The sequence below is a fragment of the Nocardia sp. NPDC003963 genome (assembly GCF_053605105.1).
In genome coordinates this window covers 1-114253 of the sequence record NZ_JBSGIP010000012.1, presented here as the reverse complement: position 1 = coordinate 114253, position 114253 = coordinate 1, and the positions used below count along the sequence as shown (strand labels likewise).

At 67.5% G+C, this 114253-nt stretch carries 105 protein-coding genes, 1 tRNA gene, 1 other RNA gene and 3 pseudogenes (1 of these 110 cut by a window edge); 60 read left to right on the top strand and 50 right to left on the bottom strand.

Annotated elements, in window-relative coordinates:
* Positions 1-869: the 3' portion of an AraC family transcriptional regulator gene (locus ACWEWT_RS20990; protein WP_452561210.1), read on the top strand. 157 nt of this gene lie to the left of the window's left edge; 869 of the gene's 1026 nt are visible here — the last part of the coding sequence; its start codon lies off the left edge, out of view; it ends in the stop codon at positions 867-869.
* Here ACWEWT_RS20990 and ACWEWT_RS20985 read toward each other — a convergent pair.
* The 3 genes from ACWEWT_RS20985 to ACWEWT_RS20975 all read right to left on the bottom strand — a co-directional run bounded on the left by ACWEWT_RS20985 (position 794) and on the right by ACWEWT_RS20975 (position 4407).
* A complete protein-coding gene (locus ACWEWT_RS20985; protein ID WP_452561208.1) occupies positions 794-1399 on the bottom strand; it encodes a TetR/AcrR family transcriptional regulator in 606 nt (201 codons plus the stop codon). The two genes, ACWEWT_RS20990 and ACWEWT_RS20985, sit on opposite strands and share 76 nt — an antisense overlap.
* Positions 1400-2114: 715 nt before the next feature.
* Positions 2115-3146, bottom strand: coding sequence for a linear amide C-N hydrolase (locus ACWEWT_RS20980; protein WP_452561206.1), 1032 nt, complete (start codon positions 3144-3146; stop codon positions 2115-2117).
* Between the two features lie 364 nt (positions 3147-3510).
* On the bottom strand, positions 3511-4407 hold the full coding sequence (locus ACWEWT_RS20975) for an aminoglycoside phosphotransferase family protein (protein ID WP_452561205.1): 897 nt from the start codon (positions 4405-4407) through the stop codon (positions 3511-3513).
* Between the two features lie 681 nt (positions 4408-5088).
* On the opposite strand from ACWEWT_RS20975, the gene ACWEWT_RS20970 reads away from it, so the two are divergent.
* Entirely contained in the window at positions 5089-6732 is a 1644-nt protein-coding gene (locus tag ACWEWT_RS20970; RefSeq protein ID WP_452561203.1) for a flavin-containing monooxygenase, read from the top strand.
* A gap of 53 nt (positions 6733-6785) precedes the next feature.
* On the opposite strand, the gene ACWEWT_RS20965 is transcribed toward ACWEWT_RS20970, so the two are convergent.
* Positions 6786-8033 (bottom strand): cytochrome P450, encoded by a 1248-nt coding sequence (locus ACWEWT_RS20965; RefSeq protein WP_452561201.1) that lies wholly within the window; start codon positions 8031-8033, stop codon positions 6786-6788.
* 178 nt (positions 8034-8211) lie between these two features.
* Between ACWEWT_RS20965 and ACWEWT_RS20960 the strand changes: the two genes are divergently transcribed.
* The gene (locus ACWEWT_RS20960) at positions 8212-8793 is read left to right on the top strand and encodes a DUF1707 SHOCT-like domain-containing protein (protein ID WP_452561199.1); all 582 of its coding nucleotides are present in this window, start codon (positions 8212-8214) and stop codon (positions 8791-8793) included.
* Between the two features lie 151 nt (positions 8794-8944).
* Here ACWEWT_RS20960 and ACWEWT_RS20955 read toward each other — a convergent pair whose 3' ends face one another.
* The 3 genes from ACWEWT_RS20955 to ACWEWT_RS20945 form a co-directional block, all read right to left on the bottom strand.
* Entirely contained in the window at positions 8945-9754 is an 810-nt protein-coding gene (locus ACWEWT_RS20955; protein WP_452561197.1) for an LLM class flavin-dependent oxidoreductase, read from the bottom strand.
* Positions 9755-9934: 180 nt separating this feature from the next.
* A complete protein-coding gene (locus ACWEWT_RS20950) occupies positions 9935-10336 on the bottom strand; it encodes an MOSC domain-containing protein (protein WP_452561196.1) in 402 nt (133 codons plus the stop codon).
* Complete coding sequence (locus ACWEWT_RS20945) at positions 10326-11564, bottom strand: zinc-dependent alcohol dehydrogenase family protein (protein WP_452561194.1); 1239 nt, start codon at positions 11562-11564, stop codon at positions 10326-10328. The genes ACWEWT_RS20950 and ACWEWT_RS20945 overlap by 11 nt, the downstream gene beginning before the upstream one ends.
* Here ACWEWT_RS20945 and ACWEWT_RS20940 point away from each other — a divergent pair.
* A pseudogene (locus ACWEWT_RS20940) lies at positions 11512-12036 on the top strand (winged helix-turn-helix transcriptional regulator). The gene ACWEWT_RS20945 and the pseudogene ACWEWT_RS20940 sit on opposite strands and share 53 nt — an antisense overlap.
* Positions 12037-12247: 211 nt before the next feature.
* Here the strand turns inward: ACWEWT_RS20940 and ACWEWT_RS20935 are convergent.
* Positions 12248-12883, bottom strand: a complete 636-nt coding sequence (locus ACWEWT_RS20935) for an AAA family ATPase (protein ID WP_452561192.1) — start codon at positions 12881-12883, stop codon at positions 12248-12250.
* A gap of 192 nt (positions 12884-13075) precedes the next feature.
* On the opposite strand from ACWEWT_RS20935, the gene ACWEWT_RS20930 reads away from it, so the two are divergent.
* Positions 13076-13405, top strand: a complete 330-nt coding sequence (locus ACWEWT_RS20930) for a hypothetical protein (protein WP_452561191.1) — start codon at positions 13076-13078, stop codon at positions 13403-13405.
* 81 nt (positions 13406-13486) lie between these two features.
* Here the strand turns inward: ACWEWT_RS20930 and ACWEWT_RS20925 are convergent, their stop codons facing one another.
* Together ACWEWT_RS20925 and ACWEWT_RS20920 are read right to left on the bottom strand one after the other, a co-directional pair.
* Positions 13487-14098, bottom strand: coding sequence for a histidine phosphatase family protein (locus tag ACWEWT_RS20925; protein WP_452561189.1), 612 nt, complete (start codon positions 14096-14098; stop codon positions 13487-13489).
* 72 nt (positions 14099-14170) lie between these two features.
* Positions 14171-15361, bottom strand: coding sequence for a PEP/pyruvate-binding domain-containing protein (locus ACWEWT_RS20920; RefSeq protein ID WP_452561187.1), 1191 nt, complete (start codon positions 15359-15361; stop codon positions 14171-14173).
* A gap of 56 nt (positions 15362-15417) precedes the next feature.
* On the opposite strand from ACWEWT_RS20920, the gene ACWEWT_RS20915 reads away from it, so the two are divergent.
* From ACWEWT_RS20915 to ACWEWT_RS20905, 3 genes are all read left to right on the top strand, one after another.
* Complete coding sequence (locus ACWEWT_RS20915) at positions 15418-15813, top strand: hypothetical protein (RefSeq protein ID WP_452561185.1); 396 nt, start codon at positions 15418-15420, stop codon at positions 15811-15813.
* Positions 15810-16445, top strand: coding sequence for a hypothetical protein (locus ACWEWT_RS20910; RefSeq protein ID WP_452561184.1), 636 nt, complete (start codon positions 15810-15812; stop codon positions 16443-16445). The genes ACWEWT_RS20915 and ACWEWT_RS20910 overlap by 4 nt, the downstream gene beginning before the upstream one ends.
* Before the next feature lie 335 nt (positions 16446-16780).
* Positions 16781-17221, top strand: a complete 441-nt coding sequence (locus tag ACWEWT_RS20905; protein WP_452561182.1) for a DUF2267 domain-containing protein — start codon at positions 16781-16783, stop codon at positions 17219-17221.
* Positions 17222-17261: 40 nt separating this feature from the next.
* Here the strand turns inward: ACWEWT_RS20905 and ACWEWT_RS20900 are convergent, their stop codons facing one another.
* Positions 17262-17834: a TetR/AcrR family transcriptional regulator gene (locus tag ACWEWT_RS20900; RefSeq protein ID WP_452561180.1), complete on the bottom strand. Its 573-nt coding sequence runs from the start codon at positions 17832-17834 to the stop codon at positions 17262-17264.
* Positions 17835-17978: 144 nt separating this feature from the next.
* Here ACWEWT_RS20900 and ACWEWT_RS20895 point away from each other — a divergent pair, with 144 nt between their 5' ends.
* From ACWEWT_RS20895 to ACWEWT_RS20880, 4 genes are all read left to right on the top strand, one after another.
* Complete coding sequence (locus tag ACWEWT_RS20895) at positions 17979-18347, top strand: VOC family protein (RefSeq protein WP_452561178.1); 369 nt, start codon at positions 17979-17981, stop codon at positions 18345-18347.
* A gap of 290 nt (positions 18348-18637) precedes the next feature.
* Positions 18638-19189, top strand: coding sequence for a dihydrofolate reductase family protein (locus ACWEWT_RS20890; protein WP_452561176.1), 552 nt, complete (start codon positions 18638-18640; stop codon positions 19187-19189).
* Positions 19190-19246: 57 nt separating this feature from the next.
* Positions 19247-20059: an AraC family transcriptional regulator gene (locus ACWEWT_RS20885; RefSeq protein WP_452561174.1), complete on the top strand. Its 813-nt coding sequence runs from the start codon at positions 19247-19249 to the stop codon at positions 20057-20059.
* Positions 20060-20151: 92 nt separating this feature from the next.
* Complete coding sequence (locus ACWEWT_RS20880; RefSeq protein WP_452561172.1) at positions 20152-20778, top strand: LysE family translocator; 627 nt, start codon at positions 20152-20154, stop codon at positions 20776-20778.
* A 200-nt stretch (positions 20779-20978) separates the two neighbouring features.
* Here the strand turns inward: ACWEWT_RS20880 and ACWEWT_RS20875 are convergent, their stop codons facing one another.
* Both ACWEWT_RS20875 and ACWEWT_RS20870 read right to left on the bottom strand, forming a co-directional pair.
* Positions 20979-22067: an alpha/beta fold hydrolase gene (locus tag ACWEWT_RS20875; protein ID WP_452561171.1), complete on the bottom strand. Its 1089-nt coding sequence runs from the start codon at positions 22065-22067 to the stop codon at positions 20979-20981.
* A complete protein-coding gene (locus tag ACWEWT_RS20870) occupies positions 22064-22822 on the bottom strand; it encodes a MerR family transcriptional regulator (protein ID WP_452561170.1) in 759 nt (252 codons plus the stop codon). Before ACWEWT_RS20870 ends, ACWEWT_RS20875 begins: the two co-directional genes overlap by 4 nt.
* Before the next feature lie 136 nt (positions 22823-22958).
* Between ACWEWT_RS20870 and ACWEWT_RS20865 the strand changes: the two genes are divergently transcribed.
* Complete coding sequence (locus ACWEWT_RS20865; RefSeq protein ID WP_452561169.1) at positions 22959-24008, top strand: zinc-binding dehydrogenase; 1050 nt, start codon at positions 22959-22961, stop codon at positions 24006-24008.
* Between the two features lie 33 nt (positions 24009-24041).
* Here ACWEWT_RS20865 and ACWEWT_RS20860 read toward each other — a convergent pair whose 3' ends face one another.
* Positions 24042-25250 (bottom strand): MFS transporter, encoded by a 1209-nt coding sequence (locus tag ACWEWT_RS20860; protein WP_452561168.1) that lies wholly within the window; start codon positions 25248-25250, stop codon positions 24042-24044.
* 96 nt (positions 25251-25346) lie between these two features.
* Between ACWEWT_RS20860 and ACWEWT_RS20855 the strand changes: the two genes are divergently transcribed.
* Entirely contained in the window at positions 25347-26336 is a 990-nt protein-coding gene (locus tag ACWEWT_RS20855) for a LysR family transcriptional regulator (RefSeq protein ID WP_452561166.1), read from the top strand.
* A 73-nt stretch (positions 26337-26409) separates the two neighbouring features.
* On the opposite strand, the gene ACWEWT_RS20850 is transcribed toward ACWEWT_RS20855, so the two are convergent.
* The gene (locus tag ACWEWT_RS20850) at positions 26410-26919 is read right to left on the bottom strand and encodes a putative immunity protein (RefSeq protein WP_452561165.1); all 510 of its coding nucleotides are present in this window, start codon (positions 26917-26919) and stop codon (positions 26410-26412) included.
* A 376-nt stretch (positions 26920-27295) separates the two neighbouring features.
* Between ACWEWT_RS20850 and ACWEWT_RS20845 the strand changes: the two genes are divergently transcribed.
* Together ACWEWT_RS20845 and ACWEWT_RS20840 are read left to right on the top strand one after the other, a co-directional pair.
* Positions 27296-28576 (top strand): VWA domain-containing protein, encoded by a 1281-nt coding sequence (locus tag ACWEWT_RS20845; RefSeq protein ID WP_452561164.1) that lies wholly within the window; start codon positions 27296-27298, stop codon positions 28574-28576.
* A 422-nt stretch (positions 28577-28998) separates the two neighbouring features.
* Positions 28999-30129, top strand: coding sequence for an NADH:flavin oxidoreductase (locus tag ACWEWT_RS20840; RefSeq protein ID WP_452561163.1), 1131 nt, complete (start codon positions 28999-29001; stop codon positions 30127-30129).
* Positions 30130-30522: 393 nt separating this feature from the next.
* Here the strand turns inward: ACWEWT_RS20840 and ACWEWT_RS20835 are convergent, their stop codons facing one another.
* Positions 30523-30966, bottom strand: coding sequence for a DUF6069 family protein (locus ACWEWT_RS20835; RefSeq protein WP_452561284.1), 444 nt, complete (start codon positions 30964-30966; stop codon positions 30523-30525).
* Between the two features lie 325 nt (positions 30967-31291).
* Positions 31292-32167, bottom strand: a complete 876-nt coding sequence (locus tag ACWEWT_RS20830; protein WP_452561161.1) for an alpha/beta hydrolase — start codon at positions 32165-32167, stop codon at positions 31292-31294.
* A gap of 226 nt (positions 32168-32393) precedes the next feature.
* On the opposite strand from ACWEWT_RS20830, the gene ACWEWT_RS20825 reads away from it, so the two are divergent.
* On the top strand, positions 32394-32852 hold the full coding sequence (locus ACWEWT_RS20825) for a nitroreductase/quinone reductase family protein (protein WP_452561159.1): 459 nt from the start codon (positions 32394-32396) through the stop codon (positions 32850-32852).
* Positions 32853-32861: 9 nt separating this feature from the next.
* Here the strand turns inward: ACWEWT_RS20825 and ACWEWT_RS20820 are convergent, their stop codons facing one another.
* The 3 genes and pseudogenes from ACWEWT_RS20820 to ACWEWT_RS20810 all read right to left on the bottom strand — a co-directional run.
* Complete coding sequence (locus ACWEWT_RS20820; RefSeq protein ID WP_452561158.1) at positions 32862-33110, bottom strand: hypothetical protein; 249 nt, start codon at positions 33108-33110, stop codon at positions 32862-32864.
* Positions 33111-33219: 109 nt separating this feature from the next.
* Entirely contained in the window at positions 33220-35178 is a 1959-nt protein-coding gene (locus ACWEWT_RS20815) for a S9 family peptidase (RefSeq protein ID WP_452561157.1), read from the bottom strand.
* Positions 35179-35395: 217 nt separating this feature from the next.
* Positions 35396-35557, bottom strand: a pseudogene (locus tag ACWEWT_RS20810) (MmyB family transcriptional regulator); the annotation flags it as partial.
* Here ACWEWT_RS20810 and ACWEWT_RS20805 point away from each other — a divergent pair.
* The 3 genes and pseudogenes from ACWEWT_RS20805 to ACWEWT_RS20795 all read left to right on the top strand — a co-directional run.
* Positions 35554-36420: pseudogene (locus tag ACWEWT_RS20805) on the top strand (SDR family oxidoreductase); the annotation flags it as partial. The pseudogenes ACWEWT_RS20810 and ACWEWT_RS20805 overlap by 4 nt on opposite strands.
* Positions 36421-36757: 337 nt before the next feature.
* Complete coding sequence (locus ACWEWT_RS20800; RefSeq protein ID WP_452561156.1) at positions 36758-38302, top strand: acyl-CoA carboxylase subunit beta; 1545 nt, start codon at positions 36758-36760, stop codon at positions 38300-38302.
* Positions 38303-39032: 730 nt separating this feature from the next.
* Positions 39033-39974: a hypothetical protein gene (locus tag ACWEWT_RS20795; protein ID WP_452561154.1), complete on the top strand. Its 942-nt coding sequence runs from the start codon at positions 39033-39035 to the stop codon at positions 39972-39974.
* A 75-nt stretch (positions 39975-40049) separates the two neighbouring features.
* Here ACWEWT_RS20795 and ACWEWT_RS20790 read toward each other — a convergent pair whose 3' ends face one another.
* From ACWEWT_RS20790 to ACWEWT_RS20770, 5 genes are all read right to left on the bottom strand, one after another.
* Entirely contained in the window at positions 40050-41102 is a 1053-nt protein-coding gene (locus ACWEWT_RS20790; RefSeq protein ID WP_452561153.1) for a fatty acid desaturase family protein, read from the bottom strand.
* Positions 41103-41304: 202 nt separating this feature from the next.
* The gene (locus tag ACWEWT_RS20785; protein WP_452561151.1) at positions 41305-42546 is read right to left on the bottom strand and encodes a vWA domain-containing protein; all 1242 of its coding nucleotides are present in this window, start codon (positions 42544-42546) and stop codon (positions 41305-41307) included.
* Entirely contained in the window at positions 42543-43781 is a 1239-nt protein-coding gene (locus ACWEWT_RS20780) for an AAA family ATPase (protein WP_452561149.1), read from the bottom strand. Before ACWEWT_RS20780 ends, ACWEWT_RS20785 begins: the two co-directional genes overlap by 4 nt.
* 72 nt (positions 43782-43853) lie before the next feature.
* Positions 43854-45242, bottom strand: a complete 1389-nt coding sequence (locus tag ACWEWT_RS20775; RefSeq protein WP_452561148.1) for a hypothetical protein — start codon at positions 45240-45242, stop codon at positions 43854-43856.
* Positions 45243-45410: 168 nt separating this feature from the next.
* Complete coding sequence (locus ACWEWT_RS20770) at positions 45411-46340, bottom strand: alpha/beta hydrolase (protein WP_452561147.1); 930 nt, start codon at positions 46338-46340, stop codon at positions 45411-45413.
* Between the two features lie 398 nt (positions 46341-46738).
* On the opposite strand from ACWEWT_RS20770, the gene ACWEWT_RS20765 reads away from it, so the two are divergent.
* Positions 46739-47890 carry a methyltransferase gene (locus ACWEWT_RS20765; RefSeq protein ID WP_452561146.1) on the top strand — a complete coding sequence of 384 codons (1152 nt, stop codon included), beginning with the start codon at positions 46739-46741 and terminating at the stop codon, positions 47888-47890.
* 36 nt (positions 47891-47926) lie between these two features.
* On the opposite strand, the gene ACWEWT_RS20760 is transcribed toward ACWEWT_RS20765, so the two are convergent.
* Complete coding sequence (locus ACWEWT_RS20760; protein ID WP_452561144.1) at positions 47927-49303, bottom strand: MFS transporter; 1377 nt, start codon at positions 49301-49303, stop codon at positions 47927-47929.
* 239 nt (positions 49304-49542) lie between these two features.
* On the opposite strand from ACWEWT_RS20760, the gene ACWEWT_RS20755 reads away from it, so the two are divergent.
* A complete protein-coding gene (locus ACWEWT_RS20755) occupies positions 49543-49695 on the top strand; it encodes a hypothetical protein (RefSeq protein ID WP_452561142.1) in 153 nt (50 codons plus the stop codon).
* Positions 49696-49849: 154 nt separating this feature from the next.
* Here ACWEWT_RS20755 and ACWEWT_RS20750 read toward each other — a convergent pair whose 3' ends face one another.
* Positions 49850-50065, bottom strand: coding sequence for a hypothetical protein (locus tag ACWEWT_RS20750; RefSeq protein ID WP_452561140.1), 216 nt, complete (start codon positions 50063-50065; stop codon positions 49850-49852).
* A 487-nt stretch (positions 50066-50552) separates the two neighbouring features.
* Positions 50553-50885 (bottom strand): hypothetical protein, encoded by a 333-nt coding sequence (locus tag ACWEWT_RS20745; RefSeq protein ID WP_452561139.1) that lies wholly within the window; start codon positions 50883-50885, stop codon positions 50553-50555.
* A gap of 25 nt (positions 50886-50910) precedes the next feature.
* Between ACWEWT_RS20745 and ACWEWT_RS20740 the strand changes: the two genes are divergently transcribed.
* Positions 50911-51237, top strand: coding sequence for a hypothetical protein (locus ACWEWT_RS20740; RefSeq protein ID WP_452561137.1), 327 nt, complete (start codon positions 50911-50913; stop codon positions 51235-51237).
* Positions 51238-51812: 575 nt separating this feature from the next.
* Positions 51813-52310 (top strand): MarR family winged helix-turn-helix transcriptional regulator, encoded by a 498-nt coding sequence (locus ACWEWT_RS20735; RefSeq protein WP_452561135.1) that lies wholly within the window; start codon positions 51813-51815, stop codon positions 52308-52310.
* A gap of 605 nt (positions 52311-52915) precedes the next feature.
* Here ACWEWT_RS20735 and ACWEWT_RS20730 read toward each other — a convergent pair.
* Positions 52916-53671: a hypothetical protein gene (locus ACWEWT_RS20730; RefSeq protein WP_452561134.1), complete on the bottom strand. Its 756-nt coding sequence runs from the start codon at positions 53669-53671 to the stop codon at positions 52916-52918.
* Positions 53672-54519: 848 nt separating this feature from the next.
* On the opposite strand from ACWEWT_RS20730, the gene ACWEWT_RS20725 reads away from it, so the two are divergent.
* Both ACWEWT_RS20725 and ACWEWT_RS20720 read left to right on the top strand, forming a co-directional pair.
* Entirely contained in the window at positions 54520-55701 is a 1182-nt protein-coding gene (locus ACWEWT_RS20725) for a pyridoxal-phosphate dependent enzyme (protein ID WP_452561133.1), read from the top strand.
* Between the two features lie 471 nt (positions 55702-56172).
* Entirely contained in the window at positions 56173-56508 is a 336-nt protein-coding gene (locus ACWEWT_RS20720) for a hypothetical protein (protein WP_452561131.1), read from the top strand.
* Between the two features lie 72 nt (positions 56509-56580).
* On the opposite strand, the gene ACWEWT_RS20715 is transcribed toward ACWEWT_RS20720, so the two are convergent.
* The 3 genes from ACWEWT_RS20715 to ACWEWT_RS20705 are packed head-to-tail and all read right to left on the bottom strand — an operon-like array spanning position 56581 to position 59497.
* Complete coding sequence (locus ACWEWT_RS20715; RefSeq protein WP_452561130.1) at positions 56581-57594, bottom strand: hypothetical protein; 1014 nt, start codon at positions 57592-57594, stop codon at positions 56581-56583.
* Positions 57594-58931, bottom strand: a complete 1338-nt coding sequence (locus ACWEWT_RS20710) for a Dyp-type peroxidase (protein ID WP_452561129.1) — start codon at positions 58929-58931, stop codon at positions 57594-57596. Before ACWEWT_RS20710 ends, ACWEWT_RS20715 begins: the two co-directional genes overlap by 1 nt.
* 5 nt (positions 58932-58936) lie before the next feature.
* Complete coding sequence (locus tag ACWEWT_RS20705; protein ID WP_452561128.1) at positions 58937-59497, bottom strand: hypothetical protein; 561 nt, start codon at positions 59495-59497, stop codon at positions 58937-58939.
* A gap of 462 nt (positions 59498-59959) precedes the next feature.
* Here ACWEWT_RS20705 and ACWEWT_RS20700 point away from each other — a divergent pair, with 462 nt between their 5' ends.
* Entirely contained in the window at positions 59960-61228 is a 1269-nt protein-coding gene (locus ACWEWT_RS20700) for an FAD-dependent oxidoreductase (RefSeq protein ID WP_452561126.1), read from the top strand.
* 631 nt (positions 61229-61859) lie between these two features.
* Here ACWEWT_RS20700 and ACWEWT_RS20695 read toward each other — a convergent pair.
* The 3 genes from ACWEWT_RS20695 to ACWEWT_RS20685 form a co-directional block, all read right to left on the bottom strand.
* Positions 61860-62822 carry a nucleotidyl transferase AbiEii/AbiGii toxin family protein gene (locus tag ACWEWT_RS20695; protein WP_452561124.1) on the bottom strand — a complete coding sequence of 321 codons (963 nt, stop codon included), beginning with the start codon at positions 62820-62822 and terminating at the stop codon, positions 61860-61862.
* Entirely contained in the window at positions 62815-63462 is a 648-nt protein-coding gene (locus tag ACWEWT_RS20690) for a type IV toxin-antitoxin system AbiEi family antitoxin domain-containing protein (RefSeq protein WP_452561123.1), read from the bottom strand. Before ACWEWT_RS20690 ends, ACWEWT_RS20695 begins: the two co-directional genes overlap by 8 nt.
* A gap of 116 nt (positions 63463-63578) precedes the next feature.
* Positions 63579-64070: a hypothetical protein gene (locus ACWEWT_RS20685; RefSeq protein WP_452561122.1), complete on the bottom strand. Its 492-nt coding sequence runs from the start codon at positions 64068-64070 to the stop codon at positions 63579-63581.
* Between the two features lie 216 nt (positions 64071-64286).
* Here ACWEWT_RS20685 and ACWEWT_RS20680 point away from each other — a divergent pair, with 216 nt between their 5' ends.
* The 4 genes from ACWEWT_RS20680 to ACWEWT_RS20665 are packed head-to-tail and all read left to right on the top strand — an operon-like array spanning position 64287 to position 67457.
* Entirely contained in the window at positions 64287-64673 is a 387-nt protein-coding gene (locus ACWEWT_RS20680; RefSeq protein WP_452561120.1) for a hypothetical protein, read from the top strand.
* A complete protein-coding gene (locus tag ACWEWT_RS20675) occupies positions 64670-65764 on the top strand; it encodes a Gfo/Idh/MocA family protein (protein ID WP_452561118.1) in 1095 nt (364 codons plus the stop codon). Before ACWEWT_RS20680 ends, ACWEWT_RS20675 begins: the two co-directional genes overlap by 4 nt.
* The gene (locus tag ACWEWT_RS20670; RefSeq protein ID WP_452561116.1) at positions 65761-67023 is read left to right on the top strand and encodes a DegT/DnrJ/EryC1/StrS family aminotransferase; all 1263 of its coding nucleotides are present in this window, start codon (positions 65761-65763) and stop codon (positions 67021-67023) included. The genes ACWEWT_RS20675 and ACWEWT_RS20670 overlap by 4 nt, the downstream gene beginning before the upstream one ends.
* A complete protein-coding gene (locus ACWEWT_RS20665; protein WP_452561115.1) occupies positions 67020-67457 on the top strand; it encodes an NUDIX domain-containing protein in 438 nt (145 codons plus the stop codon). Before ACWEWT_RS20670 ends, ACWEWT_RS20665 begins: the two co-directional genes overlap by 4 nt.
* A gap of 384 nt (positions 67458-67841) precedes the next feature.
* On the opposite strand, the gene ACWEWT_RS20660 is transcribed toward ACWEWT_RS20665, so the two are convergent.
* From ACWEWT_RS20660 to ACWEWT_RS20640, 5 genes are all read right to left on the bottom strand, one after another.
* Positions 67842-67917, bottom strand: a tRNA-Ala gene (locus ACWEWT_RS20660).
* A gap of 96 nt (positions 67918-68013) precedes the next feature.
* A complete protein-coding gene (locus ACWEWT_RS20655) occupies positions 68014-68751 on the bottom strand; it encodes a DsbA family protein (protein WP_452561114.1) in 738 nt (245 codons plus the stop codon).
* Positions 68752-68807: 56 nt separating this feature from the next.
* On the bottom strand, positions 68808-70088 hold the full coding sequence (locus ACWEWT_RS20650) for an MFS transporter (protein ID WP_452561112.1): 1281 nt from the start codon (positions 70086-70088) through the stop codon (positions 68808-68810).
* A gap of 261 nt (positions 70089-70349) precedes the next feature.
* On the bottom strand, positions 70350-71987 hold the full coding sequence (gene pgm, locus ACWEWT_RS20645) for a phosphoglucomutase (alpha-D-glucose-1,6-bisphosphate-dependent) (RefSeq protein WP_452561111.1): 1638 nt from the start codon (positions 71985-71987) through the stop codon (positions 70350-70352).
* 47 nt (positions 71988-72034) lie between these two features.
* Entirely contained in the window at positions 72035-72391 is a 357-nt protein-coding gene (locus ACWEWT_RS20640) for a hypothetical protein (protein WP_452561110.1), read from the bottom strand.
* Between the two features lie 604 nt (positions 72392-72995).
* Between ACWEWT_RS20640 and ACWEWT_RS20635 the strand changes: the two genes are divergently transcribed.
* Both ACWEWT_RS20635 and ACWEWT_RS20630 read left to right on the top strand, forming a co-directional pair.
* On the top strand, positions 72996-73679 hold the full coding sequence (locus ACWEWT_RS20635) for a TetR/AcrR family transcriptional regulator (RefSeq protein WP_452561109.1): 684 nt from the start codon (positions 72996-72998) through the stop codon (positions 73677-73679).
* A 66-nt stretch (positions 73680-73745) separates the two neighbouring features.
* Positions 73746-75074, top strand: a complete 1329-nt coding sequence (locus tag ACWEWT_RS20630; protein WP_452561108.1) for a D-arabinono-1,4-lactone oxidase — start codon at positions 73746-73748, stop codon at positions 75072-75074.
* Here ACWEWT_RS20630 and ACWEWT_RS20625 read toward each other — a convergent pair.
* The gene (locus ACWEWT_RS20625; RefSeq protein ID WP_452561106.1) at positions 75039-75857 is read right to left on the bottom strand and encodes an SIR2 family NAD-dependent protein deacylase; all 819 of its coding nucleotides are present in this window, start codon (positions 75855-75857) and stop codon (positions 75039-75041) included. The genes ACWEWT_RS20630 and ACWEWT_RS20625 overlap by 36 nt on opposite strands.
* Before the next feature lie 440 nt (positions 75858-76297).
* Between ACWEWT_RS20625 and ACWEWT_RS20620 the strand changes: the two genes are divergently transcribed.
* From ACWEWT_RS20620 to ssrA, 4 genes are all read left to right on the top strand, one after another.
* Positions 76298-76495 carry a hypothetical protein gene (locus ACWEWT_RS20620; protein ID WP_452561104.1) on the top strand — a complete coding sequence of 66 codons (198 nt, stop codon included), beginning with the start codon at positions 76298-76300 and terminating at the stop codon, positions 76493-76495.
* A gap of 56 nt (positions 76496-76551) precedes the next feature.
* A complete protein-coding gene (locus ACWEWT_RS20615) occupies positions 76552-76785 on the top strand; it encodes a hypothetical protein (protein WP_452561102.1) in 234 nt (77 codons plus the stop codon).
* 49 nt (positions 76786-76834) lie between these two features.
* Entirely contained in the window at positions 76835-77308 is a 474-nt protein-coding gene (gene smpB / locus ACWEWT_RS20610; RefSeq protein WP_452561101.1) for an SsrA-binding protein SmpB, read from the top strand.
* An 85-nt stretch (positions 77309-77393) separates the two neighbouring features.
* Positions 77394-77762, top strand: a transfer-messenger RNA (tmRNA) gene (gene ssrA / locus ACWEWT_RS20605).
* A 147-nt stretch (positions 77763-77909) separates the two neighbouring features.
* Here the strand turns inward: ssrA and ACWEWT_RS20600 are convergent.
* Positions 77910-79115: an MFS transporter gene (locus tag ACWEWT_RS20600; protein WP_452561100.1), complete on the bottom strand. Its 1206-nt coding sequence runs from the start codon at positions 79113-79115 to the stop codon at positions 77910-77912.
* A 108-nt stretch (positions 79116-79223) separates the two neighbouring features.
* On the opposite strand from ACWEWT_RS20600, the gene ACWEWT_RS20595 reads away from it, so the two are divergent.
* The 4 genes from ACWEWT_RS20595 (at position 79224) to ACWEWT_RS20580 (ending at position 82757) form a co-directional block, all read left to right on the top strand.
* Positions 79224-79598 carry an ArsR/SmtB family transcription factor gene (locus tag ACWEWT_RS20595; protein WP_452561099.1) on the top strand — a complete coding sequence of 125 codons (375 nt, stop codon included), beginning with the start codon at positions 79224-79226 and terminating at the stop codon, positions 79596-79598.
* A 122-nt stretch (positions 79599-79720) separates the two neighbouring features.
* The gene (locus tag ACWEWT_RS20590; RefSeq protein WP_452561097.1) at positions 79721-80623 is read left to right on the top strand and encodes a metal-dependent hydrolase; all 903 of its coding nucleotides are present in this window, start codon (positions 79721-79723) and stop codon (positions 80621-80623) included.
* On the top strand, positions 80620-81738 hold the full coding sequence (locus ACWEWT_RS20585; protein ID WP_452561096.1) for a PDR/VanB family oxidoreductase: 1119 nt from the start codon (positions 80620-80622) through the stop codon (positions 81736-81738). Before ACWEWT_RS20590 ends, ACWEWT_RS20585 begins: the two co-directional genes overlap by 4 nt.
* Positions 81739-81758: 20 nt before the next feature.
* Positions 81759-82757, top strand: coding sequence for an alpha/beta fold hydrolase (locus ACWEWT_RS20580; protein ID WP_452561094.1), 999 nt, complete (start codon positions 81759-81761; stop codon positions 82755-82757).
* Between the two features lie 42 nt (positions 82758-82799).
* Here ACWEWT_RS20580 and ACWEWT_RS20575 read toward each other — a convergent pair whose 3' ends face one another.
* The 3 genes from ACWEWT_RS20575 to recQ all read right to left on the bottom strand — a co-directional run bounded on the left by ACWEWT_RS20575 (position 82800) and on the right by recQ (position 86977).
* Entirely contained in the window at positions 82800-83789 is a 990-nt protein-coding gene (locus ACWEWT_RS20575; RefSeq protein ID WP_452561093.1) for a helix-turn-helix transcriptional regulator, read from the bottom strand.
* Positions 83790-83885: 96 nt separating this feature from the next.
* Positions 83886-84722, bottom strand: coding sequence for a hypothetical protein (locus ACWEWT_RS20570; protein ID WP_452561091.1), 837 nt, complete (start codon positions 84720-84722; stop codon positions 83886-83888).
* Between the two features lie 386 nt (positions 84723-85108).
* A complete protein-coding gene (gene recQ, locus ACWEWT_RS20565; protein WP_452561089.1) occupies positions 85109-86977 on the bottom strand; it encodes a DNA helicase RecQ in 1869 nt (622 codons plus the stop codon).
* 174 nt (positions 86978-87151) lie between these two features.
* On the opposite strand from recQ, the gene ACWEWT_RS20560 reads away from it, so the two are divergent.
* Both ACWEWT_RS20560 and ACWEWT_RS20555 read left to right on the top strand, forming a co-directional pair.
* Positions 87152-88126 carry an SMP-30/gluconolactonase/LRE family protein gene (locus tag ACWEWT_RS20560; protein WP_452561087.1) on the top strand — a complete coding sequence of 325 codons (975 nt, stop codon included), beginning with the start codon at positions 87152-87154 and terminating at the stop codon, positions 88124-88126.
* Positions 88127-88270: 144 nt separating this feature from the next.
* The gene (locus ACWEWT_RS20555; protein WP_452561086.1) at positions 88271-88822 is read left to right on the top strand and encodes a DinB family protein; all 552 of its coding nucleotides are present in this window, start codon (positions 88271-88273) and stop codon (positions 88820-88822) included.
* Between the two features lie 88 nt (positions 88823-88910).
* On the opposite strand, the gene hisN is transcribed toward ACWEWT_RS20555, so the two are convergent.
* Positions 88911-89696: a histidinol-phosphatase gene (gene hisN, locus ACWEWT_RS20550; protein WP_452561085.1), complete on the bottom strand. Its 786-nt coding sequence runs from the start codon at positions 89694-89696 to the stop codon at positions 88911-88913.
* A 72-nt stretch (positions 89697-89768) separates the two neighbouring features.
* The gene (locus tag ACWEWT_RS20545; RefSeq protein WP_452561083.1) at positions 89769-90359 is read right to left on the bottom strand and encodes an NADPH-dependent FMN reductase; all 591 of its coding nucleotides are present in this window, start codon (positions 90357-90359) and stop codon (positions 89769-89771) included.
* A gap of 142 nt (positions 90360-90501) precedes the next feature.
* On the opposite strand from ACWEWT_RS20545, the gene ACWEWT_RS20540 reads away from it, so the two are divergent.
* The 13 genes from ACWEWT_RS20540 (at position 90502) to ACWEWT_RS20480 (ending at position 105464) form a co-directional block, all read left to right on the top strand.
* On the top strand, positions 90502-91356 hold the full coding sequence (locus tag ACWEWT_RS20540; protein WP_452561082.1) for a helix-turn-helix domain-containing protein: 855 nt from the start codon (positions 90502-90504) through the stop codon (positions 91354-91356).
* Between the two features lie 98 nt (positions 91357-91454).
* Entirely contained in the window at positions 91455-92576 is a 1122-nt protein-coding gene (prfB, locus tag ACWEWT_RS20535; protein WP_452561080.1) for a peptide chain release factor 2, read from the top strand.
* 64 nt (positions 92577-92640) lie between these two features.
* Positions 92641-93525 carry a mechanosensitive ion channel family protein gene (locus ACWEWT_RS20530; protein WP_452561079.1) on the top strand — a complete coding sequence of 295 codons (885 nt, stop codon included), beginning with the start codon at positions 92641-92643 and terminating at the stop codon, positions 93523-93525.
* A complete protein-coding gene (locus ACWEWT_RS20525) occupies positions 93512-93676 on the top strand; it encodes a hypothetical protein (protein WP_452561078.1) in 165 nt (54 codons plus the stop codon). The genes ACWEWT_RS20530 and ACWEWT_RS20525 overlap by 14 nt, the downstream gene beginning before the upstream one ends.
* Before the next feature lie 56 nt (positions 93677-93732).
* The gene (gene ftsE / locus ACWEWT_RS20520) at positions 93733-94422 is read left to right on the top strand and encodes a cell division ATP-binding protein FtsE (protein WP_452561076.1); all 690 of its coding nucleotides are present in this window, start codon (positions 93733-93735) and stop codon (positions 94420-94422) included.
* Positions 94422-95327, top strand: a complete 906-nt coding sequence (gene ftsX, locus ACWEWT_RS20515; protein ID WP_452561075.1) for a permease-like cell division protein FtsX — start codon at positions 94422-94424, stop codon at positions 95325-95327. Before ftsE ends, ftsX begins: the two co-directional genes overlap by 1 nt.
* Positions 95328-95565: 238 nt before the next feature.
* On the top strand, positions 95566-96975 hold the full coding sequence (locus tag ACWEWT_RS20510) for an acyl-CoA dehydrogenase family protein (protein WP_452561073.1): 1410 nt from the start codon (positions 95566-95568) through the stop codon (positions 96973-96975).
* Between the two features lie 219 nt (positions 96976-97194).
* The gene (locus ACWEWT_RS20505) at positions 97195-98418 is read left to right on the top strand and encodes an acyl-CoA dehydrogenase family protein (protein ID WP_452561072.1); all 1224 of its coding nucleotides are present in this window, start codon (positions 97195-97197) and stop codon (positions 98416-98418) included.
* A 334-nt stretch (positions 98419-98752) separates the two neighbouring features.
* Complete coding sequence (locus ACWEWT_RS20500) at positions 98753-99388, top strand: hypothetical protein (protein WP_452561070.1); 636 nt, start codon at positions 98753-98755, stop codon at positions 99386-99388.
* Positions 99389-99596: 208 nt separating this feature from the next.
* Positions 99597-101216, top strand: coding sequence for an acyl-CoA synthetase (locus ACWEWT_RS20495; RefSeq protein WP_452561069.1), 1620 nt, complete (start codon positions 99597-99599; stop codon positions 101214-101216).
* Between the two features lie 171 nt (positions 101217-101387).
* Entirely contained in the window at positions 101388-103034 is a 1647-nt protein-coding gene (locus tag ACWEWT_RS20490) for an acyl-CoA synthetase (protein WP_452561067.1), read from the top strand.
* 240 nt (positions 103035-103274) lie between these two features.
* A complete protein-coding gene (locus ACWEWT_RS20485) occupies positions 103275-103838 on the top strand; it encodes a hypothetical protein (protein ID WP_452561066.1) in 564 nt (187 codons plus the stop codon).
* Positions 103839-104021: 183 nt separating this feature from the next.
* Positions 104022-105464 carry a PepSY-associated TM helix domain-containing protein gene (locus ACWEWT_RS20480; RefSeq protein WP_452561064.1) on the top strand — a complete coding sequence of 481 codons (1443 nt, stop codon included), beginning with the start codon at positions 104022-104024 and terminating at the stop codon, positions 105462-105464.
* A gap of 84 nt (positions 105465-105548) precedes the next feature.
* Here ACWEWT_RS20480 and galK read toward each other — a convergent pair whose 3' ends face one another.
* Positions 105549-106694: a galactokinase gene (gene galK / locus ACWEWT_RS20475; protein ID WP_452561062.1), complete on the bottom strand. Its 1146-nt coding sequence runs from the start codon at positions 106692-106694 to the stop codon at positions 105549-105551.
* A 305-nt stretch (positions 106695-106999) separates the two neighbouring features.
* On the opposite strand from galK, the gene ACWEWT_RS20470 reads away from it, so the two are divergent.
* On the top strand, positions 107000-108514 hold the full coding sequence (locus tag ACWEWT_RS20470) for a diguanylate cyclase domain-containing protein (protein ID WP_452561060.1): 1515 nt from the start codon (positions 107000-107002) through the stop codon (positions 108512-108514).
* Between the two features lie 913 nt (positions 108515-109427).
* Here ACWEWT_RS20470 and ACWEWT_RS20465 read toward each other — a convergent pair.
* Positions 109428-110177: a DUF6319 family protein gene (locus ACWEWT_RS20465; RefSeq protein ID WP_452561059.1), complete on the bottom strand. Its 750-nt coding sequence runs from the start codon at positions 110175-110177 to the stop codon at positions 109428-109430.
* A gap of 161 nt (positions 110178-110338) precedes the next feature.
* Between ACWEWT_RS20465 and ACWEWT_RS20460 the strand changes: the two genes are divergently transcribed.
* Both ACWEWT_RS20460 and ACWEWT_RS20455 read left to right on the top strand, forming a co-directional pair.
* A complete protein-coding gene (locus tag ACWEWT_RS20460) occupies positions 110339-111154 on the top strand; it encodes a nuclear transport factor 2 family protein (RefSeq protein WP_452561057.1) in 816 nt (271 codons plus the stop codon).
* A 189-nt stretch (positions 111155-111343) separates the two neighbouring features.
* Positions 111344-112345 (top strand): AurF N-oxygenase family protein, encoded by a 1002-nt coding sequence (locus ACWEWT_RS20455; protein WP_452561055.1) that lies wholly within the window; start codon positions 111344-111346, stop codon positions 112343-112345.
* 56 nt (positions 112346-112401) lie between these two features.
* Here the strand turns inward: ACWEWT_RS20455 and ACWEWT_RS20450 are convergent, their stop codons facing one another.
* Positions 112402-113133, bottom strand: coding sequence for a TetR/AcrR family transcriptional regulator (locus tag ACWEWT_RS20450; RefSeq protein ID WP_452561054.1), 732 nt, complete (start codon positions 113131-113133; stop codon positions 112402-112404).
* A 530-nt stretch (positions 113134-113663) separates the two neighbouring features.
* Between ACWEWT_RS20450 and ACWEWT_RS20445 the strand changes: the two genes are divergently transcribed.
* Positions 113664-113846 carry a hypothetical protein gene (locus ACWEWT_RS20445; RefSeq protein ID WP_452561053.1) on the top strand — a complete coding sequence of 61 codons (183 nt, stop codon included), beginning with the start codon at positions 113664-113666 and terminating at the stop codon, positions 113844-113846.
* Positions 113847-114253 lie beyond the last annotated feature (407 nt).

The following is a 114253-nucleotide window of genomic DNA, read 5'->3' as shown; positions in this document are numbered from 1 at the left end:
GCCGGGAAGCGCAGCAGCTCATGCCCGGCGATGTGGTGCTGTTGCCGAGCGGGGCAGAGCACGCGTTGAGCAGTGCTCCCGGCGTGCCGCTGGCCCCGTGCGGCGGGTGCGGCGGCGACGCGGCCATGGCGAACGGCAGTGTGTTGCGGTTGGGCGCCGGTGCGGTGCAGACGCATATCCTCGGCGCGAGTTACGAATACGACCGCACGGTGTCGACGCAGGTGATGACATCGTTGCCGCGGGTTCTGCACATCAGGGCCGACCACGGCGGCAACTGCCTCGACGACACTGTCCGGCTGCTGTCGCGGGAGTTGGCCTACCCGCAGATCGCGACCGCATTCGTACTCAACCGCTTGGTCGACATCCTGTTGGTGCAGTTGCTACGGGTCTGGCTGGCGAAAAGCCCGGACGAGGCGCGCGAATCCCGGCTCGGCGTGCTGGCCGACCCGGTGGTCAGCGACGCGCTCGTCAAACTCCATCAGGAGCCGGCCCGGGGGTGGACCATCGACTCGCTCGCCGCGGAGCTGACGCTTTCCCGCAGCACGCTGACGCGGCGGTTCCGCGCCGTAACCGGTACCGCGCCGGCCGAATACCTGACGCGATGGCGGATGGATCTGGCCGCGATCCGGTTGCGGGACAGCGACGACCCGCTCGATGCCGTCGCCCGCTCGGTCGGATACACCTCGGTCTACGCGTTCAGCCGAGCATTCCGCCGGGCACGCGCGCAGGCTCCGGGGCAGTTCCGTAGCGCGGCGCGGGCGACCGAGCGCGTCCCGGCGGGGGACTACCGCCGCTACCCTGTGCCGCCGGCGTCGCCGATTGCAGCGAACAGCGCTGCCGCCGCCTGCTCGGCGAGTTCGGGCGCGTAGTCGGGGATCTGCCGACCGGTACTCAGATATCGCTTGATCATGGCGTAGGGCAGGTCGACCACCGCGAGGAGTATCCGGTCGGCCGCGTCGGGAAGGGTATCGTCACCGTTCTCGATCAGGGACCTCAGAGCATCGTGTAGCGCGGTGTTGTCTCGCGCGGTGTCCCTGCGAGCCTGCTCGCTCCAGTTCTGCTCATCCAGCTCTTTTGCCCCGGCGAGCAGTACGTGCGCTTCGCGGGAATTGCGCCGCGCCCATTCGAGACTCGCACGGGCACCGTGGCGGATCGCCTCCTGCGGTTCTCCGATGCTCAGCGCGGCGAACAGTTCGTCGTGGAATCCCCGTAGCGCGCGTGACCACAGCGCGGCCAGCAGCGCAGGGCGATCCGGGAAGCGGTGATACACCGACCCGCTCGGTGCCCCGGCTGCTCTGGCCACTCCCGACATGGTGACAGCGGCCGGCCCGCCGCCGGCCAAGAGTTCGGCGGCGGCGTCCAGGAGCCGGTCGGCGTCGTGCCTCGGTGGCCTTGCCATGTAGTAGAGGATATGCTCCAATTCATTTTAGAGATAACCCTCTAAAACTGGGAAGTCGGGAGCCGACTGTCCGCTCCGTACTCCGCCGGTCGATCCCCCGCGACCCGGCCCCGCCCGTCGGCGGGCTGCAACGCCCTGCCGGCCCGAAGCCAGGAGCCGAACATGGCTGTTGTCAACATTCACCTACGTCACCTGCCCGCACCGGCGGGAGCGGTCGGCGCACTGGTGGACAGCCTCGCCGACGAGGACGACGCACTCTGGCCGCTGCACCGCTGGCCGGCGATGCGGTTCGACCGCCCCCTCGAAACAGGCGCGGTCGGTGGGCACGGCACTATCCGGTACACGGTGGAGCACTACATACCCGGCCGCTGGGTGCGCTTCCGTTTCACCGGGCCCCGCGGCTTCGAAGGCTTCCACGAATTCACCGTTCATCCCACGTCCGGCGGCACCGATCTGGTTCACCTGCTCGCCATGAACACTCGAGGCCGGGCGCGACTGACGTGGCCCCTGGCCTACCGATGGATGCACGACGCCCTTCTGGAAGATTGCCTGGATCGTGCGGAACACGCCCTCACCGGATCCATTTCCCATCCCGCCCGGTGGACCCGCCTCGTCCGCTCGCTGCGCTGGATCGCCGAACGCACGATGGACCGAGCATCCTCGGCCACAGGACCTCACCGAGACACTGCCTCGGCTTCCGAACCGGAATCGCGCTTCACCTGTGCCGGATATCGGCGCCCTGCGCCCGCAACTGCTCGAGAGCCTGAAACGAAAGGAAGACCATAGGACCGGCGTCCTCGAACTGGCTGCCGATATTTCCGGCGATACCTCCTTCCAGCGAGAGCTTCCCTGTCAAATCCGCCTCGAGTTGCGGAGAGCCCTCGCCGAAGTCGAGATCCGCCAGATCGACCCACACGATATTGGGCCGCGTGGCGGACTCGAATACGTATCGTTTGTTCGTCAAGTCCAGCACGACCTGCCAAATCGTCTGCGACGCATCGGGTTTGCCCGGATCCGGGATCCGGAACGGCTGCGCCACATTGTGGAGGACGCTGAACATGCCGGCGATGGCCTCCAGTTGACTGTCCGGCCGGGGTAGCCGCCTCGCGTAGTACGCCGCCCGAGCGAAACGATGCTCGGCCAGCGTATCGCCGGGCAGCGGATCCTCTCCCCCGAGACCTTCCCAGCGCGTGAGCAGTTCGATCTGCCGGTCGTATGTGGGAGAGTTCGTCATCACGCGGTAGTCGCGACCGTGGTACACGTGCGGATGACCGTCGATGTACTCGATGATCGCCGAGTCGCCGTTCGCGTCGTCGAGAGCGAGGTGTAGCGCAGGCGGTGTGCCACCTGTCGGATCGGGCATCTGCACGACCTGAACGTTCGTTTCCGCGATCCACTTCACGGCCTCGGTGACAGTGGCGAAATTGTCCAGAAAATACTGCAACCATATGGCCTGGCTCAACGCAGGGCGAGAATTGTCACGTTCACCGTAGGTCGATTCGGCGAGCCACAGCACATGCCCGGCCAATCCTGCCTCGTTGAGACCGTCCACCGAGATGATGTCGAAGGCGGTGGCGATGACACTGCCGTAACGAGAAGTCCAGGTGAGCCCACCGTCGACTCCGTCGTCGCGGCCGACCCCTCGGGGCTGCTTCCACAAGTTGGTCATCAGGTCCTGGTGGAAGTCCATATTCCGCCCCACCAGAACGGACCCGTTTGCGTCCGGCCATATAACGCGAGTGCACATGAAGTCTCCTGGACCTTTCACAACCGCAGATGGTCGAGCCTACGAACCGAGTGAATCGCCACTTCGTCAACTGTTCCGCAACGATACTTCTATCCCTCGTGGAATCGTCCGATGTCATCCGGCAGTTCGGGCCCGCGCATTCGACCCGATGTGGAAGTCGCGCCGACCGGGCTTCGGCCTTCGGATCCCTACCGGCACCCGAGTGAACATCAGGTGATCGTCTCCCGGCCGATCGACAACTCGCCTTCGCGGCGAAGTGCACGAGCGCGAACCCGGTTCCGCCCGGATCATATCGATCCCGATCAGGAAGGTCGGATCGAAACCGGCGATGCTCATTCTCACGAGAGCCGATTCTCCCCGTGTGTCAGACGCCCTTCAGAACACGCTCGAGTGCCGCCAGGCCCACAGGTCCCCAATGCGGTTTTCCGCCCGGAAGGCCCCGATCGCCGTTCTGCCCCATGAGCATCAGGAACAGGCTCTTCACGGCCGCCAGCCCGCGCGCCCGCCGGATCGCCGCCTGGTCCGCGTGCGCGTACCTGTCGAAGAACCGGGCGGCCGCGCCCGCGGGCAGCAGCACCCAGGCGGCGGCGAGATCCCACGCCGGATCGCCGGCGAACAGATCACCGAAGTCGATGATGCCCGAGAGCGTCCCGTCCGAGACGACGACGTTCGCGGGATGGAGATCGCCGTGCACCCACACCGGCGGACCCTCCCACGCGCCGGCGGCGACGGCGTCGTCCCACAGGGCCCGGATATCGGCGGCGACGTCGTCCGGAGCAACGGCCCGGAAGAAGCTCTCGAAACCGTCCACGCAGTCTCTCGGATGGGCGCCACGGTCCGTGGCGATCGGCGCCTCGGCGGGCGCCACCACGTGGAGCGCCCGGAGGAAACGCGCAAGCGTGTCGGCCGCATGTTCACCGCGGCTGATCGTGCTGTGGTCCAGCGGCTCGCCGGGAACCCACGTCATCACGGTCCAGTGCTTGGGGAAACGCTCGGACGGCTCACCGAACCGCACCGGGGTCGGCACCGGCAGCGGCAGACGCGGAGCCAGCACGGGTAACCACCGCCGCTCCTTCAGCTGAAGCTCCGGTCCGGGGTCCATACGCTGCATCCGAACGGCCAACTCGTCACCCAGGCGCCACATCTGGTTGCCCCAGCCACCCGCCACCTCGCGGATGGTCAGCCCCGCGAGGTCCGGATGTTGCTCACGCAGCAGGTCGCGGACCAGGTCGGCGGTGATCTCGATCTCGGCGACGGTCATGCGAAGGCACAGTACCGAAGCAGCAGGACACACTCACCCCCGCGGGCACACTGGTCGTCCCGACTCATACGTCGGGTCCGACCGATCCGGCTGGAACAGCGACCCTTGATCGACTTCGCCACCGGTGCGCTACGCCGCAAGATCGGCTGATCTCGGCGGGCCCGACCGCCCGGCGCCGCTACTCCGCCGACTGGAGCGGAGCGGGTAACCCGAGGTGATGACCCGGACCTTCTCCGAGAATCACCCGGATTGCAGCAGGCCGGTCGTGAGGTAGGTGGCGTGGAACGCTCGTCGCCGCGGCGCGCGCGACCGGAAACGGACTCGTCTGCGACAGGTCGATCGGCAACCGGGCGTAGGACTTCGGGTGATCGCGTGGACGATCCGGCATCGAGGCGGATCGTAGGCAAACATGCACGCGCGCAATGATGTTCCATCATTCTGCAACCTGTTCCGGTCTGGACTACTGTTGCTCGGCGAGTCACGTCCGCGCACCGATGAGCTCGTGACATCAACCGAGCTGCAGCGATATGTAGGGGGCAAGAGCTTCTGCGGTGTCATCGTCTACGACGTCCGACCACATCACGCCCAGATCTTCCCTCGACCAGGTAACTGCCGGCTCGCCACGTAGTCGAACCGAACCGCTGTGTCCCTCCCACGGCGACAATGGAAAGGCAGGCCACGATGACAACGACCTCCGAGCATTCCGGACGCTCGACCGGCCAGGAAGCTCGCGAAATCGACGCAGTCGTCGTCGGAGCCGGATTCGCCGGTCTCTACATGCTGCACAAGTTGCGCGAACTCGGACTCTCGGTGCAGGTGTACGAGGCAGGTGCCGGACTCGGCGGCACGTGGTACTGGAACCGCTATCCGGGCGCACGGGTGGACGTGAAGAGCATGTACTACAACTACTCCTTCGATGCGGAGCTCGAGCAGGAGTGGGAGTGGACGGAGAAGTTGCCGCCGCAGCCGGAGTTGCTCCGCTACATCAATCACGTCGCGGATCGGTTCGACCTGCGTAAGGACGTGCAGTTGCGGACCCGGGTCACCGCCGCGGTCTACGACGAGCCGGCCGCGCGGTGGCGGATCACGACCGATCAGGGTGAGGTCGTCTCGGCCCGGTTCGCGATCATGGCGACAGGTTGTCTGTCGGCACCGAAGATGGTGGAGGTTCCGGGCATCGAGACCTTCCGGGGGCGCAGCTTCCACACCGGCAACTGGCCCGAGCAGGAGGTGGACTTCAGCGGCCGGCGGGTCGCGGTGATCGGCACCGGTTCCTCCGGGGTGCAGGTCATTCCGCTCATCGCCGAGACGGCCGAGAAGCTCACTGTTTTCCAGCGGACCGCGAACTATGTCCTTCCCGCCGGCAATCACACGATCGATCCCGAATTCCAGCGCGATATCAAGTCGCGCTATCGCGAGGTGCGCAAGGCCAACCGGGAATCGTCGTTCGGCATCGCGCGGCCCGAAGCCACCAGAGGCGCGCTCGAGGTGAGCGAAGACGAGCGGAACGCGTTCTACCGCGGGGTATGGGAGGACAAGAACAGCGAACTGGTGAGCATGCTGACCGGCTTCACGGACACCCTCGTCGACGAAGCCGCCAACGAGACCGCCGCCCAGTTCATCCGCGACCGTATCGCCGAAATCGTGCCGGATCCCGCTGTCGCCCGGCTACTTCAGCCCGCCGGCCTCTTCGGTGTCAAACGCCCGGTCCTGGGGACGGATTACTACGAGACCTTCAATCGTCCGAATGTCCGGCTCGTGGACGTCGCCGCGACCCCGCTCACCGAGGTCACCGCGTCCGGACTCGCGACGACGCAGGAGAGTTTCGAATTCGACGACATCATCTACGCCACCGGATACGACGCGATGACCGGTGCGCTCGACGCGGTCGACATCCGCGGCCGGGGTGGTGCGTCACTGCGGGAGAAGTGGGCCGACGGGCCCCTTACTTACCTCGGACTCGCTGTGGCGGGCTTCCCGAACCTCTTCACGATCACGGGCCCGGGTAGCCCCGCGGTCCTGTCGAATATGCTGGTGTCCATCGAACAGCACGTCGACTGGGTGGCCGACGCGATCGATACGATGCGGTCCGAGGGCGTCACCACCATCGAGGCCGAGGCCGCCGCGGAGCAGGAATGGACCCGGCACGTCGGCGAAGCCGGCGATATGACGCTGTATCCGAAGGTGGACTCCTGGTACGTGGGATCGAATGTGCCCGGCAAGCCGAGGGTGATGTACGCCTATATCGGTGGCGTCGGCGCCTATCGCGAGAAGTGCGACCAGGTCGCCACCGACCACTACGACGGGTTCACGCTGACGCGGTGACCGAGAGACTGCCGGTGGCGGGCACGTGCCCGCCACCGGCAGCGTGTCCGCTGTCAGGCGAGACGCATCGGCGGGCAGGCCGGAAACTCGACCGGCAGTGCGGCCAGCGCGCGGTGGAACTGACCTTGCCGCCAAGGTAGCTGCTGCGCAGTCATTTTCGGCTTGATATCCGGCAGGGCGTCGAGCAACAGGTCGATGCCCTGCGCGGCGATGGTCTGGGCGAGGGTCCGGGCCGGGCAGCCGTGCGGACCGCCTCCCCATGCGAGATGCGACCGGTTACCCCGGCGGTCACCGCCCGCGACGCTCGGATCGTTGTTGCACGCGGCCAAGCTGATCACCACCGGCTGGTCGGCCGGCAGCCACACATCACCGACGAGTTGCGGCTGTTTGGGATAACTCACGCACCAGTTCGCCAGCGGTGGATCCTCGAACAGCACCGCGTCGATGGCGTCCCGGGTGTCCATGGCACCGCTGAGTACCTCGCCCCCGTATTGCTCGTCGGTCATCAGCTGCAACAGCGCGTTGAGAACGAGATTGCAGGTCGGCTCCGTACCCATCGAGAACAGGAGCGCCGCCTGATTCACCATCTCCATGGCGTCGAGCCCGTCCGGATGCTTCAACAGTTCAGAGGTCAGATCGTCGCCCGGCTCGGCCTGCTTCTGCTCGACGACTCCGATCAGGGCCGCGACGAACCGCTGCTGCCCCTCTTCGGCGCCCACACCCTCCAGCATCGCCGCCATCCCGTGATAGGCCTCGGCCGCGGCGTCTTCGGGAAAGCCCATCAGTTCACTGAGGACCCGGAAGGTCAGCGGATACGCGTAGTCCGTGCGCAGATCGGCGGTACCGCGTTCGCAGAAATCGTTGATCAGCGCCTCGGCCGCCCGGGCGACCGCGTCGTGAACCCTGTGCATATCGACCGTGCTCAATGCCGCGATGATCGTGCGCCGGTAGCGCTCGTGTTCCAGACCCGCGGTCCGCAGGGCGTTCTGGCGATAGCCCAGCATCGGAATCATCGGGGAGTCAGCGGGAGCGGTCTTCTCCCATCTGCGCGGGTCGGCGGGGAAATGGGCCTCGTCGTTGAGGATTTGCATAGCCACCTGGTAGCCGATCACGAGCGTCGCCGGCACCCCCGGAGAAAGCTCGATCGGCACCAACGGGCCGTGACGGCGCAGGTCTTCGTAGGTGCGGTGCGGATCGGCCGCGAACGAGGGGGTGTCCAGCCGAACAGGTGAACCGGCGGATACCGGGGGCCCGTGCGCGATCGGGCATTCGCCCTGCACACCCGGATCTGTACTGCTCAACGCGTGACTCCCCCGCACGGTGCCGCGTTGTCTCCCTTTCGGCCCGCCGCCCGACGGTCCGGCATTCGTTGTGTGGGCATGGTGGGGCATGCTACCGGGAATCGTTACAGTCCAGGACTTTTGGCGTACTCGCACGCAGCAGCAGCCGCGAATTCCCCGCTCCGCTATCGTGACGAATATGACGGTCGAGCCACCATCCGAGGGCCTCCCGGCGGTGCGCGCCACCGACAGCGAACGCCATAACGCCGCCGCGCTCATCCAGCAGGCGCACGCCGACGGCCGCTTGGACCTCACCGAATTGGATGAGCGACTGGCCACCGTGTACTCCAGCAGAACCCGACCGGAACTGGAGGCGATCACCGCCGATCTCTCGCCTGTCGCCCACGGCAGTACGGAAGACCGCCTGGTACTGCGCTCGAAGGGCAGCAAACTCGTACGGGAGGGCACCTGGCTGGTGCCACCGCAGATCGTCGTGCACTCCGAACACGGCAGAGTGGTACTCGATTTCGGCACTGCCGTGCTGCGGTCCCGGGAGATTCTGGTCGAGGTGGACGCCGAACACGGCGGCGTCGAATTCGTCGTCCCCCAGGGCTGGATCATCGACCTCGACGATGTCGTCACCGAATGGGGCCGTATCAAGAACGAGGTGGACCCACCGGCAGCCGGAATGCCCCGGCTCCGGATCAGCGGCCGCATCGAACACGCCCGCATCACTGTGCGTCACCCCCGACGCCGACGCTGGTGGTGGCCGTTCCGCTGAGAGTGCGCCGAGAACCGTGTCGGCAGTGCACCGCCGACCGGCCTCGGGTGCTACGTCGAGATGCGATTTCGCCCTGGGCGGTCCCCTGCCGGCGCCAGGTGTGCGGGCCCGACGGCAACGTGCCCGGCTGTCACGACACGGACCGCCCGCACTACGCGGTATGGGGTGGGCCGGCGGCGATCCGCTTCCTGAGCTGCTCGGGCGTGACGGTGGAGCCGTCACTGAACCACCAGGTCACGCCTGCGGCAGCGTAGTCGCCGACGCGCGTGGCGGAGGGTTCGGTGCTCGGCGACCAGATCGCGATATCGCCGTCTGCCCGACCGCCCGCTGCCACGAAATCCGCGCGAATCCGGACCAGTTCGTCCGGTGTCGGCAGCCGGAAGTCGTCCTCCGGGTCGCGGATCTGCGGGAACAGGCCGTCCGCGTCCTGCGCGGCACGCACCGGCGTCTTCCGGGGCCAGAACCCGCTTGTCCAGACCGGCACATCGATCGGCGCGAAGGGGACGCCCGATACGCGGTAGTGCTCACTCGTGTGCTCGACCACGCCGCCCGCGAGGAACTGTCGCAGCAATCCGGCGGATTCGTCCAGTCGCGATCCGAGCCGGGCGGCGGATTCGCCGTAGTTCGTGTAATCCACCGGCACCCCCGCTCCCAGTCCGAGGATCAGCCGCCCGCCGGAGAGCTGCTGCAGGGTGCCGGCCTCCAGTGCCAGTTTCCACGGCCGCCGCCGCGGCAGCGGTACGACCATCGGTCCCAGGGTGATAGTGGTGGTCGCCTGCGCGATCGCCGACAGCACCACCCAGGGATCCGCGACCGGCGGTGGGTCGTCGTCCAGCGGACTGAGCACGTCGTACATGAAGAACCCGTCCCAGCCTGCCCGCTCGGCCTCGACCGCGAGATCACGCAGTACGCGCGGATCGCCGTAAGGGCCGTACGAAGGAACGTAGACGCCGAATCGCATACCGGCTGCAACCCCCGGCCGACGCCGGGCTATTCCGGAACATCGAGTATCTGCCGTTCGGCGGCGCGCCCACTCCTCGCCCAGCGGCGACCGCGGGCTGCCACGCACCGGAACCGGATCGGCACGACCGGGCACTTTGCCGTACCGGCAGAATTACACCCGGCCCGCCACATGCGAGTGCTAGACCGGTTGAAGTGGCCTGTGTGGTCCGGGAGGCAGTTCGACGACGATATCGTCTCCGGGCAGTACCGGGCCGCCGGTCAGAACGATCGACATGATCCCGGCTCTGCGGATCACCGCCCCCTGCTCGTCGCGCCCGACCACCTGCGCGAGCACACCCTGCTGGAAGTGGTCGATCTGCAGACACGGGTTGCGCAGACCGGTCACCTCGACCACTGCCTCGGCGCCGAGTCGCAGGAGCGTGCCGGTGGGCAACCCGAGCAGATCCACGCCATAGGTGGTGATGTTCTCGCCGAGTTGCCCCGGCTGCACATCGAATCCGGCCGCACCGAGATCGTCCAACAGCTCGGAGTGGATGAGGTGGACCTGCCGCAGGTTCGGTGCGCTCGGATCACGGGCCACCCGGGATCGGTGTTCGACCGTGACACCCTGATGGGCGTCGCCCTCCACGCCCTGCCCGGCCACGAGAGTGATGCTCGCGGCGGTGGGTTTTGTGAAGGTGTGCTCCCGGCTGCGGCTCACGGCCGTCACGATTGCGCTCACCTGCCGCGACTCTACTCGTGTCCGTGATCCGCCCCGCGCGCCGAACCGGAACAGCACACCGCGCACCTGGCCCTCGCGGGCTCCCGATCCTCGATCGGCGCTGAACCGTGACCACGATCTTCTTCCCGGCGTGCAGCCCGTCCTCGAGACGGCGGTGTGCCTCGACGATATCGTCGAGGGCGAATACCGAGTCGATCTCGGACCACAGCGCGCCGAGGTGGATACCGGCGCGCAGGAAGGCCGCCATACGCTTCACCGACGCGGCGTCGAGGGTGTGCTCGAAACTCCGGTAGTTGTGGATCGTGACCGACGTGCCCTCGGGAGAGGGTGTCGGCCGGGGATCCAGGAAACCCGCGGCGATCAGTGTTCCGCCGGGGCGGGCCGCATCCAGCAGATCCCGTCGGCCGGGGCCCGTCACGAGGTCGAGGACGATATCCGCGCCGCCTCCGCCGGTATGATGCCGAACAGCTTCGGCGAAGTCCACCCGGCCGGCGGCGATCACCGCGGCCGCCCCGGCGGCCACGATCGAGTCCTGTTTCTTCGCGGCGTCGCGAGTGACCGCGATGGGCACGGCACCGATCTGATTCGCGATCTGCATCGCCGACCGGCCGACCGCACCCGATGCTGCGGAGATGAGGATATTGTCGCCGGGGCGCATACGCGCCTTCTCGACAAGTGCTCCGTAGGCCGTGGAGTACGCGACCCAGATCGCCGCCGCCTCCACGACTGCGAGCCCGGCGGGGCGGGCGAGGACCCGGCTCGCGGGGACCGTGATGTATTCGGCGTAGCTACCCCGGATGCTCGCGTCCGGAACGGCGGTGAGGATGACCGGATCACCGATATCCAGTCCGGTGACCCCGGAACCCGTCGCGTCGACGACGCCGGTCCCTTCGACCCCGAGGCGGGCATGCGGCAGGTCGACGGGCGCGGGTGACGCGCCGGAACGCATCATCCGGTCGAGTGGGTTCACGGCGAATGCTTCGATCCTCACCCGTACTTCCCCGGCCGCGGGTTCGACGACCGGCTCCTCGACGATGTGCAGGACATCCGGCCCGCCGAACCGATCGAACACGACTACTCGTGGCATGGTCATTCCTCTGCGTCAGGCGCTGAATCAGTTGCAACGAAAACGCTACGGAGCCCTGGGTTACCTCCTGGTACCTTCGAATTCCATGCAGAACACCGTCGGCCCGGCCTTCCTCGCCGACTGCCCCACCCGTCTGGCGGTCGAGATCATCTCCGACAAGTGGACGGTGCTCGTACTCTTCGGGCTCAGCCGCCGACCGTACCGGCACGGTGAGCTCGTCGAACTCATCGGCGGCGGCATCTCGCGCAAGGTCCTCACCCAGACCCTGCGCCGACTCCAGCAGTTCGGCCTGGTCTAGCGCCGCGCCGAAGCGCCCCGGCACGTGGTGTACAGCCTCACCGATCTCGGCCGGACCCTCGTCGAGCCCATCGATGTCCTGACGAACTGGGCAAGGGAACACGGCGAGGCCATCGTCGACTTCCAGGAGGCGGACCGCGCCGCTACCTCCGCCCGGGATCGACCGGCGAGCTGATCTCGACGTGGAGTTCTACCTTCTCACCCCGGGTCGGACAGGTAGCGCCCTCCGGGCGGGTGACCTCCGCGAACCGGCATCCGGCCACGCCGCTCACGCACCGTGCCGGGCTGCGTCGCGACGCTGAGCTGAGCTGAGTCGACCCCGGACCTGACCGGCTTCACCATTGTCGAGGGTATGAGCGATACCCGTGGAAAATCCCTGTCACGATTCACAAACGGGCATTGCGGACGGTGACCGCCATCCGGCGAAGCCTGCCTCGTATCCGACCGTCGGTGTCGGGGGTCAAACTCAGGCCGGCTGCGTCGGCGATTCGATCGGCTACCGCCGTGACCGGAGTCGTATCGGTCCAGATATGTTCCGCGAACTCCGGTTTGCTCAGCTGCTCGAGGCAGAAGTCCAGTCTGTCCACCGCGAACTGTTCCGCACGCAGCAGCAGATCGCCCTGCCCGACTGCGCGCAGGACCGGAGCCAAGCCGAGCCCACGATCGCGCAGACGATCCAGCACTGTCTCCCGACGGGCCAGCAGCGCGAAATGGCGTACATCGTGGCCGGATTCGCGCAACCGTCCGACCGTCTCGGCGAAGTATCGGGGGTCGGCGACGGTCATCGGGGCGATCACCACACCCTCGTGCTCGCGAAGCACATGGTCCAGTACTTCGAACACACCTTGCCGCCAGCTCGGATAGTCCTGGAAATCGGTCCGGAGCTTCGCCGGCATCATCCGGTGCAGCCCGTACCCGACCGTTTCCGGGTCGCATACGACACTGCCGGGCAGCCGGCGATGCAGCTCGAACGCGGTCTGTGTCTTTCCTCCACCGAAGGGACCGTTGATCCAGAGCAGCATGACCACAACCTTATCCACAGCGCGCGTCGGGCTGCACCGACCATGCTCGGTTCAGCGCACGGAGGTTCGGCGGCCGTACCGGTGTCCACAACCGGCCGCCCTGGACGGCACTGGAGCCCGGCCGGGCGAGTATCGCCCGCATTCGACCGAACAGCCCGATACGCAACGCTCGGCGGCACCACCCGGTTGTGCATGCGGATACTCGCGGTGATCGTGCGCACCCTGGGCGAAACAGGTCAGGCCGCAGATGGATTCGAACTGGGTTTCGAGCTGGCGCCCGACCACGCGCAGGGCCGCTATCAGGGAATATTCGGTATGGGAACCGGCCTCTGTGTAGCTGCCGCCCCGGCGCTGCTCGGCGTACTCCGCATCGACTGGGGGCGGCCCGGATGGATCCTGCTCGGCGGTATTCTCCTGGCGGCCGGCCTGCCCACCGGGCCTGCCGCCCGGTGGGCGCAGCGGCGGACCGCGCATCCGGTGCACGCGGAAGAGCTGGTGGGTTCGCGGCCGGTGTCCGCATAGGTCCGGCTCGGGCCTGTTCTCGTGGGAACCCGAAGCCGTCCACTTCGATCGCACGGACCCGCTCCGCGGCAGAGATTCCCGTCAGGGACGGAGGGATTCCGGGAACCCGGTCCAGCGCAGCCGGCGAGGAAGGTGGCTCATCTCGTTGAACATGACGACACCCGGACAGAGGCCCGGACGGTACTCGATGACGGTGAGGCCGGTATTCGCGCTGTCCAGGCCGAGCCAGCGGGCGGGAGGTGCGTCGAGCGCGTCTCTGACCAGCCAGGCGATCGGGTACGCGTGCGTGATGAGGAGTTCATGGACGTCCCCGTCGTGCGCAGCGGGGTCGGGTGTGGCCGCGAAGGTGGTGATCAGGCGCTGCGCGATTCGCTGACCGCGGTCGGCTTCCGCGGTGTCGTAGCCGTCGAAGAACGGTATCCACGGCACGGGTGTCTCGTTCGGTGCCGGCACATAAGGGATGTGGTCGATGAGTTCCGCGGCCGCGGTGACCGGCACGCCCGCCGGAAGATGCTGTGCTGCCTCGTGCGCGGTGTCGGCTGCCCGGGGCAGCGGAGAATGCCGGACCGCGCCGAACGGGATATGCGCGAGACGCGCACCGAGCAGGCGCGCTTGTTCACGGCCGGTGTCGGTGAGCTGCCCGAAGGCATCGGCATGGCCGTGCCGGGCGAGGTAGAGGTATCTGATGGCCATCTGTCTGTTCGGGACACAGCGCCTGTCCGGCTCGCGCGCCCCGTCTCCTTTCGGCTGGTGGGCCGGTGCGGATCAGGTCCGGACGGCGGTCACGGTGCCCGCCGAGCCGTCGATCGTGACGGCGGTGTCGTCGCGGATCAGACCGGTCGCGCCGGTGACCGCGAGGACCGCGGGAATACGCATTTCGCGGGCGACGATCGCGGCGTGGGAGAGCACACCCCCGGTCTCGGTCACGACGCCCTTCGCGATCCGCAACAGCGGTGTCCACGCCGGATCGGTGTACGGACAGACCAGGATGTCGCCGGGGCGGACACGGGCGAAATCACCCGGCCCGCGCACGATCCGGGCAGCGCCCGTCACGGTTCCGTGACTACCCGGTGTGCCCGTCAGGGTTGCCGGGGAACCGATTCCGGCGGCGATCGCGGTCTCCTCCGGTGCCGGAAGCGCGGCCGTGACGGGACGGGCCTGCATGATCCAGATCCGGTCACCCGCGATCGCCCATTCGATGTCCTGCGGTCCGCCGAGAACGGCGGTGATCCGGTGCCCGAGCCGGCTCAGCCGCAGCGCGGTCTCGGCATCGATCGTCGCCGCGCCGCGATCGCGGTTCGGCACCTGGCGGGTGACCAGCACCGCGCCGTCGCGATCCATCCGGACCCGCTTATCCGAAATGCTCGCGGTGACCACCCCGTTTCCGTCGACTCGGTAGACGTCGGGTGTGACAGCACCGCCGACCACGGTGGGCCCCAGCCCCCAGGACGCTTCGATCGCGGTATCGCCGGACCGGCAGGCCGGGGTGAACATGACCCCGGAGGTATCGGCGTCGACGAGGCGCTGGACGAGGACTGCCATCGCCACCCGTTCGGACCCGTGCGTTCGGGCACCCCGAGCGGCTCGGTAGGCGAGCGCGCGCCGGGATCGCAGTGACGCCCAACATGTTTCCACCGCGCGCAGGACCGAGTCGGCGCCCCGCACCGCGAGGACGCTCTCGTGCTGTCCCGCGGCGGAAGCGGTGGGTGTGTCTTCGTCGTTCGCCGACGAACGGACCGCGACGGGCGGGTCACCGAGTCGCGCTAGTCCCGCGGCGAGGGCATCGCGCAAGGGACCGGCACCCCGCGCGGTGGGGTTCGCGAGGGCTGCTCGATACACATCGAACGGGATCACGAAACCGTCCGGCACGAGCAGACCCGCGCGGACCAACGCCCCGAGTAGGCCCGCCTTGCCACCGCAGGTCTCCGGGACGGCATCCCGCAGCTGATGGAACACTCCCCTCCTCTCAACAGAATGTTGACAACATTTTGTTGATTGTGCAGGGTTGCGGCATGGAACGCCAGCGCGACGGTACGAACCCGGCGAGCCGCGATCACTCGAACGCGAAACGAGAACACGATGCGACCGACCGCCTCCTGGCGGCCGGCGCGAGCGCGATAGCGGTCCGGCCCTGGCGGCCGGCACCCGCGCCCCCCTCGGCGGTCGATCTCGTCCATTACACGCTCTGGCGGTCCGGCGAACTCACCCCCGACGCGATCGCCGACGCGCTGACTCTGCTTCCCGCCGCCCGTGCCGAGCTCGACGGCCTGGAAGCCGGGATGCTGTTCACCGCCCGTGCCGCCGGCCTGACCTGGGCGCAGATCGCCGACGCCATGGGATTCAATTCACCCCAGGCGTGCCAGCAGTACTACAACCGGCTGACCTCCCGCCACGGATCCGACATATGACCCGGCACTCCGCCCCCGATCTGCTCGCCCTCCACGCGGTCCGGATTCTGGGCTTCGCCGATAACGCGGCGATCGCCCACCGTTTCCGTCTCGACCCCGCCGAAACGGCAGAGTTCCTCCTCGACGCACAGGCGTACGGATGGGTGCAGCATGCCTCGTTCGCCGACGTCCACGGCTGGTCACTGACCGAATCGGGGCGGGCTCGCAACGAACAACAACTCCACGAGGAACTCGCCGCCACCGGCGAAGCCGACCGGATCCGCAGCCGCTACCGCGAGTTTCTCCCGCTCAACGGGCGTCTCCAGCGAGCCTGCACCGACTGGCAGCTCCACCCGACACCCGGCAACACACTCGCCGTCAATGATCACTCCGACAGCACACGGGACGAACGGATCCTGGCGGAGCTCTCGGCCATCGGCAGCGCACTCGGTCCACTGGCGGACGAGCTCGGCGCGGTCCTCCCGCGACTCGGCGGCTACGGAACGCGATTCGATACGGCGCTGCGCCGCGCGGAAGGCGGCGAGCACGGCTGGGTGGATCGCACCGATGTCGACTCCTGCCACCGGATCTGGTTCGAACTCCACGAAGACCTGCTCGCGACGCTCGGCCTCGATCGCCGCGCGGAGATCTGATCGGGCACGGGGGGATACCCGGTCACTCGTTGGAGTACTTCGGACCACGCGAGGTCACGGACGGCGCGGTGCGGTCAGGGCACGAACACTTCGGCCGTGGCCGGAACGCTCGGACGGTCGGTGCGCACGGTGAGCGCGCCCGCCCCGGCCCCGAGTCCACGTGCAGGTAGAACGGCCGGTAACTCGTATCGCCCGCGGGGATGAACTGGCTCACCGAGCCGCTCCGGGCGGCCCCGCGGAGACAGGAATCGAGCCTGCTGTTCCCGCTGGTGACGCCGTAGAATTACGGTATCGAACCGCGCATCGGACCGGCCACTCGGAAGGCAGGCGCACCAATGACGCATCACAATGATCCCCTTGCCGCCGGCATACATACCGCACACGCCTGGTTGCGGGCCGTAGCCGACGATCTGGGTACCGAAGATCTCACGTTCGCCCTGCGCGCCCTGCGCGCATGGATGCACACCGTCCGGGACCGGATAGGTGTCGCGAATTCCGCCCATCTCACCGCCCAGCTACCCGATTTCCTGCGCGGCATCTGGTACGAGGGGTGGGTACCGAGCCGAGTACCGGGAAGCCACGGCGTCGCGGAATTCGTCGACGAGTTCGCGGCACGTGCCGGAATCTCGGCGGGCGATGTCACGTTCACCGCCGGCTCCGTCACCTCCGCCCTGGAACGGATGATGTCGCCCGGCCAGCTGAATCACGTGTTCGCGGTATTCCCGGAACGCCTCGGCACTGTACTGCGCGGTAAGGGCGCGATGGCCGGAGCCTGACGCGCCACCACACGACCGGCCGCATCGACATGCGGCAGACCTAGCTGTGTTCCGTTGCGCCGTAACGTAATCCGTCGTACAGGATCGTGGCGATGCGTACCGCATCGCCCTTCCATCCGGTGGTGCGTATTCCGCAGATGCCACCGAGAGCCCGCAGGACGATGCGCCCGCTGACACCGCCGCGCAGGAGGCCGGCCGAAACGCCCGCGGTGAGCAGCTCGTCGAGGGCACGGGCCATCTCGTCGCGGGTGTCGTCGAAGACCGGGGAGTCGGTGGCCATGATGCTCTCCAGCACCTCACCCATACCTCTGCCCACTGCCGCATGCTCCACGAGCAGCAACAGGAAGGTGCGGAGAGCTTCGTCCGGCGCATGCTGTCCGAGCAGGCGGGCCGGGGCGGCGCAGAGCTCGGCCACCTCGTGGCGGTACACCTCCGCGACGAGCGCTTCGCGCGTGTCGAAGTGCCGGTAGAGGGTGCCGACCGATACGCCGGCCCGGCGCGCGATCTCCTCCACACAGGCGTCACCGTCCGCGAGCAGCGTGTCACGCGCCGCGGCCAGCAGGGCGGCACGGTTGCGCCGGGCATCGGCGCGCAGCGGACGTGATGACGACAACGGTCCTCCATAAGGTGAGTCGGACTCCGTTTATGTGTAGAGTTTCCGGAGTCGGGTTCACCTTACCGAGGGGTACGCCCGTGACGTGCGAGTACGACGGGTTCGCCGGCCGGCGAGACCCACACACGACAAGCGAGGACGCAGATGGCCGTCACCCTGATGTCACTGATCGTCGATGCCGCGGACCTGGAGAGCGAGAGCGCGTTCTGGCACCGGCTGCTCGGCGGCTCGATCACGAAGACACCGACGCACCACTTCCTACAGACCGCCGACTTCCCCACGCTCGTGATCCAGCACGCTCCCGGCCATCGGCCACCGCAGTGGCCCGATGGGACCTCCCAGCAGATGCATTTCGATCTCGCCACCGACGACCCGGGAACCACGGACGAGCGGGTGCTCGATGCCGGCGGCCGGCGACTACGACCGGCGGTCGATACGGCCGACTCCGCCCAGCAGGGTTCCCGGGTCTATGCCAGCCCCGCCGGACATCCCTTCTGCGTCCGCCCGTCCTGACCCGAATCGGATTCGTCCGTACCGTCGATACGCACCGGGTCGTCCCTCGCTTGCCGGCCATTGGACGCGGCCACGCCCTCGCCCGCACGGTGATCCGTATGTCGGCCACCGTGTACTTCTCCCCCTAGCGTCGAGTTCAATTGCCGCAGGGCTTTTCGGTACGTGTCAGCACCGCGACGACGTGGGCAACACGGGTCCACCCCGGTACCACCGACGGCAGCGGATCCGAGAACGATTCGGCCATACGCGAAAGCCGATGACTTTCGAGCGCACAGCAGGTCTACACGAATATGAGGAGACTGATCTACGGGTTCAGCGTGTCCCTGGACGGCTACATCGACGACGGTGCCGGCAATATCGACTGGACCGACCCGGACGACGAGCTGCACCAGTTCCACAACGACCGCTACCGCGATATCGAGGTCTCGCTGCACGGCCGTCGCCTGTACGAGTTGATGGCCGAGTACTGGCCGCACGTTCCCGCGGACGCACCGCCCATCGAACGCGAGTTCGCCACGCTCTGGACGGAGAAGCCGAAGGTCGTCTTCTCCCGGACACTCACCGAGGTCGGGTGGAACAGCACGCTGGCCCGCGAGAACGCGGTCGAGGAGGTCCGCAGGCTCAAGGCCGGCGGCGACGGTGTGATCGAGGTCGGTGGCGCGGGCCTCGCGGCCTCGCTGATGCCGTACGGGCTCATCGACGAGTACCAGCTGTTCCTCATGCCCGTGGTACTCGGCGGCGGAACACCCTTCTTTCCGTTGTTGGACACCCGCATCCAGCTCCGGTTGGCCGAGACGAGGCACTTCGACAAAGCGGTGATGCTCCGCTATCTCGCCGACTGAGGCCCGTCGACCGCTCGGCACCGGATAGAATTCCTTCGCTGAATTAGGCTTGCACCTGTGGTGGAGGCAGAGTTCTGGCGTGACGATGCGCTCCCCTTTCTCGAGAGCAGGCGGGCCTGCCGCACGGTGTCGTGCTACAAACCGCATTCCCACGATTCGGTGTCCATCGGCGCGGTCGATGAGGGACGCAGCGTGTTCACCGGCGCACCCGGCGGTCCCGTACAACTCACGGCGGGGAGCGTCGTGGTGATCCCCGCCCATCGAGTCCACGCCTGCAATCCGGTCGACGGCCGGTGGAGCTACCAGATGCTCCATGTGGACGAGGCATGGCTCACCGAATCCCTGCCCGAACTCGGAATCGGGGCCGATCGGACCGCGCGGCCCGTACGCATCATCGACGAGCCCGGACGATACACCGCATTCTGCCATCTCAACGAGGTGCTGTTCGCCGACGCCGACCTGCGCGAGAAGGAAGAACTGCTCGTCACCGTCCTCGACGAAATCCTGACCGCACCCGCTCGTATCGTCGCCGGCCCCAAGACCCGTGCGTCCGATTCGACCGTCGTCGCCCCGATTCTCGAGCACCTCCGCACCTCGAACATGCAGGTCTCCCTGGGCGATCTCGTCCTGGGCACGGGGCTGAGCCGCTTCCAGCTGGTTCGGCGGTTCCGGGCGGTCACCGGGCTGCCCCCGATTGCCTGGCAGATCAACGAACGGATCATCCGAGCCCGTTCCCGGCTCCGCGCGGGCTGCGGCCCGGCCGAGGTCGCCGGCGATCTCGGCTTCGCCGACCAGAGCCACTTCCATCGAATCTTCAAGCTGCGCACCGGGGTCACGCCCGGCGAGTACCGCGCCGGCACCACCGGCTGAAACGGGGTATCGCCCCGCAATTTCGTTCAAGACGCCGGCGCGGCGACTTCGGCACAGTGGCTCGGTCCGTACCCGCCGAGCACAGAGGAAGAATGAATCAATTCGCAGCCGTGGCCGGTGCTCATTTCCTCGCCCTGTTGTCCCCGGGCCCCGACTTCTTCCTCATCGCGCACTCGTCGATGACCACCGGATGGCGTCGCGCGACCGCCGCGTGTGCGGGCATCGCGGCCGCGAACGCCGTGTTCATCGCGGCGGCGTTCGCGGGCCTGGCGATCCTGCGGCCGGACGCTGTCGCGTTCACCGTTGTCCAGTTCGCGGGCGCCGCATTCCTCCTGTACCTCGGCGTACGCTTCCTGCGCTCGGCCGGTACCACCACGATCGAAACGGCACCGGCCGGCGAAACCACGCGCACCGCCGCGGGCTGGTGGCAACTTGCCGCGATGGGATTCGCGTCGGCCGCCCTCAACCCCAAGAACGCGCTCTTCTACGCGAGCCTCGCCGCCGTTCTCACTGTCGGCACGAGCCCGGGACGACTCGTCGCGTACGGCGTGTGGATGTCCGGTGTCGTGCTGGTCTGGGATGTGCTCATCGCTGTCCTCATAGGAAATCGGGCCGTCCTGACCAGATTCGCGCGAGCGCTTCCGACGCTCGAACGCATGTCCGGAATCGCGCTGATCGGGCTGGGTCTCGGCATACTCCTGATGGTGATACTCCACTGAGAATCGGCCGTTCGGGTGGTCGACCGCGGCCGCGACAACCCCGTCGTGCGCCTGCCCCGGTGGCCACATCGCGACGAACAGCCGAACAGCGTGCGTGGCAACACCCGGAGACTCGTCACCTGCTCATCATCATCGCCGGCCCGGGTCGATGCGATCACGCTCGACGACGCATGGGCACATCTGCGCACCGGACCGACGCACTAATTACCACTTCGAGACGCGGACCAGCCGGCGAGAAAGCGCGCGATATCGGTGGCGATCCGTTGCGGTTGTTCACCGTTGATCGCATGCGATGCGCCGGGGTAGACGTGGACCGTTCCGTGGCGCAGATTCTCCCGGGCGGTCCGGGCGGCGGCGGCACTGTCGTGCATCGGCGAATCACCGGCGATGATCGCCAGCACAGGTATCTCCAAGGCTCGGAGCTGCTCCGTCCCGATCCGGCTCGGTTGCGGTTGTCTCATCGTGTACGAGGACATTCCGGCCTCGATCATCCGGGCGACCGGAACATCCTCGACCGGTGCGCCGCCGGCGGTCCAGCTGTTGAAACTGTCCCGCCACGACTTCGGGAACCAGCTCACACTCGCCGGCAGCGACCGCACCATCAGTTCGGTGGAGAGTCCGGCGAAGGTCTGCACCGGCTCGATCAGGATCAGGCTCGCGACCTTCTCGGGCGCGTGGACGGCGAGATTGGCCGCGGTCCAGCCGCCGATCGAGAGTCCGAGCAGATGGAATCCCGGTTCGGGCAGTTCGCGCAGGACTTCGTGCAGCCAGCGCGCCTGGTCGGCGTGGTTGTCGATCGGGCGGTCCTGCACGCTCATTCCGGGTTCCCCCAGCAGGTCCAGCGCATACACCGCACGTTGTGCGAGCAGACCCGGCATATTGTCGGCGAATACTGGTGCGCCCGAACGTGTTCCGGGAAGTAGCAGGAAGGGTTCCCGCTCGCCGGCGCCTTCCGGGCCGGCGTATCGGTACACCCGCACGATCCCGTAGCCGGTCCGCACATCCAGAACGCGCTCCGGTTCGGGCATCTCCCGCATCGCCTCGTCGTAGGCCGCCAGATAGCGGGCCTTGGCGCCGGCCGAGTCGAAATGGCCCACCGGCGCGGTGTCCCGCAGGATGAGCCAGGCCAGAACCGCCGCGGCGACGATGACGGCGACGACCTGAAGCACTCTGCGCAACCGCGGCCGGCCGGGCCGCCGGGCGTCCTTGCCCTCGCCCGCACCGGCGGCGCGGTTCCCACCCGGGCCGGGTTCGTCTTCACCAGGTCCATCGGACGCGTCGGTGGTCATTCCTGCTGCGCGACGAGTAGACATTGGTCCAGGAAATCCTTCGTTTTCTGATGCAGGACACGATCTTCCGGTGGCCAGCGGTGCTCGGACCGTTCCATCGCGCGGTACAGTTCGCCGGTTCCGGCGGGCTGATCCCGGAGCGCGTAATCCGTGGTCGCCCGCCATTCCCGGCCGAGGCGGCGGCCCGAGCGCGAATCGGCCGGCACCTCGTTCTCCACCAGCAGCAGCGCGTGGACCGCGTGCGCTTTCCACTCGAAGTAGGTGGTGATCACCCGCTCCACATCGATCTGGAGGCCGGCCGGTGCGGTCGCGCCCGCGTTTTCCACACCGGGGTGGCGCAGCAGCGTGCGGTCGAGACTCATGGTGGCGGCCACGACCCCGGCCGGCACCCGGGCCTCCGGATGTTCCCGCAGTACCTGCGTCACCGCGGCCAGCACGATCCGCTGACACCGCAACCGCAGCTCCGCGATCTCGAGCAGCCGGACCTGTTCGCCGTAGGTCTCGACCAACGGCTGGCCCGCCTGCCGGTCGAGTGCCGCGCCGACTTCGTCGAGCCGCAACCCCGCACTGGTCATCAACTGGATCCGGCGGAGCCGATCGAGCTGCTCCGGGCTGTAGCGCCGGCGTCCGCTCGCGTCCCGCCCGGCGACCAGCAGCCCGATCCGGTCGTAGTACTGCAGCGTGCGCACCGTGGTCTCGCACCGCCGCGCGGCCTCCCCCACGGCGATCCATTCGATTTCGTCACGACCGGGCACAACAGCGAGCCTGGCATATGACGTCACGTCACCTGCAAGACCCGGCCGACGAGTCGCCGTCCGACGTGGCGCGATTTCTCCGATCGATCTAGCCTGGAAAATATTTACAGGTCGGTATACCCAGGGAGGTCGAGGAATGACGGTATCCGAAACCATGCGCGCGGTCCGGATCGCCCGGCACGGTGGACCCGAGGTTCTGGAGTCGGTGGAGGTGGCCGTACCCACCCCGGAAAAAGGTGAGGTGCTGATCCGGGTGAGCGCCGTAGCGCTGAACAACACCGATCTGTGGACCCGCGCGGGTGCGTACGGCCGCCCGGGCGACCCGCGGGCCCGGGCGGGCTGGCGCGGGCCGATCGACTTCCCACGCATCCAAGGTGCCGATATCGCCGGCCGGATCGCGGCGGTCGGGCCGGGGGGTGATGAACGCCTCATCGGTCGCCGCGTGATCGTGGACCCGGCGATCCACGACAGCACCGGACCGGACGCGAACCCGGTGGGATTGATGGGAAGCGAACGCGACGGCGGCTACGCCGAATATGTGACAGCGCCCGCCGCGCACGCGCACGACGTAACGGAATCCCCGCTGACCGATGATCAACTCGCCAGTCTGCCGACTGCCTACGGCACCGCGTTGGGCATGATCGAACGAGGCCGGATGCAGGAAGGAGACACCGTTCTGGTCTCGGGAGCGTCGGGCGGTGTCGGCCTCGCGCTGGTGCAGATCGCCCGCGCGCGAGGCGCACGGGTCATCGCCATCAGCAGCGGATCCAAGAGCGATTCGGTGCGGGCGGCCGGCGCGGACGAAATCGTCGACCGCGCTGCGGATATCGGCGAGCAGACCCGCGCCGCCGCCCCGGAGGGCATCGATGTGGTACTCGATGTCGTCGCCGGTGATCTCGTGGCCGCGGGGCTGCCGTTACTACGCGAGGGCGGCCGGTGGGTCGTCGCGGGCGCACTCGGCGGCTACGACGTGCACTTCGACGTACGGCGGCTCTACCTGCACAACGCGCAGCTGATCGGTTCCGCGATGCATACCCCCACCCATTTCCGCCTCCTCGTGGACCTCGCCGTACGTGCCGAGATCGACCCGGTCATCGCCGCGACCTACCCGTTGGAGCAGGCCGGCCCGGCACAAGAACAACTCGGACGCCGGGAGCACGTGGGCAAAATCGTCCTGCACCCCTAGTCGGTCGCGCCGGGCGGCTCGTCGGCCGACGAGTTACCCACCGGCCCTTTCGGATCCGGGACCCACTGCCCCGCCGGGCACTGCGGCCAGGGCCGCCGCGCCCGCCACGCCGGCCGACACCCAGAGCAGCACCGACAATCCGACGCCGTCGAGAATCACCCCGCCGAGGAAGGATCCCAGCGCGATACTGCCGGTGAAGGCGCCGACGAAGAGTCCGCTGACGGCTTCGCGCCGTTCGGGCGCGGCCTGGACCGCCCAGAGCTGGCTGCAGACCGACACGCCTCCATAGGCGAACCCCCACAGCACCAGCACCACCGCGGCGCCGATCGGCGCCGTACCCACCAGCGGGAGCGCCAGCAGCGCGGCGGTGATCCCGGTCGCCAGGACGAGCACCGTCGATCGGACGCGGCGCGTGGCGGCGGCACCCGCGGCGAAGTTCGCGACGATCCCGCAGAGCCCGTAGAGGAGGAGCAGCAGCGAGATACCGGCACCGTGGACGTCCGATAGTTCCTCCAGTGCGGGCCGCACGTAGGTGTAGGCGGCGAAATGGGCGGTGACCAGGAGCGTCACCGCGATCAGCCCGCGCCGTACCGCCGGAATCGCCAGCAGCGAACCGGAATTGCGGCCCGGCCCGGCATCCGGTTGCGGTGGTAGGGCCGGCAGGAGCGCGGCGAGCCCCGCGGCGAGCACGAGTCCGGCCAGCGCGAGGGCACCGAAGGCACTGCGCCAGCCCGCGATATCGCCGAGGAAGGTACCGAACGGGACCCCCAGAACGGACGCTACCGCGACACCGCTGACGACCGTCGAGACCGCCAGGCCCACCCGAGGCGGTTCGACCAGCCGGGTGGCGAGCGCCACCGCGAGCGCCCATACCGTCGCCATGGCGAATCCGACGACCACCCGGCCGAGCGCGAGCACGGCGAATCCCTGGGCGATCGCGGTGATCAGATTTCCGGCGGCGAGTACGAGCGCGGCCGCCACCAGGACACGGCGCCGATCCGCACCGCCGATCATCCGCGCGACGAACGGTGCGGCCAGGGCGGCCACGATCCCGGTGACGGCCAGACTGAACCCGGCCGTTCCCGGTGTGACGCCCAGCCCGTCGGACATCGGGGTCAGCACACCGACCGGAAGCATCTCCGAGGTGACGACGAGAAAGGTGGACAGGGCCAGGACAGCGATCGACGACCACCGGTCGCCGGATTCGGTAGCGGGTGCTCGCGATTCACGTACGAGGGACATGGATCCAGTCAAGGATGCCCACCGGGGCGGAACAACAGTGATCAGCTCATTGTTCGATCAGCTGGACTCATCGATCGCCGTGACGGAGGGAGCGGGATGCCGGACCTTCCCGTCCGTGAGCTGGAATGCCTGCTGGTGCTGGCCGAGGAACTGCACTTCGGCCGGACGGCCCGGCGGCTACGGGTGTCGCAGAGCCGGGTCAGCCAGCTCGTCGCGGCTCTGGAACGCAAGATCGGGACGCGGCTCGTGGAACGCACCAGCCGCCGGGTGGCACTCACCGACAGCGGCGCGGATTTCGTGGATCGGGTGCGCCCCACCTATACCCATCTGCTGGAGCTGGTCGACAGCGCCCGGCAGGAGGCCGCACGTGCCGCGCCCGTCCGGATCGGCTTCCAGGGCCTCGCCTACGAGACGGTCACCTGGACGCTGGCCCGATTCACCCAGGAGAACCCGGACGTGGCGCTCTCGCTGCGGGAACTACCGCTCGGCGACCCTTTCGGTGCGCTGCTGACCGGCGATATCGATGCCGCCGTGGCGTTGCTCCCGGTGCGGGAGCCGGGGCTCTCGGTCGGGTTCGCGTTCCCAGCGGTGCCGCGGATGCTGGCGGTGAGCCACGGTCATCCGCTGGCACGGACCGAAGTTATCGATGCCGAAGCGCTGGCCGATGTGGAACTCGTCTCGGTGGACGGGCCGGCGCCGCGGTACTGGCGGGATGTGCACTTCCCACGCTTCACACCGCTCGGGAAGCAGATCGCCGGCACGGTCCGGGCGACGACCCTTCAAGAGGGAATGACTCTCGCCGCGACCGGTCGCTACGCGCTGTTGACCTGCCGTCCGGTCGCCGAGCGCAACCAGCGCGCCGACCTGCGCTATGTGCGCGTCACCGGATTCGACGAGGAGTCGAGGATGGCGTTGATCTGGCGGTCGGCGCAGCGTCCCGCGCCGTTGACGAAGCTGGCGGCCTTGCTGGGCGAACTCCCCGATATCGCGGAATCGACAGACCAGGTCACCCTCCGGCAGACCCGAGGAACCGATGAATCGCACGCTGCCGAGGCGCTGACGGCAGGAGCCTGTCGAACGCGGTAGCAGCCATGGAAACGCGGCCGCACGCAGCGGTCTTCAGCCGGCGGGAAATATCCGCCTTTCCGTCGCGGAGAACCTAGTCGGAGAATACCGACCAGCAGATGCTGTTGCGCCGCACCTGGTCTTCGAGGACGAGGCCGCGGATCGGCTCGGGGAGCTGATCCCGTTGCCAGTCACGCTCGGCCCGGCCCGCCGCGGAATCGCCGGGGTGTGCAGACCGAACAGCTTTGATCGCGTACGCGGCAGCTCCCAGATCGTGTTCGGCGATATGTCCGACGCAGGCGGCCTGTCCCGCGGCGTAGGCGGCGAATCGGGCCGAACCGGTGAGTGGGCGGGCGGCGCCCATCGCGTGTCCGCCCACCGCGCGTGCCCGCATCATCGGCGAGTCGCCGCGCGCCCACGCCCGGGCGGCGGCAACAGCCTCTCGTGGGCGTGGATCGTCGGGTTGCGCGCGCTCGAACCAGCCGAGCACATGCTCGGCGCACGCGGCCGCCCACAGCGCGAGCAACCGATGATCGGCGTCGGTCAGGGAACCACCCCGGCGGATCGTCACCATCCGGGGGTCTCGAATCGCGGGCAGGATCATCGCCGCTCCGCCATTCGGTCGTGCCGCCGGACGGGGGCGTGTACCGGTAGCCGGACGGGACGCGCTGACTCGGAGTTCACACCCTCCGATCGTAACTTTGAACAATCGGTTGAATGTTGCGACCGGTCGATCAGTACATACGGGACGGAAACCTTCCATCGAAGTGCGGAGGTGGCCGACGCGCGGTGGTCCCGCACCGGTGTCGGGGACCGACTCGACGTGCACGCGCTCGGTGCGAAGGGCGGGAAGCGTGGAAGATATCCCGGGCCGCGCGGTCCACGACGAACCTTCGCGGCGGACACCGTGCACGGCAACAGAACACGTGATCGCGACGATGGTCACTCGGACAACACAACTTCGCTGGAGGGATACCAGGGTGACGACGCAGCTCGCCAGAGGACAGAACGGACCACTCGCCCACACCGAGTTGCGGGTCTCGGTCGAGGTCGCCGCGGCGGCGGATCTGGCCGCGATGCTGGTCACGGAACAGGGAATGGTGCGTTCGGAGGCCGATTTCGTGTTCTACAACCAGCCCGATGGCCCAGGGGTTCGGCTACAGCCCGGCCACGACGGACAGCCGGGCGAACTGCGAGTGTCGTTGCCGGCCGTTCCGGCGGATATCGCCCAGATCCGGGTAGTGGTCGCGCTCGACACGATATTCGGTGCGGTTCCCGCCCCGGCCGCCACCGTGACCGATAGCGCCGGAAACTGCCTCTACGAGTATCGGATAGCGGATCTCGGCAGGGAAAAGGCAGTGGTGGCCGTCGAGTTCTACCGCCGTTCGGGCAGCTGGAAGATCCGGGCTGTCGGCCAGGGGTACGCGGGGGGCCTGGCGGAATCGGCAGCCGACCACGGAATCGACGTGAACGAGGAGCGCCCGGGGAGCGGTCCGGCACAGACCTCCCCTGCGCCCGCCGCCGAGATCCGAACGGTCCGCGGGGAAGAGACGCTGTCGCTGGAGAAGCGCGCGAAACTCGACCTGCGTAAGCGGGAGGTCGCCAAGATACTCGTCGGCAAGGGAGTCTGCGGCGTGCGCGCCCGGGTTCTTCTGGTCCTCGACAAGACGGGCAGTATGCGGCGTCTCTACAGCGCCGGAACGGTCCGGCGGGTCGTCGAACGCATGATCCCGATCGCGATACAACTCGACGACGACGGCCGCATCGAGCCCTATCTCTACGCCGCCGACTACGCCAGACTGCCCGATATCACGGTGGACCGCGCCGAGGCGTGGTCGGCCGAATACCTGCATCTCCGTGGCCACCACGGCGGTATCGACTACGCGGAGATCGGCGGTTCCAACAACGAACTGCCCGTTATGCGCGAGATCATGGCCTCGGTGAATCGCCGTCGGGAGCCGACCCTGGTCCTGTTCTTCACCGATGGCGGGTTCCGGGAGAAGGCGAAGATCACCGCGCTCATGCGGGAAGCCTCCGCCCTCCCCGCGTTCTGGCAGTTCATCGGACTCGGCCACGCCGATTACGGACTCCTGCACACCTTGGACACGATGACCGGGCGCCGGGTCGACAACGCCGGCTTCTTCGCCGTCGACGATATCGACACGGTGACCGACGCCGACCTCTACAACCGCCTGCTCGGCGAGTTCCCCGACTGGCTGAGCGCGGCGGAGTCCGCCGGAATCTGCACCAGCGCGACATGATTCGGTGATCCGACAGCGGGGGGCGGTGGAGTGTGGGCCGGACTCGATCCCGCTTCCGCCCATCGGGACAGGAGCCGGGTCAGGGCGAGACCGGCGGGGATGTCCGCCGTATCGCTTCCGGAATCGCCGCACTGCCGACTACCCAGAATTATCGGCTCCGAATCGGACCGAACAGCCGAACTACCGAAGAAAATCGAATACGGGAAAACCGTTACGGCGACCGAATCGACAGTATTCGAATCCTGATATTTCACGGATCGAATGGGTATTCCGTGAGCTCTTCTGTCCATTTCTCGAGCTCGCCGGCTTTCCGCATGTACGCAATCTCGACGGTGGCGGGAACAAATAATCCGGTGCCGCCGCCGGGTCGCGGATGTCACACGATGGAATAGCCGTCGAACCGCCCGGTGTTGCATCGGCTTGTGACCGATACCTTACTTCCCGTGGACGGCCTGTTCGAACCGTTCGAAGTGAAATCACTGCACCTGCGCAACCGGTTCGCGATGGCGCCGATGACCCGGATGTTCTCGCCGGACGGGATCCCCACCAGCGACGTCGCCGAATACTATCGGCGGCGCGCCGCGGGCGGTGTCGGACTGATCATCACCGAGGGCACCTATATCCCCGACCCGGCCGCGGGTCCCCATACCTCGGTGCCGCGCCACTACGGGGAGCAGAGCCTCACGGGCTGGAAAGCAGTGGTCGACGCCGTGCACGGCGAGGGCGGGCAGATCATCCCGCAGCTGTGGCATCTCGGTGTCGGACGGGGTGACAAGCCCGAACTCAATCCCGATATCGAATCCGTCAGCCCGTCCGGACTCGATCTCGACGGCACCGCGGCCGGTCGGGCACTGACCGCGTCCGATCTCGACGCATTGCGGGACGCCTGGGTCGGCGCCGCCGTCAACGCGAAGGCCACCGGATTCGACGGTATCGAATTGCACGGCGCACATGGTTACCTCCTCGATCAATTCCTCTGGGAACGAACCAACCGCCGCGCCGACGACTACGGCGGCACACTCGAGGCGCGCGTCCGTTTTCCCGCCGAGGTCGTCGCGGCGATCCGCGAAGCGGTCGGCCCCGATCTGGCGATCGTGTACCGGTACTCGCAATGGAAATCCAGCGACTACAAAGCGCGTATCGCCGCCACACCCGACGAACTCGCCCGCGTCCTCACTCCGCTCGTGGACGCAGGTGTCGACGTTCTGCACCCGTCCACGCGCAGGCATTGGGAACCGGCGTTCCCCGAATTGCCCGGTACGGACGGTGAATTGGGGCTGGCCGGGTGGACCGGGAAGATCACCGGGCTGCCGACGATCACCGTCGGTTCCGTCGGGCTCGACGAGGTGTTCACCACTTCTTTCACCGGTAGGGGAGATTCGAACGTCACCGGTATCGATCGACTGCTGGAACAGTACGCGGGCGGCGAATTCGATATCGTCGCACTCGGCCGCGCCCTGCTCGCCGACCCCGAGTGGGTCCGGAAGCTCCGCGAAGGGCGAAGCGCCGAACATATCGCCTACCGGCAGGAGCACCAGCGGACGTTGACGTAGCGCGGGCCTGCGCCGAACTGGGCCGCGACGGCGGGTCGGCGGCCGATCCAGGTGGCCCCGGGTCTCCTTCTGCCCGGTGAATACTCCAGCGGAGTCCGGCGCACCGCCGAGGGCTACCCCGCGTTGTTCCGGATGCCCGACCGGGGCGGGCGAATGCAGGTCGCAGGGGTCGCGGGGTGGCCGGTTCGGAGGAGTATCCAGAAGGTGTGTCCGCCTCTCGGCCCGGCGGGTACGACGAGAAGGAACCGTATCCACTGGCCTACCGCCACACCACGTTGCTTCTCGGACAACGAACTTCGCGTCCGCATACAACTGCTCCCCGGATGCCGGATCTGATTTCTCAGTCCAACTTCCGGGGAGCAGTTCACCGGATACGGCGCCTTCTCGTCGGCATCACCCTTCTATCAGCTTGCGGCGCAGGCCCTCGGTAGCGACGACGAGGGCGGGAACAAGTGTCAGGTGCGTGATCGACAGCGCGATCGTGGACGCGGTGTCGAAGTCGGCACTCACGGTCATGCCGATCGTGGCGACGGCCAGCACCGAGCCGATCACCGCGGCGAGGCGCAACACACCGACCCATTTGTAGGACAGCAGAACCGCCGCACCGAGACCGATAAGCATCGGAACAACGGTCATCATGATGATTCCGCCGGGCGCGACGCTCTGCACCTGTCCCGCGTCGGTCATTTCGAACGCGCCGCCGGCGGCCGCGCCGATCAGCCAGACGACGAGGTTGGCCAGGAGAGCGGCGGCGATTGCGCCGAAGAGGGCGACGGGACGATTCAGTGCGGGGATACGGACGGCGGTGTCGGCGATAGTGGGCTCGGTAGTCATGATGATCTCCTGAAGCTGTGAAATTCGCGTGAGACAATCTTGAAACCTGAACAATTATTGAGGTCAACCCATTGGGTTGCAGCGTGACCCGGATCACTCGAAATCGAAACTCCGGCCCGGCTCGATCGCGGCAGCCGCGGGACTCCGAAAGTATTCGCCGGCAAGATATTCCGCACCACCCGGTCGTCTCGCCGGGTCGGACCGGCAAACCCCGGCTTTCGAGCGCCCCGGGCCGGCCGTAGCAGGAGAATATGCACCTCCGGAGCCGGACCGGACCGGCACCTCTGGACCTCGGCGTGCGGTGCGGGGCGCACCGCACGCCCCCGGGTCAGTCGGCCGCGGTCAGCAGCCGCGCGAGTTCAGCACTGTGGTGGATGAATCCGGCGTGGCTCGTATCCAGGGTGTGCACCGAGAACTCGTTACCGGGTGTCAGGGCGTCCGCATCGGCGATGAGCCGGTCCTGCATCGCGATCGGGAGGGAACGATCCGCGGTGAGCCGCACGAAAGTACGCGGGATCCGGCCCCAGGTGGCGGGATTCGCGGTGGCGTCGGCGACCATCACCTCGATCGACTCGTCGGGTTGCAGGATATTGAGAAATGCCATGAACTCCGCATCCGACCGGTCCGCCATCGTGGCCTCCTTCAGCCCCCGCAGCATTTCCGGATCCGCGGTCCGATAGTTCGCACGGCCGGCGCCGAGCACAGCCGGATCGCCGACGCTCAATGCGGCCAGCCCGGGCAGCACGCTGTCCGCGAACTCGGGTTCGGTCATGTAGGCGACCGGGCTGGGTCGTGTCGTACACGCCCAGGCCGAGATGTAGACGAGCCGGTCGACGAGTTCCGGCAGGCGGTCGGCGGTGGCGGTGATCGTCACTCCGCCCAGGCTGGCGCCCACCAGGATCACCGGCCCGTGCTCGTGTAACCGGGTCACCACTTCGGCGACGCGATCCACATTGTCGTCGAGGCCCACTCCGGCCAGCGTCGATGCCGTGGTGCCGAGCGCGGCCAGATCCTGCGGCGCCTGATACGACACCGGATACTGGGCTTCGAGACCGTGGCCGGGCAGGTCCACGGCGTAGGAGCGATGCCCGAGCAACGCCAGTTCACGTTGCAGAGGTGCCCACATGGCCGAACTCGTACCGGAGCCGTGCACGCAGACGAATGTCGGACTCGCGGTGGTGGATACAGGGGAAAACGCAGACACGGTGGAATCCTTCGCGTAGAGGTTCACTACCCGTCGGCGACACGTCTACCCGCAACTCTCGGCGGTTCGGAATAGAGTCCGGCCCATCGGCCGGAGGAGTGCGCCGACTATTCGGGGCGCAGGCGCACGAAGAACAAGAGCATGCCCGGCATCCTACCCGGCCCCGGTCACCTGCGGGTTCCGGGCCGGGAAGGGCGCCCGATATCCGGCGACTACTATTCCGCGCATGTCGTTGCCGAGTGATATGCGCGCGTTCAATCGGTCCGTGGTCGAGAACTTCCGTGCCGGCGGCGGGGAGATCACGATGGACGGGATGCTGAAGGGGGCCGATCTCGTCCTGCTGACCACTGTCGGCAGGAACACCGGGCAGCAACATATCGTGCCGCTCGGGTACCTGACCGACGGTGACGATCGCATTGTGTTGTGGGCATCCGATATGGCGGCGGCCGAGCACCCGCAGTGGTATCGGAATCTGGTCGCCCAGCCGCAGGTCATCGTGGAACGGCCCACCCCGGCGGGGATCGACCTGTTCACCGGTACCGCGCACACCGCCGGCGGTGACGAACGCGCGCGGCTGTTCGCGCTGCTGGAAGGCACGTTTCCGCATATGGCCGCGCATCAGGGGCAAACCGAACGGGAGATCCCCCTCGTGGTGGTGGAACGAGTATCGGGGCTGGCCGCGTAGCGTGCCGCGTCAGCAACCGTTCCCGGTGGGTAGCGGGGCATCCGGGTCGAAGTAGTCCTCCGGTGCACGCCGGTCCGGTTCGGCGAAACCGATCGGCGGATTGCTGTAGTCGGGGGCGAGGAAGCCCTTGTCGTGGAGTACGCAGTTCACCGCGTAGGCGTGGCCGCGGATATCACCGTAGTAGATGCCCTGTGAGCCCGCGTCGTAGCGGGCATCGTCGACCCGGACGTAGTCGGCGGGCCCGGCGCCGGTGCGCACGGATCGACCGGTCGGTGGCCGCGGAATCGAACGGATCGGATGGCAGGTTGTGCATGAGAACCCCCGGATGCCAGGGCCCGGCGTTGCCGTGGCCCCGGCCCGGCGGGCCCTACCGAGCCGCGGTGTCCGTACTCGACGGCTCCGCGGGCCCGCCCTCCTCGGCGCTGCGGCCGCCGAGATGGCGGGCGAAATGCTGTTCGATCGCGCGGTACAGCCGGATCCGGTTCTCGGTGTTCTCGAAGCCGTGGCCCTCGTCCTCGGCGACCAGGTATTCGACCGGGACGCCGCGTTCACGGAGCCGGGCGACGATATTGTCGGATTCGGCCTTGACCACGCGAACGTCGTTGGCGCCCTGGGCGACCAGCAGCGGGGTACGGATCTTGTCGACCATGGTGATCGGGGAGCGGGTGAGCATCTCGGCTTCCTGCTCGGGGATCTCGGGGTCGCCGACGTAGCGGTACCAGTTGTTGATATTGAAGGCCCGGGTGAACGGGGGCAGGGTACGCAGGAAGTTGGCGAGGTCGGAGATACCGACGTAGTCGACGGCGGCCGCGAAACGGTCCGGGGTGACGGTGACGCCGACGAGGGCGGCGTACCCGCCGTAGGAACCGCCGAAGATGCCGATGCGGCCGGGATCGGCGTAACCGCGATCGACGGCCCAGTCGACGGCATCGATCAGGTCGTCGTGCATGGCGCGGGCGAACTCGCCGATCGCCGCGGTGACATGGCGTTTCCCATAGCCCAGCGAACCACGGAAGTTGAGCTGCAGTACCGCGTAGCCGCGGTTGGCGAGGAACTGCGCATCGCTGCTGTAACCCCACGAGTCGTGGTACCAGGGGCCGCCGTGCACCGCCAGCACCAGCGGGAGGTTCCGGGGTTCGACGCCGACCGGCAGGGTCAGGAAGCCGTGCAGCGGCAACCCGTCGCGGGCGGGGAAACCCACAGGTTGCATGGGGGCCATCGAGCTCGGGTCGCGATCCGGATAGGAGCGGAAGAGCAGCCGGGCTTCGCCGGTGGAGTGGTCGTAGAACCAGGCGACACCGGGGTCGCGGTCGTGGACGAAGGTGGCGATCCAGCGCTGCCCGGAGTCGTCGCACGACAGGGTGCCGAGAACGCCGTCGGAGAGCTTCTGCAGCGCGGCGTGGATCTCGGCGAAACGCGGGTCGAGGACCTCGATATGTGGCCGGTCGGCGACGAAACGGGCGGCGAAGATCTCGCCGGTGCGCCGGTGGGTGTAGATCGGGGGTGGGAGCACACCGGGCAATATCATGCCGCTGATGTCCAGGTCGTGACCGTCGACGGCCGCGACGACGGTCTCTGCGCCGGTCGCGTGGTCGATGCGGACCACCCGCAGGTTGTCGCCGTCCCGGAACGCGCCGACGAGTAGCCCTTTCCCGTCGGCGGTGACCTGCTGGGGCTGAATACTCATCGGGTGTTCGGCTCCGCCGAGACGCCGCAGCAGCCGCCGCTCTCCGGTGGTGTCGATCGCGGCGACCTCGACGGCGCCGTCGGCAGCCAGCGCGGTCCGGAAGACCGGCTCGCCGCGCCGGTCGAGCAGGACGGCGGCTGTCGGATCGTCCTGTTCGAGGTGCAGGGTCGTTTCGCCTGTGGCGACATCGATCCGGAAGGTGTCGAAGTACAGCGGGCGCCGGTTCATCGCGACCAGCACGCTGCCGGGCACCGACGGCAGCGGCTCGACGCCGGCCACCCGCGACCCGGGGTCCATCGGAGTGAGGTCGACGGCGGGCGAGCCGGGTTCGTCGAGGTCGACGCGGTGCAGATGCCAGTCCTCGTTGCCGTCGGTGTCCTGGAGGTAGAGCAGCCAGCGAGGATCGTCGGTCCAGTAGTAGGTGGTGATCCCGCGGCGGGCGTCGTGGGTGACGGGCACGGCATCGTCGTGGGTCTCGTCGATACCGCGGATCCAGACGTTACGTCGGCCCCGATGCGGAGCGAGATAGGCGATGCGGGTGCCGTCCGGGGAGATCGACGGGTGCGCGAACTGCGGGTCGGCGAAGAACAGCTCGATATCGATCAGGGTCGCTGGCTGGTCGGTCGGTTGTCCGGTCACGGTCGCTCTCCACTCACTCGGTCCGGCTGACGATTTCTCCTCCGATCGAACACTGTGCCGTTGCGGCACACTCAAGCACGACGCCGGTGACCACCACCACAACCGGCGCTCCGCCCCGAACAGCCGGAGACCGGCCGCCGGTGCCGGACGTCCACCCGGCGCACAGGCACCGAGAACCGGGTACCCCCTGATGGCGATCGGACCCGCGCGGTTCGGCTCAGCTCAGTGCCTGCGCACCGATGACGGACAGCATCCGGAGCTTGTCGTAGCTCTCGCTGCCGGGCACAGCGGTGTAGACGAGCAGCAGATGCGCTTGTCCCGGGTCGACGAGCCGCTGGCAGGTCAGCTCCAGGGCACCGACCTCGGGGTGGACGAATGGGGTCGGTTCTCGCCGCGCGGCTGGCCGCGGCCGGCGCGGAGGTGATCATGCCGGTCCGGAATCCCGGTAAGGGTGAGGCCGCGATCGCCCGGATCCGGCAGCGTCACCCGGACGCGGAACTCTCCCTGCGCAGTCTCGACCTGTCCTCGCAGGCGTCGGTCGTGGCCCTCGGTCACGCCCTCTGCGTAGAAGGCCGGCCCATCCACATCCTCGTGAACAACGCCGGAGTGATGACCCCGCCGGACCGGCAGACCACGGCCGACGGTGCCGAACTCCAGTGGGGCACCAACTATCTCGGTCACTTCGCCCTGGTCGCCCGGATTCTGCCACTGCTGCGCGCCGGTCGGGCCCGGGTCACCTCGCAGATCAGCATCGCCGCGCGGCGGGGCACGATCAATTGGGACGATCCGAACTGGGCCAGCGGCTACCACGGGCAACGCGCCTACAGCCAGTCCAAGATCGCGCTCGGACTGTTCGGACTCGAGCTGGACCGTCGCAGCCGGGCCCACGGCTGGGCCGTCACGAGCAACCTCGCCCACCCCGGGGTGGCCCCCACCAGCCTTCTCGCCGCCCGCCCCGAGCTCGGCCGCAACGAGGACACTCCCCAGGTGCGCCTGATCCGGGCGCTCTCGGCCCGGGGCATCCTGCTGGGCACTCTCGATACCGCACCGCTGCCGGCCCTGATGGCCGCGACCGATCCGGACGCCGACGCCGGCCGCCTCTACGGACCCGGCGGCCCCGGCAACCTCGGTGGCGCACCCGCCGAACAGCGGCTGTACCGGCCACTGCGCAGCACCGGGGACGCCGCGCGCCTCTGGGAGGTCTCCGAACAGCTCACCGGGACCACCTTCCCGACCACCTGACCGCTGCCTCGCGGGCGGGCGACCCTCGGCATCCTCGCCCGGGCCGTGGCCGGCGGACCGGCCGGCACACCGTGGGTATCCAGGAGTGGATCCGCCCGTCGGCGTCATCGTCTGCCGCAGCGGCGTTCACCTGGTCGGACTGCTCCGCCGCGAAACCCGCCGCCGGAGAACGGAGGGCCGGTCCCGACCGATTCGTGGGCTCGGCGCCGCGCGATCCCGATCCACGGCCCGCATCCGGTGAGAGCTCACAAACCCGGAGGCCCCCGACTCCGGGTACGGTGGCTACCGCCCCCGAGCACGGTGCGGCGTTTCCTGCTGACCGATCTGGAAGTAAGAGATGAGTTCTACCGCCGAAAAACTTGCCGACCTGCGTAAGAGGCTCGAGATCGCGCAGGAGCCGGCCGGCGAGGCGGGAGCCGCCAAACGAGCACGTAAGGGCATTCCCTCGGCCCGCGACCGCATCGATATGCTGCTGGACCCGGGTACCTTCGTCGAACTCGGCGCTCTCGTGCGCAACCCCGCCGACAAGAACGCCCTCTACGGCGACGGTGTGGTCACCGGACGCGGTCTGGTCGACGGACGACCGGTAGCCGTGTTCTCCCATGATCAGACCGTGTACGGCGGCACCATCGGCGAGATGTTCGGCCGCAAGGTGGCCGCGATCATGGAGCTCGCGGGGAAGATGGGCTGCCCGCTGATCGGTATCAACGATTCCGGCGGCGCCCGCGTCCAGGAGGCCGTCACCTCGCTGCGCTGGTACGGCGAGCTGGCGACCATGATGGAACCGCTGTCGGGTGCGGTGCCGATGGTGTCGCTCATCCTGGGGAACTGCGCGGCCGGGGCGGTGTATCAGCCGATCTGCACCGATGTCGTGGTCGCCACCGAGAGCGCGCATATGTTCGTCACCGGTCCCAAGATCATCGAGGACGCCATCGGCGAAAAGGTGGATATGGAGGAGCTGGGCGGCGCCTACAACCAGGCCGGCTACGGCAATATCCACCATGTCGCCGTGGACGAGGCGGCGGCTTTCGCGTGGGTCCGCAATTATCTGAGTTACCTGCCGTCCAGTGCGGTCGAACTCCCACCGGTCGTGAACCCCGGCCTGGAGCCGGAGGTCACCGAATCCGATCTGACGCTGAACACGCTGGTCCCCGACTCGGACAATGCCGTCTACGATATGCACGATGTGCTGTTGCGGATCTTCGACGACGGCGAGTTCCACGAGATCGGCGCCGCCGCCACCAAGAATCTGATCACCGGTTTCGCCCGTGTCGACGGTAAACCGGTGGGCGTGGTCGCCAACCAGCCCACGGTGCTGGCCGGCGCGCTCGACGCCAAAGCCAGTGACAAGGCGGCGCATTTCATCCACATCTGCAATGCCTTCGAGATCCCGCTGGTACTGGTGGTCGACACTCCCGGTTTCCTCCCCGGCGTGGAGCAGGAGAAAGTGGGTGTCATCAAGCGCGGCGGCCGGTTCCTGTTCGCCTACGTGGAGGCCACCGTTCCCAAGGTCACCGTGGTGATCCGCAAGGCCTACGGCGGCGGGTGGGCCGTGATGGGTGCCAAAGCGCTGGGTTGCGATATCTATCTGGCCTGGCCGACTGCGCGTATCGCGGTCATGGGCGCCGAGAGCGCTGTCGGCCTGACCCAGCGCAAGGTACTGGACGCCACCCCCGAGGATCAGCGCGCCGAGCTGCGGCGGCAGATGATCGACTTCTACAACGCGACCGTCGCGACGCCGTGGATCGCGGCCGAACGCGGCTATATCGACAGTGTGATCGAGCCGTCGGCCACCCGCCTCGAACTCCGGCGCGCCCTGAGCCTGCTCCGCGACAAGAAGGTCGTTCGCTACCCACGCAAACATCACCTGTTGCCGTTGTGAATCGGGTTCCACCGGCACCGGCCGGATATCACCGGTGCCGGTGTGGAATTCGCGGTGGACGCTACCGGAGGTGAATTCGGGCGGGCGGGTCCGGGTTGTGTAACGAACCCGCGTCGACGAGCGAAATACGTAGCAGCGCACACCTTTAGGCGTGCAGCACAGGAACGAACGGAAATCCGGGTACGGGCTCCGTTCGATGATCGATGACGACAACCGAGAAAGATAGATATGCCTGGCTTTCTGAAGTACATCATCTGGCTGAATATGCTGGGCACGCTCTCCGGTATGTATTACTGACCGCAGCGTCCGGGCACCCGCACCCGGATGTGGACCGGCGACGAGTAGCGATACGCCGTCCACGGTGCGGGTGCCTCGGCGCCGCAGGGCACGCAGAGGTCCGGCCACCCGGCACCCGTTTCTACACCCGACCCGGAGAGCCGGATACAGACCCGGAGCACACAATTCGTTTCCGTAACTGTGCAATTCGAACAAAGATGATGCCGGAATTACCCGGGATTCACCGACCTGGCGACTCTTCGGGATAGCCTCTCCATGAGGCCGGCGAGATGGTCAGGGATATCCCGGCCGATAATTCTTTCCCCGGAAGAGCCGATGGCAACTATCGCGGAAGGCATCTACCGACAGTGCACGAGCAAGGGTCGTCCACCGTCTCCACTCGTGCGCGATCGGGGCGCTGGAAGCACCGCCTGTCGAAGACGGTGTGACGACAATGTTCAGCTCATCGAAGCTCACCCGGACGTGCCAGGTCTTTCCGGATACGCTGACATTGCACCTGGGCAGAGCGGCCACCGCACTGGCAGGTGACGCGCGTACCGGTGCGCGGGTCCTGCGCACGATGAACGAGACTGTCGGCGATATCAGCGCGAAGGGACTCGGGACAGCGTCCGGCCCGATGCGCGGCGGCACGGCGCAGGGCAGAATTCCGGCCGCGTCGGTGTTCGATCCCACCCGGCCGGTCGGTATCCACAATCTGCCCGCGCTCGATCGGATGCGATTCACCGCCCTGCGTCCCGGCAGTGTTTTTCTCGTCGCCCACGACAGCAGACCGATCGGCATATACAAGTGGCGCGAGAACGAGAGGTACACCGAGAACGAGGCGCGTGCCTATGAGGCGAGCCGCCTACTGGGTCTGCACGTGGTCCCGCCCACCAGGATCTTTGTCGGGCCACAGGGCAAAGGGTCGTTCCAGGAGTACGTCCTGAACCGGGGCGGGTCCCACGACACCAGGAGCCCGGCCGGACAAGCGGTCGGCGCCTTCGACTACATCATGGCGCATGCCGATCGGATGTCGGACAACGCTCTTGCCCTCGTACACCCGCACGGGAAGATCGCCGCGACCGATAACGAGCTGATCATGCAGGAGCGTGTGCGGGCCCAGAACGGGAACATCATTGTCTCGGACTTCGTCGCCGACAATCTGAATCGACCGCTCGATACCGCGCTGATCACCACCCTGAAGGAAGTGGATCCCGGAGATTTCAGCAGCGATCTGCAATCCATGGGGTACTCGCGCGACGGCGCGGACTGGTCCGCGCAACGGCTCGCCGAGATACAGCGCGACCGGTTGATCACCGGGGCGGCCTGGGATGGACCTATCATCGGCACCGGTGAGCGCCCGATCTATCTGCCGGTGAGCGAGTTCTACGACTGACCGGACCTGTCACGGAAAGCCGCCGGTAAACGCCCGACGCCCCGGGCCGCAACGCTCGGGGCCCGGCGGCAGGTGTCACCCGGCGGCACGCAGGGGTACGCCGACGTGATGCAGATGCCGGAGCGCCTCACGGTAGGAGGTGATCAGCCCGGTCTCGTGGTAGGCGACGCCGATCTCGGCACAGTATTCGCGCACGATCACCCTGGCGTGCCGCAGATTCGGCGTCGGCATACTCGGGAACAGGTGGTGCTCGATCTGATAGTTGAGCCCGCCGAGGGCGAGATCGGTGAGCACGCCGCCCCGCACGTTACGAGAGGTCAGCACCTGGCGGCGCAGGAAATCCGGGCGGTCGTCGCCGACGAGGGTCGGCATACCTTTGTGGTTCGGCGCGAAGACGCAACCCATGTACAGACCGAACAGCGCCTGGTGGACGGCGAGGAACGCGAAGGCCTTGTCCGCGGGGAGCACCGCGAAAACTGTCGCAAGGTAGGCCGCGAAATGAACGAAGAGCAGCATGCCCTCCAGCACACGATGTTTCACCGGTCGGCTGCTGAGCGCGCGTACGCCCGCCAGATGGAGATTCAGGCCCTCCAACAGCAGTAGCGGGAAGAACAGGAACGCCTGTGCCCGCCCGATGAGACGCGGTAGCCCCCGGCTGGCGCGGGCCTGCCGTTGTGACCAGATCAGGATATCGGGCGCGACGTCGGGATCGAGCTCCTCGTGGTTCGGGTTGGCATGATGGCGGGTGTGCTTGTCCTGCCACCAGCCGTAGGCGAGACCTATCCCGGCATTGCCGGCGATACGGCCCACCATTTCCGTAGGCCGCCGCAATCGGAAGACCTGGCGATGTGCGACATCGTGCATGACGAGCGCGACCTGCGCGAAGGCCACCGCCAGGAACGCCGCGACCAGGAGTGTCCACCACGAGTCCCCGACCAGGACGAACGCCGCCCAACCCGCCGCGAATCCCGTCCCGACGAGGCCGAGCCGGACGGCGTAGTACACCGGCCGGCGTTCCATCAGTCCCGCGTCGGCGATCCGGCGCAGCAGTCGAGCGTAATCACCGTCGGCACCGCTGCGCCGCGGTGACCGTGGGATCGATTCCGAGATCAAGGCCGGTTGTGTCATAGGGCTTCCTGAAAGTCGAGCCGGTACGCCACTCCGTCCGTTCCGCTGCCGGTCGATCGGGGACGGCGGCACTGCCGGTTGCGCGGGGGCGGGTGGCGAATTCGATGGAACCGAAGCTATCGGCCGGATTCTCGCCCCGGGTAATCCCCCGGTATGACATCGAATCGCCGGGAATCGCACTGTGGTGTGAGTCCCGGAATCGCTACGGTCGACCCGCTGTGCCGATCTCGACCACCCGCGCCCAGTCCGGAGGAGCGTCCGGCACGTAATCGGCATCGTGTTCACTCCACGAGACCTCCCGCCGGAACAACCCCACCACTGTCCGGCACCCCGGCCGACTACTCGGCCAGGGGGTCTGACCGTCGGTCAGCACGACCAGTACATCCGGCCGGGGCCGGCTGCGCAGCGCCCTGGCGAAACCCGTGCGCAGATCCGTGCCGCCACCGCCCACCAGCGGGATCTGCTCGGCTCGGCACAGCGGATGCACGATCCGTGCCGCCGCATCGCAGGAGAGCACAGTGACGAGGTCGCGACGCCCACCCACCGCACGGGAGATCGCGGCCACTTCGAGCAGCGCGCTGCCCAGTTCGGCGTCGCTGACCGACCCGGAAGTATCGATGACCACGCTGACCCGCGGTGGGGTGCGCCGCAGACTCGGCAGTACGGCGCCGGGCACCCCGGCCGAACGCCGGGCCGGCCGGCCGTAGGTGTAGTCCGCACCGCCCCCGTTTGCCGAGGCCGCCGAACGAATCGCCGCTCCCAGCAGATCTCGCCATGGTTGCGGCGGGTGCACGGCCTGCTCCGCCCAGCGCCGCCAGCCCTCGGGGGCGCTCCCCGGACGGCCGATGATGCCCTGGGCCACGCGGAATCGGACCGCTTCGCGTTCCTGTTCGCTGAGGCCGTCCGCCCCGTCCGGTCCCAGTTCCCATTCCCGGTCCAGTCCGTCGGCACCGCTGCCGCAATCGAGCCACGCCAGATCACCCGTGGATGTGCCGAGCCGGAACTGGCGCAGATAGTCCTCCATCAGCTCGCCGTCGGACAGGCCCAGTGTCCCGGGTAGCACGGCGCCCTCGGGCTGGACCAATCCGTCGCCGAACGCATCGTCGTTGATCTCGGCGTCGGCGGCGATGTTCATCCGCAGCCGCTCCGCCGGGCCGGTCAGATCGTGTTCGCGAGCGAATCGGTCGCTGCGCCGGTGATGGTCGCGCAGCAGATGCGATATCTCGTGCACCAGTACCGATGCCAGTTCCTCCACCGGTGTGCCGTCCACGAACAGGGGCGAGACGTAGCAGCGCCAATACCGGTCGACGCCCATCGTCGGTACTCGGCGCGACTCGACGATATGCAGCGCGTACAGCGCCGTCGCCAGGTAGGGCCGGGCCCGGGCGGCGTGCAGGCGGGCGGCGAAGAGTTTGCCGGAGTCGAGCTCCGGGGCGCCGGTCATCGGCCCACCTGCGCGGCGACGCGGGCCGCGGCGTGATCCGCGCCGCGGGATACCGACACCATCCCGGCGAGTTGTTCGATCGAGGCGGGCACATCCCAGTCGTCCCGGCGCAGCGTGGCGAGTGTGGTCGCGGGGACGACCACCAGATCCGGGGCGCCGGTTTCCACAGCTTTCACCAGGACTGCCCAGGCCGCGTCCCAACGAGATCGTTCCGGGCGCTTACGAACTGCCGCGACGACTCCGTCCAGGGCGGCCTGGCGCAGATCGCCGCGCTCGGGCAGTTCGGCGGCGGCCGGATCGGCGAGCAGCGTTTCGGGGTCCGGGAGGTCCATCCGATCGATACTGCTCAGCAATTCGAAACCGGGGCCGTCCCCCACGGCGCCCCGGACCAACAGTGAGAGGACGTCTCGGGACGCGCCCGCCGCCGTGGCGAAGGCGATCAGGCGCAGTGTCATATCCCAGCTGCGTGGCGAGGGCCAGGCACCGCCCCGCCGCGTTTCGCTGGTGGGGAGCCGATGCGCCAGGGCCGGCCGGGCAGCGAGAAGTCCACATACCGCGCTTCGCGCGAAAGCCACTGCCTCCGTGAATTTTTCCGGATCCAGCCGGGGCAGTGTCGCGCGCGGCCAGGTCCCGCCGAGGCCGCGGACGACCACCTCGACATCATGGGTCCAGTACAGGTGTACGAATCGGTTCGCCAGCGGCGGGCTCAGTTCCCAGCCCTCGGCCGCCGAGGAGCGCGGGTTCGCGGCAGCCACGATCCGGACGCCGGGCGGCAGCCGGAGCGAACCGATCCGCCGTTCGAGAACGAGGCGGAGCAGGGCCGCCTGTACGGCCGGCGGGGCCGTCGAGAGTTCGTCCAGGAACAACAGTCCCCGACCGGCCCGAACGAGCTGGACGGCCCAGTCCGGCGGCGCCATCGGGACACCGTGTGCCGCGGGATCGTCGCCGATGATGGGCAGGCCGGAGAAGTCCGAGGGCTCGTGCACACTCGCGATCACCGTGGTCAGCGGGAGATCCAGGGAATCGGCGAGCTGGGTCAGGGCCGCGGTTTTGCCGATCCCCGGCTCACCCCACAGCAGGACCGGCAGATCGGCGGCGACCGCCAATGTGAGGGCCTCGAGTTGACTGTCGGGGCGGGGTTCGGTGGTCGTCTCGCCGAGCAGGACCAGTAGTCGCGCGGCGCTGTCGAGCTGGGAGTCGAGGGTTCGATTCGGGGCGGAAGAGCAGGCAGACATGTATGTATCACCTTCGGTTCGAAAGAAATCGGATGGTCGCGGAATCGCTTCGGAGGAACGCGGAGCCGGGGGTCAGCGTGCGGTCGCGTGGCGCGGGTGGGTGCGGTGGTCACGACGGCGACGCTGTGCGCGCTCATCACGGGTCGGACCGGATCCGGTCAGCCCCGCCCGGAACAGTCCGTAGGTGATCCGCTGTCGCGCGGACACTCGCAACTCGTCCCGTAACGCGCCGTCGCGCAGCACGGCGGCCGGACCGAGCAGACCCTCGACAACGGCGAGCGCCCCGACGGTATCGCCGTGGTCCAGGCGTTCACGCACACCGGCCAGACAGTCCGGGTGACGATGGGCGCGATCGATCGCCTGCAGACACGGCAGCGGCGTGCCGGTCAAGGCGACCAGCAGTTCCTCCCGCCGGATCTCGGCGGGATCGTGATCGAGCGCTGTCAGCACACCGTCGACCAGACCGATCCGGTGCTGTTCCCCACGGCAGTCCACCAGCCGTGCCCGGTGCGCGGGGTACGCGGCCCGGGCGGCACCCACCGGTGCGGAGTCCGGTGCCAGCGCCGACGCGACCAGCGGATGCAGCCGGTCGGGTGTGATCGCACCGGTACGGATCAGTTGCAGATCGGGCAGCAGCCAGGTCGCCGCGTCGGGCAGGACCGGCAACCCGGACACTCCGCCGCGTGGATAGTCCGCCGCGATCCGCAGCTCGGGCGGATCGGCGCCGTCCGAAAGCAGGTCGAGGACCACTTCCCGCCGACCCCCGAACCGCACCCGGACGGCACCGGTACGCCGCTCGTCGTCCCCCAACAGGATTCGCGCCTCGTCCGCCCAGCGGTCGACGGCGCAACCCGGGGGCACCCATTCGGGCAGTGCGGGATCGGATCGACCGATGGAATCGAATTCCACTGCTCCGGAACGAATCCGGAGTTCAGTGGTCCTCCGGTCGTCCCACAGGTGACGGTGGAGATCGAGTCGATACCGGCGGTCGGGCCGGGGATGCGGATGCGAACCGGAACGGGATCCGTCCCACAGCGCGAGGCCGATCCGCTGACCGGAATCCGCCCACGCCGGCATCGTCCGGACCACGAGGTACGCACAACTCTCGTCCGCGGAGCGCCGGCACGACCCCGGTCGGCCGTATCGAGCGAGCGCGACGGTGAGTCCGGGACGCAGCAGCCCGTCCGGGGCAACCCTCGGCAGGTGCCAGCGCAACAGGTCGGGGGCCAGATGGCGCAGATCGTTCCGGACCAGATCCGCGAATTCCCGGCCCCGACTGCGCGCCAGCGACCGGAGGTCGATATCGATATCGAAACCCGCGGCGGCACAGGCCCCGGCCCAGTCGCCGACGCTGCGGCGCGCGGTCGCGGTTTCGATCATGGAGGGCGGCACGGCGAACTCACGCACGCGCAACCAGAAGGAGAGGCGGGAATCGTTCCCATTCGTGATCGGAGTACTCATCAGCACTCACCTGACACGAACGGGACCCCCAATCTTTGCTCGGAGAGAGTCATCACGGGATCGATCATATCGGCCCGTTCCGGCCGCAGCCACCGATGGGACGGTACGGAATCGAAACGACAAGGGGGACAACGGATGTCATTGCTCGCCGGAAAGTCGCCGTATTCGTCAACGGACGCCGAGCGCGGCGAGGATCATCGGCCGGGCGGTGGCGATCGCCTGCCCCCAGTAGGGCCAGGTGTGGGTTCCGGCGACGATATCGACACGAGCCGGGATACCCAGCGCCGCGACTCGATCCCGGAAGATCCCGGCGGCCGCCGCGGCCATCGACTCCAGGGCCATCGCGTTCACCGTGTTGCCGACCCCGTACGGCATATCCGGACCGCCCGGCATTCCGTTTCCGGCCGATACGTACATCGGCAGACCGCGCAGCAGTTCGGCCTGCGCGGTCGGATCGTTGCGCGCCCAGGCCGGGTCGCCGGCCGGGCCCCACATATCGTCGACGTTGAACCGGCCCTCGTCCCACATCGCGGCACGCACCGCCTCGTTCCACAGCGGGAAGGTCGGATTCACGAAGCCGGAGAAGGACCCGGCGAATCTGAACTGGTCACGATGATGCGCGGCCAGGGTCAGGGCCGCCCCGCCACCCATCGAGGCACCTACGATGGCGTTGTTCGTCCGGGAGACCCCGTATCTCGCCAGATAGGCCGGGAGCTCTTCGGTGAGGAAGGTTTCCCACCGGTACGGGGTGGCCTGACCGTTGGTGCTGCTCGGCCGGTACCAGTCGGCGTAGAAGCTGGAATGTCCACCGACCGGGAACACCAGGGTGACGTCGTCACCGGCGAACTGACGCAGCACATCGGTATCGCTGGTCCACTGACTGTGATCACGCGGCGCCCGGAGCCCGTCGAGTACATAGAGCGCCGAGCTGCCACCGCGGGCCGCCCACTGCACCTGCACTTCGATCGGGCCCATCCCGGACGGGACCACCAGCTTCTCGTATCCACCGGCCGGGGCCCGAAGTACCGGAGCACTCATCGGCCCCGCGCCGGCCACCGCCCCACTGCCCAGGGTCAGCAGCGCCGTCGCCGCGACCACCGCGCCGACCTTCCGCAACCGCCGCCACACAACCCGCCGATTCTCTACTCGCACCCCGCGCCCCGTCGTCAGTTTCCTATCGTGCCCGCCCGAGCACGCTACCGCCGTCGCGGATTCCACCTGCCCGCGGTATTTCCAGTGCTGACGAGCATCGCGGTATCCCGGACCACTGTTCGCCACGGCGAGACGACTGCGCGACTCTTCGACCTCTTCACTCCGATAGGGTCGATCGTGACACTCGGCATGGTCCTCGGTGATTCCTCCTCCCGCGCTCCGACACGGGAGCGTTGATCCGGCCTGCCCTGACCACGAACCCGTGCCGCGGCGCGGACGGATCGCCCCGTTCCTCGTCGAAGTGCACTTCGCGCCCCGGCACATCCGACCACGAGGAGTACGTGGTGTCCACGATCCACTGGACCGAAGACGACGAACAACACTGCGCTCATTGGCATTCCGAGAGTTCGACGCCGCCACCCGGGCGGGTCGTCCGGGCGGACGACAGTATGAGAGCCGATATCGCGTACCGGCTGGCCTGCGAAGGCACCGCCCTGCTGTGGCGCGGTGACTTCCAGAATTCGCGTCAGCTGCTGAACGCGATGAGCCGGCGGGTCGACCGCAAACCTTTCCGGCCGGGCGCCAACCCGGCGGAGTCCTTCCATCTGCACCGCCGGGCCCGTAACCACCGGGCCCGCGTACTGGGCAGAGTCCTCGTCCTGCTCGATGCCGATTACCGTCTGGACCTGCGCAGGGCCCCCGATGTGCGGCAAGCGTGCACCGAGGCCTACGGCCCGCCGGCGCGGCCGACCGCCGTTCCGCTCACCGAACTGCTCGGCGTGCTCGGCGCACATCAGTGGCGCAGCAAGGGTGTGCGGATCCCGGCCCTCGATGCGCTCGTATACCCACACTACGGCGTATTCTCCCCGGTCAGAGGCGAATATGTCGATCTCGTCGCCGCTGCGCCACTACCCGCGCCCGCAGCGGACGGCACGGGGCGGCGCACGGCGTTCGATCTCGGGACGGGGACGGGCGTACTGGCGGCAGTCCTGGCCCGCCGGGGAATCGACCGGATCGTGGCCACCGATATCAACCCGCGCGCCCTGGTGTGCGCGCGCGACAACGTCCGCCGCCTGGGATTCGCCGGGCAGATCGACGTCCGGGGCCCCGGCCTCTATCCGGACGGCCGCGCGGATCTCGTCGTCTGCAATCCGCCCTGGCTTCCGGCGCGACCGACCTCCGCGGTGGAGCAGGGTGTCTATGATCCGGGCAGCAGTATGCTGCACGACTTCCTGAACGGACTCCCTGCCCACCTCGTACCGGGAGGCGAGGGCTGGCTCGTCCTCTCCGATCTGGCCGAACATCTCGGGCTCCGGACCCGTGCCGACCTCCTGACCGCGGTCGAGAAGGCGGGCCTGCACGTGCTCGACAGGACCGATATCAGGCCGCACCATCCTCGAGCGCGGGACACCACCGATCCACTCCACGCGGCCCGGGCCGCGGAAGTCACCTCGCTGTGGCGGCTGACCGGTGGCGGGCACCGGGACGGGCAGTGACCGCTCGGCCTCCGGAGCAGTCCGAGGTCCGCGGCGTTACCCGAACGCGCGCCCCTGTTCCCGGTCCAGTGCCGTCTCGCTCTTGTTCTTCAGGAGGAACAGGTACACCAGCAACGAGACGAAGATGACCACCGTCACGTACACGATGAACCAGGTCACATGTCCGCCGTTCTTGGCCGCCTGATAGATCATCGGGGCGGTACCACCGAATGCCGAATTGGCCAGGGCGTATCCGATACCGACACCCAGCGCTCGGATATGCGAGGGGAACAGTTCGGCTTTGACGATGGCGTTGATGGAGGTGTAACCGGTGAGCAGTACGTAGCCGACGCAGGTCACCAGCAGCGTCGCCGCCACCGATGTGGCGTCCTGGAGGAAGCTGATGAGGAACCAGGTGTACAGGACCCCACCGATCCCGAAGAACACCAGGACGGGTTTGCGGCCCACTCTGTCGCTGATCAGACCGCCGATCGGTTGCAGCAGCATGAGGAAGACCAGGCCGGCCAGGTTGATCCAGGTGGCCGTCATACCGCGGCCTTCGAACGCGGTCTTGACCATGGCCGGGGCATTCACGCTGTAGGTGTAGAACGCGAGCGTGCCACCCATGGTGACCAGGAAGCACACCAGCAGCGGCCACCAGTGGTTCCGCAGCAGTTCACGCAGCGAGCCCGATTCGGAATCCTCGCCCCGCCGGACCGCGTCGAGCTGCTCCTCGGTCAGCGATTCGTCCATACTCCGGCGCAGCCAGAACACCACGACCGCGGCCACACCACCGATGAAGAAGGCGATCCGCCAGCCGAAATCGGAGATCTCCTGTTTGTCCATGAACACCTGGAGCACCAGCAAAGTGAGCTGGGCGAGCACATGCCCGCCGATGAGGGTCACGTACTGGAACGACGAGAAGAAGCCGCGGCGCTCCCGGGTGGCCGCCTCGGACATATAGGTGGCCGACGCACCGTATTCACCACCGGTCGCGAAACCCTGTACCAGCCTGCACAGGATCAGGATCACGGCCGCGCCCACCCCGATCGTCTCGCGGCCCGGTACGAGAGCGATCACCAGCGAACAGGCCGCCATGAGCGAAACGCTGAAGGTCAGCGCCGCGCGCCGGCCGCGCCGGTCGGCATAGCGGCCGAAGAACCACGAGCCGACCGGCCGCATCAGGAAGGTGACGGCGAAGATCGCGTACACATAGACGGTGGAGTTCTTGTCCGCCGAATCGAAGAAGTGGCTTTCGAAGTACGAGGCGAACACCGTGTAGACGTAGACGTCGTACCACTCGACGAGATTGCCCGACGATCCGCGCAGTGTGTTCCAGACGGCGCGGCGCGTCGCCGCCCGTGACGAAACCGGTTCGGTACCCGGTACCGGTCCGTCGGGCACGGACAGGCCCGGGGTGCTGGTTTCCGACATCAGTGATCCCTCTCACTCACCTGTGCACGGAGCACGTCGCACACCCGCGCACGGAGCGCGCGGTGGTCTGCTGGCCGCGGCTCCCCGCTCAGTGTGCAGGCAGGAATCCTGGTTCGGAGCCGATGTCCAGGATTTCCGGAACCGAATTCAGCGGAAAATCGGATAAATCCTGGTCCGGCGCTCCGCCCGGATACCGGCATCGGGGCTTCGATCGCGTACGGCAGTGAGATCCCCCCGGCGTGGGAAACCACGCGATAGGGTTTCTACCACTCCTCGCCGAACTCGCCGCCACCGATCACCCTTACGCCGGTTACTACGACGCTGCCGAGGTGGCCCGGCTGATCGGAACAGGCCGCGATCTGCTCCGCGCCCGCCTCGTAGCGGCCGCCTGATCCCGGAGGTGGGCACCGCGGGTCGGTCGATGGTGGAACTCACCGCCGCGTTCTCGGTCGACGACGAGGCAATCTGCGCCGGCGCACCGGGCCGGTCGGCCGGGAGGCCGGCGGCGGAGCTCGGTAGTACTCGGCCTGCCACTGTTCCGGGGTTCTATTCTTCCGGTTCGGCGGCGTAGTAGACCGTGACCGACGGCCACGGACCGTCGGCGGTCATCTCGTTGTGCAGGACCATATCCTGCACGGTCACCTCGCCCAGGCGTTCGATCGAGGAGGCCACCGTTCGCAGCAACGCGACGATATCGCCCTGGCCGTCTCCGGCCGGATTCGACTGGGAGAAGTGGGAGATCGTGTACCGCGGAATCGTCATACTTCCTCGCTCCTTCGACTGCGGCTTCCGATCGCACCTCTACCTGACGCAGTTCGTATCCCGATTCTCTCGACAGGCCGGCAACCACGTCCACCTGCGCCGCGGACATCGCTTCGCCGTTCGGTCGCCGACCTCCGCCGTGATGCGAGCCTCGCTCAGCCGACCGAGGTGGATCGACATATCGGTTCACCGAGCGTGCGACCCGAGGTGATCAGCGGGTGCGAGAATTCCTGGAAAGGTAACCACACGAAAGCTGGCGATCGGCAGCCGTAGATGCAGTCTCGGATCGAGGCTCATATTCGAGCGAATTGCAGGATCATCCATCCCGCGAGCAACTTGTCGATACGCAACAAAGACAAGATCACCCCATATGGAAAGCCTTGCCGCTATTAACTATCCAGAAGGGAAAGTTAATAGCGGATAATCATATTCTCAGCGAGGCGAGATCGGTGATTTCAGCCACGAAAAGATGCGAACAGGCTATATTTTAAATACCCATTTCGGGGGGTTCGACATCCAGTCGTACCGTTGCTCGACATTTCTTGGAGATAGCCATGAGATCGACCTCGTCCCTGCTTCGTGCCGGCATTCTTGCTCCAGCGGTAGTCGCTGCCGTCTTTTGTTCGGTTGCACCGGCGAATGCCGACCCCGTCAGCGTGAACTGGAACTGCCGGGGCACGATCCTCGGTATCGGCCAGACCTCGACCATGACCACATCGGTCACGGGCACCGCGCCGAGTTCGGCGGCGTCGGGTTCCGCGGTGGCCATCACCATCACACCGGGCGCCTCATCCGTACCCAGTTCGGCTTCGGGCTTCACCGTGAACAACATCAGCAACCTGAAGATGACCATTCCGACTCCGGCGAATTCGACCTTGGTCTCGGCTACCGCCTCCGGGGGCACCGTGGCCGGCACTGTCGCCACATCGGGCGGGAATGTCGTTCTGACCGTGCCGGGTCCGATCGCCGGCGGCACCAGCTTCACTCCGCCCGCGGTGACCGTCAACGTCACCGCCGGCACGGCCGGAACACCGATCACCAGCAAGTACGCCGGGACCAGCTACACCAGTCCCGGCATGACCATGACGACCAACGTCGCACTGGTCGGCAATGTCGCGACCTCGTGCTACCCGAACCCGTCCCCGACCCTCACCACGACAACTGTCAGCTGAGCCCGCGGACAGACGACGCGGTGCAATGACCGATATCCGCGACGACTGCCTCTGGTGAACATGCCTGGACCGGGTCGCCCAGCTACCCGGTTCAGGTCGCAGCCGAACCGGACCGGCTGCGACTTTCCCCTGATAGTGGTTGTCCCGCTACAGGTTTGGCACAAGATCCAATTCGAACGAATAACAGGATGCACAGTATCGCATCGGCCGCTGTGTCGTACAGTGCATGTACGACACAGCCACGGTCGGTCGCTTCGACGGCCGGAGCGGTGCCCGCTTTCGTGATGTCCGTCAGCCGCGGTTCGAGCTGCCGGCCGATCGATTGACAGGAGCCCATATGCCCGCTTCACACGCCCGGCGGCGTTCCCTACGGCGCGCACGGAAAACGACGGCCCGCACGCGTGATTCCCAGGCTGCCCCCGGCCCGCGCCGACCCATCGCGGCCTACGGCATTCATCGAGTCCACCGGTCTCCCTGACTCCCCGGATGGAATCGGGCGCTCGGCACACGAGCGCGCACAGATCGGCGGCTTCTGCCGAGCGGCTTCATTTTTCCAGTGATCGAGGGGAAAGCCTATGTGCCCGAGAACAACCGAACCCGCCCGGATCTCGGTCGAACTCAAAAGGGCCCTGGAGTTCTATCACGAAACCGCCGATGATCTGATCCGCGAATTGAGCAGAGTGCTGGGCGTGAACGAGACCGATCGGCGTGCATTGGAGATCGTGCTGCTCGAGGACGAGAAGGCAACGACACCGGGAATGCTGGCCGAGCGGCTCGGCCTCACCGCTGCCGGCGTCACGATCATGCTCAACCGGCTGGAGAAGCAGGGCTACATCGCCCGATCGCTGCACCCGACCGATCGTCGTCGCGTGATCGTGATGGCCACCGAACTAGCGGCCCATCGCGTCCAGGAACTCGTCGTACCCATGATCGTCGAGAGCTACAAGATGTTGCTGGGCTCGTACGACTCCACCGAACTCGAAATAATCGCCGATTTTCTCACCCGCGCAGGCGAACTGCAACGAATCCACCGGCAACGGCTGCGCGACGTGGATCCCTATTCGAAACACTGAAAACTTCGATCACGAAACTTTGCACAATTCGATAGAAAACCGGGGAACTTCGAGATTCGGTGCCCAGAATTTTCGGTGAAAGTTCGGATAAGCGCTATCTGCGCACTGCTCTTCCCGTCGAACCCCGAATCATGGATGCCCCGCTCGAGCTGATCCGCGAGGCGACACCGTCCTGCTCGCGCTTCGGCGCTCGGCGGAACTGCCGGAATTCGATATCCGACACTCGGGCTTGTTTTCGGGTGGTTACGGCGGTGTGGTCACCGATTTGACAGGCCGTGCTGTCCGAAGTGTCGCCTCCGGTTCCCAGCGCTCGGTACATCCCGAGGAGAAAGCAGTAGTTGGATGGATACCGTCGACAACAGCGAAGACCGAGTGGCGGCAGAGCCGGACAGCGATGCCGAGCAGTCTCGGCCTCGAATCCCGCGGTGCTGCGGCCGGCCGGCCGGGGGACCATCGGCCGATCGATTCCGGCGGCCGCTCTCACGTGCGGGTGTGGTGGTGGCGTTGGCGACCACGGCGATCGGGATAACGCTCATGGTGCGGGTGGATTCGAACCCATCGGTGCGGGCGAACAACTCGGGGGAACCCACCGTACAGACTTCCGACTACAGCGCCGGCCGAAGCCGGACCAGCGTGACGAATACGAGCACGACGTCGGATGTACCGAGCGAGGTCCCCGAACCGGGCGCCGACGCGGTTACCGATACCGGGGCCACCCGACCGGCCGCCGATTCCACCGACCCCGATATCGGCACGGCTACAGCGACGGAGTCGATGACGGCCACGACGACGGACAGTTCGCCTGCGAACTCGACGGATGGTTCGATGAGCGCGAGCTTCTCCGCCACCGCGAGCTTTTCGGTCGAGGCCTCGTTCAGCGTGCAGGTCCCGGGTACGGTCTCCTCGACCCCGATATCCACGGTAACCGTCACCACGCCTCCGACAGATACGTCGACGGTCACGGTGACAGCCGATCCGAGCTCAGTGACCGCGTCGGCCGACCCGTCGACGATCACCGTCACATCGAGCACGGCCACCACCACAGTGCCGACCACCACGACAACGGCCCCGACCAGCACCATGACAGCGCCGACCGGCACCACGACCACGACGGCGCCCACAAGCACCACGACGACGACTCCGGCGAGTTCGACCACGGTGTCCACGTCATCGGAGATGTCCACCACACCCGCGTCGCCGACGACCACGGCGCCGAAGACGACCGAGCCCGCGGCACCGACGAACTCGACGCCTCCGACAACTCCGTCGATCGCGCATCCACCGGCCACCGCACCAGAGGTGGCCGCAACGGGATAGGTGGTGACACCACCGACGGCCGACGCCGGCGGTCGGCGGGACATCGTGCCGGCACAGGCAGGGTGAAACCGCCGAGCCCGAGTGACGAGGGTGAGTTCGGAGACGGCTCTCTGCCGGCCCGGGCCCGAGCCGGTGCGCCGAACCTCCTCTCCGGGAGAAGAATCCGGCCGAGCGGTCCTCGATAACGTTTCCGACGAGGTCGCCGATCACGAACCGGAACTCCATCGCGGTCGGATCCCGGCCGGAGCGTACGAACGTGTCGACCCGGTTCACCGTGGTGGCCGCCACTTCGCCGAGTACGTCGCCGGCCGGAATCGCCCCCGTACGGCCGAGCTCAACGGCGTATAGAGAATATCCGCCCGTGATGCCGCGGACCGGGTCGACAAGCGACGGTCACTCCACCGGATCGATCGACACGACCAGGGACGAGGCGGGCATGCGAAATACAGTGAGACGGATGGTGGCTGCGGTCACGGGGGCCGCGGCGACCAGTGGAGGCCAGGACACGATCATCCCTTCGTACGCGGCTCGGGCCGGCGAATGTCTACCCGCACGAGAAGAACGCGACCTCGGATCAGTCGACCTCGCGCGCTGACGAGGACCGGCTCGTGACAGGTGATCCGGCGATCCCGCACGACAATCGGCTCGGCGTGGAGGACACCCGCCCCCGGGCAGGGCAGCGGTCCCGACCGAGCGGGTGGCCGCTACCGGCCGTACCACGGCGTTCGACCGTCGGGCAGACCGTGCCGGACGGTCCGGCTGCCCCGGCTCATCGAGGCCGGCGGGGTCGCTCATATGACAGGTATGCGATCCGGCCTTCCACAACCGGAACCTCGCGACCCCGGCACGCCGTGATCGGTGTCCGCGACGCTGCGCATCGTTCGGCGGGCATATGAACAACGAGATCGCGAAGGCCCTCCTGCGGGCCGTCGGACATCTGTCGGAAACGGCGGATTCCGCGGCGACGGGCCTCTCACACTGGCTCCGCGCCGTCGCCGACAAGGGCCTACGGCAGCCCGCGCACCGGTTCCGTTCGGCGGAGATGGACGCCAAGGCTTCGATCGATTTCGTGCCGGGAGAGTTGCGTGCACCGACAATCCAGGAACGTTGGCGGGCCTTCGAAGAGATGTACGAAGCCCGATTGCCCGACCCGGTCATCTTCCACTCACCCGAACTGGACTCGATCGGTCAGGTCGAACTGCACATCGCCCTGGAGAATCTCTACCCGAATTCCCTCTCCATCAAGGAACGGGCCGCCCGAATCGTGATCCGCGATCTCCCCGACCTACCTCCGGGAACACCGGTTCTTCTCGCCTCCTCGGGCAACCATGCCATCGCCTATGCCGAAGCCTGCCGCCGCCGCGCAATCCCACTGACCGCAGTGGTGCCAGCGAACACTCCAGCACTGAAGGTGGCCAAGCTCGAAGAACGCGGAGCGACCGTGATCCGGCACGGATCGAGCTACGACGACGCCTACGCCCACGCCAGACAACTCTCACAGGATCGGGGTGGGCTTTTCATGGATGTCTCGGCACACGACTCGGTCGCCGCGCTGGGAACTGTGGTCACCGATATGCTCTCCCAGCGGCCCTTCGCCGATGTCGTCGTATTACCCGCCGGTGGCGGCACGGTCGCTTCGGCCGCATCGGCGATCCGGGATCTGGAGCAACACTGGGGCCGCCAGTACAAGATCCTCATCGCCTGCCCGGAGAACGCGCCGACGGTTTACGAATCGTTCAAAGCCGGCGAACCGGTTACCATTTCCCCGCATTCCATGGCCGAGGCCGTCAACGTCGGGACGGTCGATGCCCACCTGTTGCCGGAGATCATCCGATCCGCCGACGATGTCGTCCTGGTACCGGAAGCATGGATTCACCAGGGAACCCGACTTCTCAGCGACGCGATCGGCCATCCTGTCGAGGCCGCGGCCACACTCGGACCCATGGCCGTCCTCGGGTCCGGAGGTATACTACACGGAGCCAGCGGCTCCGTACACGATATCCGTGGTCGAGAGGTCCTCACCGTGGTCACCGGCGGCAATATCGATCTACACACTCTCGCCCCGAAACCCTAGAACGCTGTGGCGTGCCGACCGGCGATCCGGAGATGATCGCCGGCGCAGCGCGCGACCGTGGATTCGTCGGACTCGCTGTCCGGTCCCACCGATGCTACGGGGACTCGAACCCCTCACCCCACGACGAGGTTCACGGGAGTCATCGGTCCGGCGAAGCATCGTCGTTCGGCACCGACCCGAAATCGAGTCCGGGCTACCTGTGGCCGCGCACACTCGAGCACGACACCCTCGAACGCTGTGGCCGGTGAACAAGTCGTGTTCGTCGCACCGGACGACAGTGCCCGAGCGTTCGGAGGCAAGGCGGAGCAAGCCGCGTAGTTTCGAGGATTCTCAGGAGAAGTTGACAAATGTGCAGTAATGTAAACTATTCGAAGGTCCGGCTCCTCGGCCTGCGCGTCGAATCAGTCACCGCCGCCGGGCGTTCCACCCGAGCACCGCGAACGAACCAGCAGCACAACACAAGGGGACAACATGTCGTTCGTCGTCGAGGTGAGCTGCCGCGACGATCGCTGGCTGCTGCACGCACCAGCGTTCGGGGTCTCCCGGTTCGTGAACGACGAGGAGTCGATCCGGGAGGGAGCGCATACGATGATCGCGCAGTGCGGCGCTGCCCCCAGGGATTTCGAGATCGAACTCGAATTCTGCAGCGCGCGCGACGAAACCGACGCCCGGAACCTCCCGGCGACCGCGCCCGCGCTTTCGACAGCGCCGGCCGACCCGATGGCACGGATAGTACATATGAGCCGCGCCCACCCCATGACATCCAGAGCACAGGCGTGGACCGGCGTTCGGATGGAGCATCCCTGACAGATCCGGCCGGGAGCGTGGTCGCGGCGCATACACCGCCGGACCGACCCGCCGCGGACGACCGATCCCCGGTCAATTCATGGTCGCGAGATTGCGCCAGAGGTTCTCGAGACTGTCGGTGCCGCCGAACAGAGTGGTGAAGTTGGTGGAGTCGATGAGGACGATATCGCCCGCGCGCCGGTCGGCGGGTGGCATCCAGATCAGCGCGTTGAACTCCGTGTTGCCGGCCGCGGTGAAGGGGTGGGGCCGGCTCGGATCGATGCGCTGACGACCCAGGACCCGTAACGAGTCGCTTTCCGGCGCGGTGAGTTCGTAGTGCGGCAGATGGGGGTGGAAGTTCAATGTGGTGACATCGTCCAGCAGCCGCGGGGTATCCAGATCACGAAAGGCGGTCAGCGGGGCGATCTCCCGGGTGCCGTCGACGACCGCCGGGCGCAGACCCCATATGTTGTTCACCGGTACTTCCAGGGCTTCCATCAGCGAACGCGTGTACCGGCCGAATCGCTGTTGCCGGGGCACCAACGGGTCGCCGTGATGCTCGTATTCCGTCTGCCGCTGCCTGTAGTCGTCGGTGAAGCCGACGTCGTGGTGCGGCGCCAACAGCAGGCACGTCCCGTCGCGTTCCAGCCACTCCCGGACCGCCGCGCTCTCCTCGGGTGTGGCCGCCTGCTGGGAGAGCAGGTGGTCGAGCCCGAATACCATCAACGTATCGGTGTCGGCCAGGATCCGCTCATCGATCGGCAATGTGTATCCGGCCTGGTCGATGCGCTGGAACACGGCGACGGGATGACCTGTCACCGCCCCGGCCAACCGCTGGAACGCCAGCGTAGAGCGGTGGAACAGCTCGAGGGTGCCCGCAATGCCCTGTAGGAAGTGCGCCGCGTCGTAGGCGGGGGTCTCGTAACCCGGCCACGCCGCGTTGCGCACCTCGGTCATCGTGGAGAAGCGGTTGTATATTTCCGCGGGATCGCGTTGGGACTCCCACGGGTAACTCCACGCCCAGTAGATGCTTATCCGCCTGCCCCCATCGTGTCCGCGCGGGACGTGTGCCTGGTTGTAGGTGCGTGCGGGCGATCGGGTGCTCATCAGGTCACCTCTCCACTGTCCAGGTCGGCCAGATACCGGAGGGCTCCGATACCCGGCAGGAAGAAGTACGCGCCGCCACGGAGCGTGGTGAAGGCGGGCAGGTTCGCAAGCACCTTGCGGACGGGCCGCTTGGGGATCGTGAACTGCAAACTGCCGTCCTGAGCGCCACAGATGGGGTCGTGTTCATTGCCCAGTTCATGGAAATTCTCGTCATTGATCCAGACGTTCTGCGCGAACTCGAACTGGCGAACCAGGCTGGCGCAGATGATGAACGCGGCGATGCCTCGGTCCGCGCCGTCGTCGGGTGCGTCCGCGGGCAGTGCCGGACCGTAGGTGGCGCCACGGCGGATCATCCGATGCCGGTTCATATTCGCCGCGGTGCCGCGTGGGTTGAGCCGCCGGATATGCGAACCCAGCGGCACCGCGTAGCCGTGCGGATCGGTCTGCTGGTAATCGAAATCGTTGTTCCGCAGCGGATCCGCACCCAGCTGTGGATCATCGCGTTCGGGGGCCAGGGCCAAGGGGGCACCGCTTCGCCAGCGACCCATGAATTTCGCGGCGAGCAACTCCTGCCCATCGGAGGTGTCGGCGTGCTCGCGCAGATAGTTCCGAAACGCGCCGACATGCTCCTGCAACCGCCGGTACGCCATATAGCTGCCGTTGCGGGACAGCACCTCCGGTTGCGGCAGCCCGCGGGGCGGACCCGCTTCGTCGGGGTAGCCCAGGATGAACTCACCGGGTTCCAGCGGTGCGCCCGAGCCCGGTGTCGGCTCTACGCCGGATCCTTTCATCACCGGCTGGGACAACCGGTCACGGAAACCGAAATGGTCGTGGGCATAGTCGAATGGCGGCGTCGCGTTCAGATCCAGGTACGACAACACGCGCACACCGGGGCAGCGGGACACCAGCCGGTCGTGCGCTGCCGTGCATCGCCGGTGTTCGTCCTCGGTGCGGGCGAACAAGATCGCGATGGCGTGCAGGTCGTCACCGGCCAGCCCACCCACCCAGTTGTCCGGGTGGCCGGCCCCGGTATCGCCCAGGATATCGGCGCGGGCGGGCATACCCTCACAGAACTCGTCGGGGAAGGTGGTGAGCGCCTCCTCCGGCACTCCCAACGCTCCCAGGCCGCGCCAGGTGAAGGCCAGCGTTATCCAGCGCTCGGAGCTGTCCATTGTGGCGCGTGCGTCGGCAGCCGACTGGACCCGGTCCACCAGCGCGGTCAGCCAGGCCCGGCCGCCGGCGGGATCGTCGAAGGACAGGAACTCGTAGCGGCCGGTCAGCGCCGGGGTACGGGTCAGCAAGAGGTGCTGGATATCGTCCAGCTCGAGGGCAGGCACGGGGATCACTGCATCTGATCGAGCATGTCGGAGAACGCGGCCTCGAGCCGTAGCGCCTTCTTGATCTTCTCGGCGGTGACGTAGGGGTACTCGCCGTATTCGAGGAAACTCGGCACCTGATGCTCGCGGACGAATCGGGCGAACGCCTCGGGATTCTCCCGCCAATCCTCGGGAAAGCCTTCGAGGTTGGTGAAAACGGTGGTGATGCCGGTCTTACCGAAGAGGGCCACGGCATCCTCGGTGTACTTGTCGAAGTCGGTATCGAAGATCCCCTGGTATTGAAAGTGCAACCCGGACCCGACGTCGAACAACTGCCACCGCAGATAGTGGAGCCGCAGCGGCGCGAGCACATTCGGACTACCTGCCACGGCATCCTCGATCTGCTTCCCGTAGGCGCGTATCGCCTCTTCTCGGCCCGGTTTGACCTTCGCGATGATCGAGAACCCGTAGCAGGCGGGGGTCCGTGGGTAGGTCGGGCCGTACCGCCCCCGCTCCAGCACGAAATAGCCCTCCCGGGGGATGGCCATCGCCGCGGGTTTGCTCCATTCATGATCGTTCGTCGGCATATCGTCCTCCATGACAGGAGTTGACCGGACTTCGAACCCCAACAAATACGCCGTGGAACCCGGAATACCGCAACCCCGATATCAGGATCCGCGGGGGCACATCCGCCCGATATCAGAATAACTGCGATATTGCCGCTCAGCACCCCCCGCGATCCCGTCCGCCGGCGACCCGACGCCGTACCCGGCTTCCGGAGCACCCCGGCGAGAGCCACACCGCCCTGCGCCGTGGTCGCCGACGACGGCGCAAGCTTGCAGCGTGGCGACTCGCCCCTCGCGGCGACGCCCGGGTATCCAGCGCCCTGGACGAGCAGCAGCCACCACCGGGCCGGCCGAGCCGTATCGCCGACCCCGGGACAGCGGTCGAACCATGATTCGGCCCGAAAAGGCCGGCCGGGGTCGTTACGTGACCGAGTAGCATTTCAGGGAGACCTCCCGGCGCGCGGCGATCGAAGGAGGCTTCTCGTGGAACGGACAACCTGCTTGGTGGCCGGCGGCGGGCCGGCGGGACTGATGCTGGGTCTGCTACTCGCCCGAGCCGGTGTCGAGGTCACCGTCCTGGAGAAGCACAAGGACTTCCTCCGCGATTTCCGTGGCGATACCGTGCACCCCACCACCCTGGACCTGCTCGACGAGCTGGGCCTCGGTGCCGAGTTCGCGAAACTGGGCGCCCGCGAGTTACGGCAGATAGTGCTGCCGATCGCGAACGGTACACAGCTGCTCGCGACCTTCGATCACCTGCCCGGCCCGCACAAGTACGTCGCGATGGTGCCGCAGTGGGACCTGCTGGACCTGCTCGCCCGCACCGCCGTACCGGAACCGACCTTTCAGCTGCGGATGAGTACCGAAGCGACCGAACTGATCCGGGTCCAGGGCAAGGTCACCGGCTGCGCCTATCGGACGGCCGACGGCGAGACCGGCACGATCCACGCCGACCTCACGGTGGCATGCGACGGCCGCGCCTCGATGCTCCGGGCCTCGACCGGACTACCCTCACGGAGCTGGCCGACACCGATGGACGTGTGGTGGTTCCGCCTCCCACGCACCGCTACCGACCCCGCCGGAGCGCTCCCCGTCGTCACCGCCCGCCGCGCCGCCGTCATGCTCGACCGCGGTGACTACTGGCAATGCGCCACACTCATCGCCAAAGGCGCCGACGCGGAAGCCCGGCGTGGCCCGGTCCGCGACATCATGCGCAGCATGGCCGACGCCGCACCCTGGCTCGCTGACCGGCGCGACGCCCTGACCGGCTGGGACGAGGTGAAGCTACTCGATGTCCGGCTGGATCGGCTGAGCACCTGGTACGTCGACGGTCTGCTCTGCCTCGGCGACGCGGCGCACGCGATGTCGCCGGTCGGAGGTGTCGGCATCAATCTCGCGATCCAGGATGCCGTCGCCGCGGCCAGGATATTGGCCGCGCCGTTGCTCGCGGGCACCACGACGACCCGCGATCTGGCCCGGGTACAGCGCCGCCGCCTGATCCCGACCGCGGTGATCCAGGCGGTACAGCGGGTGCTGCACGCCCGCCTGATCGTGCCGGCTCTCACCGGCCGGGTCGAGATAGCGGACGCCCCGAACGCTCCCCGGAGCCTGCGATTACTGCGCCGAACACCGGTGGTGCGCAGCATTCCTCCGTATCTGCTCGGCCGCGGGGTGTTGCCCGAACACGCACCGGATTTCGCGCGCCGCCCACCCGCACGGACCGCCACCGGGCCGGACGAGCCGGGTACCTGACACGGTGGCAGGCGGCAGCACGATCTCGCCGGAACAACCGGCCGATGCCGAGCGCGACCCGTTCCCGACGCGACTGTCCTTGGCGGACAGCCTGCCGGAGAACCGGATTCGCGAACTGCTGGAGGCCCGGCGACGGGAGCTGAGCGACTATTCGCCGACGCTGGAAGCAATCTCCGCCCCTGCCGAAGCGGCCGATACCGGGCAAGCGCTTCGGCTGGCGACGCTCGACGACGGCAGAACCGTCGCTGACACCATTTTCGGGGCCGAACCGCGGGGTACACGGGGGTCGGTTCGAAAAAACAGGTCAGGCCCGGTACTGGACCGGGCCTGACCTAGATTTTCAGGTGGAGCTAAGGGGACTCGAACCCCTGACCCCCACACTGCCAGGCGCATACCATCCCCCTGATCAGGGGTTTTTCCTGGGGAAACGACATGTCGTGGATGCCGTAGTTGGCGTGGCCGGCGGGGAGGTTGTCGTAGAAAGTGTCGTGAGGGGCGGTTTTTCTCCCCACCCCACGACTCCATACCTGAAACGCATAACTTGTGGGCAGCGGTCCTGAGCCCGCGACGCGAGACTTGACAAGCACCGATAGGGCGCTTTCCGGACCGGCTTGGTTCACTGCAGCTCCCCTTATCGCGTGCGCGCCCGAGCCGCGCACCAGGCGAGTTCCTGTGGGTCCCAGATCGCCGTGTCCCCAGCACTCACACCTAAGGCCGGATCGATGAACGCGGCCACAACGTCGGCCGCGGTGGTCGCGGTGAACGAGGCGGCGATCGGGACACCCTTCGCGGTTGTGGGGTAGGTGCGACTCCAGTCGGCAGGAATCTCGAAATGTTCGAACGGCTCGATGCCGCCGAGTGCCTGTTTGGCGGCAATCGCTCGGCGCAACTCGTGAAGGTCGACGCTCTGGGTATGGGCGAGAACGACGAGATCGACCAGATCCTTGACCCGGCTGCTGCGCTTACCGCCGGGATAGTTGGTATCCATGGTCGCGCAAACCTTGTCGGCGATCTGATCTGCGATCGGATAGAGCCGGTACGGATAGGTGACCAGCGGGCGGCGCAAGTGCAAGCGATTCGCCGGTTCGATCACCTCGGGCCGGCCGACCGGCATCGGCCCGACCACGATATCGACGGTCATCGTGTCGATCTGCCGGTCGGTGTGGATATCGAGGCACACGTACACGAAACGACGAGTGGCGACACCGGGCTGATTGTCACCAAGCCCGGTGGGCTCGGATCGGATCAACCGGAACGTGAGGTGATCTCCCAGGTCGGCCGCCACCAGAGCACTCAGCAACCGCTCCGCCTCGGCCAAGTCTCCCGCCTGCTGCGCGGCAAGATCCACATCCTTGGTCGTGCGCGAGCGAGGAACCCGGGCCAGCATGCTCATGCCGCCTTTGAGCAACCATTCCGACTGCTCACCGTCAGCGAATACGCGTGAGAGGAACCGATCGAACCGTGCCTGCCGGATCTGAGCGTCGATGGTCGCGGCACTGATACCGGGACCGGCGTCGCGGGTGGCCTTCTTGGCCGCATCCTTGATCGCCAGCTCCAGAGATCGCCAGTCCGGGTAGCCGGATCGGTCAGTCACCGCGGAATTCTTCCGGACGAATACCAGCCAGTTCGAACAGATCCGCCACGACCTCGCAACCGTTGCGACGGCCGATCACGTCGAGATGCTCGGCGAGCCGATCGGCAGACAGTAGCTTTCCGGCTCGCACAGCATCGCGTACAGTACCGGCGACCAGTGACATGTCCGTGCCGAGGTCGACGAGGTCGGCGATCGTCCGCTCGACGGTGAGTGTCGGCAGACCGTCGACCGGTAGGACATCGTCCGGGGCCAGGCGCCGGATCCGTAGACGCACACCGGGCAGGCGAGTGCCCTTACGCGCGGGGACGATGTAGTCGAGTTCGTCGAGCAGGAAGTCTCCGATACCGTGGACAGCGGCCGCCGTGGTACCGGCAGCCACGAGCGCGGACACCCCGGTGTCGGCGCGAGGGGCAGTCGCGCCGCCGAGCGCGAGCCAGGTCGCATAGATCGTCTCGTGTTCGGCCGATGGCGCGCCGGCCATCCGGTAAACCCCATGCGCGACGCGCTCGATCGCGCCGGCGGCGGCCATCCGAGACAACTGCTTGCGAGCGACACCGACAGTGGCAGCCTGAGCGGTCGTGAACAGGCCCCACCGCTGTTCCGCGATGACGCCGAGCCGCGCCAGTGTCACATCCGCCACGACAACTAATGTACCCATTAAAGGACACAAATGTTGCGACCTAGCGAAATGGTGCTGGCGGGCTCCGCTGATCGGGCCACAACGAATCTGAGGCATCGCATTTAGAGAACTGAACCTCACCAGTTGACTGCCTCGCAGAGCGCCTGCCGTGTGCTGGGGGCGGCGTGGGCGCGCAGCAGTGGGGCGAAGGCGCGGAGATGGTGAGCCGCGTTGTCGGCAGCCGAGCCGCCGCCGTGCAGGTTTTCTGCCGCGGCGGCCGCGGCAACCGCATACCGGACCTTGTCCACGTCGGACCGTCCCACGCGGCCCACAGTCTTCGAGCTTGCCAGGTAGTCGAAGGGGATGTGTTCGGGATCGAAGGGGCTGAACAGATTGACCGCCAACGGATCTCGACATTCGTCGGCGGGCTTCCGGCGGGTGGCGGCCAAGCCGAGTTCGGTCTCGGTGGCGTGGAGTACTGCGCAAAGGGCCTGGCGGTAGTCTTTGCCGGGCCAGCGCACCGCGCCGCGTTCGTAGCGGGCGATGGTGTGCGCGTCGAGTTCACGGCGCTGGCCGGTGGTTCGCCACAGGTGGTCGTTGACCGCTTCGGCCAGTTCGGCGCGGGTCATCGACCGCCCCGCCACTGTCGGTGACGGGGTCGCTTCCCGGCGCTGCTGCAGTTTCAGGTTCGGTGTCGGCACCTTCGATCCCCTCGATCGGCCGCGCCCAGTCTATCGACCTGCCCGAACCCAGGACCGGTTCACGCCGATCTGCCCCGCAATCTGCCCTCCTGGAATTCCGCGCCACGCACGAGTCTGGAGGAACAAGTTCGACGCACACGCCGGATGAGCGAGACCCTGATTCTCGCGCGGCAGGAGGAGACGACGATGAAACCACTTGTCTACGGCTACCTGCGACTCGATGTCGCGGGCGAACACATCCGCGACTGCGAGAGACGGATTCAGATGTTCGCCGACCAGCAAGGCTACGACCTGGGCATGGTGTTCCACGAACGCACTCACGGGCGCGCGGGGTTGAACGCGCTGATCGCGGAACTGGTTCGCGCCCAATGTCCTAACGTTGTCGTGCCCGATCTGGAGCATCTGACCCGGCAGACTGCTCTCCGGCAGGGGGTGGAGGCACGGCTGTGGTGTGAAGCCAACGCGGGCGTGCTGGTTGCGGGCGCCTCGGACGGGGTCCAGGATCGGGCGTTGGCGGGAGCGATCCGATGACGGCACTCGATTGCGCCCGCGTCGACCAGCTCCCGGAAGTGCCGACAAGCGCAGGCGAGCTGCCCCCTCGCCCACTGTCCCTCATCCCTCGGCGGCGCGTTCCGCTGCGTGTGGGTGTGATTGGGTTGGGCAGGCAGGCGCTCGACGATCACCTGCCCGGGCTGGCCTCGTGCGAGGCTGCCGAGCTGGTGGCGGTGTGCGATGAGGATCCCGAGATCGTGCGCGAACAACAGTACCGGTGCCGGGTCCCCGGGTACACCGACTTCACCGCCATGCTGGGTTCGGAGCAGTTGGATCTGGTCGTGGTGTGCGTCCCGCACTGCGTCGGCCGCCGGGTGATCGAAGCCGCCGCCGAGCACCGCGTGCACGTGCTGAAGGAGAAACCGTTCGCCACATCGCTGACCGAGGCCCGGGAGCTGGCGCGGCTGTGCGAGGACGCCGGGATCGAGCTGATGGTCACCCTGCAGCGGCGCTTCAACCCGATCTACAAGAGCTTCCCGCAGCTGGCCGACCATATCGGGACGCCGTTCGTCATCGACGCCCGCTATACCCTGCACACCACCGATCCCTCCGACGGGTGGCGCGGCGACATCGCTACCGCCGGCGGCGGCTGCGTGATCGACATGGGCTACCACGTCATCGACCTGGTCCTGTGGTACTTCGGTCTCCCGGATCGCATCACCGCGGACCTGTCGGTCGCGGCCCGCCCGGACCGCGAATACGACGCCGAAGACACCGCTCTGGTGCACTTCTCCTACGACTCCGGTCTCTACGGATCGATCCTGCTGTCCCGCTTCATCGGACCCAAAACCGAGGACCTGCGCCTGGTCGGATCCAAGGGCATGGTCCATCTCGAACGCGGCCGCATCCGCCGCCTCACCAACGACGGCGAAGTCGTCGAATCCCTGCTCCGGGAACAAGCCTGGCCCTCGGCGGCGGCCACCCAGCTCGACTACTTCCGCCGGGTCATCGACGGCGAACGCCCCAACCTCAGTGGCCCTCGTCAGCACCTGGCCCATCTGCGCTTCGTCACCGCCTGCTACCAAGCCGCCCGCACCCACACCTGCATCGACCCCAAGGAGCTCCGGTGACCTCACCTCTCGCTCTGCTCGGCGGCACTCCCGCCGTCACCGACTCGGACCCGCACTTCCAATGGCCGCCGACCGATAACCTCACCCGCAAAGTCGTACTGGCCCAGCTCGACGACACCATCTCGATCTACGACCGCTCCGGTGTCATCGCCGACCTCGAAGACGCGCTCGCCGCCTACTTCGGCAGTCGGTACGTTGTGCTCACCAGCTCCGGCACCGCCGGCCTGTACTCGATGTACGCCGCCTGCGGCCTGCGTCCCGGCGACGAAGTCATCGTGCCCGCCTTCACCTTCTTCGCCACCGCCACTCCACTGCTGCACCTGGGCGTCATCCCGGTCCTGGCCGACTGCGACGACACCGGCAACCTCGACCCACACGAACTTCCCCACCACATCACCGAGAAGACTAAAGCCGTTGTCGTCACTCACATGTGGGGCATGCCCGCACAGATGCGCAGCCTCGCCGGCCTCGCCGAGGTCTACGGCCTGCAGCTCCTCGAAGACGGCTCCCACGCCCACGGCGCCACCATCGCAGGCCGCAAGGTCGGCACCTTCGGCCGCGCCGCAGCCTTCAGCATGAACGGCCCAAAACCACTCTCGGCCGGCGAAGGCGGGTTCGTCCTCACCGACGATGACAACCTCTACTACCGCCTGCTCCTGCACGGTCAATACAACAAGCGATGCCGCACCGAGATCCCCGAACACCACTCGCTGCACCGCTACGCGGTGACCGGCATGGGTCTCAAACACCGCATCCACCCCCTGGCCGCCGCCATCGCCCTCGACCAACTCGGCCACCTCGACGACTACCTAACCGGCCGCAACCGGATCGCCGCCCACATCGCCGACCGCCTCGACGGCTTACCCGGGATCGTCGCACCCCGGTCCGGCCCCGAGACCCGGCCCTCCTGGTACGGGATGGCCCTGCAGTACCAGCCTGAGGAACTCGACGGAATCCCCGTCGAACGCTTCCACCAGGCGCTACTGGCCGAGGGATGCCGGGAAGTCGACCGACCGGGCTCCACCTGTCCTCTCAACCAGCTCGAACTCTTCCAGACACCCGGTACCCTCTTCCCCGAACACGAAGGCGAATTCGCTTATCGCCCCGGCGAATTCCCGCACGCCGAACACCTGCACCACCACACCCTCAAACTCCCCGTCTGGCACCGCGACCACGACCTCCCCCTCGTCGACCGCTACCTCGACGCCATCGAAAAAGTCATCCACCACGCCCACCACCTGAAAGGATTAACTCAATGACGACCACCCTCGAAGACCTCACCACCGAAGCCGAAAGCGACGGCGTCCAGCAACTCGTCGTCGGCGCGGTCGTCGAGCACGACGGACGCATCCTCCTGCTGCGGCGCCCCGGCAACGACTTCATGGGAGGCATCTGGGAACTGCCCAGCGGCAAAGTCGAACCCGGCGAAAACCTCCACCAAGCCCTCGCCCGCGAAGTCGAAGAGGAAACCGGCCTCCAGGTCACCGCCATCGGTCGCTACATCGACAGCTTCGACTACCGCTCCGGCAGCGGAAAACACAGCCGCCAATTCAACTTCACCGTCCAGTGCACCGCCCCCGAACCCGTCCGGCTCACCGAACACGACGCCTACACCTGGACCCCACTCACCGAAGAACCGCCCGTCACCGACGCCGTCAAACAGACACTCACCACATACCGAAACGCCGCCTGAACGGCGAGATCATCGTGGACGCGGGCGGCACCGGGTAAGCGGCGACGAGCGTCCGTCCGGCCGCCCGCGGCGCCTCGGTCACGATCCTGCCGGTCGGCAGCTTCGAACAGCACGGCTACCACCGACCCTTCATCACCAGGGTCCCGGCGTTATCGTGGCCGCCGAACGGACCGCGCGGTGCAATTCGCCTTACGTCGTCGGAGTTGCTTCGGTCACATGCCGTAGGAGAATGCGTCCGTCGAGAGGAGCAGCTGGGCCCCGGCCCGGTGACCACCACACCGACAGAAAACGACCCTCACACCGGCTATGTTGGTGTGAGGGTCACTGTCGTAGGAAACTGTCGTAAAACCCGACAAATCGGGCATACCAAAAGGATATAATCCCTGGTGGAGCTAAGGGGACTCGAACCCCTGACCCCCACACTGCCAGTGTGGTGCGCTACCAGCTGCGCCATAGCCCCGGATGTAACTGCCGCCGGTTCCCCGGCTGCCTGAACGAAGTTACACCACCCGGACACCCGGCGCCAAATCGCCTGGATTCCGGAGGAACGCCGAGGTCACGGCGCCAGCCGCTGGACCCAGTCCGGCTCGTTGACATCGATCTTGGTAGCGCCGTCGAACACACTGGGGGTGGCGGCGGCGCCGTCGAGGGTCGCGGTCAGGGCGTCGAGGGTGGCGGCGGCCTGGTCGGCGACCTGTCCGCGGCGGGTGCCGGAGGTGATGCAGTCGCGGGCGGTTTGGGTGGCGCCGGATTCGGTCGCGATGGTGAGCAGTTCGTCATCGGTGAGCTCGGCACCCTCGTCCGGTTGACGGGTGGTGAACAGCGTCTCGTGGAACTTCGAGTAGGTGACCCCGGAACCGGTGTCCGCGACGCATTGGAGGGCGGCGATCGCGCGGCTGGAGTAGTCACCACTGGAGGATTTGGGGTCGAGGAAATTGACGAACCGGTAGCGGACGGCGAGTTTGCCTTCGTCGAGCTTCTGCGCGATTTCCTGGCCGTAGAGCGTTTCCAGGGTGCCGCAGGACGGGCACATGGGGTCCTCGTAGACGTCTATCGTCTTGGGGGCCTCCGGGCGGCCGAGGTGGACGCTTCCGTCGCTCTGCACTGCCGCGGTCACCGCTTCGTTGTGGACCGAGCCGTAACCGTCGTTGCGTACCTGGGCTTCTTCGCGCCCGCCCCAGCGGTAGGCGAAGACCACGATCAGCGCGATCAGGACCAGAGCCAGGGCGCCGAGGGCGTAGGTGGTCCGGTTGGACATGGGCCGCGGCGTGTAGTCGGACGGCGAGTTGCTCACGCGACCACTCTGCCGTATCCGGGCGAACCGGTCACCTACGAATCCTGGAGCGCCGGTCAGGGCCGGTTTTCCGGCCGGCTCCCGAGCCCCGGGAAACTCGCGGTGGTCGCCCCGTCACCGGTGCCGCCGTCCGCGGTCTCCGGTTCCGGACGGGTGGAGCCCGCGGGGACATTGTCCGGTTGCGGGGCCGCGGGTGCGCGGTCCATCGGTTCGGGCACGATCAGCCAGGCCACGGCGGCGACGGCGAGCAGTGATCCGGTGACGGCGAGACCGGCGCCGTAGGACAGCCGCTGCGCGATCGCGCCGACCACGATGGGTCCCAGGACCGTCCCCAGGTCCTGGGACATCTGGAATCCGGCGAGCATGGTGCCGCCGCGGGCGCGGTTGCCGATGATATCGCCCACCGCTGCCTGCTGGGCGGGGGTGAACAGTCCGGATCCGATACCGGCGACGAACGAGGTGACCAGCAGCCAGGTGATGGTCGGGGCCAGGCCGAGACCGGTGGTGCCGACCGCGCACACCAGGGCCCCGGAGATCAACAGCGGACGCCGTCCGTAGCGGTCGGACAGTCGCCCGGAGAAGAACAACACCGTGGCGTTTCCGGCCGCGAAAACAGTGAGGGCGACACCGGCCATACCGGGCGACTGGCCCAGCACCTCGACCACCAGTAGCGGGACCAGCGCCATCCGGACGCCGAACACCGCGGCACCGCTGGCGAAATTGGAGAACAGCGCCGCCCGGTACTCGGGCCGGGCCAGCCCCTGCACAAAACTGACGGTGGCCACATCGCGCCCGGATTCGGTTTCGGTGATCCGGGAATCGCGGAGGTTGAAGTAGACGACGGCGACGGCCAGCAGCAGGGCGACGGCGTAGATCAGGAACGGGGCGCGCAACCCGAAGCCGGCGAGCGCACCGCCGATCAGCGGCCCGGACAACCCGCCGATCAGGAAACAGGTGGACCACAGTCCGGTGACGCGGCCGCGTTCGGTGGGCGGCGACAGCCGGATCACCAATGCCATGGACGAGACGGTGAACATGGTCGATCCCACGCCGCCCAGCGATCGCAGCACCATCAGTTGCCAGTACGTCTGGGCGAAGGCGCTCGCGCCGGTGGACACCGCCACGATGAGCAGACCGACCAGATAGATCCGCCGCTCCCCCAGCAACTGCACCAATCGGCCGCTGACCGGCGCGAACAGCAGCCGCATCGCGGCGAAAGCGCTCACTATGGCCGAGGCGGCCGCCACGCCGACGCCGAAGCTGAGGGCGAACTGCGGCAGTACCGGCGAGACCAGGCCGAATCCGATCGCGACACAGAAGGCAGCGCTGATCAGCACCCATATCTCACTGGGTAGCGGAGGTTTGCCGGCGGGGCGCGCACGCCGGCGGGCCGGGATCAGGCGCCGGAGACCTGTGGCCGGGCCACCCGATCCGTACACATTCCCGGACCCGGGTCGATCATCTGCCACGGCCTCACCACTCACCCCGGCAGTCAACGCCGGGGTGGGCCCCACAATTCCCCGCGTCGGCGCGGGGATTACCGACCGGGAAGCGGTCGGGCCGTGATGCGGGCCTCCGGAAGCACGGAAGCCCGCGCCCTATCCCTCGGCCAGCACCCGCCCGACCATCTCCCGGGCCGCTTCCTGGACCTTCGTGAGGTGTTCGGCCCCGTGGAAGGATTCGGCGTAGATCTTGTACTTGTTCTCGGTCCCCGACGGCCGGGCCGCGAACCAGGCGTTCTCCGTACTCACCTTCAACCCGCCCAGCGCCGCCCCGTTACCCCGGGCGCGGGTGGCCACCTCGGTGATCGGTTCGCCCGCGATCTCGTCGCCGGTCACCTGGTCGGGGCTGAGACCGGCGAGCAGTATTTTCTGTTCCGGTGCCGCGGGAGCGTCGATCCGCGCGTAGGCGGGGGCGCCGTAGCGGCGTTCGAGCTCGTGATAGCGGGTCGACGGGCTCTGCCCGGTGACCGCGGCGATCTCGGCGGCCAGCAGGGCCAGCAGGATCCCGTCCTTCTCGGTGGTCCACACAGTGCCGTCCATTCGCAGGAACGAGGCGCCCGCGCTCTCCTCTCCACCGAAGGCGAGACTGCCGCTGAACAGGCCGGGGACGAACCATTTGAAACCGACCGGCACCTCGTAGACATCCCGGCCGAGCACACTCACCACCCGGTCGATCATCGAGGAGGTGACCGCCGTTTTGCCGATCTTGGTGAGCGCATCCCACCCCCGCCGGTTGGCCACCAGGTATTCGATGGCCACCGCGAGGTAATGGTTCGGGTTCATGAGCCCGCCGTCGGGGGTGACGATGCCGTGCCGGTCGGCGTCGGCGTCGTTACCGGTGGAGATGTCGTAATCGTCGCGGATGGATACCAGCGAGGCCATGGCATGCGGCGACGAGGGATCCATCCGGATCTGGCCGTCGCTGTCGAGCGTCATGAAACGCCAGGTGGGGTCCACGCTCGGATTCACCACCTCGAGATCGAGGTCGTAGCGCTGGCCGATCTCCTCCCAGTAGTCCACGCTGGCGCCGCCCATGGGGTCGGCCCCGAGCCGTATCCCCGCACCCCGGACGGCATCGAGATTGAGCACCGCCGGCAGATCGGCGATGTAGTGGTCGAGATAGTCGTAGCGGCCGACCGCGTCCATCGCGCGGGTGAGCGCGGCGCGTTTCACCCCGGCCAGACCACCGCGCAACAGTTCGTTGGCGCGTTCGGCGATACTGTCGGTCGCGCCCGTATCGGCCGGACCTCCGTGCGGGGGGTTGTATTTGATGCCGCCGTCGCGGGGCGGGTTGTGTGACGGCGTCACCACGATGCCGTCGGCCTGATGCCGCGCCCCGTCCCGATTGTGGCGTACCACCGCGTGGCTCAGCGCGGGTGTCGGGGTGTAGCGGCCACGGGAATCGACGACGGCATCGATATCGTTGCCGGCCAGCACTTCCAGAACAGTGGTCCAGGCGGGTTCGGACAGGGCATGGGTATCGCGCGCCAGATAGACCGGGCCGGTGATCCCCCGGGTTGCCCGGTATTCGACGACGGCCTGGGTGATGGCGAGGATATGCGCTTCGTTGAAGGTGCCGTCCAGGCTCGAACCCCGATGCCCCGAGGTACCGAATATCACCCGCTGGGTGGGCTCGGCGGGGTCGGGTACCCGGCTGTAGTACGCGGTCACCAGTCCCGGAACATCCACCAGATCGCCGGGGCGGGCGGGCCGTCCGGCTCGGTTGTGGGCCATGCTCGGGTCTCCCTTCGTGGTCGGCCGCACGCGGCTGGTCATCGTGATCACCGGTGCTGCCCCTGGGCCGCGGCGGCGAGATGTACCGCGGCGAGGTCGATCCCGGCGATACGCACGATGGTCCCGAGCGTGTGCGCGTAGGCGCCGGCGGTGGCGAACCCGGTCCTCCCGTACCCGGAAGTACCGAAGGCGGTGCGCGCACCACGTGATTCGCTACCCGCATCCGACGGCGCGGTGCGGAACGCGTCCGAGCCGTCGGAGGCACCCGGCGGTACCGGGTGAACAATGTTAACCGCCGATACGGCTCGGGGCGGCCGGGATTCGGCGTGCGCCGCGCCCGCGCCGACCACCGCGCACCGGACCCCGCTACCGGATAACCGGCCACTCACCACATATCCGGTCATCGGGTGCACCCCCGGCCCGCCGCCGCAGCCGATGATCCGGACCCAACCGACACCCTCATGACCCGACCCCTCTCGCTCGTACTGTCGTGCGTTGCGCTCGTGCCGTACTGCGTTGCCCCGTAGTGCCATCCGGTCGCCTGCCGGGTGGCCTGCCTCCGGGCCACGGCCGGGGCACGGTGGACGACCGGCACCGCGGCCCGGGACTGCGAGCCGCCTACCGGCGGCTCCCGATCCGAGCAGTGTACGAACCCCGGCGGAACGACCGGACGGGGTGGTGAACCCAGCGCCGGAATCCGGCGTCGGAAACTCTGTGGATAGGCCGATCTGGGCCCGGAACACCGGTGACCAGGGTCTTCGCCATACCGGATGTCAGCTGTGGCGCGTCGGGACCGCGGCCGGACCACCGCTGCGGCAGAACACTGTTCACTGTGCGGGACCGTGTGGCGCACGAAGTACCCGCCTGTACCGCGTCACCACCGTGCGCAGGTGCGGCCGCGCAGCATCCCGGGGGTTCCGGACCTGTGCCGCCGGTGCCGGTGCCGGGATCAGCTCGGCCGGATCGAAACCGATCACGGTTAATTCGTATGTTGTTACCATTCCGTATGTGAATCTCGCCACCAGTGCGCCCCGGCCGCGCCGGCTCCGGGTCGACGCGGCGCGGAATCAGCAGCGGATCGTCGACGCCGCCCGCGAGTTGTTCGCCGACCGCGGTCTCGACATCACGCTCGACGATGTGGCCGAACGCGCGGGTGTCGGGGTGGGCACGGTGTACCGGCGGTTCGCGAACAAGCGGGAACTCGTCGCCGAGGTGTTCGCCGGGCATATCCGAGAATTCGCCGAGGCCACCGCGGAGGCCCTCGCCGCGGCGGACCCGTGGGACGGATTGGTCCAGCTTTTCGAGTACGCGTGCCGGCGGATGGCGACCAACCGCGGTTTCAGCGAGGTGATGCTCGAATTGGGCGACGAAGCGCACCGGTTCGGCTGCCCCAGCGAAGAGATCGGCCCCGCGGTCGCGGCGGTGATGGACCGCGCCCGGACAGCCGGGGTGGTGCAGCCGGGTATCGAGGCGACGGATCTGTTCGCGTTGATCTACATGGTCGATTCGCTGGCCGAATTCGCCCGGCCCATCGATTCCGATATCTGGCGGCGGTATATGGCGATCACTCTGAACGGCATCCGGGCGGCGAACTCGCCACCACAGCCGCTGACGGTGAACGCGCTCAGCCTGGCCGAGGTCGAGCAGGCCAAGGCCGCCAAACCCGGGCCTTTCCCCACCCGCCGGCGCTGAGCCGCGCCGCTGGTTCTTCTCCCCTTTTCTCCACACCGGCGACCGTTTTCCCCTAGAGTTGGACGAGTGACCAAGTTATGGGTGAACTGGGCCGGTGATCAGCAGTGCACGCCGAGCCGGCTGTGCGCGCCGCGTGATCACGCGGAACTGTCCGCCGAACTCGCCCGAGCGGCCGCGGACGGCCATCGCATCCGCGTCGCCGGATCGGGCCACTCGTTCACCGACACCTGCCTCACCGACGGTGTCCTGCTGGATCTGTCCCGGATGAACCGCGTCCTGGATATCGATCGAGACGCCGGACTGGCCCGAGTACAGGCCGGGATAACGCTCGCGGCGCTCAACACCCGGCTCGACGAGCACGGCCTGGCCTTCCCCAATCTCGGCGATATCGACGTGCAGACCATCGCGGGTGCCACCGCCACCGGGACCCACGGCACCGGCGGGCGGTTACCGAATATCTCCGCCGCCCTGCACACGGTGGAACTCATGACGGCCGACGGCCGGATCGTGGAACTGAGCGAGGAATCCGGCCCTGAGGCCTGGCGGGCCGCCCGGGTGGGACTCGGCGCGCTGGGCGTGGTGACCGCGTTCACCCTGCGCTTGGTACCCTCGTTCGTCCTCGAGGGTATCGAGCGCCCGGTGCCGGTCGAAGAAGTGCTCGGGGACCTGGACTCCTATATCGACGGCAACGACCATTTCGAGTTCTATATGTTCGCGCACAGTCCGATCGCGATGACCAAACGCAACAACCGAGTCGATCTGGCGCCCGCACCACGATCGGAAGCGGTGGACTGGTTCGCCGATATCCTGCTGTCCAACCACCTTTTCGACGGACTGTGCCGGATAGCCCGCCGCCGGCCCGCACTCATCCCGTGGATCCAGCGCGGCGCCGCCTACGCGGGCAGCTACCGGCGCCAGGTCGACCGGTCCTACCGGGTGTTCACCAGCCCCCGGCTGTTCCGCTTCACCGAGATGGAGTACGCGATCCCTCGCGAGCATTCCGTCGCGGCGATCAGGGAGATCAAGGAGACGGCGCAACGTTTCGACAGCCCGATGCCGATCGAGGTGCGCTGGGTGGCGGGCGACGACGCGTTCCTCTCCCCCGCCGGCGGACGGGCGACCTGCTATATCGCGGTGCATCAGTACCAGGGCATGGACCACGAGCCGTTCTTCCGCGCCTGCGAGGCGATCTTCGACGCATACGACGGCCGCCCGCACTGGGGCAAACGCCACTATCAGACCGCGGAGACGTTGCGCGGCCGCTATCCCGACTGGGACCGGTTCGCGGCGGTCCGCCGGAACTACGACCCCGCGGGCCGATTCGCCAACGACTATCTGGACCGGGTCCTCGGTCCGGCCTCAACGTCCCAGGATGCGATCGACCAGCGCGGGTAGCGCGGTCCCGATGGGTTCGCGCAGGACTTCGGTCGCCAGCGAATCGTAAGGCGTGGGTTCGGCGTTCACGATGATCAGATCGGCCCCCGCCGCCACGGCACGCCCGCACAGCGAGGCCGCCGGTTCCACCTGCAGCGAGGTGCCGACCGCGAGGAAGATATCCGCCGTCTCGGCGGCCAGCGCCGCCTTCACCAGCGTGCGCTGGTCCAGAGCCTGGCCGAACATGACGACATCGGCCTTCAGCACCGCGCCGCATACCGGGCAGGGCGGATCGGCGACGCCCGCGGCCACCCGTTCCAGGGTCGCGGCCATGGAGGCGGTGTAGTCGCACTGCACGCAGACCACGCCGAACATATTGCCGTGGATCTCCACCACCCGCTGCGGCGCCGAACCGGCCCGCTGATGCAACCGGTCGATGTTCTGGGTGACGATGGTGAGCGCCCGGCCGCTCCGCTCCAGATCCACGAGCGCACGGTGAGCGCTGTTGGGTTCGGCCTGCCACGCGGGATTGTCCCGGCGGGCGAGCCAGGACTTTTCGCGCAGGGCCGGATCGGCCAGGTAATTGTCGTAGGTGGACAGCAGCTCGGCGATCGGATCCTCGGTCCAGACCCCACGCGGACCACGGAAATCGGGGATACCGCTGTCGGTGGAGATTCCGGCGCCGGTCAGTGCGGCGATACGGCCGGTGCGCTGATACCAGTCGGTCACCGCCGCGCCTCCGCGGCCGGGTTCCACTGCCCGGACAGCACGCGGGACCGCGGCGACCGTCGGTTCGGTGTGCACATACCACGAGCTTAGGCAGCCGGTTCCACGGCCGACATCGAGGAGGTCTCCGCACCGACTTCAGTTAATTGCTAGCAAACAGTTTGCTGGTGATCGGTCCGCCCGCTACCGCCTCCGAATTCCACCGGTCTCGTTGACCCACCCGAAACCGACCGAACGTCTCGGAACAGGCAGTTTTCCCGAAAGATCACAGGTAGATCGCATGGATCCGCGATTCACCGGGCTTTGCTGTGATGGTTGTCTCCAGATTTGCTGCCCGGTGTCCAGGCGGAGATTTTTCCGTTACTGTGAACACATCGCCGCACCGACTCCGAAACGGAGGTTCTGCTATGGCTCGCCACCGCATACCTCATACGGCAGACCTGCGGGTCGATTACCACATTTCCGGAGATTACGGCAGTAACGGTTTCATAACCCACGGTGCCGGGTACTCCGAAGACATGACAGCACTGCGTAACCGACCTGCCCGGATCGCCGGTATGGAATGGGGCACCGCGCTGCTGGCTCTCGCCACGTGCCTCATCTTCAGCACCGGAATCGCCGCCATCACCCAATCTTTCGCCACCGCACTGATCGCCACCGCGAGCATTCTCGTCGGCCTGGGCATCGTGCTGCGAATCCTGAGAACCCCTCGCTGACACCGCATTCGCGCGCCCCGTCCGCGAATATCTGCCCGCACGGCTAGTCTGCGAGCATGGTATCCGGGGACGGGTCCGATGACCCCATCGGCGGAGACGGGGGCGATCGCACCGGGGAACCCGCCGACGGCCCACCGCGGGCCCGGAGCACGGATCCGGCTGTCGAGAACAGCTGGCTCGATCGCCGGCCCCGTCCGACCGGTACCGGCAGGCCACGCCTGTCCACGGTACTGCTGGTCATCGCCTTCGCCGCGGTCTTCGTCCTCTATCTGATCCTGCAACCCGGCTGACCGGTAACCGGGAATAATCGGGTTGCCGCGGCCGCTTAAGGTTGTCGTTATGAAGGAGAAGGGGCGCAAGGTCATCGCGACCAACCGCCGGGCACGGCACAACTACACGATCCTGGACATCTACGAGGCCGGGATCGCGTTGGTCGGTACCGAGGTCAAGAGTCTGCGTGAGGGCAAGGCCTCGCTGGTGGACGCCTTCGCGACCGTGGACAACGGCGAGGTGTGGCTACGCGGCCTGCACATCCCCGAGTTCAGCCACGGCACCTGGACCAACCACGCACCGCGCCGGACCCGCAAACTGCTGTTGCACAAACGGGAGATCGAACGCCTCGTCGGCAAATCCAGGGAGGGCAACCAGACCCTGGTACCGCTGTCGATGTATTTCTCCGACGGCAAGGTGAAGGTGGAACTCGCCCTCGCCAAAGGTAAGCAGGACTACGACAAACGGCAGGATCTGGCCCGGCGCACCGCCGAACGCGAGGTCACCCGTGAGATCGGCCGCCGCATCAAGGGCATGCGCTGAGTCGATCCGGCGGGCCGGAAAACGGGAATGAACCGGGACCGGCCAGGTGTTAACATGACTAGCCCGGCAAGGTGCCGGGACGTACGGGGCTGAACGGTTTCGACTGCGTACGTAGATTCAGGGGAAGCGTGTCGGTGCAGGCAGGAGACCACCGTAAGCGTCGCTGCAACCAATTAAGCGCCGATTCCAATCAGCGCGAGTACGCTCTCGCTGCCTAAGCGATAGCGTCTCTGTCGGCCCGAGGTTCGCCCTCGGCTTCGGTGCCGGCATCAGCTAGAGGGCTCACCGTGCGATTCGGTCGCGGAGTAGTACGGGACATCCAACAGCGACTGGGATCGTCATCCCGGCTTGTTCGCGAGACCGGGAGATCCGAGTAGAGGCATAGCGAACTGCACACGGAGAAGCCTTGATGAAGCGGCGGAGGACCCGGGTTCGATTCCCGGCAGCTCCACTGGAAGCCCGCAGGTCACAGACCTGCGGGCTTTTCTTTCGGCACACCGGGTCGAAGTCGGGAACACTACGCATCCCTCCTGCCTGCGGGTCGCCGAAGGTACCGGCACATACCGCGTGGGGCCCGGCCCGACGGGAACCTCGCTCTCGGTTATCGGCGTCCGGTGACGACCAGCGCCCCACCGGCCAGCGCCACCGTCGCGGCCACAGCCGCGAAAACCGTGACACCAGTGGCGAAACCGAGGCGGTCGCTGAGAAGGCCGAGTCCCAGAATCAGCAGCCCGGCGAAAGCGTAGGCGCCGATATTGAGCGCCGCGTTGGCTTCGGCCAGGCGCGCGGCGGGGATATCGGAGTTGAGCAGGGCCAAGCCGCCGAGCATCCCCGGACCGTAGGCCGTCCCGGCCAGGATTGCCGCGACGGTCATACCCGGCACCGAGGAAGTATCGACCGCAACCACCAGGGCCGCGACACAGACGATCGTGCTCAGCACCGAGATCAGCAGCAGGCGGGGCACCGGGAGGCCGCGCAGTGCGAACTGGCCGCCGGTGGCTACGGCGAAGGTCAGGCAGGCCAGGATTCCCGGGACGATGCGGTTCGTCGTCCCGAGCAGCTCCGACAGCAGCGACGGCGCCAGCGACAGCATGAATGCGGTGGTCGTCAGCGCGGACCCGGCCACCGTGACCGCCACGAGCAGCCGGCGACGGCTCGCGCGCGGCACCCGGGGCACGCGGATCCAGGCGTCGCCGTGGCGGCCGGCCGGGCGCGGGATCGGCACCGCGACGACGATTGCGAGTGCCACCAGCAGGAACACGGTCTCCAGCAGGAAGACGGTGACGGTCGGACCGGGCAGGGTTTCGGAGAGGAGCCCGCCCAGCAACGGGCCGAGTCCGGTACCGGCCGCGATCCCGACGGCGCCCGCCAGCGCCGCGGATCGGGCCCGCGCCGGCCCCGCTGTATCGGTCACCGCGGCCACGCCCGCCGAGACCATCGCACCGCTGGCCATACCGGTCAGCGTGCGCGCGACGAAAAGCGCGACGGTGCCCGGCGCGGCGGCGAAGATCAATCCGGCGGCGATCGCCAGCACCAGGGCGAGCACCAGTACGGCTTTACGGCCCAGACGGTCGGAGGTGACCCCGGAAACCAGGAGGGCCAGGGCCATACCGGCCATATAGCAGCAGAAGACAGCGGTGAGGGTGCTCTTACCGAAACCGAATTCCGCCTGCCAGAGCACATACAGCGGGGTGGCCGCGTTGGCGAGGACGAATACCGCGGCGATCGGCCAGGCGGCCGACCAGATGCGCAGATTCGCGAGGCGATCGCCCGGCGCGCGGGCATCGAGTACGGCAGTTGCGGCCACAGTGCACCCCTGACTCAAGTACGACTTTTCTCGAACAAGTACGAACAGAGTCGAACTGTAGCATCAAGTACGATAATCGTCGTACCGCATATCGAACCGAGGAGAACCGTGCCGGACACCACTTCCCGCCGGGGCGTCGCCGCCACCTCGGGCGAATTACTGCCCGAACCCACCCGCGCGGAACTGCGCCTGGAAACGGTGATGGCGGCACTGAGCGATCCACTGCGACTCAGCATCGTGCGCGCGTACTACCTCGACTCCGGCGGCGTACCGCAGGCCTGCGGTTGGTTCGAGATCGACCGGCCGAAGTCGACACGCACCCACCACTGGCGGGTACTACGCGAGTCGGGACTGATCCGGCAGTGGCAGCACGGCCTGGAACGCCGCAACGTGGTCCGGACCGAGGACCTGGACGCCCGGTTCCCGGGCTTGCTGGACCTGGTCGCGAACTGGACACCACCTCACCGGACTACCGCCGGGTAGCTTTTTCTGTAACCCATCTTTTCTGTAACTCATCGTTCCACTTATGTGTATGATCGCGGGTGCCGGTGCACTGCCGCCGCGATCACGTCGCGCGCGGTACTGGTGACGATCGAGGAGGATCGATGAGGCTGTTCGGCAGAGCCGCCCCCGAGCGGGCGACCGATCCGGGAGACGTCGCGTTGAACGCTCGCGACGTACGCTTCGACTGGGCCGATATCCCGCTGCACTGGATGGCCGCCGAACCCATCGCCTCCCATGTGATGAATTCGCTCAACCTGCTCCTGCCCGAGGGCGAACGCAGCTTCCTGACCACCTTCGGCGAGGCACTGTCGTTCGTCCGGGACGCCGAACTGCGCGAGGACATGCTCGGTTTCATCGGTCAGGAATCGATGCACGCCGAAACCCATGCCGGATCCCACGGCATGCTGCTCACCGCGAACGGTATCGATCCGCAGCCCTTCCTCCGGCACGCGGAATATCTCTTCCGCAAGACCATCGGCCCGCGGCAGGGCACCGGCACCCGGGCCGGCCGGCAGCAGCTGGTCGACCGGCTCGGGGTCATCGCCTCCCTCGAACACTTCTTCGCGTTCCTGGGCGACTGGGTGCTCAACAGCGAGCTGGAGAAGTTCGACGCCGATCCGCGCATGCTCGACCTCTACCGCTGGCACGGCGCCGAAGAAGTGGAACATCGCCATGTGGCCCACGATGTCGCCGAGTACTTCGGAGTGGGCTATTTCCGCCGGGGCGCGCTGATGCTCCTGGTTTTTCCGTCGTTCCTGGTGCTGCTGGTCCGTGGCACCAAATACCTGGTGCGCCAGGACTCGTCACTACCCGATCTGGGTTATCCGCGGCTGCTGCTGAGAATTTTCGGTGCGATGGGCCGGGGTGCCCTGCCCGGGATCCCCGCGCTGCTGATCAGCGCATTGTCGACATTGAAGCCGGGGTACAGCCCGGCTTCGGTCGGATCCACCGCGCAGGCCATCGCCTACCTGGCCCAGTCTCCGGCCGCCCGGGCGGCATCGTGACCGGCGCGGGCCCCGGGCCCGCGCCGGTACTCCCGCTCCCCGCCGATCTGTACGGCGGACAACACGGGGACCGGACGATGCGCCTGCTCGACGCGATGGTGAACGCCCGGATGCGCTGGACCGCGCTCACCAACCGGCGCGATATCGCACCCCGCGCGGACGATCGGCGAATCCGCGTCCGCGTCGTCGAACGTCGGATCCGGGCATACGACAACGAGGTGGTCGGTCTGCGGCTGGCCGCGGCGGACGGCCGGCGACTACCCGCCTGGCGGCCGGGCGCGCATCTGGATCTGGAACTGCCCTCGGGGCGGCTGCGTCAGTACTCGCTGTGCGGTGACCCGGCCGATACCCGGACCTATCGGATCGCCGTGCGCCGCATCCCCGACGGTGACGGCGGTTCGAACGAAGTCCACCGCGATATCTCGGTCGGTTCCGCGCTGGTGGTGCGGGGTCCGCGCAATGCGTTCCCCTTCGCTGTCCCGGGCCACGGATCACCCGCCACCCGGCTGCATTTCGTGGCCGGCGGGATCGGTATCACCCCGATCCTGCCCATGATGCGTTCGGCCGATTCCCTCGGCGTCGAGTGGACCATGCTGTACACCGGCCGCACCCGCGACACTCTTCCCTTCCTGAACGAAGTGGAAGGGTTCGGCGAACGGGTCACCGTCCGCACCGACGACCGGTACGGACTGCCGACCGGTGCCGAACTCGTGGCCGGCGTCCGCCGCGGTAGCGCCGTGTACTGCTGCGGACCGGCTCCGATGGTCGGCGCGGTCGCCGCCGCCGTGCGGGATATCCCCGGGGTCGAACTGCATTCCGAACGCTTCTCGGCACCACCGATCGTCGACGGTGTGCCCTTCGAGATCGAACTCGCCCGCAGCGGCGAAGTACTCACCGTGCCGGCCGACCGCTCCGCGCTGGATGTACTGCTCGCACAACGCCTGGACCAGCCGTACTCGTGCCGCCAGGGGTTCTGCCGCACCTGCAAGGTCCGCGTCCTGTCCGGCTCCCCCGACCACCGCGATTCCGTCCTGTCCCCCGCCGAGCGCGCCGACGGCGATCTGCTGGCGTGTGTATCGCGCTGTGCGGGTGGGCGTCTGGTACTCGATCTCTAGACAAGCACCGAGGAGTAAGCGTGACCGAATCAGACCACGAACCCATCGCGACCCGGCGCACGGTGCGCAGCGGCACCTTCGACCTCGCGGTCTACGAATACGGCGATCCGGCTGCCGAGACCGTACTGCTGGTGCACGGCTGGCCCGATACCAACCACCTCTGGCACGGGGTGGTCCCGCTACTGGCGCGCGATTTCCATGTGGTGGCCTATGACACTCGCGGGCACGGCGCCTCGACCCGGACCGGACGGGTCGCCGATTTCCGGCTCTCGGAACTGGCCACGGACTTCTTCGCCGTCGCCGACGCGGTCAGCCCCGACCGGCCGGTCCACGTCCTGGCGCACGACTGGGGTTCGGTGCAGGTCTGGGAGGCCGTCTGCGAACCGCGCGCGGTCGAGCGGATCGCCTCGTTCACCTCGGTCTCCGGCCCGAATCTCGACCATCTGGGCAAATGGGTGCGCGACCGGCTCGGCCGGCCCAGCCCGCGCAATATCTGGCAGCCGTTCACCCAGTTGCTGTCCTCGGCCTACACCGGGTTCTTCATGACCCCCGGCCTGCCGCGACTGGCTTTCGGACTGCTCGCCACCGAGCAACGCTGGCGGCGGGTCATCCAGATCATGAACGACACCGCGCCCTCGACGATCTTCTTCGCCCCGACGCTGAAACGGGATATGGTCGACGGCCTGCTGATCTACCGCGCGAATATCTTCGCGCATCTGCTCGAGCCGCGGGAGCGGACCACCGACGTACCGGTCCAGCTCATCGTGGCGGGTCGCGATATCGCGGTCCGGCCCGCAGGCTACGACGATACGTCCCGGTGGGTGTCACGATTGTGGCGCCGCGATGTCCCCGCCGGTCACTGGATGCCGTTCTCCCATCCCGAACTACTGGCCACCGCGACCACCGAGTTCGCGGCGGCGCTGCGAAAAGGAGAGGTCACCGCGGGTGTCACGGAGCGGATCGCGGGCGGGCCGCCGCCGCGTCGGTTACGGGCGGTGCGGCCCACCGGTACGGACTGAAACCCACTGGACGAGTGCCGGTCCGGGGTGGTCGGTGTCCGGTCACGACGCGGCCGGTGGCTCGGCCGGCTCCGGATGGGCACGGCGGAAACGCTCACCCCAGGCCCGGATGTGCTCGATCAGTTCGGGGGGTTCCAGGACCCGGAAGTCGGCGCCGAGCGAACCCAGCGACATCGTGGGCCAGTCCAGCGAATCGGTGGTCATCGCTACCCGGCAACTTCCGGTATCCAGCTCCTCGACATCGCCCCAGGGGCCGAGACGCTGCCGGACGGTCTCGGCCGGGGCGTAGACCAGCACTTCGATCCGGTGCAGATGCGGCATATTGTCCACCCCGGACCGCACGAATTCCGCCGCGTCGGCGGTGGGGAGTTCCCGGGGCCGGAAACGTGATCCGTCGCCGTCGGGGCCGGTGAGCCGGTCGATCCGGAAGCTGCGCCAATCGTGGCGGGTGAGGTCGAACGCCACCAGGTACCAGCGTCGCCCCAGGGATACCAGGCGATGCGGTTCGACATGCCGATCGGTGCGGCGGCCGTCGGCGGCGGTGTAGCCGAAGCACAACCGTTCACTGTCGCGGCAGGCCAGCGCGACGGCGGTGAGCGTCGCCGGGTCGGGGCCCACACCGGCCCTACTTCCGCCCCAGTCCCCGGGTACCGTCATGGCCCGGATCGCCTCCACCCGTTTACGTAGCCGGGGCGGCATCACCTGCACCACCTTCGCCAGCGCGCGCACCGAGGACTCCGCCACGCCCTCGACCATGCCCTGCATCGCGAACTGGAGTCCGACCACGAGCGCCACGGCTTCGTCGTCGTCGACCATCAGCGGCGGCAGCGCCGCCCCGGCGGCCAGCTGATAACCGCCGTCGACACCACGCTGGGCTTCGACCGGATAGCCCAGTTCCCGGAGCCGGTCGATATCGCGGCGCAGGGTCCGCGGCGATACCTTCAGCCGTTCGGCCAGCTCGTTACCGGGCCAGTATCGGTGGGTCTGCAGCAGCGACAGCAGGCGCAGCGTCCGCGTGCTCGTATTGGCCATATTGTCGATTGTTCTCCGATTGCGGTCGGATAGTGACCGCTTAACCGGATTTCCGATGGACCGGCCACCCGGCCATCCGGCCACCCGGCCATCGGCCTAGCCGGAGCCGAGCGCGCGCAGGGATACACCGGCGATGGAATCGGCGAAGATCGACCCGTCCTCGTGCTTGCGGCCGTAGACCACGATCGGAGCGCCCTCGGCGATGGCTTCGATCGTGCTGGCGACCAATACATAGACCTTGGTGTGCTCGTCGGTGTGCACGACGATCTCGGAATGGTTGATCTCGCTCTTGATCGTGAGTGTGCTGCCGTCGTTGGTGAGGACTTTGCCCCACGCGAAACCGGTGCCGATATCGGGTGATTCGGCCGGCGCCGGAACTGCGGTCTCGCGGGGCGTCATCGTCGATACCGCGGTGGCGGCGGTCGGCGCCGCGGCATAGTCCGGACCGCTCGTCCGACCGAGGTAGAAAAAGCCCACCGCGAGCAGCACGACGACCCCGATGCACAGGCCGAGCAGTGCGTGGCCGTTGGTCGGAAGCAGTTCCAGGGCTTCGGCTTCCGGCACCGACCAGGTGGTATCGGCCGGGCCGCCGATTCCGGCGGACTGTCCGGCGTAGTCGTCTCGACGCGCGTGTTCCGTGGGCGCTACGGGTGGCGGTGCGGAGTGCGCGACCCGCGATACCGGGGCGACCCGCGACGGCACGGTATCGGCTTCGGCTTCGGCGAAGGCGTATTCCGCGAGCCGGGATCCGTGCGGAGCCGCCTCCGCACCGGCGCGGTGGCGGTGCTCCGGACCGGGCAGCGCGGCCCGAACGGCCTGCTCCTGCCCCCCGGAGGTGGCCTGCTGATCAACACGATCGGTATCACGGTCGGCCCGCCCTCGGGGATCACCCGCTACCGGCCGGTCGGCAGCGGGCCGCGGCCCGTTCGACACGGTGACTTCCTCGCCACCCGCTCCCTGCCCGCGGGTCGGCGAACAGTCGGATGGATCGTCCTCGTCGGGCGCGGACGCCCCCGAGCGTGTATCGCCGGCCACGGGCTGCTGTGCGGCAGAGCCGAGGAGACGGGGCGGTTCGAGCGATCCGGCGACCCCCGGACGGTCCTCGGACCGGCGATCTGACGCGGCGCGAACGACGCGTGGGTCCGAGCCGCCGATCCGATCGGCGGACAAGCCTGCGCGGTGGCGTGACCGCGACCACGGAGTGTGCTTGTTGGACATACTGCCAGGTTAGGCCCTCTGTTCAGCCCCCTATCGTCACTGGCGGGAGGAATCATCGGATGAAAGCGGTTCCGCAGCACTGACTTCCACCCGCAAGCCCTCTATCCGGCCGCCAGTACCTCCAGAACCTGTTCTCCGTAACGCGCCAGCTTGTTCTCACCCACACCGTTCACCGTCCCCAGTGCGCCGAGATCGGCGGGCTTACGCGCGGCGATATCGCGCAGGGTGGCGTCGTGGAATACCACATAGGCGGGAACACCCTGCTCCTTGGCGGTATCGGCGCGCCACTGCCGCAACTTCTCGAACAGACCGGTATCGGCGGCATCGAGATCGGCGGGCGCCGATCTACCGGATTTCGCGCTGCGGGCCGCCCGTGAGGGCGTGGGTCGTTCGGGTTCGCGGCGCAATCGGACCGTGCGCCCGTCGAAGAGCACCGCCTCGCTGGCCTCGGTCAGGGCGAGAACTCCGTAGTCACCGTGTACCGCGAGCAGGCCCTGGGCCAGTAGCTGGCGGACCACTCCGCGCCATTGGGTATCACGCAGATCGGTGCCGACGCCGAAAACACTGAGTTCGTGGTGGTCGTACTGCTGCACCTTCTGATTCTGCTTACCGAGCAGGATATCGATGAGGTGGCCGGCTCCGAAGCTCTGGCCCCGCTCCCGTTTCAGGCGCAGCACGGCCGAGAGCAGTTTCTGCGCGGCGACGGTACCGTCCCAGGATTCGGGTGGGTTCAGGCAGGTGTCACAGTTCCCGCACGGCTGCGGTGACTGACCGAAATAGGCCAGCAGCTGGGCCCGCCGGCAGTCGACCGTCTCGCAGAGGGCGAGCATCGCGTCGAGGTGCAGCTGTAGCTGACGGCGGTGCGTGGCATCACCCTCCGAGGTTTCGATGAGTTTGCGCTGTTGCACCACGTCCTGCAGGCCGTAGACCATCCAGGCGGTCGAGGGCTGTCCGTCCCGGCCGGCGCGGCCGGTCTCCTGGTAGTAGCCCTCGACCGATTTGGGCAGATCGAGATGGGCGACGAAACGGACATCGGGTTTATCGATGCCCATACCGAACGCGATGGTCGCGACAACCACCAGACCGTCCTCCCGCAGGAAACGGGCCTGGTTCTCGGCACGGGTCCGATGGTCCAGGCCGGCATGGTAGGGGACCGCCCGGATACCGTTCTCGGTGAGGAACGCGGCGGTTTTCTCCACCGAGTTGCGGGACAGGCAGTAGACGATTCCGGCATCCCCGGGATGCTCGGCACGCAGGAAATCCAGGAGCTGACGATCGGGCCGGTTCTTCGGCTCGATACGGTACTGGATATTGGGCCGGTCGAAACTGGCCACGAACCGCCGCGCCTCCCCCAGATCCAGCCGGGTGATGATCTCGTCGCGGGTCTTCTCGGTCGCGGTGGCGGTGAGCGCGATCCGGGGCACCCGGGGCCAGCGTTCGTGCAGCATGGACAGCGCGAGATAGTCCGGCCGGAAATCGTGGCCCCACTGCGATACACAGTGCGCCTCGTCGATCGCGAACAACGCGATATCGCCCCGGTCGAGCAGCTGTGCGGTGGATTCCATCCGCAGCCGTTCGGGCGCGAGGTACAGCAGATCCAGTTCACCGGCCACGAACTGCGCCTCCACCGCACGCCGTTCGTCCGGGAACTGGGTGGAGTTGAGGAAGCCGGCTCGCACTCCGAGCGCGCTGAGCGCGTCCACCTGATCCTGCATGAGCGCGATCAGCGGGGAGACCACCACCCCGGTCCCGGCACGGACCAGGGCGGGAATCTGGTAGCACAGCGATTTGCCGCCGCCGGTGGGCATCAGTACCAGCGCGTCCCCGCCGCCGATCACCTGGTCGACGATGGCGCGCTGTTCGCCCCGGAAACTGTCGTAACCGAACACCCGACTCAGAATCCGCTGCGCCGCATCGGATTCGGCACCTGACTCGACAGGGGGCACGGTGAGAGGTTCGGGGCGTTCCACGCGGCCCATCCTACGAGCACCGCCGGACAGCCCGAGGGGTGTCCGGCGGTGGGCATCGAGATCGCGGGCACCGTGCGCACATGTGGATGAACCGGCACCGCGTCCACCCGCCGCGACCGACCACGGCGGCGCGATCCGAGGCGGTACCGATGCGGATCACTTAGGTTGTCCGGTATGGCATCCAGGAAACCGGCACGAGCTCGATGGGCATTGCTCGCCGCCGCCGCGACGGCGCTGACCTGTGCGGGAACGGTGCCCGCGCAGGCACAGGGCTTTCCGGCGATGTGCGCGGACGGCTGGGAGTCGACCACGATCGTCGAGGGGGCCGGCAATCTGGAGAACCTGGATTCCGACGGGGCCGGCGGGTTCTATGTCACCGGTATCGTCGACGGCTATCTCGCTCATGTCGCCCCCGACGGAACGCTCGAGAAGCTGGTGACCGGGCTGGAGCATCCGGCCGGGGTACGGGTGGCCGGCCGCTCGGTGTACTTCCTGACCGGTGACGGGCTGACCGACCCGCCGGGAACACTGCAACGCTACGACCTCGACACCGGCACGGTGACCGTGCTCCGGACCGGGCTGCGCGGCCCGAACGGCCTGCTCCTGCTCCCCGACGGTGACCTGCTGATCAGCACGATCGGCGTCCTGGGCGGCCCGCCCACGGGCATCGCCCGGTACCGGCCGTCGACCGGGGAGTTCACCGAATCGTGGTCGCCGCTGCCGCTCACCAACGGCCTGGCCCTGGCCCCCGACGGCGAATCGATCTACACCGGCAACCTGACCATGCGTATCTTCCGGATCCCGTTGAACGCACCCGCCGATGCCCGAGTCGTCGCCGGTCCGCCGGACCTGCTCGCTGTCCCGGACGATATGGAGGCAACCCGGGACGGGGATCTGTACGTCGCCGATCACGGAGTGGGCGCGGTCTACCGGGTCGATCCCGCGACCGGATCCGGGTGCGCTGTCGTCACCGGTCTGATCAAACGTCCGGATCCGATCCGGATGCCGCCCGACGGCGCCACCTCGGTGCGGATCGCCCGGGACGGGGAGTCCTGGGCCCTGTTCGTGACCGGTATGGACGGGGCGCTGCGGCGCCTGCGCCCACCGCCCGGTATCGACCTCACACCGGCCGACGCCACCAGGAGGTGAGGCAGCGGCCGGCACGACCGCCTGTTCGCGGGGATTTTCGGCTGCCCGCCAATTGAGGACAGAAAGTGGCCGCTAGGGGTCATAACGTGAGTCTCGAACGCGGACGCGAACCGAGAACCACACCCCTGACGGAAGGCGAAGATCATGAGCGAAACCTCCACCCTCCACGAGACCGGCACCACCGCGACCCCCTCCGGCGAACGGGCCGATCTGCTCGCGGAACTGCGCGCGGCGCGCTTCTTCCTGCGCTTCACCACCCGCGATCTCACCGACGAACAGGCGGCCGCGCGGCCGGTACCCAGCGAACTCTGCCTGGGTGGCCTGATCAAGCATGTGACCGGCGCCGAACGCTCCTGGGTGGAGTTCGTCCTGCACGGCACCGCGTCCTCGAAGGACTTCGACGATATGACCGCGGAGGATTTCGCGGCACGGGAGAACGAGTTCCGGATGCTGCCCGGCGAAACGCTCGCGGGGGTACTCGACGCCTACGCGGATGTGGCGCGCCAGACCGACGAGATCGTGGCCACGCTGCCCGACCTGAACGTCGCCTGGCCGCTGCCCAAGGCACCCTGGTTCCAGGAGACCCACTGGTCGGCGCGCCGGGTACTGCTGCACATCATCGCCGAGACCACGCAGCACGCCGGGCACGCGGACATCATCCGCGAAGCGCTCGACGGCGCGAAGACCATGGGCTGACCGATTCACCCTTCTCGGTGGCGCCGGTACCGACCGTCACTGCCGGGCACACCTTCGCGACCGGCGGGCCGGTCGGCCGCCGCCCGGCCTACCCGCCGAGGTGGGTCAGCACCGGCCGGTGCAGCAGACCGTTGGACGCCACCGCGTCGCCGCCGTGCGGCCCGGCCCGCCCGTCGAGCGACGTGAAGGTGCCGCCGGCCTCACGGACCAGGATGTCCAGCGCGGCCAGATCCCACAGCGAGACCTCCGGTTCGGCCGCGATATCCACCGCGCCCTCGGCGACCAGGCAGTAGCTGAAGAAATCGCCGTAACCGCGGACCCGCCAGACCTCGTCGGTGAGGCCGACGAACTTCTCGCGCAGACCGCGATCGCGCCAGCCGGACAGACTGGAGAACGCGAGACTGGCCGACCCGAGATCGGATACCGCGCTGACCGTGATCGGCTGCGGCGCCCCGGGATGGAAACTCGACCACGCGCCCTGGCCCGCCGCGGCCCACCAGCGGCGGGCCAGGGCGGGCGCGCTCACCACACCGACCACGGGTACGCCGTCCTCCAGCAAGGCGATGAGCGTGGCCCACACCGGAACGCCGCGTACGAAATTCTTGGTGCCGTCGATCGGGTCCACCACCCACTGCCGGCCGGTGAATTCGGCGGTTCCACCGAATTCCTCGCCGAGCACCGCGTCCGCGGGACGGCCGTGCCGCAGGATCCGGCGGATGGCCTCCTCCACGGCGAGGTCGGCATCCGATACCGGAGTGAGATCCGGTTTCGCGTCGACTTTCAGATCCAGGGCACCGAACCGTTCCCGGGTGATCGCGTCCGCCTCGTCGGCCAGGCGCAACGCGAGTTCGAGATCAGAGGAGTGAGCAGCCACACCCGAACACTATCGAGTCGGTTCCGCCGCGACCGCGCGCCGTGCCGTCGCACTGTCGCGGCCGGCGCTCGTTCAGGCCGCTACCGCGCGGGCCGCCACCAGCGCCTCGGACCACCAGTGCAGCCGGTCCAGCATCACCCGCGCCGCGGCCGCCGGCTCGTCGGGCGCGAGCAACTGCCCGTCCTCCCCGAACAACAGGTAGTAGCGCGGGAACGCGACGTACTCGCGCACGGTGTGGGCGTCGAGTTCGTTGAACACCTGACGCAACTGTTCGATGGCCAGGAGTCCGCCGCTGGCCCCGCTGTAGCCGACGAAGGCGATCGCCTTGCCCTGCCACTGGGTGAAGTGCCAGTCGATGACCGCCTTCAGGGATGCCGGGAAACTGCGGTTGTAGTCCGGGGTCACGATGACGAACGCGTCGGCGGCCGCGAGCCGTTCGGTCAGGTCGAGCATTCCCGCCGGGCGCTGCGGGTTCGGTTCCAGTGCCGGGGAGACGGCGGGTAGTTCCAGTGGGATCTCGGCCTCGGCCAGATCGATCACATCGATCTCGAACCGATCGTGGCGGGCGGCCTCGGCGGTGATCCACGAGGCGACGACCGGCCCGAAACGACCTTCGCGGACGCTTCCGATGATCACCGCGAGACGCAGTGGCGTACTGGACATGCTGTGTTCCTTCGGTCGGGGCGGCCCCACGGCCGCCGGTTCCCCTCGAATCTGCCGGGCCGCGTGGCCGGTTGGGAGACCGCGTCGAGAGTGGTAGTGGCACGGCCACCCTGCGGCGGTATCGCGTCGGTACCGTTGGGCTGTGAGCGAGAACGAGATGGGCCTGTTCCTGCGCAGCAGACGCGACGCGGTGACCCCGGCTCAGGTGGGTCTGCCCACCGGCGCGCGCCGGCGCGCGCCCGGGCTGCGGCGGTCGGAACTCGCTACGCTCGCGGGGGTCAGCGTCGAATACATCACCCGGCTCGAACAGGGTCGTGACCGTAACCCCTCACCCCAGGTCCTCGCCGCGCTGTGTGACGCGCTCGCACTGACCTCGGCCGAACGTGTCCACCTGTACCGGCTGACCAAGGCCGATTCCGGCTTCAACTGTATGGGCCGGGCCCGGCCGGGCCGCGAGATCCGGCCGACTGTCCGGGCCCTGCTCGAACAGCTGGAACCGGCGGCGGCGGTCCTGGTCAACCGGCTCACCGAGGTACTCGCCTGCACCGCCGGCTACCGGCGGCTGATGGAGCCGACCGGTGCGCTGGACGAGGAACACTGGTCCAACCTGGCCCATTTCACCTTCACCGATCCGCGTGCCCGCGAGGTCTACCCGGATTGGGACCATCTGGCCGATCAGATGGTGGCCACTCTGAAACAGGGCCCCTTCCGCGCCGACCCGGAGATCGCGGCGCTGGCCGACCAGCTCACCATCACCGCGGGCGCGGCGTTCACCGATCGGGTCGCCACCGTGCCCAATCTGCCCGCCGCCACCGGAGTCACCCGGATGGCACATCCCGCGGCCGGGCCTCTCCGGCTGGCGTACGAGACCCTGGGCCTGTCCGACGACGACGATCAGCAACTGATCGTCCATCTCGCCGCCGACCCGGCCACGGCCGCGGCGCTGGACCGGCTCACCGGCCACCGGCCCGGCAACCTGCGCGCCGTCCCGGGCTGAACAGCGGCCGCTACCGACCACTACCGGCCCGCGCGGTTTCACCACTACCGGCCCGCGCGGTTTCACCGCGATGGACCCTCCTAGTAGCCTTGAACACCGTGCATCCAGACGTGACCGCCGACCTCGCCGAACTCGACGCGACTCTCAAGACCGTCGAATCGGTCCTCGATATCGAGGAGCTGCGCCGTCGCATAGACGAGCTGGAGCACCAGGCCGCCGATCCCGAGCTCTGGAACGACCAGGATCACGCCCAGCGGGTCACCAGCGAGCTGTCGCATGCCCAAGGTGAACTGCGCCGGGTCGAGGAGTTACGGCAGCGGCTCGAGGATCTCCCGGTGCTCTACGAGCTGGCCGAGGAAGAAGAGGGCGCCGCGCAGACCAGCGCACTGGCCGACGCCGATGCCGAACGCGCCGCACTGCACACCGATGTGGAAGCCCTCGAGGTCCGCACCCTGCTGTCGGGTGAATACGACAAACGTGACGCGCTGGTCAATATCCGGTCCGGCGCGGGCGGGGTGGACGCGGCCGACTGGGCCGAGATGCTGATGCGTATGTACATCCGCTGGGCCGACCGGCACAAGTACGGAGTCGAGGTCTACGACACCTCCTACGCCGAAGAGGCCGGTATCAAGAGCGCGACCTTCGCGGTCAAGACCCCGTACGCCTACGGCACGCTCTCGGTGGAAATGGGCACGCACCGGCTGGTGCGGATCAGCCCGTTCGACAACCAGGGCCGCCGCCAGACCTCGTTCGCCGAGGTCGAGGTGTTGCCGGTGGTGGAGACCACCGACCATATCGAGGTACCGGAAACCGATATCCGCGTCGATGTGTACCGGTCCTCGGGCCCCGGCGGCCAGAGCGTCAACACCACGGACTCGGCGGTGCGGATCACCCATATCCCCACCGGGATCGTGGTCACCTGTCAGAACGAGAAATCCCAGCTGCAGAACAAGGTTTCGGCCATGCGGGTGCTGCAGGCCAAACTGCTGGAACGTAAACGGCAGGAGGAGCGCGCCCAGATGGACGCGCTCAAGACCAATGAAGGCGCGTCCTGGGGTAACCAGATGCGGTCCTACGTCCTGCACCCGTATCAGATGGTCAAGGATCTGCGCACGAACTACGAAGTGAACAATCCCTCCGCGGTACTCGACGGCGATATCGACGGCTTCATCGAATCCGGGATCCGCTGGCGGATGAGTACAGTTCTGCAGGAGGGCTAGCGGACCCCGGCTCCCGGGCGGCGCCGCGAGTTCGTTCGGTGTGCATGCGAGAGCAGGTGGTCTGATGCATTCGGAGGGGGCCGAGGCCCTGGCGGTGTCCTTGGCGGCGCCGGCGTTGTCCTCGGATATCACCTCGTGGCTGCGATCGTCCGGCCTGGAGATCGTGCTGCTGGTACTCGGGGCGATGTTGTTCGCCCGTTTCGCCACCTATGCCCGCGACCGGGTGACACAGAAGATCGATTCCGGTTTCCGCGGCGGGGACGCGCTGGTCCGCTCCGAGGAGGCCAAGCATCGGCACGCGTTGGCCCAGGTGCTCACCTGGGTAGTGCTGACCGTCGCGTATGTGCTGGTCGCGATGGAGGTGTTGCAGCGGCTGGGATTCTCGATGTCGGGTCTGGTGGCGCCCGCCGCGGTACTGGGTGCCGCGCTGGGTTTCGGTGCCCAGCGCATCGTGCAGGACATCCTGGCCGGTTTCTTCCTCATCACCGAGCGGCAGTACGGGTTCGGTGATGTGGTGCGGATCGCGGTGGCCGGTATCCAGAATCCGGCCGAGGGCACCGTCGAGGATGTGACGCTGCGGGTCACCACATTGCGTAATCCGGACGGCGAGGTGATCACCGTCCCGAACGGCCAGATCGTGAAAGTCACCAACCTGTCCAAGGATTGGGCCCGCGCCGCGATCGATGTGCCGGTCGCGGCGAGTGCCGATATCCTCCGGATCAACGAAGTGCTGCACGAGGTGGGCGGTCAGGCCTACCAGGATCCCCGCCTCGAACCGCTGTTGCTCGACGAGCCGACGGTGATGGGTGTGGAGGATCTGACCGTGGACCAGATGAACATCCGGATGGTCGCCCGGACGCTGCCGGGTAAACAGTTCGAGGTCAGTCGCGAACTGCGGGTGCGTGTGGCCGCGGCCATGCGCCGGGAGGGTCTCAATGCGCGCCCGTAGATCGACGCTGGTCCTGGCCTGCGGCTGGGTGGCGACCTTCGTCCTGTACCTGTTCGTCAAACCCGATCAGATCACGCCGCCGAAACCGGAGCCCGCACCCGCCGTACCGGCCGTGCACCAGGTCCCCGTCCAGGTGATTCCGGTCCGCTAGCAGCTGATACCCGGCCCCCGGGCCGATTCGTTATCGAATGGTTACACTGACTCCTCGTGATCACCCTGCGCAACGTCAGCAAGTCGTATCCGACCGCTACGCGACCAGCGCTGGAAAACGTCACCGTCCACATCGACAAGGGTGAGTTCGTCTTCCTCATCGGTCCGTCCGGCTCGGGCAAATCGACCTTCATGCGGTTGCTGCTCAAAGAAGAGACACCGACCGAGGGCGAGATCTCGGTCGCGGATTTCCGGGTCGACCGGCTGCCGGGGCGGCGGGTGCCGCGATTGCGGCAGCGGATCGGATGCGTTTTCCAGGATTTCCGGCTGCTGCAGCAGCGAACCGTCGCCCAGAACGTGGCGTTCGCCCTGGAGGTGATCGGGAAACGCCGGCAGTTCATCGACCGGACGGTGCCCGAGGTACTCGAACTGGTCGGCCTGGGCGGTAAGGCGGATCGGCTGCCGACCGAACTGTCCGGTGGCGAACAGCAGCGGGTCGCGATCGCCCGGGCCTTCGTCAACCGGCCGCTGGTCCTGCTGGCCGACGAGCCCACCGGCAACCTCGACCCCGAGACGAGTTACGAGATCATGCTGCTGCTCGAGCACATCAACCGGATGGGCACCACCGTGCTCATGGCCACCCACGATCCGCTGATCGTGGACGGGATGCGCCGGCGCGTGGTGGAGCTCTACGAAGGTCATCTGGTCCGTGACCAGGCCATGGGCGGTTACGAGGTGGGCCGGTAATGCGCGCGGGATTCCTGTTCGGCGAGGTCTCCGAAGGCCTGCGCCGCAACGTCACCATGACCATCGCGATGATCCTGACCACCGCGGTCTCGCTGACCATGCTCGGCGGCGGTCTGCTGGCGGTACGCATCGCGGACAAGACCGAGCAGTACTTCCTGGACCGGCTCGAGGTGCGGCTGTACCTCACCGAAGAGGTCTCGGCGACCGATCCCGACTGCGTGAACGATCCGTGCCGCCCGCTCATGGCCGATCTCCAGGCTGTCGACGGCGTGGAGAACGTGCAGTATCTCAACCGGGACGCGGCGGTCCGCGAAGCGAAGGAGAAAACCTTCAAGGACCAGCCGGAACTCGCGGAGTACGTGAGCGAGACCCCGCTGCCGGCCTCGCTACGGGTCAAGATGAGCGACGCCTCGCTGTATCCGACGATCTACGAGCAGTTCTACGGTCAGCCCGGGGTCGGTATGGTCCGCAACGACAAGGACATCGTGGACCGGCTGGTGAGCCTGTTCGACGGCCTGCGCAACGCGGCGTTCGGGATGGCACTGCTGCAGGCGGTGGCGGCGCTGCTGTTGATCGCGAACATGGTGCAGATCGCGGCGTTCACCCGGCGTACGGAGGTGAGCATCATGCGCCTGGTGGGCGCCACCCGCTGGTACACCCAGTTACCGTTCCTGTTGGAAGCGGTGGCCGCCTCGCTGGCGGGTGGTCTGCTGGCGACCGCGGGCCTGTTCGTGGCCCGGCCGCTGGTGATCGATCGGGCTCTCGGCGACCTGTTCGCCAGCAATGTCTTCCCCCAGATCACCTTCGACGACATCTTCACCACCGCGCTGATGGTGATGCCGGTCGGCGTGCTGTTCGCCGGCCTCACCGCCTACGCGACCCTGCGCTGGTACGTGCGCGAATAAGCGGGCCGGACCCGCGGCTCCGGGCGACGACTCCCATCCGCGGTAACTCCGGCGACCGAGACCGCCCGCCCCGTATTCCGGGGCGGGCGGTCTCGGTCTCATCACCTGCGAATTCCACGCGCGCGTCCGCTCACCAGGACGGGAGGAGCACTCGACGCCGTTCTTACTCCGCAGTAAGATAGCCTTACTCCGCAGTAAGATACCCGGGGTTCGACCCTCACCCCCGCGCGAGAAACAGGTGATGATGAGCATTCGAGACAGCGCTACCGAGCGGCGGTCGCCCAACGGCGCACGCCAGGAGAACGGGGTGGGCCTGCACCAACCCAAACGGGACTGGATGGGCGCCGCCATGCGGGTCATGTCGACCATCACCGGTTCGGAGCTGGCCGAGAAGTACAACCTGCGCAAGCCCATCGACCGGGTCACCTACCAGAGCACCAAAACGGGGTTCCGCACGCTCGGCGCGGCCACCCGGGCCTTCAACAAGGTCGCGGGCGGCGGGGCGCCCAAACGTCTCCCGGACAACGAGTCCAAGACCAAGGACTACTTCGACCTCACCCCCACCGACGAACAGCAGATGATCGTCGAAACGGTGCGTGAGTTCGCGGCCGAGATCCTGCGCCCGGCCGCGCACGACGCCGACGAGGCCGCCGCCGCGCCGAAGGACCTACTGGGCCGGGCCGCGGAACTGGGCATCACCCTGATCAACGTGCCCGAAGAACTCGAAGGCGCGGCCACCGAACGCGGCGCGGTCACCAACACGATGGTGGCCGAAGCGCTCGCGCACGGTGATATGGGACTGGCCCTACCCCTGCTCGCACCGAGCGGTGTCGCGGTCGCGCTGTCGCAGTGGGGCACCGATGCCCAGCAGCAGACCTATCTACCCGCCTTCACCGGGGAGAACGTGCCGCAGGCCGCCGTGGTCATCAGCGAACCCCGCGCCCTGTTCGACCCGTTCAGCCTGCAGACCAAGGCGGTGCGCTCCCCCAGCGGCTACCGGCTGACCGGGGTGAAGAGCCTGGTCCCCGCGGCCGCCGACGCCGAGATCTTCGTCGTGGGCGCCGAACTCGACGGCCGCCCGGCGCTGTTCGTGGTCGAATCCGACGCCAAGGGCCTCTCGGTGGAAGCCGATCCGAGCATGGGCCTGCGCGCGGCCGGTCTGGGCCGGTTGGTACTGGACAATGTGGCCGTCGCCGCGGACGCGATCCTCGGCGAGGGCGATGCCGAACAGCACGCCGCCGACTACCGCGACGCGGTTCAGCTGGCCCGCCTCGGCTGGGCTTCGCTGGCCACCGGCACCGGACAGGCCGTACTCGACTACGTGATCCCCTACGTCAACGAGCGCGAGGCCTTCGGCGAACCGATCAGCCACCGCCAGGCTGTCGCGTTCATGGTCGCCGATATCGCGATCGAACTCGACGGTCTGCGCCTGGTGACCCTGCGCGGCGCCGCCCGCGCCGAACAGGGCCTGACCTTCGCGCGCGAGGCGGCACTGGCCAAGAAACTGGCGGCGGACAAGGGTATGCGCTTCGGGTTGGACGGGGTCCAGTTGCTCGGCGGCCACGGCTTCACGAAGGAACACCCGGTCGAACGCTGGTACCGCGATCTGAGGGGTATCGCGATCGCCGAAGGCGTGGTGCTCGTGTAATTGGCGGCGCCTCCGGCGCCGCGGGTTCGGGCCCTATTAACCCCGGTTCTTCACTCCGCCGCTCAGTCGCTGCGCTCCTTCACTCTGTCGCTCCAGAACCGGGGCGGGCCCGAACCGGAGCAGCTGGCCCGCAGACGAGCCGAATACCCGCCGACTCCGAACACGCTGGGCGGATCAACCGCCCTCGACAACTACCCGGTCCCTTGCCAGGAGATTCCTATGATCAATCTCGAACTTCCCAAGAAGCTGCGGGCCAGCGCCAATCAGGCGCACCAGGTCGCCTCGCAGATCTTCCGTCCCATCTCGCGCAAATACGATCTCGGCGAGCACGAGTACCCGGTGGAGCTCGACACCATGGCCGCCATGGTCGACGGGCTCAGCGATTCCGGTACGCAGAAGATCAGCGGCGCCAGCGGCGGCCGTTCCGACGACGCCGAACCCAGGGCCACCGATGTGGTCGCCAATGCCAACGGCGGCAATATGTCCGCGCTGCTCAACGCCCTGGAAACCTCCTGGGGCGATGTCGGGCTGATGCTGTCCATCCCCTACCAGGGCCTGGGCAATGCCGCCATCGCCGCGGTGGCCACCGACGACCAGCTGGAACGGTTCGGCAAGGTGTGGGCCTCGATGGCGATCACCGAGCCCAGCTTCGGATCCGATTCGGCCGCGGTCACCACCACCGCCGTCCTCGACGGCGACGAATGGGTGCTCAACGGCGAGAAGATCTTCGTCACCGCGGGTCAGCGCTCCACCCATATCGTGGTGTGGGCTTCGGTGGACCGCAGCCTCGGCCGCGCCGCCATCAAATCGTTCGTCGTCCCGCGCGATGCCCCCGGTCTCTCGGTGGCCCGGCTCGAGCACAAGCTCGGTATCAAGGCCTCCGATACCGCGGTGCTGCTGCTGCAGGACTGCCGGATCCCGAAGGACAATATCCTCGGTAGCCCGGAAGTGAACGTGGAGAAGGGTTTCGCCGGGGTCATGCAGACCTTCGACAACACCCGCCCCATGGTCGCGGCCATGGCGATCGGTGTCACCCGCGCCGCGCTCGAGGAACTGCGCACCATCCTCACCGACGCGGGTATCGAGATCTCCTACGACACCCCGGCCAACAACCAGCACGCGGCGGCGGCGGAATTCCTGCGGATGGAAGCCGACTACGAATCGGCCTATCTGCTGGCGCTGCGGGCCGCCTGGATGGCCGACAACAAGAAACCGAATTCGCTCGAGGCGTCCATGTCCAAGGCGAAGGCGGGCCGCACCGGCACCGATGTGACGCTCAAATCCGTCGAGCTCGCCGGTGCCGTCGGGTACTCGCAGCGGCTGCTGTTGGAGAAGTGGGGTCGCGATTCCAAGATTCTCGACATCTTCGAGGGCACCCAGCAGATCCAGCAGCTCATCGTCGCCCGCCGGGTCCTGGGCAAGAGCAGCGCCGAACTGAAGTAAGCAGCTCGGGCGCGAGAAACCGGTGTGGTCCGCTGGGGGGATCACACCGGTTTCTGCTGCGCCTTTCGCCCGTGTCGGGTCCCGGACCGTCCGCGGGCCGTAGTCGCGGGGAAGTCGGTACCGGATACGAAACGCGACCGACCGGCCGAGTGGCGGTTCTGGACACCGCAGGGGCCGAGTGACAGTGTTTGTTCGATCGGACCGTCCCGATCGGCGCCGCCGGATCCGCTTTCCGCTCGATATCCCGCCGCGCCGGTACGAGTTCCACCCCGCTGCACCCGCACCGAGTCACTGAGCAGTACCCCCGGACCTCGCATCTGCAAGGAGACTGGTTATGCGTATATCGGCCTTTGCCCGCCGACTTCTCACCTCCGCCGTGGTGACCGCCGCGGCCACCGTCCTGTTCACCGGACACGCGACCGCCGAACCCGCCGAGGTCGATTGGCCGTCGGCTACTCAGGCGCTGCACACTGCCGCCGCCGGCGATCCGGCCGCCGAGAAGGCGGTATCCACGTTGCTCGGCGATGCGCGGGTCGCCTCGGCCTCGCGCGAAACCGCGCTGCCCGCGCAGCCGTTTCAGATCCCGGCCGAATCCACCGTCGGCCGCGGTGGCGGTCCGGGGATGTACGGCTCGGGCCTGTCGTTGAACGTCGACGGATTCCGGTTCGCTTTCTTCGGTGGGCCGGGCACCATCGCGCCGAACCAGACGGGCGCGCGGCTGGATGTGGTGTGGCTGAACCTCAATACCGGCCGCAGCGGTATCGAGCAGCTGACCGAACATATGGACATCATCGCCGACACCACCATCCGTACCCGCCCGATCGATCCCGGCCCGGGCATGATCGTCGCCGCGGTGTACGGCAATCTGTGGCACCGGTGGCCGGTGCCGGTGAGTACGGAGAATCCCGACGGTTTCCAGTACGTGCGCGGGGACATCACGTTCCCGTCGATGGGCTCGATCTACAACTGAGCCGATAGCCGCAGGCCGGGCTCGGGGGTGTGTCGAGTATTCGACACACCCCCGAGCCCACCGGCTCGACAGCCCCACCGGAGATGTCTTTTTTGTCCGGAGCGTACGTTGTGAGCGAATACACTTTCACTGCTACGGTGACCACCGATATGCCGTTCGGAATCGCTAGGTCGAGTGCCGACGCGAGGATCTGTGGAGGTGTTCGAAGGTGAATCTGGCGCATACGCTGGAAGTCGTCAAGGCATATGGGCTGCTGCAGTCCAGTGGATTCATCGATCTGAAGAATCCGGGGGAAACACTGCGGACGCTGAAGGATTCCAAGACCTACATCCCGCAGGCCACGCTGATCATGCATTCCGCGCGAATCGCGCCGGATGCGCCCGGCCTGGCCGACGAGCGCGGCGAGCTGACCTACCGGGAGCTGGACGAACAGTCCACCAAGATCGCCCACGGACTGCGCAGCGCGGGTATCACCGAGGGCACCGTGATCGGGATCCTCGCCCGCGACCATCGCGGCCTGATCCTCTCCATGGCCGCCGCCGGCAAACTCGGCGTCAAGATCGCGCTGATGAATACCGGATTCGCGAAGCCGCAGTTCGCCGAGGTGTGCGAACGGGAAAAGGTCAAGGCGGTTCTGCACGACAGCGAATTCCTCGGACTGCTCGACGCCCTGCCCGCGGATATGCCTCGCTTCCTCACCTGGGTCGACGAGGGCGCCGACGTGCCCGAGGGCGCCCGGACACTCGACGATCTGATCGCCGAGAACGGCACCGATACGCTGCCCGCCCCGGCCAAACCCGGCGGTTTCATCATCCTCACCAGCGGCACCACCGGTCTGCCGAAAGGCGCTCCGCGCGAGAAAGCCAGCCCGCTGGCCACCGCGCAATTCCTGGATCGGATGCCGTTCCCGAAGCGCGGCACCGTCGTGATCGTCTCGCCGATCTTCCACAGCACCGGCCTCGGGACATATCTCGTGAGCATCGGCCTGACGAACAAGATCGTCATGCGGCGTCGGTTCGACGCCGAGGCCACCCTGAAGATGATCTCCGACCACAAGGCCGAACTGCTGGTCGCCGTGCCGACCATGCTGCATCGGATGGTGGAGCTGCCCGCCGAGGTACGCGCGAAGTACGACACCTCCTCGCTGAAGGGGATCGTCCTGGCGGGTTCGGCGCTCTCGCCGGAACTGTGTGTCAAGGCGACCGAGGCGTTCGGACATGTGCTGTACAACCTCTACGGTTCCACCGAGGTCGCCATCGCCACCGTGGCCCAGCCGGCCGATCTGGCCAAGGCGCCCGGAACCGTCGGCCGGCCGCCCCTCACCTGCGATGTCCGCCTCTACGACGACAACGACAAGGCAGTGACCGCGAAGAACGTCACCGCACGGATCTTCGTCCGCAGCGGCGCCCCGTTCGAGGGCTACACCGACGGCCGGCACAAGCAGATCATCGACGGCTACATGTCCAGCGGCGACGTCGGGCATTTCACCGAAGACGGCCTGCTCATGGTGGACGGCCGCGACGACGACATGATCGTCTCCGGCGGCGAGAACGTCTTCCCGCAGGAGGTCGAGAACCTGCTGCTCGAACGCGACGATATCTTCGACGCCGCGGTGGTCGGCGTGGACGATGTGGAATTCGGCAAACGCCTGCGCGCCTTCATCGTCCCCGAACCCGGGCACACCCCGGACGAAGCCGAGATCAAGACCTACGTCAAGGAGAACCTCGCCCGGTACAAGGTGCCGCGTGAGGTCGTCTTCCTCGACGATCTGCCCCGCAACCCGACCGGCAAACTGCTGCGCCGGGTGCTGGTGGAATACGAGGTCTGACAACAGTTCCCGGTGGGGAAACCGGGAATGTTCACAGTAATATCCCGGTTTCCCTACTGTCCGAGACAATGGAACGGCAGTCCCGCGCGCGGTTGCTAGGGTTGGCTTTGCCCTGGAGCTCGAAGAGGCAGGCCGCCGACCCCGGCGGAACGCCGCGGAAGGTTGTCACCGATGACATTGTCGCTGCCCGGCCCCGTTCGCAGAGCGAGCGATATCGCCCTGGCCGTGAACGTGATGCGCAAACGCGGCCTCTTCGATCCGCTGCGGCTCGACCATGCCCTCCGTTCGATGAGCAATGCCGCCAAGTACGGCCCGTTCGCCGGGGTGGTCATGCATGCCGCGCAGACTCGGCCCGACTCCCCCGCCATCGTCGACGAGAAGGGCGAACTCACCTTCCGCGAACTCGACGATCGGTCGAACGCCTTCGCCCGCGGCCTCACCGAACGCGGATTGCGGCCCGGCGATGTGGTGGCCGTCCTGGCCCGCGATCACCGCGGCATGGTGCTGAGCATGCTGACCGCGGGCAAACTCGGCCTGCGTGCCGTGCTCATGAACACCGGCTTCGCCAAACCGCAGTTCGCGGATGTGGCCGAACGCGAGCAGATCAAAGCGGTACTGCACGACAGCGAATTCTTCGATCTGATGAGTGCCATCCCCGCCGAGATCCCGCGCATCCTCACCTGGGTCGACGAATCCGACAACGCCGATCCGGCGATCCCCACGGTCGAATCCCTCTCGCGCGGGCAGTCCACCGCACCGCTGGCCGCCCCGCACAAACCGGGTGGGACGGTCATCCTCACCAGTGGCACCACCGGCACCCCCAAGGGCGCCCCGCGTGACAAGGTGAGCCCGTTCATCACCGCCCAGTTCATCGACCGGGTACCCCTGCCGACCGACGGCACCATGGTGATGGCCGCGCCCATCTTCCACGGCACCGGACTGTCCCAGTTCTCGCTCGGGCTCGCGCTGGGCAACCGGGTGGTCTTCCAGCAGCGCCGTTTCGACCCCGAGCTCACCCTGGCCAATATCGCCCGCTACCGGGCGGATTCGCTGGTCGTGGTCCCCACCATGCTCCAGCGCATCCTGGACCAGCCGAAAGAGGTGCTCGACCGCCACGACGTCTCGTCGATCCGGGTGATCTTCGCGGCGGGTTCGGCGATCCAGCCCGATGTGGTGGTACGTACGGGCGAGCACTTCGGCGATGTGCTCTACAACCTCTACGGCTCCACCGAATGCGCGGTGATCACCGTCGCGACACCGCAGGAACTGAGGAAATCGCCGACCACGGCGGGCCGGGCGCCGGTCGGAGTGCGGATCGCTCTCTACGACGAGAACCGCGAGCGGATCACCGAGCCCGATACCACCGGCACGATCTTCATCGACAACCCGCACGCCTTCAAGGCCTACACCGACGGGCGCACCAAGGAGACGGTGGACGGCATGATGTCCAGCGGCGATGTCGGGCATCTGGACCCCGACGGGCTGCTGTTCATCGACGGCCGCGATGACGACATGATCGTCTCCGGCGGCGAGAACGTCTTCCCGCAGGAGGTCGAGCACCTGATCTCGCAGCGGCCGGATGTGCTGGAGGCCGCGGTGGTCGGTGTCGACGATCGGGAGTTCGGCAAACGGTTGCGCGCCGTGGTGGTCCCTGGTCCGGATTCGACACGCGACGCCCAGGAGATCAAGGATTACGTCAAGGCCAACCTGGCCCGCTACAAAGTCCCGCGCGAGGTGGTCTTCCTCGACGAACTGCCGCGCAATGCCACCGGAAAACTGCTGCGGAAACCGCTGACGGAACTGGACACCGGAAGCTGACCCTCTCCCGGGGCCCGGCGCGCCGGGCCCCGACTGGGACACCCTGCCCCAGCATCCGGCTCTGCCGGTGTCCGCCCGTACGCCGGGTTCGTCCGCCTCCACCGCGAGGGGATCGGCGCACGATCGAGGACAGACTCGATGGAGCACCCGGAGAAAGGTGAACTGCCGGTGGTGTGCGCGAACAGGCGGGCGGTATCCGGTTCGCCGCAGACGGGGCGGGCCGTCGGATATCATCCCCGGGTGCGTATCAGGTTCGGCTCCACCCATCCGGTGGACCATCGCGGCGCCGCTCGCGTTCGCGGTGCGGCGGCCGGCCTGATCTCGGGGGCGGTCTCGGTAGCGGCCCACGGGTGGGCGGCCGGGACCGGCCCACCCGACAGCACCGCCGTCGTATTGCTCGCGCTCGCGTCGGCGGCGGTCGGCGCCCTGGTGACCGGCCTGCGCCCGCTGCGCACCGGTACCGCCGGTCTCACCGCGGCACTGCTGGCCGGACAACTGCTCGGCCATATCAGCCTCGGCTGGGGATCCGGGCATCTACACCACGGCGATCTCCAACTGACTCCCACCATGCTCGCGGCGCATCTGCTCGTCGCCTGTGTCGCCGCGATCATCGTGCGCGGCGCCGAATTCGCCTACCGCGTCACCGCGACCGCCCTGGCCCGGCTGGTTCCGGTAGCACCCCGGACTCCGGCCGTACCGGATCCACCGCTGCTCCGCGACCTGCACCGCGACCGGGTAGTCGCATGGATTCTCGCGGCCGATATCGGCCGCACCCGCGCACCGCCGCGAACCGTCCTGATCTGATCTCCCACCCGGCACCAGTGGCCGGGCGCTGTGTCCCGCTGTGGTTCATCCGCATCCGACCGCGCCCGTGGCCCGCCGGTTTCCCTCAGCGTGGCGCCCCCGAGTCGTCGGTGCGCGCCGCGTCTCCGCGCACCCGGCCGGTCCGGCCCGGTGCCGGACCAGTACAGGACGTAGGTAACAAAGATGAGTACCACCGAGGTCCCCGCGGCGCGCGACAACGCCGCCCCGGCGACCGGCACCGCGCGCCCCGGCCGGGGCGCGTTCCGCGCGCTCACATTACGGCTGCACTTCTACGCCGGTCTCTTCGTGGGCCCGTTTCTCCTGATCGCGGCCGTGACCGGCGGGCTCTACGCGGTCGCGCCCAGTATCGAATCCTTCGTCGACCGGGATCTGCTGTATGTGGATTCGCGCGGCACCGAACGACCGCTGTCCGAACAGGTGACCGCCGGGACCGCGGTCCGGCCGGACCTCGCTCTGGTCGCGGTCGCCCCTGCCCCGGCGCCGGGCGAGACGACCCGGGTGCTGTTCAGTGATCCGGCCCTGGGCGAATCCGAGCGCCGCGCCGTTTTCGTCGACCCGGTCACCGCGCGGCCGGTGGGCGAATCGGTGGTGTACGGCAGCTCCGGTGCGCTGCCCTTCCGCGCGTGGGTGTCCCAGGTGCACCGGCACCTGCACCTCGGTGAGCCCGGCCGGTTGTACTCCGAACTGGCGGCCTCCTGGTTGTGGTTGATCGCCCTCGCCGGACTGGCGCTGTGGATCCGGCGGGTGCGGGCCCGGCGGCAGCGGACGTCGGCGCGGTGGCTGTTCGTACCAGACCTCACCCGCAACGAGCGGGAACGCCGCCTGAACTGGCATGCGGTGGTGGGAGTCTGGATTCTGCCGATGGCACTGCTGTTGTCGGCCACCGGTCTGACCTGGTCGACCTATGCGGGCGCCAATATCGAGAAGCTCCGGGAAGATCTCAGCTGGACCACACCCGCGGTCGAGACCGCACTGCCCGGCGCGGCGTCGGCCGAGACCGCGCACACCGACCATCACGGCGAGCATGCGACCATGCAACCGGTTCCGGCGAACCGGATCCAGCAGTTGGACGGGGTCCTCGCCGCCGCGCGCGCGGCAGGTGTGACGCGGCCCGCGGAAATCACGGTCCCGGCGTCCGACGGCACCGCGTTCGCGGTGAAGGAACGGCGGCTACCGGGCACGCTCACGGCGAACGCGGCGGCGGTGGACGGGCCCACCGGCACTGTCACCGACCGGCTCCCCTACGCCGAATGGCCGTTCATGGCCAAAATGGCGAACTGGGGAATCCAGCTCCATATGGGCCTGATGTTCGGGCTGCTCAACCAGTTACTACTGGTGGCCGCGGCCGCGGGACTGGTCACGGTGATCGGACGCGGATACCTCATGTGGTGGCGGCGCCGGCCCACCCGGACGACCGGCACGTTCGCGATGGGCAAAGCGCCACGCCGTGGGGCCCTGCGCCGCTCGCTGGTCCTCGCGGTCCCGGCACTGGCCGCGGCCGCGCTGATCGGCTGGTTCGCGCCGGTATTCGGCCTCAGCCTGCTGGCCTTCCTCGTGGTCGATGTCCTGGTGGGCGCTGTGCACCGCGTCCGTCGCAAGGTCTGAGCACCCGGTCCGGCACCGCGATCGTCGTGTCGCCTGAGCGACTCCGGTCCGGGGCCGCCGATCCTCGCGCGGCGCCGGACCGGATCAGCCGACGGGTCCGGCGCCCGGCGCGGGCACGGCCTCGAAGGTCCGCGACTCGTGAAAACCTCTGTCGGCGAGCCGCCCCCGCACCGTCTCCTCCACCCGGCTCGCGGCGGCGGTATCCACCAGCGCGATGATGCTGCCGCCGAAGCCGCCACCGACCATGCGCGCCCCGTGCGCACCGGCCGTCCGGGCGGCATCCACGGCGGTGTCGAGGATATCGGTGGATACCTCGAAATCGTCGCGCAGCGAGTTGTGTCCCGCGTTCAGCAACGGACCGATCTCCCGCGGATCGGCGCCCGCCCGCAGCAGCGCCACCACCTCGCGTACCCGGTCGTTCTCGCTCACCACATGCCGCGCACGCCGATACAGCACCGGATCGGTGATTCCGGACAGTTCCCCGACCGCGGCGATATCGCGCAGCGATCCGACCCCGAGAGCCGCCGCAGCGGCGGCGCATTCGGCGCGGCGCACCCCGTACTCGCCACCGGCGTGGTCGTGGGTCTGACCTGTATCTATGACGAGCAGCCGCAGACCGGCGGCGGCGAGATCGAACGGGATCTGTTCGAAGCCGCCGGTTTCGGCGGCGGCGAACGCACGCACGTCCAGGAAGAGCGCATGGCCCTGGGTGCACAGGATGGAGGCGGCGTGGTCGAGGATTCCGGTGGGCGCGCCCACATAGTCGTTCTCGGCCGCACGCGCGATATCGATCAGTTTCCGGTCACCGACCGCGGGCGCGCACAGATCCCGGACCGCCACCGCGGTCGCACAGCACAGCGCCGCCGAGGAGGACAGGCCGGCACCCGCCGGCACCGCGCCGTCGAAATCCAGTACCAGCCCCTCGATCCCGTAACCGCGGCGCCGAAACTCCGCGACGACCCCGAGTGGGTAGCGTGCCCACCCCGGCAGCAGATCCCGCTCGGTGAACAGCGCCCCGGCCGGTAACCGGACCGGCTCACCCGGCCGCTGACGCGAACTCACCCGGACCAGATCGTCGGCGTGCCGGGAACCCACGCAGCTGACTACGAGAGGTATGGCTATCGGCAGGACGAAACCGTCGTTGTAATCGGTGTGCTCACCGATCAGGTTCACCCGGCCCGGCGCCGACCATCGGCGAGGTCCGCCGGTGCTCTCCTCGTGTTCGGTCACCGCACCACCGTACGAGCCGCCCGCCGGTGACCGGGAACCGCCGCGCCGCCACCTTCGAGACAGCTGTTACGACGTTGTTGTGCCAAGAGAGCGACAAATTCGACACTGCGTGTCATCATCGGATCCATAGTCCAGGTTTGGTGGGCCGATCGCGCTGCGACCGGCTCGGACATCCCCTCGTACAGGAACACTCGGTTTTCGTCAGCCGCCGCTCGATGGGCAGGTAGAGCACGACAGACAGATAAGGACCCAGGCCTGCGACGCGGCTCGATTTCACCGGGAATGGAGCGATCAAAGGGGGGCTGATGATCATCAGCGAACCGCATGGAGCAGGACGGCACGGTATCCACCGGATACGTTACGGTGCATTGTTTTCCGTGGTGGTGGGCTCGCCGTTAGTGGTGCATCTGATTCTCGGGTCCCGGCTGTTCTCCGTACTGGCGACCTTGCTGGCCGCCACGGCAGCCGTGGTGATGATCGGATTCGGCCTGCGCCGGCACCGGCCGTCACATCCACTGCCGTGGTATCTGCTGGCCGCGTCCGCACTCCCCTTCGCGACCGGGACAGTGCTGCGCGAACTCACCGGCTACGCGTCCACCCCTCTCGACGAGATCCTCACGCTCACCGGTTATATCGGCACCGGCCTGGCGGCCCTGCTGTGGCTCCTTCCGCGCCAGGCGCGCGCCAACCCCGACGTCATCCTGGACTCGATGCTGATCGGGCTCGGAGCCCTGCTGGCGTCCTGGATCTTCCTCATCGCACCCGTCCTGCATTCCGATTTCCCGGGCGTGAACTCGGTGACGGCGGTGGTGCTACCGATCTGCGATGCCCTGCTGCTCACGCTGCTGGCACATTCGCTGGCCACCTCGAACCGCACGGAGACATCGCTGCGACTGCTGCACCTGGCGTTGGCCGGGGCACTCGCGACCGACCTCGGCTACCGGCTGGCCGCGGCCGGCACGCTCACCACCGACCCGGCCGTACTGGGGCTACCGCTGATCGGCGCGTACCTGGCGGCCGGCGCCGCCGCACTGCACCCGACCATGCCGGCACTCGGTGCGCCGCGGTCGATCCGGCTCCACCATTCCCGCCAGCGTGCCAGCGTGATCGCCGTCGCCCTGGTCGTCTCCTCACTGGTACCGGTCGCCCGGGCCCCACTGAGCCCGCTCGACCAGATCATCGTGTCCGCGGTACTCGCACTGCTGCTCGTCGGATTGCTGATCCGCAGCGAACGCGCCATCGGCCGCAGCTCCCGCAGCGAACGACACGCCCGATACCAGGCCGATCACGATCCGCTCACCGGACTCCTGAACCGTTCCGCGCTACTGCGCGTCCTGCATCGCGACCATCGGGACTGGGCGGAACGCTCACTCTGCCTGCTGTTCATCGACCTCGACGAGTTCAAGGCGATCAACGACAGCTACGGCCATACGGTCGGCGACGAACTGATCGCCGAAGCCGCCACCCGGATCCGCTCCACTGTGCGCCGCGACGATGTGGTGGCCCGCTACGGCGGCGACGAATTCATCGTTCTCGCACCGCTGGACCGGATGGAGGCGACCAAGATGGCCGAACGCCTGCTCGGTGTCTTCATGAAACCGTTCCAGCTCAGCACGGGTGAAGTACCGCTGACTGCCAGCATCGGCCTGGCCTGCGGCGGCCCGCGCGATATCGACGCCAGTATCTACGACCTCATCCGCGATGCGGACGCGGCGATGTACCTCGCGAAGCGACGCGGGTTCGGCTACATGTTCCACGACTCGATCCGGCACACCCCGGCCGAACCGACCCGGCACGGCTGGCGGCCGCGGGCTGTATAGATTGCGGCGCCTTCGGCGCCGCGAGGTGGGGCCCTATCAACCCCGGTTCTTCACTCCGACGCTCAGTCGCTTCGCTCCTTCGCTCTGTCGCTCCAGAACCGGGGCGGGCCCCACCTGCGGATGTGGACTATCCGAAGCAAGGGCGGGGATGCGGGCGCCTCGGGATGCGGCGGGGTGGCAGGATGCGATCCGGCTCGGTGGGCACCAGGAGCGCGGCGGTGGAGTCCATCTCTGCGGCGGGCCCGTGTCGATGAGTGGTGGGGCCGCGGCCGGGGGTGGGTTCGGGCGGCTGCGCAGGCCCATGGGCGGGGCGGCGCTCGGCGGTCCCTGTCCGCGGACGGTCGACCACACACGATCGCTCGCCGAGCTTCTCCGCTTCGGCGCCCGAGTCTGTGTTATGAGCGATCGGCTGGTCACCCGTGGGAGCATCCCGAAGATGCGCCGGGCGGGCGGAATGGAACCGCTGCGTCGCGCTGCACGGACGGAGGGAAAGCCCGGTCGAGAAGCTGATGGAGGGCCGCTATCCGGCAAGCCGAACTCGTACGAAGGCAGACCATATCCCGGGTTAGGTGCACGGCTGAGGTGGTCTCACAGAGCGTGCCAGGGCCCACGAACGGTGTGGGCGCTCGGCGATTCCGATCCACGGAAGGTCGAACTCGCGGCACTCGTCCACCGCGTCGCCGCGGAACCGGGCAGGCCCACCTCACACGAGGACGGTCCATTCGGGTGGGCAGAGGGTTGGTGTGGAGATGTTTTCGCACCGCACGGACCGAGAGCGCGACGCCGTACAGCTCAGCAGCCCCTGTCCGTCGACCACATTCGATCGGTGGTTTCGCTCGTTCGGTGCGGAACCACCCGGTCCCTCCCACGGATGTCGGCCATCCGCGGAAGGGACCGCGCCGGCGAACTCGTATCAGTCCGACAGTTCTTCGAGGAGTTTGCGGGCCTGTTCGAGTTCGGCCTGCAACTGCTGGACCTTGGCCTCCTGTGCGCCCCGAACGGAATCGAGCAGACCGTCCACCACTTCGGACACCTCCGGCGGCAACAGTTTCGCCGCCTGTGCCACCGCCGTACCGGTCACCGGGACCGCGCGCAGCGTGCGCTTCTTTCCGGCGGCGACGTCGACGGTCCACTCGCCGTCGGCGGTGCCGTTGATGGTGACGGTGACCTCCGGCGCCTTGGTCTTGCGGGCGGCGGGGGCCTTGGTCGCCTTGGCGGCGGCCGGGGTCCGCGGGGCCGGGGCCGGTTTCGCCTCGGGAGCAGCGGTCTTCGCCGCGGCGGGTGTGTCGCCGGCCGGCTTCCGGTCCGCGGCCGGGGCGGAGGTGGACGGGGACGCGGCGGGAGTCACGGGCGTTTCCTTCTTCTCGGGGGCGGGCTTGGGCGGCTGGGCGGCCGGTTTGTCACGCTGCGGTTTGGCCAGCGTGACCTCGGTGGGACCGAAGGACAGTACATCTTTGGACCCGGTCGGCCGGATCTGCAGGAAGTCACCGTCGGCGGGATCGCCGAGCGAGACCACCTTGCCCGACCGCCCTTCGGTGACCCCCACCGCGGCGGCGGTGAACCAGACCATCGGCGGGCGCCCCGCCTCGATCTCCGCGGCGATCTGGTCGAGGTCGTTGTCGGACAGAGGTTTCGGCTTCGCGTTCGATGTTCGCGACGGCATGGGGCACTCCGGGCAATCTCACTTGTTCGTCGAATAGCTGCGTGCACAGATGATGCCGCACTGCACCGACATTTTCACAAGCAGGCGGCACATCGGCACCCGGCCACCCATAGAACGTGTTCTATTATGGGCCCGAAATCCGGCCATTCGAAGGAGTCACCGTGCTGTTGGACCCCACCGCCGCGGACCTGCGCGAGGCCGTACTCGCCTCACCGCGCGCCGTGGCGGCGCACGACCGGGCGGCGTGGGTGGGCCTGTTCGCCGGGGATGCGGTGGTCAACGATCCGGTCGGCTCCGCCCCGCACACGGGGACCGACGCGATCGCCCGGTTCTACGACACCTTCATCGCGCCCAACGACATCACATTCGACGTGGCCCACGATTTCGCCGGCCCCGCGACTGTGCTCCGCGATCTCACCATCACCATCACGATGTCCACCGGCGCCCGGGTGCGGGTGCCGATGCATCTGCGCTACGAGGTGGTCGAGCGGGACGGTGCGCTGCGCATCGGATATCTGGCCGCGTACTGGGAACTCGTTCCGATGATCGGCCGGCTTCTCCGGACCGGACCGAAGGGACTGCACGCCGGCACTCGGCTCGGCGGTCTACTGCTGCGCAACCAGGGCATCCGCGGGCTGACGGGGATGGCCCGCGCGTGCACCGGTATCGGCGGCCCCGGGAAACGGATCGCGAACCGGTTGTGCGCGGCGCTGGCCGCCGGCGATACGGCAGCCGTCGGCGCCCTCACCGGCGCCCGGGACACCGTGCGCCTGTGGTCGGGCGAATCGATCACCACCGCGGAATTGACGGGCCGGGCCCGCGGCCTGCGCCGGGGCAAGACCTTGGCGGCGGGTCGTTCGGTCACCGTCAGCGCCGACCTCCCGGAGGGCCCGGCCCTGATCATCCTGGATTTCCATCCCGACGCCGAGCGCATCGAAACGCTGCGGGTACACACCCGCATCGTCACCGGCCGATAGCAGCGCGAATACACCGTCGAGGCAATCGGCCCCGCGCCGGCGGCGACGTCCTCGCGTCGCGTTTCCACGCGCCACCCCATGTGAAGAGCACAATTGCGCACCGGCGCGCCACACCCTGTTTACTGAGACGCAGAGTCCCGGTAAATTCGTCCGTAGAGAGATGTACGCCATACGCACGAGGAGGCACCGATGACGCCGTCGACTCTGCCGCGGGCTCCCCAGCTGGACAGCCGGTACCGCGAGACGCTGGAAACCCTGTCGGAGGGCTCGGTGCACCGCCGGTTCGATCCTTATCTCGATATCGACTGGGACGCGCCAGAATTCGCCCTCGACCGGGACGACCCCCGGTGGATCCTGTCCCCCGACTACGATCCGCTCGGTGCCACCCGCTGGTACCGGGAGCTGCCGCCCGAGAAGCAGATAGCGATCGGCCGGTGGCGGATAGCCAACGCGATCAAGGTGGGCGCGGCCTTCGAGACCGTGCTGATCCGCGGAATGATGCAGTACATCGCGAAACTGCCCAACGGATCGCCCGAGTTCCGTTACTGCCTGCACGAGATGACCGAAGAGTGCAACCACATCCAGATGTTCCAGGAGCTGGTGAACCGGATCGGCGACGACGTACCCGGTATGCGGCCGATCTTCCGCGCGCTCTCACCGTTCATCGGCGTGGCCGGGGGCTACGCGCCGGTGGTGCTGTTCCTCGGGATCCTGGGTGGCGAGGAGCCGATCGACCACTACCAGAAGGCCATGATCCGCAACGGCGCGAATCTGCCCCCGCTGGTGGTGCGGACGATGGAGATCCATATCGCCGAGGAAGCGCGGCACATCTCCTTCGCGGGCGAGTTCCTGAGGGCGCATATCGCCAAGCTCGGCCCGGTCTCGACCGCGTTGTGCGGCGTCTCCTTCCCGCTGGCACTGCGCTGGCTGGCCGGCGAGATCATGGCACCGCCGCCGGAGTTCGCGCGCCGCTTCGAGGTGCCGCGTGAGGTGATGAAAGAGGCGTTCTGGCACAGTCCGTACTCCCGGCGCGTCCTGTCCGGCTATTTCGGCGATATGCGCACCCTCGCGGATGAACTGGGCCTGATGAACCCGGTCACCTCGCGGTTGTGGAAGGCACTCGGAATCGACGGCGACCGCTCGCGTTACCGCAGCGAACCCGAACGCCGGGTCCGGGCCTCGGTGGCCTGACCCGGAACGGCCGGGCCGACCGATGACGTTCGGCTCGGTCCCCGGATCCGGCGCGGTCAGGTGCCGGGTCCGCGCAATCCGGCGACAACCTCGGCCAACTCACGGTCCGGGTCGACCGTGACACCGGCCGTCCGGGCCACACCGTCGAGGATGTACCACGCGTAATCGGAGAGATCGGCGACCATCTCCGCGCGCGGCCGCCGCGGCCCCGGGTCGGCGACCCACGCGGCGAGCACTCCTTCGACCATGGTCACCACAGCGAACGGCACCGGCTCCAGCGCAGCCGAGTCGGCGCCGATGATGCGGGCGATCGCCTCGATCAGTTCGCGTGACCGTTCGGATATCCGGATCTTGAGACCGGAGACGGCATCCACGCTGTCCGGGCCGCCCGCCGGCGGGCCGGACCGGGCGAACGCGGCCAGGTTCGGATGGTCTCCCATCCAGTCCGCGACCGCGCGCACCGTCCGGGTGATGATCTCGCGCACCGACCCGGACGATACGTCCAGCTGCGCGTCCAGTACGGCTCCCAGATCGTCGATCAGGTACGAGCGGATGCGCCGGTCCAGATCCTCCCGGCCACTGAACTGCCGGTACACCACGGATTTGGCGACCCCGGCGCGTTCGGCGATCTGCCGCACGGGCACATCGGTGCCCAGCGGCTTCTCCTCGAGCAGTTCCACCGCGGCTCGCAGGATACGCAACTGACGCTCGGTGTTGTGCTGTTCCCAGCGTGCCTCGTAGCCGTTGACCGCCCCCGGAATCCGCGACCGCGACGACGCCATCGACATGACTGGCAGTCTACTCAGCACCGCCTCGTCCGGCGGCCTGCTCCCGCTCTCCCGTACCCCGGAACCCGCCCGAGCGGCGATTTCTTCACGGAGATTTCATATGCCGCGCCGTTCTGCACGATCAAATGAAAGTACATTTACACCGGCATTAATTCAGGATTGCGTGCACACATTGCGCAATACATTCGCCATATCTTACAAACCGGTCGTTTTGTCCACAGCAGTTCCGGCGACGGTGCGCGTAACATCGGAAGGTGTTCTCGCACAGACACATCCAGAATACCGTTCGACCGGGTGGTTCTACTCCGAATAACCCACCGGATCCGCGCGCAGACGAATCCGTGGGCAGTCCGATCGAAAAACGCTAGAATTGCGGCACATTGGTACCGGGCGGGTCCGGCGATCTGCTGTCACTACGTTGCTCGGTCGCGGGAATTCCCGGCGGCACCGGTCACAGGGGCGGCGCAATCGGAGCAGCGTAGGAATACACGCGGCGACCCGCCGGCGCACCACGCGTACAGGAGGCAAGGATGCCCGACAACACCGGCCCCGAGGAGAACGACGTGGAACTGACCGCCGAGCACGCACCCGTGATCTGGCCGGAGCCCAGCCGGCTGGAGTCCTGGTGGCGCGACATCATGACCGATCCGGTCGCCGCGGCACACGCCGCGGAGCCCGAACCCGCGCCACCGAGTCTCAGCCGGAACGGCTGAGTACCCCGCACTCGACCGAACGAGGGCCGGCCGCTACAACTCGGGCAGCGGACTCGAAGCCGTCGGCGTGGGCCATATCCCGACCCCGGTCCGCGCCGGTGAAGCCGCCTCGGCGATCTCGGCGCGGATACGCTCCGCGCGGACAGTGGCACCGGCCGCGTCCGCTGCCACGCCGTCGCGGGCCCGGCCCTGCTGTGGATGATCCGTGGCAGAGGCCGAACCTCGCCGCCCGCGATCCAGCGGACGCATACTCGCCCCTCGCCCATGAAGCCGTGCTCGCGGGCCCCGGGACGAATGGTGCCCGATGCGGACCTAGGACCTGTCCTGTAATTCGTTGTGGTGGTTGGTGTTAGCTGTCGGGTGTGGTGGGTCGTGGTGAAGTGACCGATAAGGCATGGGCTCGGATC

What these genes read in the sequence shown, in the direction of transcription:
- ACWEWT_RS20875 (WP_452561171.1), bottom strand. Translation starts at nt 22,067, where the DNA reads ATGACCACCGACGCGTCCGATGGACCTGGTGAAGACGAACCCGGCCCG.
- ACWEWT_RS20685 (WP_452561122.1), bottom strand. Translation starts at nt 64,070, where the DNA reads ATGACCCGCGCCGAACTGGCCGAAGCGGTCAACGACCACCTGTGGCGA.
- ACWEWT_RS20545 (WP_452561083.1), bottom strand. Translation starts at nt 90,359, where the DNA reads ATGTCCAGTACGCCACTGCGTCTCGCGGTGATCATCGGAAGCGTCCGC.
- ACWEWT_RS20795 (WP_452561154.1), top strand. Translation starts at nt 39,033, where the DNA reads ATGTTCAGCTCATCGAAGCTCACCCGGACGTGCCAGGTCTTTCCGGAT.
- ACWEWT_RS20450 (WP_452561054.1), bottom strand. Translation starts at nt 113,133, where the DNA reads ATGTCGATGGCGTCGTCGCGGTCGCGGATTCCGGGGGCGGTCAACGGC.
- ftsX (WP_452561075.1), top strand. Translation starts at nt 94,422, where the DNA reads ATGCGCGCGGGATTCCTGTTCGGCGAGGTCTCCGAAGGCCTGCGCCGC.
- ACWEWT_RS20615 (WP_452561102.1), top strand. Translation starts at nt 76,552, where the DNA reads ATGGTATCCGGGGACGGGTCCGATGACCCCATCGGCGGAGACGGGGGC.
- ACWEWT_RS20960 (WP_452561199.1), top strand. Translation starts at nt 8,212, where the DNA reads ATGACGGTCGAGCCACCATCCGAGGGCCTCCCGGCGGTGCGCGCCACC.
- ACWEWT_RS20980 (WP_452561206.1), bottom strand. Translation starts at nt 3,146, where the DNA reads ATGTGCACTCGCGTTATATGGCCGGACGCAAACGGGTCCGTTCTGGTG.
- ACWEWT_RS20925 (WP_452561189.1), bottom strand. Translation starts at nt 14,098, where the DNA reads ATGGCCATCAGATACCTCTACCTCGCCCGGCACGGCCATGCCGATGCC.
- pgm (WP_452561111.1), bottom strand. Translation starts at nt 71,987, where the DNA reads ATGGCCCACAACCGAGCCGGACGGCCCGCCCGCCCCGGCGATCTGGTG.
- ACWEWT_RS20735 (WP_452561135.1), top strand. Translation starts at nt 51,813, where the DNA reads ATGTGCCCGAGAACAACCGAACCCGCCCGGATCTCGGTCGAACTCAAA.
- ACWEWT_RS20890 (WP_452561176.1), top strand. Translation starts at nt 18,638, where the DNA reads ATGAGGAGACTGATCTACGGGTTCAGCGTGTCCCTGGACGGCTACATC.
- ACWEWT_RS20465 (WP_452561059.1), bottom strand. Translation starts at nt 110,177, where the DNA reads ATGCCGTCGCGAACATCGAACGCGAAGCCGAAACCTCTGTCCGACAAC.
- ACWEWT_RS20455 (WP_452561055.1), top strand. Translation starts at nt 111,344, where the DNA reads ATGACGCCGTCGACTCTGCCGCGGGCTCCCCAGCTGGACAGCCGGTAC.
- ACWEWT_RS20720 (WP_452561131.1), top strand. Translation starts at nt 56,173, where the DNA reads ATGTCGTTCGTCGTCGAGGTGAGCTGCCGCGACGATCGCTGGCTGCTG.
- ACWEWT_RS20530 (WP_452561079.1), top strand. Translation starts at nt 92,641, where the DNA reads ATGCATTCGGAGGGGGCCGAGGCCCTGGCGGTGTCCTTGGCGGCGCCG.
- ACWEWT_RS20785 (WP_452561151.1), bottom strand. Translation starts at nt 42,546, where the DNA reads ATGACCGGCGCCCCGGAGCTCGACTCCGGCAAACTCTTCGCCGCCCGC.
- ACWEWT_RS20895 (WP_452561178.1), top strand. Translation starts at nt 17,979, where the DNA reads ATGGCCGTCACCCTGATGTCACTGATCGTCGATGCCGCGGACCTGGAG.
- ACWEWT_RS20675 (WP_452561118.1), top strand. Translation starts at nt 64,670, where the DNA reads ATGACGGCACTCGATTGCGCCCGCGTCGACCAGCTCCCGGAAGTGCCG.
- ACWEWT_RS20680 (WP_452561120.1), top strand. Translation starts at nt 64,287, where the DNA reads ATGAGCGAGACCCTGATTCTCGCGCGGCAGGAGGAGACGACGATGAAA.
- ACWEWT_RS20555 (WP_452561086.1), top strand. Translation starts at nt 88,271, where the DNA reads ATGAGCGAAACCTCCACCCTCCACGAGACCGGCACCACCGCGACCCCC.
- ACWEWT_RS20525 (WP_452561078.1), top strand. Translation starts at nt 93,512, where the DNA reads ATGCGCGCCCGTAGATCGACGCTGGTCCTGGCCTGCGGCTGGGTGGCG.
- ACWEWT_RS20800 (WP_452561156.1), top strand. Translation starts at nt 36,758, where the DNA reads ATGAGTTCTACCGCCGAAAAACTTGCCGACCTGCGTAAGAGGCTCGAG.
- ACWEWT_RS20730 (WP_452561134.1), bottom strand. Translation starts at nt 53,671, where the DNA reads ATGTCCCGCCGACCGCCGGCGTCGGCCGTCGGTGGTGTCACCACCTAT.
- ACWEWT_RS20905 (WP_452561182.1), top strand. Translation starts at nt 16,781, where the DNA reads ATGACGCATCACAATGATCCCCTTGCCGCCGGCATACATACCGCACAC.
- ACWEWT_RS20945 (WP_452561194.1), bottom strand. Translation starts at nt 11,564, where the DNA reads ATGCCACGAGTAGTCGTGTTCGATCGGTTCGGCGGGCCGGATGTCCTG.
- ACWEWT_RS20445 (WP_452561053.1), top strand. Translation starts at nt 113,664, where the DNA reads ATGCCCGACAACACCGGCCCCGAGGAGAACGACGTGGAACTGACCGCC.
- ACWEWT_RS20740 (WP_452561137.1), top strand. Translation starts at nt 50,911, where the DNA reads ATGACCATTCCGACTCCGGCGAATTCGACCTTGGTCTCGGCTACCGCC.
- ACWEWT_RS20725 (WP_452561133.1), top strand. Translation starts at nt 54,520, where the DNA reads ATGAACAACGAGATCGCGAAGGCCCTCCTGCGGGCCGTCGGACATCTG.
- ACWEWT_RS20505 (WP_452561072.1), top strand. Translation starts at nt 97,195, where the DNA reads ATGATCAATCTCGAACTTCCCAAGAAGCTGCGGGCCAGCGCCAATCAG.
- ACWEWT_RS20750 (WP_452561140.1), bottom strand. Translation starts at nt 50,065, where the DNA reads ATGACGATTCCGCGGTACACGATCTCCCACTTCTCCCAGTCGAATCCG.
- ACWEWT_RS20865 (WP_452561169.1), top strand. Translation starts at nt 22,959, where the DNA reads ATGACGGTATCCGAAACCATGCGCGCGGTCCGGATCGCCCGGCACGGT.
- ACWEWT_RS20850 (WP_452561165.1), bottom strand. Translation starts at nt 26,919, where the DNA reads ATGATCCTGCCCGCGATTCGAGACCCCCGGATGGTGACGATCCGCCGG.
- ACWEWT_RS20590 (WP_452561097.1), top strand. Translation starts at nt 79,721, where the DNA reads ATGAGGCTGTTCGGCAGAGCCGCCCCCGAGCGGGCGACCGATCCGGGA.
- ACWEWT_RS20575 (WP_452561093.1), bottom strand. Translation starts at nt 83,789, where the DNA reads ATGGCCAATACGAGCACGCGGACGCTGCGCCTGCTGTCGCTGCTGCAG.
- ACWEWT_RS20500 (WP_452561070.1), top strand. Translation starts at nt 98,753, where the DNA reads ATGCGTATATCGGCCTTTGCCCGCCGACTTCTCACCTCCGCCGTGGTG.
- ACWEWT_RS20775 (WP_452561148.1), bottom strand. Translation starts at nt 45,242, where the DNA reads ATGAGTACTCCGATCACGAATGGGAACGATTCCCGCCTCTCCTTCTGG.
- ACWEWT_RS20860 (WP_452561168.1), bottom strand. Translation starts at nt 25,250, where the DNA reads ATGTCCCTCGTACGTGAATCGCGAGCACCCGCTACCGAATCCGGCGAC.
- ACWEWT_RS20855 (WP_452561166.1), top strand. Translation starts at nt 25,347, where the DNA reads ATGCCGGACCTTCCCGTCCGTGAGCTGGAATGCCTGCTGGTGCTGGCC.
- ACWEWT_RS20780 (WP_452561149.1), bottom strand. Translation starts at nt 43,781, where the DNA reads ATGTCTGCCTGCTCTTCCGCCCCGAATCGAACCCTCGACTCCCAGCTC.
- ACWEWT_RS20620 (WP_452561104.1), top strand. Translation starts at nt 76,298, where the DNA reads ATGACAGCACTGCGTAACCGACCTGCCCGGATCGCCGGTATGGAATGG.
- ACWEWT_RS20760 (WP_452561144.1), bottom strand. Translation starts at nt 49,303, where the DNA reads ATGTCGGAAACCAGCACCCCGGGCCTGTCCGTGCCCGACGGACCGGTA.
- ACWEWT_RS20930 (WP_452561191.1), top strand. Translation starts at nt 13,076, where the DNA reads ATGCGGATACTCGCGGTGATCGTGCGCACCCTGGGCGAAACAGGTCAG.
- ACWEWT_RS20825 (WP_452561159.1), top strand. Translation starts at nt 32,394, where the DNA reads ATGTCGTTGCCGAGTGATATGCGCGCGTTCAATCGGTCCGTGGTCGAG.
- ACWEWT_RS20470 (WP_452561060.1), top strand. Translation starts at nt 107,000, where the DNA reads ATGATCATCAGCGAACCGCATGGAGCAGGACGGCACGGTATCCACCGG.
- ACWEWT_RS20970 (WP_452561203.1), top strand. Translation starts at nt 5,089, where the DNA reads ATGACAACGACCTCCGAGCATTCCGGACGCTCGACCGGCCAGGAAGCT.
- smpB (WP_452561101.1), top strand. Translation starts at nt 76,835, where the DNA reads ATGAAGGAGAAGGGGCGCAAGGTCATCGCGACCAACCGCCGGGCACGG.
- ACWEWT_RS20490 (WP_452561067.1), top strand. Translation starts at nt 101,388, where the DNA reads ATGACATTGTCGCTGCCCGGCCCCGTTCGCAGAGCGAGCGATATCGCC.
- ACWEWT_RS20955 (WP_452561197.1), bottom strand. Translation starts at nt 9,754, where the DNA reads ATGCGATTCGGCGTCTACGTTCCTTCGTACGGCCCTTACGGCGATCCG.
- ACWEWT_RS20880 (WP_452561172.1), top strand. Translation starts at nt 20,152, where the DNA reads ATGAATCAATTCGCAGCCGTGGCCGGTGCTCATTTCCTCGCCCTGTTG.
- ACWEWT_RS20935 (WP_452561192.1), bottom strand. Translation starts at nt 12,883, where the DNA reads ATGCTGCTCTGGATCAACGGTCCCTTCGGTGGAGGAAAGACACAGACC.
- ACWEWT_RS20915 (WP_452561185.1), top strand. Translation starts at nt 15,418, where the DNA reads ATGGAACGCCAGCGCGACGGTACGAACCCGGCGAGCCGCGATCACTCG.
- ACWEWT_RS20975 (WP_452561205.1), bottom strand. Translation starts at nt 4,407, where the DNA reads ATGACCGTCGCCGAGATCGAGATCACCGCCGACCTGGTCCGCGACCTG.
- ACWEWT_RS20715 (WP_452561130.1), bottom strand. Translation starts at nt 57,594, where the DNA reads ATGAGCACCCGATCGCCCGCACGCACCTACAACCAGGCACACGTCCCG.
- ACWEWT_RS20790 (WP_452561153.1), bottom strand. Translation starts at nt 41,102, where the DNA reads ATGACACAACCGGCCTTGATCTCGGAATCGATCCCACGGTCACCGCGG.
- ACWEWT_RS20480 (WP_452561064.1), top strand. Translation starts at nt 104,022, where the DNA reads ATGAGTACCACCGAGGTCCCCGCGGCGCGCGACAACGCCGCCCCGGCG.
- ACWEWT_RS20665 (WP_452561115.1), top strand. Translation starts at nt 67,020, where the DNA reads ATGACGACCACCCTCGAAGACCTCACCACCGAAGCCGAAAGCGACGGC.
- ACWEWT_RS20705 (WP_452561128.1), bottom strand. Translation starts at nt 59,497, where the DNA reads ATGCCGACGAACGATCATGAATGGAGCAAACCCGCGGCGATGGCCATC.
- ACWEWT_RS20985 (WP_452561208.1), bottom strand. Translation starts at nt 1,399, where the DNA reads ATGGCAAGGCCACCGAGGCACGACGCCGACCGGCTCCTGGACGCCGCC.
- ACWEWT_RS20910 (WP_452561184.1), top strand. Translation starts at nt 15,810, where the DNA reads ATGACCCGGCACTCCGCCCCCGATCTGCTCGCCCTCCACGCGGTCCGG.
- ACWEWT_RS20560 (WP_452561087.1), top strand. Translation starts at nt 87,152, where the DNA reads ATGGCATCCAGGAAACCGGCACGAGCTCGATGGGCATTGCTCGCCGCC.
- ACWEWT_RS20640 (WP_452561110.1), bottom strand. Translation starts at nt 72,391, where the DNA reads ATGACCGGATATGTGGTGAGTGGCCGGTTATCCGGTAGCGGGGTCCGG.